Genomic DNA, 111892 nt, shown 5'->3' with positions numbered 1-111892 from the left:
GCAAACTTTTGTCTTTCCTCTACGGATGGAATTCAAAGTTGGAGTTAAAGCTAGTCCAGAAAAAGTAAGACTTCTTATTTTGAATCAAACATGGTCTGGGGATGCAGCATTTTTCTTGCGAGGCAGTTCTGATGAACCAAACGAATACAACATTGTTGTCAAGGACTACGCAGATGTTGGAGAACTAGATGCGGGCACCTATGATGACATCTTGTTAAAAACATGCCCACATCTCAATCCCAGCAACTTTCTTGGACTGACAGTGGACAAAGACTTTCAATGGATACCCGGAACGCCCATTACATTTCCACGCATTCGCTTCGGCCTGTGGAAACGTGCGCGCGGCTTCCCGGCCGACTTCTAACGCCATCGTCAATCCCTCTTCCAACGACATGGCGGCGGATTCCGCGCCCCATTGATTTCTTTTGGTGCAGCCGCCTACTTCGATGCCGCCGTCGGCGAGGTAGCGCACGAGTGCATCGTTGACCGCGTCGGCCCAGCGGCTGCCGACGGCGAGTTTTTTCAAACCCAAATGGTTCATTGCAGCGATTAGCGCTTCCAACGGCGCGTCGCAGGGAATGCCGGTTTTCTCGCGCGTCTGCCGCAGCATGTCCAGCACGCGTGGGCGTCCGAGCGCCGCTGAAACCGGCGCGCCGCCGAAAATAATTAGTTGGACTTTTTCTTTTACTAACGCGTCAACGCAATTCCAATAATTGCCGAGTGCCTTTTCGACTGCGGCAAGCGTATAATTTTCGATGCCGAGCACGGCGGTGAATTCCATGACATTGAGCGGCACGAGACGATAAAACTGATAGCCGGTGCCGCGGTTGCGCCCCTCGTGCGAGCGCGGTTGGATCATGCCGTAGCGAAAGCGCGGCAGGAAACTTCTTACTGCTTCGTCCATGGCTGCCTCCGTGCCTGAAAGTTACGTCGGAGTCCTTCGACAAGCTCAGGACGAACGGAGACAAATTCCGGTCATGCTAAGCCCGTCGAAGCATGTTCCTCATCTACATAATCTCAAAGAACCTTGAATCCAGCTTGCAACACCGCGCGGAGGAAATCGTCGATGTGCGATTGACTTGGGTCGAAGTCGAGCACCGCGACGCTGCGCTCGATGCTAAAGTCCACTGTGCCGACGCCGGGTACGGCCTTGAGCGCCGCCGCCAGTTTTGGCAGCGCCTCTTTGGTTAGATTTTCTATCGAAATGATGGCGGTTTTGGTGCGCATAGGTAAGTTTTGTTAGTGTGACAAAACCTGTGGCTGTACGCAATTGCAAGGGACTCTGCTATGTTCTGAAGTCCGCCCAATTCTGAAGAAACAATCGAATGCTCGGGGCCTCTTAGATAAAGCTACGGTTGGGTTTGTTGCGGGTGTTTTCTCTCGATCAGCGGAGCGACGAATCAGTGGCTAATTGGCTAAAATTGCAGGACGACAAACTGCCAACTTGGGCGCATACCACAGGGGTGCTGGTCATCGTTGCGGTTTTTGCGCTGCCGCTTCTTTGGCTTGGTGCGAAAGCAATCGTAAGCGGTCACTTGGACGCGGTCAGCGGGCCGGAGCTTGGAGGATATTTCTTTGGGCCAAAGCCACTGAACGGACGCGCTGCGGTGATGGGTGGGTTCGCGCTGGTTGTTTTAGGCGTTGCGTTTGTCTCGCTGGGGTTGGCCTATTCTCGGATGGCGGCAAATCGCATCGCGCTGCGTTGGCTGCCATGGGTCCTGCTGGCGGCGTATGTGCCGCTTTCGATCTGGGTCCGGTCGTTGGCCTAACGCGCGACCGATTCCGACGAATCCTTAGTACTGCCTGACACCTTCGGCATACCGCTCGCGGACTTCCAACGCTCAAGTCCTCTTTGCGTTCTTGCATCAAGGCTGATTCTTGAACATGGTGAAAGCACAGCAAGGAGGAGGTTTCTTCATGTGCATAGTCAAAAGCGTCGGCCAGTGGGGACGGAACGATATCACCGATGTTTTGCTGTTCCAGATCTTATTCAATCTGAACATCGGACGTTTCCCCAACCCCAAGCCCGCGAAGCTGGACACCGATGGGAAAATTGGACCTAACACGATCAATGCCATCAAGAGTTTTGAAATCAAGATCATGAACGCTGCTCGCTCGGACGGCATGATCGCTCCGGGCGATGCCATCGTCGCCGCGTTGCTGGCGGGGCTGGCCAAGGGACCGTCGAAAGAAAAGCTGTCGGTCGTGATGCCGAGCGCCTTGCCAGCCAAGCTCGATCTTTACTATGAGCCGCTGGTCAAAGCGATGAAAAAATATGCTATCAGGACGGGTCGCAGAATGGCCCATTTTATTGCGCAGATCGCCCATGAAAGCGCATCGTTTCGCTATTCTGAAGAGATCGCCGACGGTTCCGCCTATGAAGGACGGATCGATCTCGGCAACACGCAGCCTGGCGACGGCAAACGCTTCAAAGGGCGCGGCCTGATACAGTTGACCGGGCGCGCTAACTATAGATCCTACAGCGAGCACGCCGGCGTCGACTACGTCGCTAACCCGCAACTGGTCTCCACCGATCGATTGGTTGCGACTGATGTCGCCTGCTGGTTTTGGAAAAAAAACAACATCAATGCGCTGGCGGACAAGGACGATGTGAAAGCCGTCACTAGGACGATCAACGGTGGCTACAACGGTTTAGATGATCGAGTCGAGTATCTTTTTAGAGCCAAGGCTGTCCTCGGTATCAAGTAGATGGCGTTGCGAGATCGCGCAGTCCGGTTGCTGGTTTGGTTTGTATTGCTGGGCGGCTGCCGCGGCCATGAAACTACAGTTCAGGAATCCGCTCCGCCGCTACCAGCGGTGAGCAAAGGCGAAGCCTCCGGTGAGCCGGCGATCCGTGCGCGCATCCATGCCACGCTTCCGGAATTTCGCTTTAATTTGATCGGCGAGAAGTCCAGTGACGGCACAACGCTGCAGGTCAAGAAGATTGAGATTCGCCGCGCTAACCGAACTGAGCCGGTGCAAGTCATCGAAGGGCTCGATGCCAACACGCCGCTAAATCCGGGTGTTGCGCCGCTGGAGGCGCTCGATATGAACTTCGATGGCTACGAAGATATTCGCATCATCGCGTTTCAACCCGCCGGCCCCAATGTTCCTTATCGCAACTGGTTGTACGATCCGACCGCTGGACGCTTCCTCGAAAGCGCCGCTCTGAATGAAATCACCGCGCCGGAATTCGATGCTCCCCGTAAGCAGATTCGCTCCAGCTGGCGCGACGGCGCGACGCGCTATGGCACGGACATATATGTCTATGAAAACGGCAAGCCGGTGGTCGTGCGCAAAGAGACCAAGGACTACCAGGCGCCTGGCCGCTACACCTTGCGCGTGTCGCAGCGGGTTAACGGCGCTTGGAAGGTGAGCGAGCAGCGCGCGGTGCGCGAGCCTTAACAGGGTGTTGATGGCACTCTTCGCGTTCACGAGCGGCCGTAGTAGCGACCTAAAACAAAGAGAAACCCTGCCAATACGAAGTGAAACGAGATCGGAATGGCGCCGCCGAACCAGCGCATTTCAGGATACGACGCCATGGTGATCACGTATCGTGCAACCATTGATGCAGCGTACAGCGCACTAAAAGCAACTAGAAACCGCGGACCGCGGAGCGAGGGTGTGCGCGCGAAAAAGCCGTCGCCGCGCCAAACATCTCGCACGATCTTAGTCATCAATATGAGCATCACGAGCTGGATCGTGAGCAGCGTCGGGTAGGGAATCAATCCGGAAAACCACGCTGGCATCGGCGGCAGCCAGGCGACGCCGAAAAATGCCACCAGCATTTGGCCGAGGACGCGCAGCGAAAAGAGCAAGGTTAGGAGCGCGAGAATCGCGCCGTGCTTGGTCATGGCGCAGAGTGCTTGGCTTCGACCACGCTCAAGATTTCTTCGGTCGGCTCAAGCGTTGTGCTGAGCAGCTGGGCTTTGAACTGGCTGTCGCGCGCACCGCGCTGCAGGGCGGCAGCCATTTTGCGCTCAAACCATCCGGGTTTCATTACCCACAGTGTGGGTGGCTTGAGTCGCTGCGATTGGCGTTTTTGGGCATATTCCACATTTAATCTGCCGAGCTGGGCGTCGAGCTCGCCGATGAAGCCTAGCAGCGTTTGCGGATTCGCGGCTGCGTCGGTCTCCACCGCAAAGACGTAGCGCGATTGTGCGACATCGGCGCTGGCATGGAAGCGGTGCACGGAGACATGGCTCGTTTCCTGGGCCTGTTTCAGTGCCTGTATCACTTGGTTAACGTGCAGCTTTTCGCCGGTGATGTTGGTGACGTCGCGGCCCTTGCGCAAAAACTCGATGACCGGCGTCTTTTCGTAAAAGTCGGTGACGCGGACGATATCGTTGATGTCGTAGCGATACAGGCCGCTGGCGGTGGTGAGAATTAAATAATAGTCCACGCCGATTTCCAGTGCGTCGGCGGTCAGCGTCACTGGATGCGCGCTGCCCATCTCTGACTCTGGGATGAATTCGTAGAAATTGGTCGCGATCGCCAAAATGCCGGCTGAGGCGTTGTCGCTGATCGGCAGCGACATCTGTGCTTCGCTTGCCATGTAGCCAAGGTCGCGTACTGGCATGTCTGGGCCGAACCACATTTCAAATTCCTTCAGACGCACACCGACGCTGCCGCCCTTCCAGCAGCCAATGAGCCCCAGATTGGGCCAATAGGCTTTGGGCCGCAGTCCTTCCTCACCGCGCATCAGCGCTTCCAGCTCTAGGGCGCGTTGCCGGTTGGGAGAGACTCTCGACGCGATTGCGGCTCGGATATCACCGGCAATATCAAAACGCGCGGCGAGACTGCCGTCGTGAATGTCTTTGAGAATGTCCTGTTTGTAGCGATTGGCGCATTCGACTAAGCGCAGGATCGTGCTTGGATTGGGCGTGCCGAGGAACGTCACGTTTTGTTCCAGCCCAAGACGCATCGCGACATAATACTTCGCTTCGAAGTCTTTGATCTCGGCGATCTCGTAGGGCAGGGCGTGTGCCTGCTGAATCCAGCCGGGGCTCGATCGGTAAATCAAACCCGAGGCGGCGCCGTAGGGAATGCCGCCCGGTGTGCGCCCTTCCTCGGCGGCGCCGACGAGGCCGAAAACTTTGCCTGTGGCGCAGGTGGGATGGTCCGCAAAGGCGCGGCCGTACCAAAGCTGTGTAAGCGCGGCGTGGGATGCGCGCGTCGATTCGGTGACTGGAATGAGTTTCGGTTCGCCGGTGCTGCCGCTGGTCATGGTGAACATCAGCGGCGGCTCGTCGGTTAGGATGTTTTGCGCGCCGGTTTTCAGGTCATCGATGTAGGAGCGAAAACGCTCGTAATCGGCAATCCGCACCTGTTTGCGATAGTCGCGTATGCTCTTGATGCTGGCGAAGCCGTGCTCATGACCGAAAGCGGTTTGCTGATTTTGCCGTATGAGTCTGAGAAGTACATCTTCTTGCGACTGTTTGGGTGCGCCGGTCTGTTCGTGAAACAGACGCCAGGCGTTGCGGTTCGCAGCGAGGGCGGCTTGAAATGCAGGGTCCATCCGCTCAGCGCTTTAACTCGATCTTTTCGACGGCGAGCCGCTCCAGCACGTCGTCTTTGACGGTTACGCTCAAGCCGCGGCTTTTGAGCAGCGGCGCGACGCCGGCGTAGCCGAAGGCAACATCTTCGAACGTAATGTCTTCTGTGAGGAGCCAGGTGCCGAAGGAGCCTTCGGCATAGTGCAACCCTGGAACATGCGCCGCCAAGGCCCGGCCGGCCGCTGAGAGTATGCCGGTCTCGCCCACCTGGGCGCCGACTTGAATCTTGATGCTGGCTTCTTGCGCCAGTTTCGCAATCGCCAAGCTGCCAGTGATACCGCCGTTCTTCGACAGGCGAATGTTGAAATAGTCGCAGCCGCCTTGTGCGATGAGTTGCTTTGCCTGCGCCAGGGTCACCAGCGATTCGTCAGCCATGACCGCGATGCCGGTTTGCTGGCGCACTTGTTTCATGCCGGTAAGATCGTTGGCCGCAACGGGCTGCTCAATGACGGCAATTTTGAACGGCCGCAACTGCTGCAGCTGCGCCACCGCTTGCGCTGCATTCCAAACTCCGTTGGCATCGGCGCGCAGCTCGACATCGTCACCGACGATTTTCCTGACCGCCTCGAGCCGGGCCGCGTCCGCTTCCGTGCCAACTTTGACTTTGATCTGCCGGATGCCGAGCTGCACCATGCGCTTGGCCAGCGCTCCAGCTTGCTTGGGATCGTCGGCGGAAATCACGCCGCTGTAGACAACTTGGTTGCGCGCGGGTGGAAGGAAGTCTGTCAGCGCCACGCGCAGTGATTTGACGCCCCAGTCGAGCAGCGCCAGCTCGGCGGCGCAGAAGGCCGCGTTCCAGGCGATGACTTCGGCGCGTTCACTCGCCGTCCATTCTTGCTGTACGGCAGCCAGGTCGTCGAAAGTGCGCCAACCCGGCGTCCAGGGCTTGGAAAAAATCTGTGGCGCCAAGTGCTCGCGCACGCGCGCAACCATCGATTGGGTTGTTTCGCCGGTGACATAGGGCCGAGGCAGGGCTTCGCCGTAGCCGGTCTCACCGTTGGAGCCCTTGAGCTTGACGATAATCGCGTCGCTGTCGTCGCGGCTCTGGGTGGCGTGAGTGAAAGTTTGGCGGAACGGGATTTTCAATCGGTAAATCGTCAGCGCCTCGATCGCAGCGCCGCTGCGCGCCGACTGCCGAGTCTGCTCCACCGCTTGCGATTGGGCTGGGAAATAGTGCCGAGTAAAAACCTGGCTCAGGCCGTTGCGCTGAATCAGCTCAAAAGTCGCATCGCCGATTTGATGAAAGTCCAGATAATCACGGATCACCGTGAGCCCCTCTTCGGCGTGGCGGATGTCGACTTCGGAATGGAGCTCGAACCATTGCAAGGCTTCTTTGGGAATGCCGTAGGACTCGTGCAAAACTTTATGAATTTGACTCGAACAGCGCGACAGCATGAACTCAAAGGACATGGTTTCGAGCAGCACGGCCAGGCAAATCTCGCGCAGCGTCGCCAGCGGCACGCGGCTGGCGCAAAAGAGACTGACTTGCCGGCGCGCGTCGTCGATCAAGCCGGCGATCTCCGCCTGTGAAAAACCAACTCCCTCGGCGAGTTTCAGGAGCAGTGCCGAATGCGGCGGCTCGTCTTCGGAGTGGCCCATTTCTTCCAGGAGATTTTCGCGCAGCAGCGCCGCGGCCTGCGACGGCAGGGCGGCGAAGCAGAGAGCGACGATGTGCGATGAAAGATAGTGGGTGCGAAAAACATTGCGGATGAATTCGAACGCGAAATCGCGCGTGGCTGTGCCGGAGGTCAGCTCGCGGTATTCTGCCGAGTCGGCAAATTCGGCAGTCGCCCGGTCGAATATGGCACGTATTCTTGCATCGCTGATCACGCCATCCTCCGTTTGCAAGGTTAGCTAGTGTAGTGTCGCATTAATAAGCGTGTTTTTTGTTCAAATGCGCTCGTTGGTTTTTCACCACGAAGATCACAAGGGGACACGAAGTTCGGAAAGAAGTTACTATTATTTCTTCTCTTACCTTCGTGTACTTCGTGCCCTTCGTGGTGAAAATCTCCCGCCGGTCTCAAGCTAGGAATTTGCCATAAAGCACAATCAGCGCGAGACAATACACCAGCGCTTGATCTCAGGCCCGGATTTCAAATAGCCGTAGCCGGCAAGAATTTCGCGAATCTCGTCGCGGTGCGCTTGCAAGACGATGATCACAAGCACCGTCAGCCCCACGACTTCTAACCATGGGTGGCGCAGGATGGCGCCGAACACCGATATCAGAGCTACGGCCGAGAGGCCGCTCAGGTTCAAATTCTTGTTGGTCAGATGCAGGACGGCCGCGGTCAGGAGCAGCAGCACGAGGATGTTGTAGTCGAAGCCGAGCAGCGTGCCGAGTAGCGTGGCGACCGCTTTGCCGCCGCGGAAGCCAAGCTGAACGGGCCAAATATGGCCAGCCACCACCGCCACCATGCAAGCGACCACCCAGGCAGGCGGCAAGTGGCAAAGACGCGCGCTCCAGACCGCCAACGCGCCAGATAATAGCCGGTCGTAAAACAGCCCAGCGCGTAAGCAAATACGACGAGGAGAACGTCCACCACCATGTTAGACCTTATCGTTTTCTTGGGCCATGACTTTGATTTTCTTCAGATCGACTTTGCCGGAACCGAGCAGCGGCAGGGTGTCGATGGGATAGAGATTTTCTCGCTTCGGGATCCAAAGCTTGGGTAAATCGCTGTCGTTGAGTTTCTTCCAGAGCTCGTCGCTGCTGATACCGTCGCGCACATAGAAGGCGACGAGCTTCTCGCCTTTTTGCTCGTCAGCCACCGCGGTGACGACGGCCGCAGCGTCACCGAGCACCGCGTTGATCATCTCTTCAACTTTCATGTGCGGCACCATCTCGCCGCCGATCTTGCTAAAACGCGACAGCCGGTCGGTGATCTTGATAAAGCCGTCCTCGTCGATGGCCGCGATGTCGCCGGTGATGTACCAGCCGTCGCGCATGACCTGCTGGGTCAGCTCCGGCTGGCCGAGATAGCCAACCATGACGTTGGGACCCTTGATCAATAGCAAGCCCGCCTCTCCGTTGGGCAGCGGCGCTTCGGTGTCGGGATCGATGATCTTTGCCGAGACGCCGGGTATCGGATGACCGACGGTGCCCGGCTTATGGCCGATTTGTTTTTCGACACCGTCAATCACATCGGGGAGATTGACCGCCACCACCGGTGCCAACTCGGTGCAGCCGTAGCCTTCGAGAAGATCGAAGCCATACTTTTCTTTGTAGCCTTTAGCGATGGCCTCGCGCAGGCGCTCGGCGCCGGCGATCGCGTAGCGGACACTGGCGAACTCTTCCTTGGTGCAGCGGCGCAGATAGCCGGCGTAGAAAGTTGGCGTGCTGATCAGCAGGGTTGCTTTGTATTTCTCGACGGTCTCACCGATTGTTTTCGCATCCATCGGGTTGGGGTGATAGACCACGCCAAACCCGCCGAGCAGGGGCAGCCACAGCGTGCCGGTAAAACCAAAGGAATGAAAAAACGGCAAGACGCCCATGATCTTGTCGTCGCGGGTGAAATGAATGACCTGGGTGATGGCTTCGACGTTCGAAAGAATATTGTGATGCGACAGCATGACGCCCTTGGGCGTGCCGGTGCTGCCGCTGGAAAAGATGATGGTTGCCAAGTCGTTGGCTGTTTGGCCGCTGCGATGGAGCCAGGCCAAGCAGCGCGACGGCAGCAGCAAGGAGCTCAAGAGCGTGGCGATTTTCTGCGCGCCGGAAAATTCTTTGCGCACTTCTTCGAGGAAGACCATGCCGTCGAGTTTTTCCAAGCTGGCTTTGCTGAGAAAAATTCTCGAGGTGAGAATAGTCTTGATGCCGCACTGTTCGACCGCCGACTGCATTGCCTCGCGGCCGGCGGTGAAGTTCAGGTTGACCGGAATCTTGCCGGCGAGCAGCACGGCGATATTGGCCAGCGCGCCGCCGACGGAGGAGGGCAGGATAACGCCGACCATTTTTTCGTCGCCGCAGTGACGCCGCACCCACTGCGCCATCAGACGGCTGCCGATCAAAGTTTTGCCAAAATTCAACTCGGTGCCCGTGGTGTCCGCCATGCAGAAAGAAAACCAGCGGCGTTTGGCCATCTGGATGAAGCGCAAGTGGAGCCGGTCGCGCGGGTGGCGGCGATACTGCGCGGCATTACTTTCCAGCTCCAAGACCGCTTGGCGCACTTGCGGGACTGTCGCATTGGGCGGCACCGGCTTGCCAAACGAAACCGTTACCGGATGGGGAACGCGCTTGGGCCACTTCCAGAAAAAACGGCCGCCGGCGAAGCTGAAAATGCTGCCCCAGAGTTGATCGAGGTGCACGGGGATAATCGGAATGTCGGCGCCCTGGACGATTTTTTCAAAGCCTCGTTTAAATGGCAGGATGTGGCCGGTGCGGGTGATCGCGCCTTCGGCAAAGATGCAGACCACATTGCCGGCGGCGAGCTCTTCGCGGGCCTTCTTGAGCGACTCGACGATGTCGCGCCGGTTGGTCGCCGACACGGGGATGCAGCGCATCAACCGGAAGAACCAGCGCAGCCATTTGAGATCGTAGATGTCGCGGTGCAGCATGAAGCGGACAAAGCGCGGCAGCGCTCCGCCGATGAGCAGCGCGTCGACGAACGACACGTGGTTGGAAACCAATAGGGCCGGGCGATCGGCGGGAAGATTTTCCGCGCCGACGTAGCGGATGCGATAAAACGTGTGCATCAACAACCAGAGCAGGAAGCGTGTGACATAATCCGGCAGAAGATAAAGTGTCACCGCCGTGCCCACCAGCGTGATCACGCCAATAGTCGCGATGATTTGATCTGGTGTTAGTTGCAGCACACTCTTCAGCAGCCAGTGGCTGGCGGCCGCCAGGGCGATCCCCACGGTGTTGAAAAAATTGTTAGTCGCGATGAGCCGGCCTTTTTCTTCCTTGCTGCTGCGCTGTTGCAGCAAGGCATTGAGCGGCACGGCAAACAATCCGCCGGAGAAACCCAGCAAGATCAGCGCGAATGATGTCCAGGCATACGACGAAGCGGAATAGGCGACCAGCAACAAACAAAGACCCATCAAGATCGAGCCCAGCGGCACCAGTCCGAGCTCGATGTGGTCGCCTGACAGGCGGCCGGCGGCGAGGCTGCCGATGCCAATGCCGATGGCGAGGAAAGTGCCGAGCAGGCCAATGTGAAACTCGTCGAGGCCGAGTAGCTCTTTGCCGAAGAACAGCATGTCGAGCTGTACCAGCGCGCCGAGAAACCAAAAATAGGAAATGCCGAGCACGGTGTACCAAAGCGCTTTGTCGCTGAGCAGCCGAGCGGTGCCGTGCCAAATCTCGCCGAAGGGGTTGGCGTTGAAGCGCTTTGAATTGCCGGAGGGCGGCACCTGGGTGATCGCCAAACTTGTCAGCGTGCCCAAGATCGCGATGGCGACCATGCTCACGCCTACCCAGGGCAATTCATGTTTCCACGAAGAGTAGACCGCGCCGCCCAGAGATGTGCCGAGGATGATCGCGATAAACGTGCTCATTTCGAGCAGCCCGTTGCCGCGCGAAAGCTCTTTGTCGGGGAGCATCTCCGGCAGAATGCCGTACTTTGCCGGGCTGAAGATCGCCGAATGCAGGCCCATGAGAAACACGATCACCAGCATGGGCTGAATTTGTTGTACGATGAAGCCGCCGATCGCCAGCGCCATGACAACAATCTCGAAGACCTTGACCGCAACCAAAACTTTTTTCTTGCTGTAAACATCGGCCAGATGGCCGGCGTACCCGGAGAAAAGCGCCGAGGGCAGGATAAACAGGAAGGCGATCAAATCGACATAGTAGTTGCCGGCGCCGTTGGCGACCGCATTTAATGCGACCAACGAAACAACCATCTTATAGAAGTTGTCGTTAAACGCGCCGAGAAACTGCGTGCAAAAAAACGCGAAGAATCCCGGCTGCTTAAGTGTTTGACTGTAATGACCCTCGGCCATAACGGACCATTGTAGAGTATCTGCTATCTTCTGGCTATTTAGCCAAACAATGCAAGAGTTGGGCGCGGGCAGGGCGCGGAAAAGGCGGAAACAATACCGGAGGTGCGGGCTACTTTAGGCGAACCAGCGCCGCAAGACTGTCAAAAAACCGCCGCAGATTTCGCTGGGCGTTGAGCTGACACCAGTGTGTCGAACTCACTTGGTCTCGACAGTTACGGGGGCTGACAGCATCAACTGCTCTTTTGGTGAGTGAGCCAGTTGATCGGCTTGGGCGCGCGCAGCGGCGCATTGCTGCATGATTTGATCGGCGAGCTGATCGGCCAAATGGCCCAGGGTTATCTTGCCGAGGGCTGCGGAACGCAGCAGCGGATCGGTATAGATTTTCTTAAACTCAGCAAAGCAATCGGCGTCTTGGAGCCGGTACACGCCAAGGATTTCGTCGGCATTTTCCAGCTCTTGCCCGGTATGCATCATGAAAGACTGAAAATCTTTGCGCACCACCAACACGGTGTCGCGCAACATCAGCTCGTTGATGCCGCGCACGCGCAGATAGGTCTCGATGGCGAAAACGATCCGGTCCCTCAAGCTCGATTGCTCGGGAACGCTTTCCGCTTTGCGCCTGCTGAAAAACCTAGCAAGGGCCATGAGGGTTGCTCTCACGCTTGTCTACGACTCCGAGTGCCTTTTGGTTATGCTTGGTTTTGCAAGATAGTTCGCTGAGTCAACGCAGCCGGCGCGAAAGGTGCGAGCAGAGCAGGTTCTGAGAGTTAAATCTTGCAATTGTCGCCAAGGCAAAAAATCTCTACCGCATTTGCTACGTGTTAGTCAATGCTTTTCATCGAAAAGTCACAGAAGCCGCAGCAAACGACTTGCATAGCATTGCGGCTCCTAACATAATTGCCGGCATGGAAATGACCTGGCTGAAAGTCGACCCTTGGCAAACGCACGAAGGCCTGCTGCATGGTTTTATGGGACGGAGCGGCGGCAAAAGCACCGGCGCCTATTGTGGTTTGAATCTGTCGTACCGCGTCGGTGACGATAACAAGACCGTCAGCGAAAACGTCTGCGATATGAAGCTCGCGGTGGGGATCCACGATGGCCGTATCGTGACCATGAAGCAGGTGCATGGTGATGACGTTGTCGAAGTGACGGATAAGAAGATCAAAGAAGCCGGCGAATGCGACGGCATGGTGACCGCGGAGCCGGGCATCTTTCTCGGCGTGCTGACGGCCGATTGCGTGCCGATCCTGTTGCTGGCGCCCAAGCATAGAAGAGTTGCCGCAGTGCACGCCGGCTGGCGCGGCACGTTGGCCGGTATTGCAGCGAAAGCGGTGCAGCAGTTCAAGGACAATCATGGCATTGCTGCTGACGCCATCGAAGCGGCGATTGGCCCGGCGATTGGCCGCTGCTGCTATGAAGTTGGCGAAGAGGTGGCGCAGCCGATGCGCGAGCGCTGGGGTGCGTTGGCCGAAGCTTGCACCGATCGCAGCCATGCCAAGCCGCATATCGATTTGCCGGCGCTCAATCGGGCGATCCTCGAACAGACCGGTATTCCAAGAAAACAGATTCATAGCCTCGGCAGCTGCACGAGTTGCAGCGGCGAGCAGTTTTATTCTTACCGGCGCGCGCGCGGCGAGACCGGCCGGCAGATGAGCTTCATCGGCTGGAAATCGTAAGAATATTCACCACGAAGGCCACGAAGATCACGAAGGTAAGAGAAGAAAGTCAGAACGTTTTCTCCGAACTTCGTGTCGTGAGTCCCTCTCCTACACCAAAAGCGTGAGATAGTGCACTAGGTGAATCCGCCCTGTCAGAACATTTGCGTCTTTACCGGTTCGCGCCATGGCGCGCGGCCTGAATATGCCGACGCCGCGCGCGCCCTCGGACGCGCGCTGGTCGAGCGCGGCTATGGTTTGGTTTACGGCGGCGGTAAAGTCGGTCTCATGACCGTGATCGCCGACACTGTTTTGGAATTGGGCGGCCATGCCACCGGCGTTATTCCCAACGCGCTGGTCAGTCGCGAGGTGGCGCACCGCGGCTTGTCGGACTTGCGCGTCGTCGAGTCAATGCACGAGCGCAAGGCGCTGATGGGCGAGTTGAGCGACGGCTTCATCGCCATGCCCGGCGGCATCGGCACCATGGAAGAATTCTTCGAAGTGCTGAGCTGGGCGCAGCTGGGCATTCACAACAAGCCCTGCGCGCTGCTGAACGTTGCCGGCTACTACGATTATTTGATTCAGTTCATGAATCACGCTCTCGAACAAGATTTCGTCAAACCAAAGCACCGCGAGCTGCTGATTGTCGAAAGCGATTTGGCAAAATTGCTCGATCGTTGCGCCGAGCTGAGCGCCAGCCGCGCGGCGCAACCCTTCGATCCGCGGCGCACCTAACGTGATAGCGTGGCTGCAGAAATGGCGCGAGGTGCGCGGCACCTTTGCGCACACACCCGCCGCCATGCGGCTCGTCTGGCAAACCAGCCGCTCAGCGACCATCGGCATGGGCATGCTCACGCTCGGCGGCGCGCTGCTGCCGGCGGCGCAGGCGTGGGTGGGCAAATTGATCGTCGACGGCGTCGTCGCAGCGGTGCGGCCGGGCGCCGACACCGACCAGCAGGCGCGGCTGGTTTTCGGTTATCTTGTCGTTGAGCTGGGGCTTTTTTTGTTCGGCGCCGGCCTCAACCAGGCTCGCCGCCTGATCCAACAACTGATTCAACTGCGGCTTGCCAATCGGATTCGCGCCGACATCATCCGCAAAGCGCTAACGCTGGATCTCGCCCATTTCGAGCATCCGGATTTTTACGATCGTCTGCAAAACGCCCGGCGCGAGGGCGGCTACAAGCCCACCGAGTTGATCAACGACACGTTTCAGATCGTCCAGAATCTCATCACCATGGGTTCGTTCGCAGTCTTGTTACTGGGTTTCAGTCCGTGGCTGGTGGTGATTCTGCTCGCGACCAGCATTCCCGCCTTCATCGCCGAAGCGCGCTTTTCCGAGCAGGGCTTTCGTTTGCTGACGCGGCGCGCGCCGGAGACGCGCCAGATCAACTATCTATCGCGCCTGTTGACCGAGGACAGCGCCGCCAAAGAGATCAAGCTTTTCAATCTTGGCAGCACGCTGGTCGGCCGCTATGTCACGCTGTTCGAAAAATTCTTCCGCGAAGACCGCGCGTTGGCGGTCAAGCGGGCCATGGTTGGCTTTGCTTTGGGGCTGTTCACGACATTGGGTTACTACGGCTCCTATGCCTGGATCGTTTGGCGTGCTGTGCACGGGCAGATTTCCCTCGGCGACATGACGCTTTATCTGACGATTTTTCGTCAGGGTCAGTCGACGTTTCAGTCGATACTGTCCGCGGTCGGCAACATTTATGAAAATAATTTATTTATGGCCAACCTGTTCGAGTTCTTCGCGCTGGAACCGCAGATGAGCGTCGCGGCAGAGCCGCACAAGGCACCGGCGGTGATCGTGCGGGGAGTTGAGTTTCGTGACGTCGGTTTTCGCTACCCTGAGACAGAGAAGTGGGCGCTGCGCCATATCAAATTGACCATTCGCCCGGGCGAGAAGATCGCCCTGGTGGGGCAGAACGGTGCCGGCAAGACCACGATGATCAAACTCTTGACTCGGCTTTACGATCCGAGTGAAGGAACGATTTTGCTCGACGGCATCGATATCCGCGAGCTCGATCCGCTGGATTTGCGCCAACGCATCGGTGTGATCTTTCAAGATTTCGTCCGTTATCATTTGCCGGTGCACGAAAATATTGGCTTCGGCCAGATCGACTCGGCAACCGACATGGAACGGATTGCTGCATCGGCAAAGAAGAGCGGCGCCGATGCCGTGGTAGAAGAATTGCCCGCCGGCTATGAAACTTTGTTGGGCCGCTGGTTTCGCGGCGGCCACGAGCTGTCGCTCGGCCAATGGCAAAAGATCGCACTGGCGCGCGCCTTTATGCGCGAGGCGGAAATTCTCGTTCTCGACGAACCGACGGCGTCGCTCGATGCCAAAACCGAGTACGAAATCTTTCGCAATTTCCAAGAGCTGACCGAAGGCAAAATGGCGATCTTGATTTCGCACCGCTTCTCCACCGTGCGCATGGCCGACCGGATTGTTGTGATTCAGGATGGCACGATCTCGGAGCTGGGAACCCACGACGAGCTGATGCGCCTAGAGGGAACCTACGCGCAGTTGTTTAGTTTGCAGGCCGAGGGGTATCGGTGATCTTGCCATGAGCGAGATCGTGCCGAGTGGCGATTTTGCCACAGGGTGTGGCAAATCGACCACACATAGTGGGGGAGTCGTTTCTCGCAACTACAACCGCACCTGCCGCTGAGTTTCGAGCTCTCTAGCCGGCTGTCTGTCGGCGTCGCATAAATTCCATTCAACCGTAACCCTGTCTAGGGGGAGAACGTAAACGAAGTTTACCGTCGCGGTAACGCAAGCTCCGCCATCGTTTCCTGTGTAACGCTCCCACCCGCGAAAACCCGTTGATTTGTTTCGAGTCCCGCAAAAGGTCAAGCCCGGAGGAGGGGTCGTTATGCATGCGCCAAACTCTGAAGTAGCCAAACGACGTTGGTTTGCTGGTGCGGCCACCGACCGGCAAGAAGAATTTGTGTGGCGTGCGCCGGTGCGCCGCGGAAGATCGATATACGTGGTTCTTGGCTGTCGCTTCGGTCTCTACGTAGCCATGATTTTTTGCGCGATTGCACTGCTGGCAACTATAGCGCGCTTGGATCTGGGCGCACAGGCGAGAACCGATAGCCGGCTACTTGCCGAGCATGACCAAACGTTGGAAACGCGTTCCTATCAGCGCCGCGCGGTGGCATTGCTGCAAAATAATTTCGGTGAGGAAGAGCTCGGCGTTGCCGACGGGCTGATCGACTTGGCGGGAGTGTCTCAAAGACAAAAGCGCTACGCCGAAGCGGAAACCCTCCACGATCGCGCTCTTATCATCTTCATGCACCACCTCGGCAGCGATGACCCACGAGTTATGGATACCTTGGATCGATTGGCCGGCTTGCACTTGGAACAGGGAAACTCCGCGATGGCGGGTGCAGTGCTGCAGTTTGCCCACAGCATACGTGAACAAGCGAAGAGCGAATAGTTATTGACGGGAAGACAAGGCGATGAAACCCTACCAAGCCCTCAGACGCAGCTTGCACAATGTTGCTTCGCTGAACATTGCGACGGTGGCAGCCGTGGCTCTTATCGCTTTGACCGACGCCGTGAGTGCAGGCGAACATTGGACCGACCCACACCTGAAAGCTGGCCGTTACAACCTCTCGCTAGCCGAGGAGCAAGGCGTCTACTCTTGCAGCGTCCGCGACGGCAAAGTCGTCGACGTCGAGTTTTCACGTGGCTACGTCACGGTCATCTTCGATGCCGCTGCGCCGCGCTTTTCAGACAAACGGAATTGTCACGGGACCTGGTTGCCAAACTGAGAGAGATCCGGGGCAATCAGATGCTGAGCCTGCTCTGTGTGCACTCGTTCTACCGCGACGATTGGCAGGCGCGTTGCGACGAACATCGCACGGTCGATCAAAACCTGCTGAATGTTCGGCACCGTCGCGCTATTTCTCTATCCCTACGCTTTCATCGAAGGCTATCTGCCCAAGACTTGACGACGAATGGTACGGCGTTTTCGTCGGCGCCAGCGTTTATGAACTGGCGCAGGTTTACGGCGCGGCGGCTTCGGTGTCGGAATTATCATTGGGTACGGCAACGCTGATCAAGTTGATGAAAGTGCTAATGCTGATCCCGGTCTTGCTCGTTATCCGCGTCATGTGGCGGCGTATGACGGCGAGCCAGACGGAAGGCTCGATCCCTTTCCCGTGGTACATTCTGGGCTTTGTCGGCTTTGCCATCTTCAATTCTCTGGTCAAGCTCTCCGGTGCGGTGCGCTCAGCGATTCTTTCGTTCGATGTCTTTCTGTTCACCATGGTGATGGTCGCCCTCGGCCTCAACACCCGCGCCGAGCGCATCGGCGAGAGTATGCAAGCGATGCGGATCATCGGTAGCTCGGTCGTTGCATTGGCGTTTGCCATCGGCGTCGCCTACGCGCTGGTACAGGCCGGCATATCTTTGAAAGCCGGAACTGCGTTGGCCAGCGGCACGGGCGCGGCGCATAAGATGAACACAGTGAACAGCGAAGGCGCGCGCCTGTTCCGGTCGGTGGGCTGTGAGAATTGCAGTGCTCGCAACTGAGGCCAAGATTGTCTTCAGTTGTTAAGCCACCGTGTTTTTCAGCAATGACTTGGTCGATTTGAAACGGCAGGAGGGATGTATTGACAGGCACCTGGCACTATTCACAGCGCTGTCCGGCACGCTGCCAGACAAACTGCTGCAATGCGCTATCCATGGATGTTAGTTGGCCAGTCCTGCTCGTTTAAAAGAAAGGCGCGCCTTTGACTGAAGCAACTTTACCAGACAACTGATGCGCTCATATTCGTCTAGGTCCGCGCGCTCTTCGGGTGCGAGGGTACCGGCTCGCGCTCTCGCTGCGAGATCATTGACGCGTTCCCAATCCGCTGCCGAAAGCCGAAAGTTCAAGATCGAACGAGCTGCCTCGACCGATAAATTGCCGTCTCCCGGTTGAATGGTTCGAGTAAGAATCTCGACCTTTCTATCTGTGGCTTCCATAGATCCCATGACATTCTCCTGCTGAAGTCACCTGAGGCGATATACCATAAGCTGCTAGAGGCCACCACGCCCCGTTACGGTTGAGCTTTCAGAAAAATAGTCCACGGAGAAATTGACATCTCTCCCGCTCCTGCGTTATGTCACCGCCCAGCAAAGGTCGTTAAAAAAACCCAGCACCGAGGAGAATTTTATGGCGCAATACATTCCGAGTCCCAGAGATTGGGTGCGCGAGCAGGTCGAGGTATACGAGCGAACCAACGGCGCCGAGGGCACCACGCTGCGCGATACCGGCCTGCCGGTCATCATCGTGACCCACCGCGGCAACAAGACCGGCGCCATTCGCAAGACACCGCTGATGCGGGTGAAGGATGGCGAGAGCTACGTTCTGATAGCTTCGATGGGCGGAGGACCCAAGAATCCCGTGTGGGTTTACAACCTGCGCGCCAATCCGCAAGTTGAGCTGCGCGATCTTTCGTCGGTGCAGACGATGCGGGTGCGCGAAGTCACCGACACGGCGGAGCGAGAGCGCTTGTGGAAAATCGCCGACGCTACCTATTCACGGTTTGTGGAGTATCGAGCTAAAACTCAAGCGATCCGGACGATTCCGATCTTCGTGGCGGAGCCAGTGAAGTAAACTTTATTTTGCCGCGGCGGCTTCCGCTTCACCGCCGCGCCTCTGCGCGAGATACTCCGAACTCTGGATCGCCAATCATCGCAACATAGACTTTTTCCTATGGCTGGAGTAATGAAAAACCAAATTCATTCGCAGAGGCACTACGCTATGGCCAAAGCTGGATTCAAAGTATTCGACAGCGACATGCATGTGATGGAGCCGCCCGATCTCTGGCAGCGCTATATCGATTCTGAGTTCAAAGCGTTTGCTCCGGTAGGCCTCACCAGCGGCAACTTGAGAGAGCTGAGAATGGTCCACCCCGACGGCAAACCCTGGGGACACAATCCGTCGCGGGACCTGAGCCGGCGACCGCCCGACGGCGGTAAAAACTTCGATAGCAAGCAAGCCATTTTTCGCCACTACGCCGATCATGGCTGGTCCGCCAAATCTCAGCTCGATGCGATGGATGTGGAAGGCATCGACGTCGCTGTGCTGTACCCCACACGCGGACTCATCGCTCTAGCGGAACCCAACATGGAGCCACGTCTCGCGGCAGCCATCGCCCGGGCTTACAACAATTGGCTCTACGATTTCTGCAGTGAGAATCCGCAGCGGCTCTACGGCGCCGCGATGATCTCGCCATTCGATATCGACGAAGCGATCAAAGAAGCGCGCCGCTGCTCAAAGGAGCTGAGTTTCAAGGCGGCGTTTATGCGCGCCAACCTGTTCAACGGCAAGAATTGGTACGACGAGTACTACGAACCTCTGTGGTCGACGTTTGAAGAGTTGGACCTTCCCCGCGGTTTCCATGAGGCCACGCGCAGCGGCGTCAACAATCCTGGTGAACGATTCGAACCGAACTTCATGCTGCGCAGGGTGTACTCCCAACCGCTGGAACAGATGATGACCGTCGGAAGCTTTTGCGCCGGCGGCGTCTTGGCCCGCCACCCTAAGCTCAGGGTGGCGTTTTTGGAAGGCAACTGTAGCTGGCTGCCCTGGGTTCTATGGCGGTTAGACGAAGCCGCCGAGCTCGACGGCGACATCTGGGCCAAGGCCTTGACCATGGCGCCCAGCGAGTACTTCAAAAGAAATTGTATCGTGTCGGTAGAACCCGAGGAACGCACCGCTCGCGGCGTCGTCGACGAGTTAGGATGCGATCACCTCGTTGTGTCCACCGACTATCCACATGTAGACTCCCGGTTTCCCAACGCCATCGACATATTCTTGAAGCTGCCTTTCACCGACGAAGAAAAGCGCAAGATCCTGTGGGACAACTGCGCCGGCTACTAGGGAATTCGTTAGTGAGAAGTCAATGTGGTCGGGTACGTTTTGACTTCCCGCGCCAGCACCGCCGGCATTGGCGCGCGGCAAATCTTTGTTGCCGCCGCACTCTGGGCAAACGTAGGCGTTTTGTAGCTCTGCGCATTTGAGTATTGCCATGCCGCTCATCTTCATCGGGCACCAGACCATGCCGGAGGGATAGCTCCAGCCTTCGGTTGGTCCCAAATCGGCTTGGCTGCGGCTTTTTGGAGAACGAGTATTTATGATTGAGCTAGGCATTGTGATGTGGCAAGGGGCGACAAAGGTCTCCCTTGTTCGCACGGCCTAGCGCAAGCCGATGAATCGACGAAAATCCTCAACATAGTAAGTTCCTAGAATTCTTACCGCGATTGCATATCAGACCTTGCTTATCTAAGAAAACCACGTTTCCGGGGCTCTGTGGTTCGAATCGAGCGAGCAGAGATTTTGATTGAAAAAAAATCCGGTTCTTGCGAGAGTTAGGCGGCATCGCCCCGCAACCTAGGCAGCGAAAGGAGCCAGCTGTGGCGGAGACAGCCGCGAGAACCGTTCCCGTGTCCACCGGTGCAGAAGCTTTTCTCGGACAGATGAAAGCGCTCGGTTCGGTGAAATATATGTTCGCCAACACCGGCACCGATCATGGGCCGATCATCGAAGCGCTGGCCAAGACCGGCGGAGAAGATCCGCGCGGTATTCGGCCGATTGTCGTGCCGCACGAGTTGGCGGCGGTGTCGATGGCGCACGGTTATTACAACGTCACACAGCAGCCGCAGATGGTCTTGGTGCATACGCTACCGGGAACGGCGAACGCTTTGGGCGGCATTATCAATGCAGCTTCTGCAAATGTCCCGCTGTTTCTCTGTGCCGGGCGCACGCCGATCACCGAAGGCGAGCTGCGCGGCGGCAAGAGCCAAAATATCCACTGGCGCCAGGAGTCGCGCGATCAGGGTGCGGTGGTGCGCGAGTTCGTCAAGTGGGACTACGAGATTCGCACCAACCAAAATCTCGCAGCCACAGTGGCGCGCGCCTACAAGATCGCCATGAGCGAGCCGCGCGGCCCGGTCTATATGACGCTGCCGCGCGAGTGGTTGGCCGAAGCGATGGAGTCGACAAAAGTCTTGTCGCCCGATGCGCTGGCGCTGGCGAGCAAGGCGCAGGCCGATCATGCTTCGTTGGAGAAGATCGCCGACTGGTTGATCGCGTCGGACAGTCCGCTGATTGTAACGAAATATCTCGGCCGCAATCCCGAAGCCGTGCAATCCCTAGTTGAATTGAGCGAGTTGCTGGCGATTCCCGTCGTGCAGCAATTGACCTATGTCAACTTCCCAACTGATCACCCGATGCATCTTGGCACGCAGGTGACGAAGTACGTCAGTAAAGCCGAGGTGTTGTTTTTCATGGACACCGACGTGCCGTGGGAGCCGCCCAACAAGAATGTTTTGCGCGACGGTGTGAAGATCATTCACCTGGAACGCGATCCGATGTTTACCGCGATTCCCGGTTGGGGTTTCCCGGCGGATTTGCCGGTTACTGGCTGCTCGGAAGTTTCGCTGCCGGCGTTGATCGCAATCGTGCGGAGTAAGCTGTCCTCTAAGACGAGTATCACAGCCAAGCTCGACGAGCGGCGCAAAAAGATCGAGGCGGAGCATAACGACATGATCCGAGAAATGGACGCCAGCGTCGATGCGGTGAAAACTCAAACGCCGATCCACCCCTTCTGGTTGTCCAAGTGCATTGCCGATGCCATGGACGACAAGACGATCATCGCTAATGAGACGATCACTTCGAAGTTGGCTGAGGTCATTCACCTGAACCGTCCCGGCTCGATGTTTAATACCCCGCTCGCCGGCCATTTGGGCTGGGGGCTGGGTGCGGCCATTGGCATGAAGCTGGGTAATCCCGACGCGACTGTCATCGCTGCGGAAGGGGATGGCTCGTACATGTTCTGCGCGCCGACGGCTTGCCACTTCACCGCGCAGAAATATCAAATTCCGTTTTTGACGGTGATCTACAACAACCAGGCCTGGAACGCGAGCTTGAACGCGGCGCGGGGGCTGTTTCCGGACGGCGTCGCCGCCCGGACGAAGAATTTCCCCGGCACCGATCTGACACCGTCGCCGAGTTTTGAATTAACCGCGCAGGCTTGCGGCGCCTACGCCGCGCGGGTGGAAGATCCGGCTCAGTTACCGGACGCGATTACGAAGGCGTTAAAGGTCGTGAAGGAAGAAAAGCGGCAAGCGCTGCTGAATGTCGTCTGTAAGAATCCGTTGGCGTGATGCAAAAATGGAAAATGGATAATGGAAAATTGAAAATGTTTCGGAGTGGCACAACTGATCGATCGTGGATATTTGGACGAGATGGAGAAGAGCGGGTTTTACGAGGCGATCTGGAAGAAATAATTGAAAATGGAAAATTGAAAATGGAGAATTGTCGGATATGAAGACCGCACGCGAGCAAAATGGACTCGGAATTGACCAAGTACAACAAGCCGCACGAGTTCTACGTTTACAAAGACATTAGTCACTCGTTCATGGACCCGCATCATCCGGATCGCTATGTAGAGAGGTCGGATAAAGAGTCCTGGGCGCGGGGCCTGAAGTTTTTGCGGCGATATCTCGGATAGGACTCACCACGAGGGTCACGAAGGACACGAAGTTCGGAAACGAATAATGTTTTCCTTCGTGCTCTTCGTGTCGTTCGTGGTGTAAATGTAGTTTGACGTTTTACGGGAGCACTACACTTGGCGAACAAACCGAAAATCACTTTTGCGACCAATCCGAACCCGCGCAATCGCGCGTTGATCGACAGGTTGATTCCCCTCGACGGCTACGATCTCGAATATGTCGGCGACAAGTACACGCCGGGGGAGATGCATTATCGCTTTGTTCAAGGTGAGTTCGACGTTGCTGAGATGTCGACGGCGACGTTGATGCGCGCCAAGGAGAAGGGCAAGCCGTTTCTAGCTCTGCCGATCTTTTTTCAGCGCGGGCCGCGCCAGCGAAATATTTTTCACTGCGCTGGCAAGGTGAATCATCCGAGCGAGTTGAAAGGCAAGCAGGTCGGCGCGTTTCGCTACGGCGCCACGGCCGTCTCTTGGGCGCGCGGCTATCTGCTGGACGAGCACAATATTAAAACTACCGATGTTGCCTGGTTTGTCTCGGGCCAAGAAGTTTACATCGGCAACGAGCTGCCGGTGAAAGTTGAACGGCTCGATCCGCCGCCGCCCTTTGGCCAGGAGAAGCCGCATCTGTCGCGCTTGTTGAGCGAAGGCAATCTCGGTGCGGCACTGGTCGCAGGCGACTCCGGCTACACGGGACTGTTTGGCGGCGGCAGCCTGCCGGCGGCGATGGGCCAATATCCCGGCGTGAAACCGTTCTTCGAGGACACGGAGGAAATTATCCGCTACGTTAAACGGACGCAGATCTATCCGATCATCCACATCATGGCGATCCGCGAAGAGACGGTCGAAAAATATCCCGACGTTACCGCGAAGATCATCGAGGCGTTTCGCGAAGCCAACCGCATGGCACCGAAGTATTTCAAACCGGGCGACGCCGAAGGCTACACCAAAGAACGCGACGTGCTGGGCTACGACCCCTACGCCGGCGTGTTGACCGAGGGCGACAAGAAATCTTTGCAGGCACTTAACCGTTATCAAATTGAGCAAGGGCTGGTGAAGAAGGAGATTCCGCTGGAGAGTTGGTTTGTCAAAGAAGCGTTTACAACGAAGTAGGAAAGATGAATTATGAAAGCGGAAAACGGAAATTTCGGAGCATCGGGGTTCGCGTTCAGGTTTCCGCTTTCGGTTTCCCGCGTTTCTGTTTTTCATAATTCTCAGAAGGTAGAGTCATGGCAAACCCAGGCGAATTATTTCCCGCCCCCCGCACCACCCGTATCCCCGGCGGCTACATGGGCAAGCTGCTGCGTGTCGATATGACGACGGGGTCGATGCGCGATGAAAATTTGCCCGAGGAAGCGGTGCTGCGGAAATTTATCGGCGGCCAGGCGTTGGCGCTTTATATGCTCATGCGTGAGCTGCCGCTCGATGTGAAGCCCTACGATCCGGCGGCCAAGATGGTGATGATGACTGGGCCGCTGACCGGCACCGGTTTTACGCCGGGGGGAACCAAGGTCTGTGCCGTGTTCTTGAGCCCCATGACCAACTATTCGCTGGGCCGCGGCGCGGCGAGCGGATACTGGGCGGCCTATCTCAAGCAAGCTGGCTACGACGGCATTATTCTCGAAGGCGCAGCCAAGAAACCGCAATATTTATTCATCAACAACGGCAAGCCAGAGTTGCGCGACGCGGCGAAATTTTGGGGTAAGGGGGCACGCGATACCGAAGATTTGTTGCGCGCCGAGGTAGGTATCAAAGACGCGCGGGTGATGGGCATCGGCCCGGCAGGGGAGCATCTGGTTCACGCCGCCATGCTGTGCAACGACTACAATCATTCGGCGTCGCATAGCGGCGGGGCGATCTTTGGCTCGAAGAACTTGAAGGGGATCGTCGTTTGGGGCACCAAGCGGCCGCCGCTGCACGATAAAGCGAAGTTGATCGAAGCGGGGCTGCGCTGGCGCAAGACGCTGCAGCTCTATTCGGTGCAAGACCGCTACACCACCGGCCATGCGCGTCACTTGGAAGCGCTGCCCAACAACAATTTCCAAAGCACGCTGGCGGCGGAGCACAACGCCGGCTTCGATCAAAACCGGATCACGCAGCGGCCGTGCTTTCAGTGCGCGCGGCTTTGTCCGTGGGACGTCGAAGTGGGCGAAGGCGAGTTCAAAGGTAAGGTCGGCCATTTCAACGCCGGCGCCGAATGGCTCGACACGTTTTGGAACCTCGGCGTCAAAGGCAACGCGACGCTCTATCTCGCCGAGCGCATCAACGACCTTGGCATCGAATGCGGCCATTTTTCCTTCGGTGCGGGTGTGCTGTTCGAGGCCTACGAAAAGGGCTTGGTCACAGAGAAAGACTGCGACGGCCTGCGCCTCGAATGGGGCAACGTCGAGGCGATCGATAAGTTGCTGGAGATGACTGCGCGGCGCCAGGGCAAGTGGGGCAACTTGATCGCCGATGGGCCGCTGGAAGTCGCCGAGGCCATCGGCGGCGACGCGGTCAAGTGGGTCGTGCACACCAAGCGCGGCGTGCCGGCGATGCACGATTGGCGGCCCCATTTTAGCAACATGCTGCGCGAGATCGTCGCCAGCGGCGGCATGAAGCCGCAGGGCGGCGGCACGCCCAATCCGCCGCCGGATTTAAAATACCGCGAGAAATGGGGTCCACTCGACCGCGACGATCCCAAGGGCTGGCCGCAGTCCAACGTGATCGGCGAACAGTACCGCCAATTTGTCGGCCTCATGGGCGGCTGCTGGTTCGCCCAGATGCACATGAAACCGGACGGCCTAAACAGTGTGATCGATTCCTTCAACGCAACCACCGGCTGGAATTTTACCCTCGATGAAGCGATGCTCGCCGGGCAGCGCAGCGCGATTCTACAAAGCCTGTTCGCCACCCAGCGCGGCTGGGTCGCCGATCACGACTGGCAGCAAGTGGGCCAGCGCTTTCTCGATCCGGTGCCCGACGGTAAATACAAAGGCTTCACCATCGCCAAATGGCTCCCCGAAATGGTCCGAGAGTACTACCAACTCTCCGGCCGTCACGAAAAAACCGGCCGGCCGTATATGGATACTTTAAAGAATCTGGGCTTGGAAGAATTCAGCGAGTGGGCGCAGCTGGACTGAGCTCCTCCTGGCGCCGTTCAACGTACTGACAGGAAGAGGGGAGTAAGCTGCGGCGGGCGTCGCAACGGATCGCTCCCGTTTCCGTTCGTCCTGAGCTTGTCGAAGGACTCCGAGATCTTGTTTGGCTATACGTTAAACTTAAACAGCATCACATCGCCATCGGCGACGACATACTCCTTGCCTTCCATTCGGTACAATCCTTTGGCCCGCGCGGCGGCCACTGAGCCGCACTGAATCAAGTCGTCGTAGGCGACGGTTTCGGCTTTGATGAAGCCGCGCTCGAAGTCGGAGTGGATCACGCCTGCGGCTTTGGGTGCGGTGTCGCCGGCGTGGATGGTCCAGGCGCGCACTTCTTTTTCGCCGGCGGTGAAGAAAGTGCGCAAGCCAAGGAGATGATAAGTGGCGCGAATCAGTGCGCCGACGCCGCTTTCCTGGACACCGAGCTCTTTGAGAAATTCTTGTGCCTCTGCCGGCTCGAGATCGACGAGATCGCTCTCGATCTGCGCGCTGATGACCACAGCCTCGCAGGCGAGGTGAGTCTTGGCGTATTCGCGGACTTTTTGCACGTAGGGATTTTGATCCGCGGTGGCGAGATCGGATTCTTTTACGTTGCAGGCAAAGATGGTCTGTTTGTCGGTGAGCAAAAAGAGCGGCAGCGACAGGGCTCGTTCTTCTGGCGATAGCTGGCACAACAACGCGGGTTTTTCAGCGTCGAGTGTCGCTTCGATTTTCGTCAACATGGCGTCTTCCGCTGCGGCCGTCTTGTCGCCCCGTTTGATGTCTTTGCCGATGCGCTCGCGCCGTTTTCTCACCGATTCCAAGTCAGCGAGTATCAGCTCGGTGTTGATCACCTCGATGTCGCGCACCGGATCGACACTGCCCGACACGTGATGCACATCGGGGTCGTCGAAGCAGCGCACGACCTGCACGATGGCGTCCACTTCACGGATGTGGGTGAGAAATTTGTTGCCCAGACCTTCACCCTGGCTCGCACCCTGGACCAACCCCGCGATGTCGACGAACTCGATCGCTGCGGGAATGACAACGTTGGTCTTGACCATTGTCTGCAAATCATAGAGCCGCGCGTCCGGCACGGTGACCATGCCGACGTTGGGATCGATGGTGCAAAAAGGGTAGTTGGCCGCCTCCGCTTTGCGCGTGCGGGTCACAGCGTTAAACAGCGTTGACTTGCCGACGTTGGGCAGGCCGACGATACCGGCTCTTAACATGCAGACAGTCCTCTCTCCATTGCTCGCGAGTTAAACGCCAAGCATAGCTGGGCGGCGCGCAGACTACAACGCTCGCGCTACTCGCCAACGGTTTACTAAACGCCGTTTAGCGGCTAAGTTCGGTGCACTTTACTGAGGAGAGTGAGATGCGCCGGATTTTTCTTGTGACGGGATTTTTCTTGCTGATGGTAGCGCCGCTTTTTGGCCAGACGCCATTTTACCAAAACAAGACAGTGCAGATTCGCGTCGGCTTCGCCGCCGGCGGCGCATTCGATGTGTGGGCGCGGGTGATTGCGCACTATCTCGGCAAATACATTCCCGGTCATCCGACGATTGTTGTGCAGAACATGACCGGCGGCGGGTCGATGATTGCGGCGAACTATGTTTACAGCGTGGCCAAGCCGGACGGTTTGACTCTGGGTGTGGTCAGTCCGGCGATGTACATCGACCAGATTGCCGGCAAGAAGGAAGTGAAGTTCGACTGGTTCAAGTTCGGCTACATCGGCTCGCCGGAAAAGACCGATCGGATCTTTTACATCCGTGCTGACTCCGGCGTGAAAGTGCTGGAAGACATGCGCACGATAAGCGAAACGCCGAAGTGCGGCTCCACTGGCATCGGCACGGCGGCTTATTATTTTCCACGGCTGTTGCAGGATTCCTTCGGTTTGAAGTTGACGATGGTGCCCGGCTATCCGGGAGCAGCGGATGCCAATCTCGCCATCGAGAAAAATGAGATTCAATGCTGGAGCGGTACTATTCAAGCGTTTTTCGGCAGCGAGCCGGCGCGCACTTGGTCCAAGACCGGGTTTGTCCGGGTGCTGGTTCAAGGCGGCAAAAAGCGCGATCCGCGCATGGCCAATGTGCCGACCTTGTGGGAGCTGCTCGATAAACACAAAGTCAGCGACACCATGCGGCGCAGCGCCAAGTTGTTGGCGCTGCCCGATGATATGGGCCGGCCGCTCTTCGGCCCTCCGGGCATGCCCATGGAACGGTTAAAAATGCTGCGCGAGGGCTTCAACAAAATGATGCAAGACCCTGACTTGATCGCAGAGGTAAAGAGAAAGGGCTTGGACCTGACGCCCGCATCGGGCGAGGAATTGGAAGCGATCATCAAAGAAGCCGGCGTGCCGTCCGCAGACACGATACAAAAACTTCGGCCGCTTTTGGAAAATTGATTGTTCGCATGTCCTTTTGGCTGACCTTTGCGAGTTGCCACGCCCCATACTCGGTCTAATTTTGAGCTTTAACGCCATTCTGCGCCGGCTGGCCGCCAGTGGCGTTGCGCCGTCAAATTTCGCTTAGTTTTCACAAATCTCTGCCGATAGCTTCTATTAGCACGCGATGGTGTCCGCGCCGCGCGCGCAATGAGAGAGCATGGGGACCATTCTGGCAGTGGAAATAGCAATGCAGACACACTGGCGAATCGGTAGCTTGGGGAAAGCGTAGTGGCGACCAATCCTCAGCAAGAGGTCAACGCGACCAGACGGGTGCCGTTGTCAGAAGTGAAGCCCGGCATGTACGTGGTCGGTCTCGATCGTTCGTGGATCGATACGCCGTTTCTGTTCCATCGCAAGCTGATCAAGGACAGCGACGACATCGAGCTGTTCAAGAAGCACGGCATCCGCGAGGTGGTAATTGACCCCAGCCGCAGTGTCAATCTGGAGCCCGGCAGCAGCGCACCGGTCGAAGCCAAGAATGAGCCCGCGCCGTCAAATCGTCCCGCCATCGAAGTTCGTTCCGGCACCGCCAGCGAAGTTTCGTTTCGCATATTAGTCGAAGAATTCGAAGTGGCGCGCAAGGTTCATGACGAAGCGCTGTCGGCAACGCAAAGCATATTCGACGGCGCCGGCCGCGGCGCGCCGATCCCGGCGCAGGTGGCGAAAAAAGTCGTCAGCGACATCACCGGCTGTATTCTGCGCTCGCCCGATGCCAGTCTGCTCCTCACCCAGATGCGCCGCTTTCAGAACGATCTGTTCGCTCACGCGGTGAATGTCTGCGTGCTGTCGCTGGTGGTCGGCGCCGCAGAGGGTCTCGAGACCGACAACCCGGTGCTTGGTTTTGGCGCGCTGCTCCACGACGTTGGCCAAACCCGGCTGCCGCGTAATCTGCTGCGCAAGACCGATCTCTACACCGACTCGGAGCGCCGGCTGATGGAGCAGCATCCGACACTGGGCTTGAACGTCATTCAGCGCAGCGAAAACATTCCTGAAGCCGCGCGGCTCATCGTTGCCCAACACCACGAGCGGGTTAACGGTACCGGTTATCCAGCGAAGCTCAAGGGCGACGAAATTTCGATTTACAGTCAGATCGTCGCGATCACCGATGCGTACGATTCAATGTTAATCGGCCGCAGCCACTCGCCGCTGCAACCGATTGAAGTGCTGCGGCAGATCTATATCGATGCCCAGGGCGGCGCCTTCGACCGCTCTTTGGTCGAAAAGGTCATCCGCGCGTTGGGCGTGTACCCGATTGGCAGCCTGGTCGAACTCAATACCGGCGAGCGCGGCATCGTGATCGCCGCCAACCGCGTCGACAGTCTGAAGCCGACACTGCGCATCGTTGCTTGGCCGGGCGCCGCCGAAGGAGAGGAAGGGGCGGTGGTGAGCTTGGCCGAACCGGGACCAGTCGAACGGAAAATCGTGCGCGTGCTCGACCCGGGAAAAGAGCGCATCGACATCATGGCACATCTGCAACTGGCAGCCGGCAACTTGGTTAGCTGATGAATCTTCTGGCTCAAACAGAATCGACGATAGTCGCCGACGAGCCGCGCCGCAGTTTTGCCCAAGCTCTGCTCGATGCCCTACCGATGGCGGCATTGGTGGCCGACGCGCGTGGGCGCATCGCCGCGTTAAATCCACAAGCTGAGCTCTTTCTCGGTTGGAGCACCGCAAGCATCCAACTCCATCCGGTGCATGACATTCTCGAATGCCGCATGGACGATACCGGCGAGCCCGCCGACGATTGTCCCGTGACGCGCCTGTTGAGTGGCAGCACGTTGGAGCCGGAGGGCCGCATGTGGGTACGCTGCCGCGACGACAACCTGCGGCCGGTGCAGTTCCGCTGCACGCCGTTTCCGACGGCCGGCGGTACCGGCGTGATCCTCACGTTTAAAGATTTGACCCGCCAGCTCGAATTGGAAAGGGACCTGCGCCGTCTGGCGTGCATTGCCGAGGAGAGTCCCATCGCCATTGTCGAGCTTAACGCCGACGGCAATATGATCCACGCCAACCCGGCGATGATGCAGCTGGTGCAGCGCTTTGGTTTTAGCTCGGAAGCGCGGCCGGCGATCTTGCCGGCCGAAATTATTCAACTGACGGCCCAATGCCTAAAGCAACAGAACGAACTGGCCGGCGTCGAAGTGCAACTCGGCGACACCTACTACGAATGGAAGCTTACACCGGTGCCGCACGCCAAGCTGGTGCGTGGCTACGGCATCGATCTAACCGAGCGCAAGCGGGTTGAGCTGGAACTCGTCGATGCCAAGATCAGAGCGGAAGCTGCCAGCGCGGCTAAATCGGAATTTCTCGCCAACACCAGCCACGAGCTGCGCTCGCCGATTCACGTCGTGCTCGGCATGGCCGATCTGTTGGCGCAGAGCGACCTCAGCGAAGAACAACGCATGTATCTAAAGACCTTGCGGTCGTCGGCCGAAGGGTTGATGACGGTGATGGGCGATATTCTCGACATGGCGGCGCTCGATGCCGGCTCGATCCGACTCGAAGCTGATTCGCTCGAATTTCATGCGTTTCTGAGAAAGCACATCGAGCCCTGGGTGCGCCGCGCACAGGACAAAGGGCTGGGCCTTCAACTGCTAATTAACAAGGGAGTGCCGCTCAAGGTCCAATGCGACTATAAACGGCTCGGCCAGTTGCTGAATAAACTTTTGAGCAACGCAGTCAAGTTTACCGACTCCGGTCAGATTGTCGTCGAAGCGGACCGCGGCGCGATTTGCTCCAAAACGGTGCGGCGCGGCAAAAAGAAAGCCGCGGCGGCGGAGGAGTTTTCACTCTTTGTAACGATCAAAGACTCGGGCATTGGCATACCGCGTGCCAAGCAAGAGGCGATCTTTTCATGCTTCACGCAAGCCGACGGCTCCACCAGCCGCTCCTACGAAGGCGCCGGTTTGGGCCTATCGATTGCGAAACAGCTCGTCGAGCTCATGGGCGGTCGCATCGGTGTCGAGAGTGAGCCAGGGCAGGGCAGTAAGTTCTGGTTCACGGTGCCGATGGCGGAAATCTGTTAGCCTAATCACTACGGTTCAGTTTTAACTCGCTCCTCCCCATAGAATTGCTACTCACAATCAGTTTGTAGGGCACCGTTTCGGATCACTGCGCACGGTGCACCCTATCCATTTGTTTGGATGTGGGCTAAACATCGGAAGATGATGAACCGACAGGTAGACCTGCAGGGCCAGATCGCCTTCATAACCGGCGCTACTGGCATAGGCCGAGCAATGGCGCAAGCGATCGGCAAAGCCGGCGCCAAAGTCTGGATTGCGTCGCGCGACGGCGGTGCGATCGAACGGGCTGTTGCTGAACTCAAGAGCGATGGTATCGCTGCGGCGGGGATTGTCTCGACGTGACGCGGCCCAGCCAAGTTGAAGACATCGTGCGACGGATTTCCGCGACGGACAGCAAGATCGATATTCTCATCAACAGCGCAGGCGTCATGATCAAGCATCCAGTGCTCGAAATCCCAGAGGAGACTTGGGATCACATCATCGATGTAAATTTGAAAGGGACTTTTCTCTGCACGCAAGCTGTTGCGCGCAGCATGATCGCGCGCGGCTACGGCCGCATCGTCAACTTCTCCTCGGGCCAAGTGAAGGGCAACGCAACCAACTCTGCCTACGCGGCCTCGAAGGGCGGCGTCGAGGCGCTGACCAGAACCTTCGCGCTGGAATTGAAACAACTAAACCTCGATGTGACCGTCAACGCCGTTGAGCCGGGCGGCACTGACACGCCGATGTGGCGGCGCGGCAAGAGCGCTGAGTACATCCAGCGGTCACTTGAGTCCGGCCATATTCGCGGCGCCGATCACATGACGGCGGCGATGCTTTATCTGATGAGTCCGGCGAGCCGGTCGATGAATGGTTGTCTGATCGATCGGGATTTTATTCCGCCGCTCTGACGGTTGGATTTTTCTTGGCCAAAAAAAGAGGAGCCTCGGTGGGCTCCTCTCATTTAGATCGCGCTCGATCGTTGCTTTAGAAATTGATCACGGCTTTGACCACCGAAAAGCTCGCCATCGCCTGCATCGCTTCGTTGATCTGATCGAGCTTGTAGCTCTTGGTGATCATTTCTTCGAACGGAAAGGTCTTTCTGCGCGACGACAGAAAATCGATGGCTTGCAGCCAGTGGCGCGGCTCGCCGGAGCGCACGGTGATGAAGAGCATTTCTTGGGGAATTTTTTCCACGGCGATGTTAGCCTTGCCGCCGGCACCGATGTTCAAGTAGCGGCCGCCGTCGCGCAAAAGCGTCAATCCTTCCGGCACGGCCATGTTGTTGGCGACCTGAACGACGACGTCGGCACCGCGCCCGGCTGTTTGGTCGCGCACCCATTGGCGGCGCAGTTTCTCATCGGTCACTTCTTCCAAGTTCAGCACTGCGTCGGCGCCCATTCTTTTGGTCACTTCAAGGCGCGCCGCCGGCGCACCGATGACCAGAACTTTTTTGGCGCCGCTGTCTTTGGCCACCGCGGTGGCGAAGTTGCCGAGCGGCCCGCTGCCCTGGATGACGACGGTCTCGTGCGATTTGATTGCGCCCAGGCGGTCGAACCCGTGCATGACCGTGCGATAGGCGCAGGCCGAAGCGGCGGCGGAGGCGGAGCTCACGTCTTCGGGCACTTTGATGATCAAACATTCCGGCGGCACATACATATATTCGGCACAGCTGCCGAGTAGATAGGGATGTTGATCGCTGCGATTGTGCCCCCACGACGCGCGGCCGCGGCAAATACAGGGCTGGCAGGCAACCGAACAATAATAGCAAGAGCCGCAGGCGACGTAGCTCCAGACCACGCGGTCGCCGCGTTTCACGGGCTGACCGAGAATGTCGGTGCGCTCGCCGGCGATATCTTCGACGGTGCCGCAGGGTTCATGGCCCGTGATGATCGGCAGTGTGTCTTTATCGCCGAGCGGTCCGTGCCAACGATGCACGTCGGTGCCGCAGAGCGTCGACGCGGAAATCTTGATTAGCAGCGAGCCCCGATCCAACGTGGGAATCTCCACCTGCTGAATGGATAACGGTTTATTGTGTTCAGTAATAATGGCGGCACGACAGGTAGCCATAGAAAAATCCTTTCTTGAGGTTAGCAACAGCGCGTGCCTGGCGCCCTTCAGGATTGCTGGAACAATGCTGACGGCGCCAGGCAGCGTGACGTGGTTTAGAGCGGCAGCTTATAGAACGTCTCGGCGTTGCGCCAAAGCATGGCGGCCTTGTCGTCGCTCGAGATCTCGTCGCTTTCCATTAGCTCGCCAAGGTCATGCTTGCAGCTTTCGTTGGTGACTTCGTGCGGGAAGTCCGACGAATAAAGAAACGGCATGTTGCCGACCGCCTTGATGGCGAAAGGCAAAGTCAGCTCCTCGGTCTCGATGCCGAGATAGACGCGGCCATCTTTGATCAGCTGTTTGAGCTTTTTCCCCGGGTCGTCTTCTTCGCGCACGCCGAATTCACCCTGGGGAATATGTTGAAAGTGAGTTTCATGGGAAGCGTGCAGCCGTTCGAGGAGCAGCAACAGCCAGGCGACGCCGCCCTCGAGAAAAGCGATGCGCACCCGCGGGAAGCGCTCGAAGATGCCGTTGTAAAGAATGTCAGCGCAATTGATGGTTAACCCCCACGGGTGGCCGAGGGCGTGCACCGGCACATACATATTCATGTGATCCATGCCGAAACGATCGTGGGCGCCGCCATGCACGGCTAGGCAGCAGCCGAGCCGATTGGCTTCTTCATAGACTGGCCAGAATTGTTTGGCGCCGAGCGGCTGCGCCAAGCCATTCGACGGCATCATGCCGCCCAACATACCGAGCTTGGTGACGGCGCGGTTAAGCTCTTTGGCGGCTTCTTCCGGGTCCTGCATGGGAATGATCGCCATGGATCTAAATCGCGAGTTAAACTTCAAATAGGTCTCGGACAGCCAATCATTGTAGGCTTTGCAGACGGCGACGGCGTAGTCGCGGCTGACGATTTTGCCATAGGATAGCGCTAGGGTGGGGTACATGACCGTCCACTCGATACCGACGTCGTCGAGAAAATCGAGCCAGCCCTTCGGCCCCACCGGCGCGCGTTGATCACGCTGTGGCGGCGTTTCCACGGCGCGTCCCGCGTGGAGATGGTCCAAAGGCGGGAAGCACATGCCTTTGCGACCGAGGATCTCCCGATAGGCGCCCTCCATGTGGGCGATGATGCCGGCGTTGTCTTCCATGATATGACCGTCGCCGTCGATGATTCTGGTTCCCAGTTTTGCGCTCATTCTTGTTTCCTCCAAATGACGAGTTTTCGATTGCCGCTGCAATCTTTTGTTTCCTTTTTATAGTCCGACTTTAGTTTGATGATCAAGTGGCCGTCTGTGTTCTGGCTCGCGTTTCGCGCTAGTTTCGGATATGGAAAGCGCTGAAACAACGAACTTTCGGAGGATAATCATGGCTGAAGAAACCGCGGAACAGAAACTAACGCGTCTCGAAGCCGAGAACAAGGCGTTGCGCGATCAAGTGGAACGGAAAAAGCCGGGACAGCTGAGCTTGAAGATCGGCGAGAAGGGCGGGCTCTCGCTCTATGGCCTGGGCCGCTTTCCAGTGACGCTTTACAAGGAACAGTGGCACCGCTTGCTCGATTATACCGACGAGATTCGCCAATTTTTAAAGGATAACGACAGCAAACTGAAAGCAAAGGAATAAGACAACAAACGGTTGTCTCACACCGTTGCCGAGTTAGTTTTGGTATTCGAGAATCTCCAGTCCGTTCAACCGGTCGATCAAGTACACAAGGCCATCGTCGGTGCGATAGACATCGTTGCTCTTGACCGTTTTCTGTCCGGCGCCCGGGCTGGGCACGTAGTAGCCCAGCTCCTTTAATCCATAGGGATTGGTGATGTCGACCACACGCAGACCCCCGCTGAACCAGGTGACAAACATCTTGTTGTCGTAGACCTGCTCGGCGGGCTGGTGCGCGCCATATTGATTGCCGGGGGCGATGTCCCGGGCGCCGTCTGGATTGAAGGTCGACACCGACACCGGATTTTTTTCGTCCGTAATATCCACCATCCACATAAACGCCGGCGGTGTCGGCGCGCGCTTGCCGGCCTCTTCATCGACCACGACCATCATGTCGCGGCCGGCCAACTTCCAGGGAATCGGCAGCGTCGTATGAATTGGCGACGGATAGGGCGGCGACCAGTTCAGACCGCTGATGAATTTGGGTTTGCTCATGTCGCTGATATCGAGAATGACAAAGCCGCCGTGCCAGTAACTCACGTAAAGCCGATCGCCGTAGCGAATCGGATGGTGGCACTGATGCGCGGTGCCTTCCCACGTCGGCTTTTCACCACCGCCGATCCACTGGCCGGGCATCCACCAGCGGCCGATTTCCGTCGGCTTGGTCGGATCTTTCATGTCGACAATCATCGGAATGCGGCCGATGTAGCCCTCGACATGGACCGATAGATAGGCGTAGCGACCATCGTAGGTGAAGCGGTGCACGCCGCCGTTGGTCTCCATGAAGCCAATCTCACGCGGCTTTTCTTTGTTCGAGACGTCATAGATTTTTAGCCCGGTCGGCAAACGCTCTTTGCCGCGGTATCTCTCCAAATTCACCAGCATGATGTCGCCGCTGACCCGCACCTTATGCGAGTGCACGCCCTGGGGAATTTCGATGGACGCAACGATCTTTGGATGCTTCGGATCGCGCACGTCGACAATCGATGTGCCATGCGGCGGGTCCATGTGGCCAACGTAGGCGTAACCATCTTGCACAACGACTTGGCCGCCGCCGGCAATGTCGGTGCGGCCGACGAGCTTCATGTTCTTGCGGATGCCGAATTGGGGCGCATTGTTCGCGGTCATAGGTCATCCTTATTAGCGAGATCTGTTGTAACAATTCCGTTCATCGGTGGTCAAATGGATTCTCGATCTGGATCTTGCTTGACACCAGCTTGCCTTCTTTCTTCGCGCCGTCATGTAGCAGTTTCTCACGATCTGGCCCCATGTGTTTCGCCAGCTCTGCAGCGCTTCGGGCCGGCGTTTGCGCTGTTGCGTGGTTTACGAAAAGTGCAGCAATGGAAAAAAGCGTGAACAGCAATCTCATGTCGATCTCCCGATCGTGCTTTGCAGTTGTCCGCGATCGATTTTGCCGAGGCCGGTGCGCGGCAAGGCCATAACGAACTCGATGACTTTCGGCGCCTTGTAAGCGGCAAGCGATGCTTTGCAGAAATCTATCAGGGTTTCCGCATCGCAGCGCTGCTCGCCATGAAGCACGATGAATGCCTTAACCGTCTCGCCCCAGTCGGAGCTTTTGAAGCCGATCACGGCAGCTGCGGCCACCGCTGGGTGTTTGCGTAGAGTTTCTTCAATCTCGTCGGGAAAAACACTGATGCCGCCGCTCTTGATCATGTTCTTTTTGCGCCCGGAAATGTGCAGATAGCCTTCGCTGTCGAGGAAGCCGACATCGCCGGTATGGCACCAGCCGCCGGCGAGAAATTCTTCGGTCGCTTGCGGATTGCGGTAGTAGCCCTGGATCGCCAGCGGTGTGCGCACGCAGATTTCGCCTTGCTCGCCTTGAGGCAGTTCGTTGCCGTCGTCGTCGGTAATCCGTGTCTGCACGCACCAGATCGGCTTGCCGACAGTGTCCCCGTGCAGCTCCCAGTCTTCGGCATCGACGCTGGTGATCTGGCCGCAATCGGTGGAAGCGTAGGCTTCGAAGACGCCGGGGCTGAGACGCTGCCGCGCTTCGCGCGCAAGCGCCTTAGACAAATGGCCGCCGGTGATACCGAGGAAGCGCAGCGATGAGGTGCGATACTTCGGCAAACGCTCCGAGCGCAACAGCCGTTCGCATAACAGCGGGACAAGCATCGTGTAGGTAATTTGCTCGCGCTCGATAGTCTGTAGGAATCGCTCGGCTTCGAATTTCTCGTGGATGATAATTGTGCCGCCGAGATAGAGAATCGCCATCACTGAGCCGCGTCCGGCGTTGAAGTGCACCGGCAGCGCCATCAAGGCGCGCTCATTGTGGTTCATGCCTTTGGCGATGTTGTAGTTGAGGCAGCGCAGCGAATATGTCTCATGATTGATGCTGCAGGCTTTGGGAAAGCCCGTCGTGCCGGAGGTGATCATTAGGAGAAACAGATCGTTGCCGGCGACTGCGATTCGAGGATCATCGGGTGATCCCCGCGTGACGGCATTCTCAAAACCAATGATGCCGCTCGGGGTCGTATCGGCAACTACGATCAGCGCCCCATGCTTGACCTGTTCTGCGACAATCTTGAGCAGTGCCGCGGTCTCTTTGCGCGCTTCGATGAAGAAGGCCTTGGGCGCAAAGAAGCGCGCCATGGCGTCGCATTCCGGCGGGCTCCAGTTGAAATCGAACGGAACTGCCAGCGCGCCAACCTTAGCGATGGCGAAGATCGCTTCGAAATGCTCGGCGCGGCTGCCGATGGAGAGTCCGACCAAATCGCCTTTGACAACACCTTGGGCGAGCAGGTAGTTGGCCAACCGGTTGGTCCGTTCATGAAATTCGCCATAAGTCACCGATCGGTGCGCGTCGACAATGGCGCGCTGGTCGGGAAAGTGCTGGGCGTTGCGTGGCAGGGATTCGCCGATGTTCATATGCATCCCGTGAGGCTAAGGCGTTAGGGGTAAGAAGTTTCCGGACGCCTCGCGCCTCACCCCTCACGCCTCACGGTTCATAGTCTTGTTTGCCAATAGCCGATGCTCCGGCCGCTTGCAAGGCGTGTCGGTTGACCGCGTGCGGTGGTCGGTGTTATGCGCGTAGAAGCTTTACACAAGAAAGGTTCAGGCCATGATCAAGCAGGGCAAGTACGCCATTTTAGAAACCCGCGGTGCGGTGGCGAAGATTACTATCAACAGACCCGAGAAGCGCAATGCGCTCAGCCGTGACACGATTCGCGAAATCTTGGCTGTGTTCGAGGAACTGCGCGAAAACGACGAAATCGCCGCGGTGTTGACCACCGGCGCTGGAGATGTGGCCTATTGCGCGGGGCGCGATCTGTCAGAGTTTCCCACCGAAGGGGGGCAGAACCGTGGCAAGGATCGGCGCAAAGAGCCGCGCGCCTATCACGTTGCCGAAACCATTCGCACCTTTCCAAAAGTGACGATTGCCGTCGTAAATGGCTTTTGTCTTGGCGGCGGCATTACGCTGCTCTTGCCCCACGATTTAGCGATAGCGTCGGACAAAGCGATGTTCGGCCTGCCGGAAATCAAGCGTGGCTTTTTGCCCTATCCGATCATCGCCACCATGTTTAAGACGTTGATTCCGACCAAGTTTGCCTTCGAGATGATTCTCACCGGCGAGAACTGGGACGCGGTGCGCTCGATGAACGCCGGCTTGATCAACCGCGTCGTTCCCCATGCAAAGTTGCAGGACGAGGCGTGGAAGTGGGGCGAGGAGATCGGCAAGTTCGATAAGACAACGCTGAGGTATTGCAAAATGGCGGCGCATTCGTCGATGGAAGCCGTAAGCGTGCCGATGGCCGCGGAAGTCGCCTGGTTGATGCAGGAAGAGCATGCGCTGGTCAATCCACGGGCCTATGCGGGAACGAAGGAGTTTCATAAGTAGGCGCGAGGCAACAGGCATGAGGCGTGAGTTCGGAATGAGTTTTTCGTGGCAGAAAAGTAAGTTTAGGACGATCGGTGCAACAATATTGCTGATCGGTCTGGTTTGCGGGGAGGTTTTTGCTGCCTCGGCCAAAACCCAGCTGCGGGTTGCTTACAGTTCTATTTCTGGCTCGGCAGTGATTCCTTGGATCGCGGTCGACAAGGGGATATTTGCCAAATATGAGCTTGACGTCGAGCTGGTTTACATCGCTGGCGCGGCGGCCATGCAGTCGCTGCTCAGTGGTACGACGCCGATCGGCGTCCAGGGCATCGAACCGGTGATGCGCGTTAATGCTCAAGGCAACGATACGGTGATGATCGCCGGGTTAGTTACCAAGCCGCCGTTCTCGATGATCGTGCGACCGGAGATTCGTGAGCCCAAGGATCTCAGAGGCAAAGCGATGGGCGTGAGCCGCTACGGCTCGACGACTGATTTGTTATTGCGCTTGACCCTCGACAAATGGGGGCTGAAACCCGAAGTGGATGTGCCGATTATCCAGATGGGTGGCGTGCCGCCGATACTTTCGGGCATGCAGAGCAAGAAAATTTTCGGTGGTCCGATTTCGCTGCCGACTTTGGCGTTGGCCAAGCAAGAAGGATTTCGCGAGCTAGTCGATCTGGCCGAAGTCATTCCCGACTACCAGTCTGCGGGTGTGGTGACGCGGCGGTCATTCATTCAAAAAAATCCTGAAGTTGTGCGCAACTTCGTCCGCGCTATGGGCGAGTCCATCGCAGTTTTCAAAAATGATCTAGCATTCTCCAAAAAGGTCATCAAAGAACGCTTGAAAATCGACGATCCACTGGTCGGTGAAGAAACTCAAAAGACCTACATCAAGTATGTTCCGCGCGTTCCATATCCAAACCGCGCCGGGATTGCGTTGGCCAAAGCGTTCATGGAAAAGACGGAGCCCAATGTCAAACCGCTTTCTGTGGACGATCAGTTCGATGCGTCCATTGTGCGCGCTCTCGAACAGAGCGGCTTCTTCAATAGTTTTTATACTGCGCGCTAATCTCAGATTCTTTTCTACTTGTGGAGCTTGTGCCCGTTAGATTTTGTTGATTCTGCAACGCTGGCCGCGATGCGCGACGGAGGCGCTTTGGGTGTCATTGTCTGAATTGGGAACGAGCAAGTTGGTATTTGCACCGGTGGCCGAGAACGGATCGTGGCCGCTCAGCTGCAATTTTGCGCAGCCCTGCCACCAACCGTACACTGTAGCTACCACCTCAGGGTGAAGTGACGGGTTGAGCTTTGCTCTTAACCGCACTTTGCCGGTCTTGGTTTCGACGCTGACCCAGTCGCCCTGCTGAATGGCTCTCGCACCGGCCGTATTGGGGTGCAGCTCGACAAACGGCTCGGGGACGGCGTTGCGCAGGCGCGGAATGTTGCGATGCTGTTCATCGCAGAAGTGGATGTCACGAAAAAAAGTCAGCGTCAGTGGATACTCGTTATCCATTACTGTGCTGAACTCGAACCGAGGCAGCGCCGGGTAACCCGCTTGGCTCAGTGTCGTGGAAAAAACTTCGATTTTGCCGGTGGGCGTAGCGAAACCACGTGGCGCTTCGGAAGCCGGCTCGATCTCCGCGTGTTTTTTGTAGCGTGTCTTCACCGCGGCGCGCATACCGGTGGGATTTGCCCGCAACTGTTCTACCGTGAGGCCGGACGGTGCGAGCTGGTAGGCTAACGCAGAGTCGTTGTCGCCGTGGAAGAACGGTTTCTCCAATTCCAGTCGCTTAGCCAACGCGAAAACGATTTCCACTTCCGAGCGCGCCTCGCCGACGGGGTTCGCGACCGCTGGCCGTAGCTGTGCCCAGTTGACTGTATCCTCCGCAATCTCAAACGACGGCATCAGGGCTTCGCGCTCCCAACAGGTCGTTGCGGGCAGAATCAGGTCGGCGAAGATAGCGCTTGGATTGATCGTCGTGTCGACGTGGAGGTAGAAATCGAGGGCTTCAAGCGCCGCCTTGCCGAGTAGTGGGTCGCCATGGCCGAGCAGCGGATCGCTGCCGAACAGCACCATAGCTTTTACCGGGTAGGGTTTTTCCGTGAGGATGGCGTCGTAGACCTGCGCGGCCTGAACGATGCCTGGATCGGCCGGTGGACCGAGCGGATGTTTGTCGAGGCCCAAGCGCAGGTTTGCTTGTTCTTTGGAAAGCAGTTCTCGGCCATTGATTGAGTTAGTCGGTGTCGCTGCGAACAGCACGTTGCTGCCGCGTTGATCGTATTGTCCCGTGAGGGCGTAGAAGATGCAGACGGCGCGGTTGGTTTGCAGCGCGTCGTTGTCCTGTTCGAGGCCGACCCAGGTGCAGTAGCTCGATGGCTTTTCTTGGGCGAACAGGTGGACGGCTTTGCGGACCTCTGCCGCAGCCACGCTCGTGATCTCTTTCGATCGTTCCGGAGCGAATGGTGCGGCGGCTTGCTTTAGAGCTTCGAACGCGGGACGGCAGGTCACTTCGGAGCCGTCGCGCAGTCGAATCGTGAAATTCCCGACTATCTCGGGCGCATTAGCTTTGTGATGCGCCACCAAACCGTCGTGCCCATCCCACACCATCCAGGTATTTCGCTCACCGTTCGCGCGCACGTCGGCCGCCGTCAGTAAATGCTGATTGTCATCGCGCACGAGAAACGGCCCGTTGGTCCATTGGCGCACGAACTCGGCGTCATAGAGATTCTCGTCGATCAAGACATGAATCATCGCCATCGCCAGCTCGCCGTCTTTGCCTGGACGGATGCGCAGCCAACAATCGGCCTTCGCTGCCAAGGACGTTTTGCGTGGATCGATGACAACAAGCTTAGCGCCGCGGTTGCGCGCGCGGCTAATGCGCACCGCCTGCGCGGGCGATGTCGCGGGAGGATTGACGCCCCAGATCAGCATGCAACTCGTATTGTCGAAGTCGGGCAGCGGCATCGGGCTGCCGTAGGTGTATTTGGAGCCGACCCGGCGGTTCCAGGTGCAGATGTGGTTCGAAGTCAGAAAATTGGGGCTGCCAAAGGCGTTGGCCAACCGCTGCGCCCAGCCATCAAAATCGATGGCGGCGCTGCCCGCCGTGGTCGCGCGCGAGAAGACGACCGCTTCCGCGCCGTAGTTGTCCTTGATGTCACTGAGCCGTAACGCGGCAAGATTGAGGGCCTGCTCCCAGGTGATCTGCACCCAACCAGGATTTGGGTCGCCCTTGGGACGCGTTCGCACCAGCGGCTGCAGCACGCGATCAGGTGAGTAGACAATCTCCGGCGCCGCGGCGCCTTTGACGCAGATGCAACCGTTGGGGTGATCAGGATCGGCGTTGACCTGCATTAGGCGGCCGTCCTCGACCGTGGCGACGACGCCGCAGCGCGACGTGCACATGGCACAGTAGGTGTGGAATTTTTCGATAGCGATCCCTCCGGGTCCCGTCCACGGTAAATGACGGCTTCTAGCAGGTCAACAAGCGCCAGCGATCAGTTTGGCAAATTTTCTAGGCCGACCCGCTGTGAGCGCCCGCGTTGGTACGGGGCTTTTCCGAGCCCTTCGACTGAGCTCAGGGCGAACGGATTGGAGGTTGAAAGTGTTGCGAAAAGTCCGTTCGTGCTGCTTGTCGAAGCATTCCCACGAGCTGTTTGGTAACCCGCTAGACCGATGAACACATCGACTTTGGAAAATTTTTCCTCTAGGATTGGTTCAAAATTATTGAGGTAGGAGCTTATGGCGACACCACCATTTGTTTATCAAGATCCGCTTCCATTGGACAAAGACACCACCAAATACCGGCTGCTCACCAAAGAGCATGTCTCGATAGCTCAGTTCGAAGGTAAGGAGATACTCAAGGTTGCACCGGAAGCCCTCACGTATTTATCGAGCGTGGCGATCCGCGATGTCTCGTTCCTCCTGCGCACCGCGCACCTGGAAAAAGTCTCGGCGATTCTCAAAGACCCCGATGCGTCGCAAAACGACAAGTACGTCGCGCTGGCGATGCTGCGCAACGCGGATACATCGTCCAAAGGCATCCTGCCGTTTTGCCAAGACACCGGCACGGCCACCGTGTTTGGCAAGAAGGGCCAGCAGGTGTGGACTGGAGTGAAGGACGAAGAATATATCGCCAAGGGTATCTACAAAACCTATACCGAAGAGAACCTGCGCTATTCGCAGACAGCACCGCTGAATATGTGGGATGAAGTCGATACCGGCACCAACCTGCCAGCGCAGATCGATCTGATGGCCACCGACGGCATGGAGTATCAGTTCCTGTTCGTTACCAAAGGCGGCGGTTCGGCGAATAAGACGATGCTCTATCAGGAGACAAAAGCGCTTTTAAATCCGGCAAGTTTGGAAAAGTTTCTCACCGAAAAAATGAAAACCCTCGGCACTGCGGGTTGCCCGCCGTATCATCTGGTTTTCGTCATTGGCGGCACGTCGGCTGAGGCCTGTTTGAAGACGGTGAAATTGGCAACCACAGGTTATCTCGATCACCTGCCCACCACCGGCAATGCCCATGGCCGCGCCTTCCGCGACGTCGAGTTCGAAGAAAAAATGCTGCAGCAGGCCTACAAATCGGGCTACGGCGCGCAGTTCGGCGGCAAATATTTCGCGCTGGATTTGCGCGTGATCCGCTTGCCGCGCCACGGCGCTTCGTGCCCGGTGGGTATGGGCGTGTCGTGCTCGGCGGACCGTAACGTCAAAGCCAAGATCAATAAAGACGGCGTCTGGCTCGAAGAGCTGGAGCGTGAGCCGGGGCGGCTGATCCCGGAGGAGTATCGCGGCAAGTTTGCTGCGAACGTTATCCAAGTCGATCTCAATCGGCCGATGAAGGAGATCCTCGCGCAGCTGACGAAATATCCTGTGACAACCCAGCTGTCTCTGGAAGGAACCATGATCGTCGCCCGGGATATCGCCCATGCGAAGTTGAAAGAGCGCTTGGACAAAGGGGAGGGGCTGCCGCAGTATCTAAAAGACCATCCGATTTACTACGCCGGCCCGGCCAAGACACCTGAAGGCTTGCCATCTGGTTCCTTCGGCCCCACCACCGCCGGCCGCATGGACTCCTACGTTGAGCTGTTCCAGTCCCACGGCGCAGCGCTGATCACGCTCGCTAAAGGTAACCGGAGCCAACAAGTGACCGACGCTTGCAAGAAATACGGCGGCTTTTATCTTGGGTCAATTGGCGGCCCGGCAGCGATCCTGGCCAAGGAGAATATCAAAAAAGTCGAACTGCTGGAGTATCCGGAGCTGGGGATGGAAGCGGTTTACAAGATTGAAGTGGAGGACTTCCCCGCGTTTATTCTAGTGGATGATAAAGGCAACGATTTCTTTAAGCAGATTTTGCACTAATACTCTGTGGCCTCGCACGCACTGGGCAACACGCGCGTGCGAGGCCACGTGTCAGGTTCTATAGAAAATTCTCCAGCTCAAGCCTATCATTGTTAAGGAACCGCCCCTCAATTCGTATTGGCTCGCCGACGCGCAGGCGGGTGAATCTATCGTTAACGCCTTGTTTGGGATTGAAGGGGAGTGTGACGATGACCAGCCGGTTCTGCGCGTTTCGCACTTCAAAGAGCCCACGCCCCCGATCCAAGTACTCCACCATGCCCTCGAAACGCTCCAGCCCCCCGATGGCTCCCGCGTTGCGCTCTTGTCTATTCTGCCGGAGGTCGATGACGTCGGCCCAGATTCTTCCTTGGCTATCGCGTCGCGGTGTGACGGCAACATAGTCACCTGGGTTGAGAAAAAAGCTTCCCGTAACCTTGCCGCGAGTTCTCCATTCCGTGGTCTGATGGTAGCCGAGCGTCCACTTCCGACCGCCGTTAGTCTGGAGCTCGAAAAGATTGGTTCGGTTGTCGTGACTTACCACGTCGCCGATGAGCGATCGACTAAGGGCTCCGGCTGGGGCCGCGGCTGCCCGCTCTTGAGAAGACTGGCGCACGCGAATCTCATCGCTATACAATCGTCCCGAGCTCTCTTGGTAAACTCGCATGTCGATGTAATCGCCAGGCTCCAGGTTGGTGGGCGAATATTCCTTGTTTTGGAATATGACGCGGGTGCGATTGTCGTAGTCGATTTTATGAGTGCGTCCGGCATCTGTGCGCAATTAGATCTGTCGGGCCGAGGTGACGACGTCACGTACCTCACCTACCATCGTAGTTTGCGCGCTGCTCCCCGGCAAAGTTGTTATGTCTCCAATGCGACCGCCTTCATTGCGCGGCGTACTTTGGGTGCTTCTTTTTGGAGCTTTTCTAGGGCAGCCCGCCAATGGCAACAGCGCAACTGTTAGAATAGGGTTCGTGTCAGAGCCTTCATAAGTCCTCCTGGGTCATTTGATGCAAATGTACCTTGTCTTTGCTTCTACTTCCAACTATTTGACGATCCAGTGGCAGCTCTGCTTCACTCAACCCTGACTTTTCCGGCAGAGCCAAGCGCCTGTATCAGCGCATCTTTCATTTGACCTGGGCTTGCGGCTAAGGGTATTTTCTACCATCGCCCAGTGGCAAAACGCCTTGGAGGAATCCCCATGCCCACCATCGATGCCGATGCCCATGTGATCGAATGCGATCAGACTTGGTCCTATGTCGAAAACCCTAAAATCCGTCCCTACATGGTAACGCCTGGTGGTGGTCGGCCGTCGAATTGGCTGATTGACGGCCGGGTGTTTCACCGCGGCGTCAATCTCGACAAAGGTCTGCCGCTCGATATCATCGAGATGCGCGACATCAAGGGCAGGCTAAAGCACATGGACGAGCTGGAGATCGACGTTCAGGTGCTCTATCCGTCGCTCTTTCTGCGGCCCCTGACGACCAAACCCGAAGTCGAAAATGCGATCTGCCGGAGCTACAACCGCTGGTTGATCGACATCTGCGCCAAAGGCGAGGGGCGGCTGGAATGGATCGGTCAAATACCGGTGATCGATATTCCCAGCGCCGTGGCGGAGATCGAATTCGCCCGCGCCAACGGCGCCTGCGGCATTTTTCTGCGCGGCTTGATCGACGACAAACGGTTGAGCCATCCGCGCTTTCATCCGATCTATGCCGCGGCGGAGAAAGCCGAGCTGCCCGTTTGCGTGCATGCATCCACCGGCAATTTCGATTGGATGGAAATGTTCGACGGCGAGAGCGGCTTCATGCGCTTCAAGGCGCCGGTGCTGTCGGGTTTTCATTCGCTTGTGCACGATGGCATTCCGAAAAAATACCCCAACCTGAAATTTGCTTTCATCGAAGTGCGCGCTCAGTGGATCCCGTACATGGCCGTGGAGATCGCCCGCCGCTTCGAGCGCGCCGACAATTCGGTGGCGCGCAATTTGATTCGCGATAACCATGTATGGGTCACCTGTCAGACCGACGACGACTTGCCGCAGGTCCTGAAATATTCCGGCGAAGATAACATCGTCATCGGTTCCGACTATGGCCACAACGACACCTCGTCCGAGATCGAAGCACTGCGCACGCTGAAACAGAAGGGCGAGGTGGAGCCGCGGATTATCGACAAGATTCTCTACGACAATGCCAAGGCATTGTATGGACTGTGACGTTTCGCCCATCGCGGCTAGAGTCTGGAGTCTAGTGTTGCGGGGCAGGGAACTCTAGACGCCAGACCCTAGACATTAGACGATATCATTGTCTCATGCGACCCATCTCTGCTTTGTGCTTTTTTATCGCACTGGCGCATAGCGCCGGGCATGTGTGCGCTCAGGAAAAACTCCGCATCGCTCCATCGTCGCCGGGACTGGCGTCCTGGCCCGTTCAGCTAGCGGCCAAAGAGGGCTTCTTCGCCAAGGAAGGCCTAACCGCGGAAATCATCGTCATGCGCACCAACACCGGCATCGCGGCGCTGGTGACCGGCAGTATCGACTTCACCACTGCCGGCGGCTCGGCGCTGCGCGCGGCGGTCAATGGCGCGCCGCTGAAGATGATCCTCAACATCACCAAGAAAGCCGATTTGTGGATCGTCGCGCAGAAAAATATTCAGCGTGTCGAAGATCTGCGCGGCAAGACCATCGGCGTCGGCGGCAACTGGGGCACGCAGTTCTACCAGGTGCTCGAAGCGCTCAAGCCATCCGGTGTCGATAAGGACGTCCAGCTCGTGTCGACCGGCGACGTCGCCAATGGGTTTCTCACCCTCCAGCAAGGCGGCATGGCCGCCGTGGCGCTGACGCCGCCTTACAGCATCCTCGCCAAACGGATGGGCTATCGCGACCTGGTCAAAACCAGCGATGTGATCCCGGTATCCCCCACGACCGGACTTGTGACGACTAAAGAAAAGCTCGAGAAAGAAGCACCCAAAGTACGCCGCGCAATTCGTGCGGTATTCCGCGCCGTGGATTACGCCCGGACAAGGCGTGCGGACATGGTCCAGTTCATTATGCGCCAGTACAAGATGGACAAAGACGTTTCCGAATCGGTATATGATGCGATTATGGAAACGCTCAATCCCACGCTCTGGCTGACTGATCCAGAAGTTCACATCGAGCTCAACCGCATCGCCGAGCAAACCAAAGCAAAGATGGCCATGAAGCCCTCCGAGCTGGTCGATTTCACACTGACGCGGCAGGTGGGGGCGGAGCTGGGGCGGTAGACGGTTGAAGCGAATGGGTTATGGTGCAAAATTGTCGTGAGTGCGTTGAGGTATATAATTCGGCTATGTCAGTTAACTTTCCTCTTAATGACATGACCCAGCAGGAAAAGCTTGCTGCGATGGAATTATTCTGGGAAGAGCTTACTCGCTCTCCGGATTCCTTCGAGTCACCGGAGTGGCACAGAGACGCCCTCGAAGAGCGCCGGCATAAGATCGCAGAGGGAAAGGTCATTTCACCGATTGGGAGACCGCTAAATCAGCGATCCGCGCCGAGGTTCGGTGAGAATTGAGATTCTATAGAAAACAAATTGAGGTATAGCCGGGGTAAATCCGCCTTGGCGAGATGTGTTACTAGCCGTATAGGAGGACCACCGACGATGGCTAAACCGGAGAGCAGAAACATTTCCGATAGCTACAACTACGAAGCGTTTTCCCGTTCTGAGAGCGCCGGTATGTCGGGCGAGTTTAAGGCCGCTTTGCGCGCCGGTGAGGATGCGCCAGATTTTGAGCTGCCTACGGTTGACGGCGAGAAGGTTCGTCTGTCTGCATTCCGGGGCCGAAAACATCTGCTGCTGGAATTTGGCAGTATTACCTGACCGCCGTTTGTGGGCGAGGTCTCGCCCTTGAACAAGCTATATGCGCAATACCGCGAGAGGGGATTTGAATTTTTCACGATCTACGTGCGCGAGCCGCATCCAGGAGAAAACTATGGCGCGCACAGGAGCTGGGAGCAAAAGCTAAAATTTGCCCGCGATTGCCGACAGCAAGACGGTATTGAATCTGTCCTGTTGGTTGACGATCTCGACGGCCCGGTGCATCGGGCCTACGGCTCTTTGCCCAATATGATTTATATCGTCGATAAGCACGGCAAGATCGCCTACAAAGCCATGTGGACAGATCATGCGGAGCTCGCCTCGGTGCTCGCCAATCTCAAATTGGCCGACGAGTTCGAGGCCAAGGGGATGCGCTTGAAGCCTTCCTACACGGAAAAGATCAACTACATTCCAGCCGAATACGCCGGCGGGCTGCGCGACAAAGTCTTCGATCGCGCCGGGCCGCAGGCCTGGGCGGACTACAAAAACGTCTTTGCCGCCAAGTCGAAGTAGGGCGGCTGCGATTCAAGTCGAAGCGTGCAGTGGCGCGCGATTACAAGCTGTACAACTTTGCCGCGTTCTCGCCCATGATCTTGGCCTTCAAGCCGTCGGTCAAATCTTTGCGCTCCATCACTTCACTTACGGTGTGGGGGAATTTGGAGTCGCTATGATTGTAGTCGGTGGCGAAGACGAGGCGCTCGGAGCCGACGAACTCGGCGACATAGGGGAGCATCTTTTCTTCCATCTCGAAGGCGTAGAACATCTGGCCGCTCTTCATGTATTCGCTCGGAGCTTTTTTTAGCCAGGGGACGGTGGGCTGCAAGATTTCGTAATGCTCGTCCAAGCGCTCCATCCAGTAGGGCACCCAGCCGCAGCCAGCTTCCATGAAGGCGAATTTTAGTTTGGGGAAACGTTCTAATAGACCGCCACAGACGACGCACAAGGTCGCGATCATTTGCTCGAACGGATGGGCCATGGCGTGGGTGTAGAGCGGGTGGTCGAAGCGTTCAGTCGCTGCTGGCACGCCGTCGCCGGCGCCGACGTGGATGCACACCGGCACGTTTAACTTTTCGGCTTCGGCAAAGAATGGGTAGAGGTCGGGGTCGTCGAGGTTTTTCTTCGACGCGGAGACCGGCGGTGCGGCGACGGCGACGAATTTTAATTCGGTCACCGCACGGCGCAATTCTTTGGTCGCTTCGACCGGGTCTTGGATCGCCACGGCGGCGACGCCTTTCAAGCGGCGCGGATCGGCGCTGCAATATTTAGCCAGCCAGTTGTTGTAGACGCGGGCGACCGCGCTGGCCAAATCTTTGTCTTCGACGAAGGGCAGGCTCAAGAACGGCGAGGTGCCGAAGAGCACGGCGGTGTCGATGCCTTCCAAGTCCATATCTTTCAAACGCACGACGGGATCGGTCATGCCCGTGGTGGCCTGCGGATGGTGGCTGCGCGGCGCGCCGACGAAGCTGCACGCTTTGCCAACCGGCTTGGGCGTGAGTTTTCCTTCCATCATGACGAAAGTGAAACCGCGGTTGTCTTTGACGGCTTTGGGCGCGCGATCGCGGTAGGGGGCTTCGAGCAAATCCGCCCAGGGAATGTCTCTTTCTAATACGTGGCCGTCGGCGTCGATGATACGCATGAGTCTGCTCCTGTGAAAATAATTAGGTTTCAATCCATAGCAGAAGCAGTCGATTTTGCGAAGCGGAGGAACTCAGCTCGCCTTGACAATTTTTAAGCTAGCAGAATAGGTTCGTTCTAGGAGGCATTCCCTATGAATAAAGTCGCATGCTTGGCCGTATTGAGTGTCCTTTGGGCCGTTCTTGGTGTCGCCGGCGCGCAGGAAAAGACCGGGGATAAATTCAAGGACGCCGCGCCCTGCAATGAATTTGCTCCTGCGGCGAGGCAGGCCCTGGGCCACACCGTCGGCATCGAACTCTGCCACATCGTCTCCGAAGAAACGGTTTTCAACATCAAAGGCCAGAGATTTCGCCGTGTCGAGGTTCGCCTGAGCGGTACCGTGGAAGGCTGGGCGTCGCGCGAGAAGGGATCGCGGGCGGCATATTTCACCGATGGCCCGGAGTTTGTTTTCGTACAATCGGGGCTCAGCGGACCGCGCGCCCGCGGCGTGGCGCGCTACGAGGCAGCGACCAATCATGGTCTAACGATATTTTACCCCGAGGATGCGCGTCACTGGAACGGCAAGCTTTACATCACCGCCCATGGCGCGGGCTCCTACGGCGCGGTGGGACACCTTTTGCCGCGCGACCCCGACGCAAAGTACAACCAGCGGCAAAACGTCAATCGCTATGTGACGCTGATGATCGACAAGGGCTACGCCGTCGCTCACACGATGCGAACTTCGGACCGTTTGCGCGGCGACGCCACGGTGACGCTGGAAGATGGCACGGCGCTCAAGGGGTTTAACCTGAGTTCCCATGCCGGGCTTTTGACTTCCTGGACCCAGCTCGCGCGCAACATGATCGCTCAGCGCGCGGGATCGCGCCCCAGACGGATCTATTTCTACGGCCATTCCGCGGGCGGCTTTTGGGGCCGGCAGGTCAACTACCAGGCCGGGGCCAACGTCGATAGCGATGGGCGGGCGCTCTTCGACGCCTTCTTGCTCGACGACGCCGGCGGCGGTCTGTGGCTGCCAAAGCTCACCGTCGACGGCAAGGATGTTCTTTTCACGACGGACGAAGAGCGCAAGCGCTTCGTCAAACAGATCGATACCACCCATGGGCTGTACCTCGGCGACACCAACGATTTTCTGACCAATAAGCGGGAAAACGCCCGATTGTTGCGGGAAAAAGGTCTTGGCGCGAAGCATCGCGTCTACGAATTTCGCGGCGTGAGCCACTTCGACGCGGGCCAGGTGTCGCGCCCCGACCTGGTCAATCAAACCCTCGACCTCACCGGGCTCTATGACGCATTGATCGATCGGCTCGATGCTTGGGTGGAGCGCGATATCGCACCTCCGCCCAGCAAAGTGGACATGATGGAGTTGGGTGATCTCAACAAAGACGGGGTCAACGAAAACCCAGGTATCGCTTTGCCGGAAGTAGCCTGTCCGCTGGGCGTTTATCACATTTTTCCACGCGACGTTGACCCCGCGAGAAGAGGCGGGCAAGAGACCGAGTTTGCGCGCTTCGACGGCGTCAATCTCGAACCGCTCGATGCCCGCGGGCAATTGGTCGACATGAACGGCAACGGCGTGCGCGACAAGCGCGAGACAGTAGCGCAGGCGTGGCAGCGGCTGGGTTTGTTAAAAGCGGGGCAAAGAATGACCCAGGTGGCTTACGTCAATTGTGTGAAGAATGCAGCATTCAAGCTCGTCCATGAAGGACTGCTGCCGAAAAAGGTCGGCGAATATTACGTCGAGCAGGCCGCCAAGCTGCGCTTTACGAATGGTGGGGCGACGAACTAACGCTCGGGAAGAATTAACCGCAAAAGCGTGGTTCGATAGACTCACCACCCTGAATTGGATCGAAGAGCAAAAGGCGCAAAATAGAAACCGAATGTAGGGGCGCGATTTGTCGCGCCCCTCTTTCTCACGCCTGTTGCCTAGTTACTTCACCTGCCCCGGAAATAGTTTCGACGCGTAGTCGCGGTTCACTTCTCGGATCAGCGTGTTGTCGAAGAAACGTTTGGGGTCGAGATTCGCAGCGCCGGCCACGGTCGATTGTTCGAGGACGAGCTTGATCGCGTCGGCGTCGATGGTCATGTCCTTGTTCCAAACTTTCTTGCCTTCCTGGTAGCTGTCCTCCAAAAGTTTCGGATCGGTGACTTTGGTGTAGTGCGATTCGACCTGCTTTGCCGCTTGGGGATCGTCAATGGCGCGCTTGATGCCGTCGAGATAGCCCATCAAAAAGATTTTTAGCGTGTTGGGATTTTTCTGCACGAAGGATCGTGCAACACCAGTGCCGGGGCCGATGATTTTCAGGCCTTGTTGAAAAAAATCGATGATCACTGGGTAGCCTTTTTGTTTGGCCATCTCGGTCTGCGGCGGCGTGACGATTAAAGCATCGGCGTTGTTGAGCATGAACGTTTGCAGCGCATCGGGCGGTCCCTTGTGGTAGAGCAGCTTGATGTCTTTGCCAACCTCCATGCCGCGTTCCTTGGCAAACTTGCGCATGGCGATCTCGCCGAAGGCGCCGACTGACGTGGTCGCCACTGCTTTGCCTCGCAAGTCTTCGAACTTGGTGATGCCTTTTTGGCCAAAGAGCACGAGTGTGCTCTTGTCGACTGCGGCGCCGATGTAGATCAAGTCGGAGCCGGCGACGTTGGCGTGTATCGTCGCCGTGCCGCCCTGGTAAATGTCCACCGTGCCGGAAAGCAGCGCTTGCGCCGACGCAGTAGCGCTGAGCGTGGTCAAATTTACCTTTAGACCCCGCTTGTCAAAGTAACCGGCGTCAGCGGCGAGCAAAAGCGGCAGGTAGAGCGGCCCGGTGGCGGCGATGGCGACTTCGAGTTTGCTGCGCTCCGGCTTCAATTCGGCAGCTTCGGCGTTGTGCCGCGTTGTCGTCAGGCCGAGACCCAATAAAGTGCTCAATGCAAGCACGCGCAGTTTAAGATTCATGAGTCATTCTCCATGTCCTTGTTCATTGCCCGTAGGGTGCGCCGGGCGCACCGGCCCCGGGTTCGATGATGCGCACGGCGCACCCTAAAAAGATTGTTTCAATTATTTGGGGATTAGCGTTTGGATCAACTTATTTTTTGAAGGCGTTGGAAGTTTGAAAAGATCGTCGACCAGCTTTTTCACTTCTTCGCCGGTCAGTGGATTGATGTCGAGATTGGCTTTCTTTGCCTCGCCGACAAAGTCCGCATCCGTCAACGTCTTGGCGAACGCTGTGCGCAGGATCTGCAGTCGATCACGCGGAATCTTTGGCGTGGTCACGTAGACGCGCACGATCGCCGCCGGATCGATGGCGCCAGCGCGCAGTAAGAGTTTAGCTTCTTCGCTCTTTGCCAGATCGAGTGCCAAGGGCGCGTTGGGCAGCTCGGGAAGTTTTTTCGCCGTAACCTGCAGGACCACATTCATGTCGCCGGATCCGAGGGCTTTGCTCCAAGCGGTTTTTAATGTTTCCCAAGCCCAACAAGCGCCGTGCAACTCGCCCGCGTCGGTGGCGAGGCGGATCTCGTTAGTGCCCTTGTATCCCTCGACAAGCTGCACCGGCAGATTCAGCGCGCTTTGAATAATGCGCGCTACGTCGCTCGTGCTGTTGCCGGGGCTTAGGCCACCGAGCTTGATCGGTGCCTTCGATGCCGCCCATTGTTCGAAGTGGGTGACGCCGCTCGCCTTGCTCACGGCGCAGACCGGGTTGTCCTGCACCGGCACGCCGAGGTATTCCAGCTCGCGCATGTCGATGTCGATTCCCTTCATGCCGAGCACGCGCCCTAAAATCAGCCCGCCGTTAAACATGCCGATCGACAAGCCGTCGGGTTTGGCGCTGCTATGGACATATTTCGCCGCGATGAATGTGCCCGCGCCGGTCATGTTCTCGACGATCAGCGATGGATTGCCGGGAATGTGCTTGCCCATGTGGCGCGCCATGGCGCGGGTGTAGATATCGAAGCCCCCGCCCGGGCTACCGCCGACGATGACGCGGATGACTTTGCCGCGGTAAAAGTCCTGAGCAGACGCAGCAGCAGCGGATAGAAGGATAACTAAGCCTAGCACGAGAAACTTCATCGCAGCTCCTCCGAGTTTTGGTGATTATGTGGTAATGGCTTACTTGTCAACGTCCAATCGCTTGAAATCAGCGGTTGACGAGACATCGGCTCTTGGTTAAGTGGGGTAGCCAAAGGGAGGCGGCATGGAACAGAGACTAACTATCGCAAGCGCTGTGTTTCTGGTTTTGGTCTTGGGTATTCCAAAAGCAATCTTTGCGGCATCGAGCGGCGAGGATTTCTACCGTGGCAAGGTGATTCGCATCGTTGTCGGCTTCTCAGCCGGCGGCGGCTTCGACACCTTCGCGCGCACAGTCGCGCGCTACATGGGCAAGTACATACCAGGCAATCCGTCAATCGTCGTCGACAACATGCCGGGCGCGGGGAGTTTGATCAGCGCCAATCATATTTATCGCGTTGCTAAACCGGACGGGCTCACCATCGGCGCGTTCAATGGCAACCAGATCCTCGGTCAGCTGGTCGGCGCCCAGGGGATCAACTTCGACGCGCGCAAGATGGAGTGGATCGGCGCGCCCGGTTACAACCATGATCTGTGCGTGCTGCACCAGCGCACCGGCATCGCCAACGCCGAGCAGTGGCTCGCGTCGAAGACGCCGCTCAAGCTCGCCGGCAGCGCGCCGGGTTCCACCACCGACGATGTAGCGAAGGTGTTGAAAGAAGCGATCGGTTTGCCGATGCGTCTGGTCACCGGCTACAAGGGCACCGCCGACATGCGCGTGGCCGTCGAGTCGGGTGAGATGGACGGGCTGTGCGGATTTTCTTGGGTTTCGGTGAAGTCGACCTGGCGCCGCGCCGTGGAGTCAGGCCAAGCCGTGATCATGCTTCAGAGCGCGCCGAAAGCCCACGCCGATCTGCCTAAGGTGCCGCTGACGATTAACTTTGCCAGAAGCTCCGAAGCCAAGCAACTGATCGAAGCCGGCGTGCATCAACCCGGCGCGATCACGTATGGTTACTCGCTGCCGCCGAACACACCGAAAGAGCGCGTGCAAGTGCTGCGCCGCGCGCTGGCGCAGGCGGTCAAAGATCCCGACCTGTTGAATGACGCCAACAAAGCCAACCTGGAAATCGCCTCGGCATCCGGCGAAGAGATCGCCAGCGCCATCGAAAGAATGTTCTCCACGCCGGCGCCGGTAGTGGCGAAGTTGAAGGAAACATTAAGATAAAGAGACGTCAGGGGTGAGGTGTAAAGGGTGAAGGTTTCAGATTCGAAACGCCTTACCCCTTACCCTCCATCCCTTACGATCTTCTATTGTTTGGGCGCCAGAATATTCGCCAGCTTGGCGATGGTCTGTGGATTGAGCGCAAACAGGCTGTCGACGGTCTTTTTCACTTCCTCACCGCCCAGAGGATTGACTTCCAGGCCGCCTTTTTTTGCTTCGACGAGGAAGGCGGAATCTTTCAATGTGGCGGCGAAGGCGTTGCGCAAAATCTCGACGCGGGCTTTGGGTGTTTTAGGCGGAATGACGTAGACGCGGGTGATGGCGCTCGGCACGATGCCGCCGGCGCGGATGATCTGTTTGGCGTCTTCGGTTTTAGCCAAGTCGAGGGCGAGCGGCACATGCTGCAAGTCTGGCTGTTTCTTCGGCGGGATCTGCAAGATCGGTGTCACTTCACCTAACTGGAGTGCCTTGGTCCAAGTGGCGCGGATCGACTCCCACGCCCAACAGGCGCCGCCCAGCTCGCCGGCGTCGGCGGCCAGGCGCACATCCGCCGTGCCTTTGTAGCCTTCGACCAATTGAATAGGCAGATTCAACGTCTCCTTGACGATGCGCACGGCGTCGCTGGTGCTGTTGCCCGGCCCGAGGCCGCCCATTTTAACGGGAGTTTTTGCCCCCATCCATTGCTCGACGTTGGTGATGCCGGTCTCCTTGCGCAAAACGCACGCGACGTTGTCCTGCACCGGCACGCCAAGGTATTCGTATTGGCGCGTGTCGAAATCGAAGCGCTTGGGATCGAGCACCTGGTTCAAAATCAGATAGCCGTTGATGATCCCGAAGGTGAGCCCGTCTGGCCGCGCCGCGCTGTGAATATATTTCGCTGCGATCCGCGTTGCCGCGCCAGTCATGTTCTCGACGATGAAGCTGGGGTTGCCGGGGATGTGCTTACCCATGTGGCGCGTCATCGCTCGGGTATAGACATCGAATCCGCCGCCGGCGGTACCGCCGACGATGACGCGGACGGTCTTTCCCTTGTAGAAGTCGTCGGCCAGCAGATGCGAGCCCTGCAGCAGTCCGGCGATTAAGAGGGAGAGCCGCAAACCTTTTCTCATGGGCGAATACCTCCGAACTGCGTGATTATCGGTTCGGTCGAGCCGAGTCAATCACTAGTTTAAGCAGTCCGTTTCAAAGGACGGTTTGCACCGCCGGCCGTTGTTTCATGCGCTCGAACCACGCCGTAAGCTTCGGCAGCGTGTCGCCCGGCAGCGCACCATACTGTGCGATTTTTGGAAAGCGGGGCAGTAGAGCGATGTCCGTGAGGCTATAGTCGCCAAGAAAAAACGGCTGGTCCCCGAGGGCCTGCTCCAGGTATCGCAGCCGGTTGATGACTTCTTTGCGCGTTTCCGCGACAAGTTTCTGATCGCGCTCCGCTTCGTTCTTCATCATCTCGCCGCGCAATGCCCAGTAGGGCTCGTGCATGTAATTCAGGAAATAATCGTTGAGGATTCGTCCACGGGCGCGCAGGTAGGGGTCTTTCGGCTGCAGCGGCGGATTGGGATAGATTTCGTCGAGATACTCGTTGATGATGCACGATTCGAACAGCATCTTGCCATCGATGTCGATAACAGGGATTTTCCCGTACGGGTTGCGCTTAAGATGCTCAGGACTCTTTTGGTCTCTCTTGCTTAGCTTGACCCAAACGCCTTCCCATTTGAGTCCCTTTTCGGCAAGAGCGATTTTGACTCGGTCGCAGTTGGTAGAAGGCACGTCGTGATACAGGATAATGGGCATAAAGCCTCCTATTCCAGATTCCAAATTCCAGATTGAAATGCTTCGGATCAGCGCTCCTTGTGGGGTTTGGCAGGCATGCCAGACGAACGCGTTGATTTGTTTGGTTTTACGACGTTGAGATGTCTTTGGCCAGTGAAACCCGAGCGCTTAAGCTGCTCAATCCAGCCGTGGAGCTGACGAGAGATCGATTCGGTTCGCGTCCGAAGCTCTGCGACTTTGGGTCTGAGTTCCGTAAACTTGTCCCATAATTCTAGAATCCGAAGCATCGAGCGAACTTCGCCGGCGGAGCCGCGGGCGACGTACAAAAAAGCAAGGAGCTCGTTGTTGGTCCCTCGTTCAAATCCTTCAGCGATATTATTGGAGATAGATAAGGCCGCTCGCTCCAATTGATCGCGGAGCCCATAGTGTCGCTGAAACAATGCGTGCTCGGTCAGTTCAGAGACTAAGCGTGCGAGTTCAGCGCTGTCTTTCCAAACCGGCAAATCTTCGAAATGCTTGTAAGTCATCTTGTCGAGTTTTGGTAACTATAGTCTGCGAGGTAATATCAGATAATTTGGAATCTGTAATGTGTAATCTGGAATCACCTAGTGCGCCCTGCGCGCGCTCACCAGCGCCACCGAACCAATGACCAAGGCTGCGGCAAGCAAGACTCGCAACGCGAAAATTTCTTTGCCGAGAAAGTAGCCGAGCAAGATCGCCACTAGCGGATTTACGTAAGAATAGGTCGAGACGAGGGGGATCGGCGCGTTGCGCAGCAGCCAGGCGTAGGAGACAAACGCGATGGGACCAATGACGGTGAGATAGAGCCAGCCCCAGGCAGAACGTGAGGAGACCGCGGCGAGTTGGAACGTGGTCACCTCGCCAATGACAAAAGCGATGAGGAGCAGGGCGGCACCGCCGGTTAGCATCTCCATGGCCGTTATTAGTAGCGGCGAAGGAGGGAGCTTGGCGGTCTTGCCGTAGATCGAACCGCTCGCCCAGAAAATCGAGCCGAGGACGACGACCACGGCGCCGATAAAACTTTTCTCGCTGGTGCCGTCCGCGCTCCAGCCGATCAATAGCAAAGCGCCGAGAAAACCGACCAGAATACCTGTCAATGCTCGGGCACCAGGTTTTTCTCCGCCAGGCCGGAGAAAATCAAACAGCAACATCCACAACGGACAAGTGGCAACCAAAAGTGCGGCGAGACTCGACGGTATATAGCGCGCGGCCCAGACTACCGCGCCGTTGCCGCCGACCAAGAGTAGAATGCCGATCATGGTCGCATTGCGCCATTCGAGCTTGCAAGGAGTCGGATCGCCGGCACATCGCCGCCACAGGTAAAGAACGATGCCCGAGGCGACAAAACGAGCTCCCGCGGATAAAAAGGGCGGTGTGGTTTCCACAGTGAAACGAATGGCGAGATAGGTCGAGCCCCAGATGACATAGACTGCGCTCAGCGCCGTCCAGATCAAGAGCGGCGATGCCGTTTGGTAGGACGAGGCCGGCGCGGTTTGACTCACAAGCGCACGCCCTCATGGCGCAACAGCCAGCGCTTGAGCTCGCGTCCCGAGATGCCGCAATAGCCGCCGAGACCGCCGTTGCTGGCGATGACCCGGTGACAGGGAATAACGATGGGAATCGGATTGCGGCCCAGAGCTTGGCCCACCGGGCGGCTCGATTTAGCACGGTGCATTTCTTGGGCGACGCGCTGATAAGTCCATACTTGGCCAAAGCGGATGCGCGACGTTGCGGCCAAGACCTGGCGTTGAAAGGACGTGAGTTCGGAGAGTTTGAGGGGTAGAGCGAACTTCTTACGTCGGCCGGCGAAATATTCTTCGATCTGCGCCGCCACTTGGGCAGTGGCGGTGCTGTCTCGCTTCAACGTCGAGCGCGAATCTAAATCAGCAACGAAATTGTCTTCGCGCTGTCTGTATACGATGGCGCATAAACCCTTTTCGCTGACGGCGATGAAAAGCCGGCCCAGTGGCGAGCGCATGTGGCTCCAGCGAAGGAGCGGGAGCGGCTCGGGTCGGCGGTGGAGTACCGGGATTTGGGATCGTGCGGCTCGTGCTGTCTTCATTTTCGCGGGTGGGGAATCATAATTCGGACTGCCTGACAAATTACTCAAAACTGTGAGTAAGTTGCTCAACAAATGGAGTTATTCGGGCGCCATGCCTTTTTTCTTCAGCTCTTCGGTGGCGCTGGCTGTCTTCTCGATCTTTGCGACGCCCATGCCGTTCAAGATGTGATCGGCTTTAGTGAATTGGCAGTCGTCGTAGGGGACGATCTCGATGCGGTTGCCCCAGGGGTCGAGGATGTTCAAGCGGTCGTTGATGCTTTTAATGCCGAGCTGTTCCATTCTCCGGCGCACCGCGTCGCGGTCGTCGACGACCAAGCCGAAGTGGCGCTTGGTGTCGGCGATCTGCGTGCGGCCCAAGGTCAATTGAATGAACTGATCACCGAGGTCGATGAACGCGTTGTGTTCGCTCTTGCCGCGCAGCGTGAATTCGAAGAGGTTGCCGTAGAACTCCAGCGCTTTGTTCAAGTCATCGACTTCGAGAACCACGTGATTGATGCCCAGGGCGCGAGCCTTGCCGGTAGGGTCGCTCATTGTAACCTCCTGTAACCAGGGTTATTGATGTGCGCTGCAAGACCAGTCATATCATGAACCGGATGCGGGGAGCGATAAATTGTTCGTGTTGACCCGGTGTATCCGCTGCCCTACGAGTCAAAGGCGACCGTTAAAACGGAGGTAGCTGTGAAGACCAGATTTTTACGAATCTTCGCTTGGGTTGGCGTTGGGATTACCGCCTGGACCGGGCTCTCGCTCGCTGCCGAACGAAAGCCGTCACTGCTGGCCTACATCTCCGACTCGGCCAATGCGTCGCCGGCCTACTGGGTGGCCAAGGAGCGCGGCCTGTTCAAAAAACATGGCCTCGACATCGAGCTGATTTATATTAGCGGCAGCACCCGCGGCGTGCAGAGTTTGATCGCTGGCGATGTCGCCTTCGTCGGAGCAGTGGGCACCTCGGCGCTCTACGGCAAGCTAGCGGGCGGCGATATCGCGATTGTCAACAGCCTCACCAATACGCTGCCCTATTACATTATCGGTAAGCCTGAGATCAAATCGGTGGAGGACTTGCGCGGCCGCTCAGCGGCTATCCACATTCCTGGGACGGCGGCCGACTTTGCTTTGCGCCTCGCTTTGAGACAGCAAAGGTTGTCGCTGAGCGATATCAAAGCAGTGACCGTCGGCGCCGGTTCGGCGCGGGTTACCGCCGTTACCTCAGGTCAACTGGAGTGGACCGTCGGTCAGGAAGCAGAAAGATTGATGGGCGAGAAGGGCGGCCTCAAGGTGATCCTGGACATGGCCAAGTTGAAGATTCCTTTTCAATTGACCTGCACCGTGACCTCGCGCAAACTCATTCGGGAGAATCCTGATATGGTGCAGCGCCTGGTGCGAGCGATGGCGGAGACGGTGCATTATTACAAAAACCATAAAGAGGAAGTGATCAAGGTCTTGCAAAAATATACCAGGGGACAAGACCGGACCGTGCTGGAGAAATCCTACGCAGCGTATCGCGACCTACTCGTCGACGACACCTATCCGACCGTGGAAGGGCTGCGCAATATTCTCGACATCCAGGCGGAGATCGAACCGAAAGCCGCCAAGGCCAAACCGGAGGATATTCTCGACCTGCGTTTTGTCGACGATTTGAAAAAGAGTGGTTTTCTAGCGCAGTTGGGCGTCAAGAGTTAACTGCAACAATTGAACAGGAGATCAAAATGCAGGTGGCAATTGTCATTCGTTCCATGGCGGTTCTTTGCGGCCTGTGGGGCGTGTTAACGAGTCAATGTTTAGCCCAGACGCCGTACTACGCTGGCAAGACGATCACGATTATTCGCGGCGGCGGCGCCGGCGGGTCGGGGGAGTTTCAATCCCGCGCGCTGATGCCGTTTCTGAAAAAATATATTCCGGGGAACCCCAATATCGTCATGGAGTTCATGGACGGCGCGTCGGGGCGCAAGGCGGCCAATTATTTCTACACGGTGAAGCCGGACGGATTGAAGATCGCCTCGGCAGGCAACATGATTCCCGGGCCGATTCTCGGTCTGTCGGGCAGCAACTACGATATCGACAAGTTCATCTATCTCGGCTCGACCGAGACCGGCAATCCCTACGCGTTCTTCTCGCGCAAGAGCGCCAGTATCGATAATCTTGAGAAGCTGCGCGCTGCGCGCGGCCTGCGCGTCGGGGCCCATTCGGTCGGCCACTCGGTCTACATCACCGGGCGCATGTTCGCCCACTTATTAGACCTGAAAGAGCCGCGCTTTGTCGTCGGCTTCAACGATCCCGAGATGGACATAGCGCTCAACAATGGCGAGCTCGACCTGCGCACCAGCGGCAACATCGACAGCGTCTTCAAGGACCTGCGCGATCAGGTGGCGTTTCACGCGACGATCTCCAATCCCAAAGGGCGCTTCGACTCGCGCTTACCAGGCTTGCCCGATCTCGACAGCTTCGCCAAGAACGAGCGCGAGCGCAAAGCCGTAGAGTTGTTTCGCGCCTTTCAGGTGCCACGCTGGCCGCACCATGTCTCGCCGGGAACGGCGCCGGAGTTGGTGAAGATCCTCCGCGACGCCATGGCGCAAAGCTTCAAAGATGCCGCCTTCATTCAAGAGTTCAAAAAACTCATGGGGCGCGAACCGTCGCCGTTAACCGGCGAAGCGGTGCAACAGGTCGTCAAAGACCTGCCGCGCGATGCTGAAGTGATCGCCCTGTACAAGCAATACGCCGAGGGCGGGCCGCTGCCGGCGCGCTAGGCTATTCGCTTGGGCGATAGGGCAGCCAGCCGCGCTCCCAATCGAGGTGCTCCAGACCGGAAAAGTTCTTCTTGTAGTCGTAAGTGAAGGGCTCGCGGTAGGCGTAACCGGGATAGTAGTAGCGGCAGCCGCGCTCCCGCGACAGCTCAATGGAGCGGAGCATCATGAAAATGCCGAGGCTGCGCTGGGTTTCCTTGGGGTCAAAGATGGCGTAGACCGCCGAGGTCGCCTGCTCGCCAATGTCGAGAAAGGTGACCCCGAGCAATTGGCCGGCGCGGTAGAGGCAAAGCTCTAAGTTTGGACAGGGAACTTCTGCGGGGTTGGGCGAGAGGAAATTAAACAACGAGTCGGGAACATTGTCGTTGAAGCGCACTCGATGGTTGGCGAATAGCCGTTCCTTTGCCCGGTCGACGAAGGAGGGGCGCAGGACCACTTCTATGTCGCGGTTCTTTGCCAGCACTCGCTTCTGGCTGCGGCTTAAGCGAAAGCGCTGCACGTCGACGCGCAATGGCAATACCGTGTATAACTTATCGCCGTGCAGCGCGGTGCGGTAGCGGACAAAGATGATGCCGAAGTGGCGCCAGCCGCCGGCCCAGAGGGCGTCCATTTTGCCGGGCGAGGCGCGCAGGCAAAGAAAATGTTCGTCATTATTTGGCGCGGTCATTTTCTGGTTTGTTTTTACCACTGCGTCGACGGGGCAACAAGATGTCGCTTTTCGGGGCGGTGGGAATCTGCTATGGAGCGCGTAAGCTAGCACTAAAGGAAAGGAACTCAGAATGCTCACCCAGGAAAACTTTGCTGCCGTCATCGACCAAGTCATGCACGGTGCCATCGACATGCATGTCCATTTCGGTCCCGACATGCCGCCGACCAACGACCTCGCCGTGGCGCGCCGGTTGGACGGCATCGGCACAGCGCGCCAAGCCAAAGAAGCGGGCATGCGCGCGGTCGTGATGAAGAGCCATCACTGGCCCACGGGGGCGCTGGTGAAAACCATTCAGCCGATGTTTCCCGAGGTCAGTCTGTTTGGCACCGTGGTGCTGAACTATTCCCTCGGCGGTTTGAATCCCTTTGCGGTTGAAGTCGGCGCAAAAATTGGCTGTAAAGTTTTGTTCGCACCGACCTGGAACGCCGAGTACCACGCGTCGGGGCGGCGCAGTGGCGGCTCGGAAGCGCGGCCGCCGGTGGGCTTGCGCGGCCGGCCAGGTCTCGTCATCGTCGATGACAAAGGCAAGCTCTTGCCGGAGATGCACGAGATCCTCGACATCGCCAAAGCCAACGACATGGTCGTGGCGACGGGCCATGTTTCGGTCGAGGAGCATCTGGAGCTGGTCGCCGAAGCCGAGCGCCACGGCATCAAGCGTATCGTCGTCAGCCACGTGCGCGACGACACGCCGCTCGAGCTGCGCCGACGGATGGCGGACCAAGGCGCGGCGATCGAGTTGGTATGGCGTCCAGGACTAAATCCCAAACCGCTGATCGAGTCAGCGCGCGGCGTCGGCGTCGACCGCTGTGCTATGACCGTCGACGGCGGCCAGGCGTTTGGCACTTTGCCCGCCGATACGTTTCGTGCCTTCGTCGGGCAACTGCTGTTTCACGGCATGACTGTCGACGAAGTGAAAACCATGGCGCAGAAGGTGCCGGCGCGAGTGTTAGGACTAGAGTAAGCAATTTTGGATTTTCGATGGTTCGACTTCGCTCTCCACAGGTTTTGGATTTTGGATTGGGGATTACGTGCCGTCGTTGCCGGTTTGGCGCTTTAATCGTTTGCGAACGTAGCCTCCGATGTAGGCTCCGACTAGGTAGAAAACGCAGTAGAAGAACAGCAGGATCGCACCGATAACAAGCAATGGCCCAACGCGCAGGAAAATAAGCTCATAGCCGATTTGGCCGGCGATTGAGCCAAAGTAGTGAGCCCAGAGCGGTCTGGGCTGGAGCAGTCCCGCGATCAATCCGGCAATAAATAGGGCCGCGTAATAGAAAATGCCGGCAACGTCCCACGGCTCGCGCTGGTCGGACAGCCATGGCGTCAGAGCCCAGATAGCCGCACTGGCGAGCGCTGCTAGGACAAACGTTTGCCAAGCCCGGTTCATAGTGCGTCAGCGATCGGATCGGACAGTGTAACTGGGCGCGGACTATCAAGCACGCAGGAGAGAGGATTGTAAAGCTCACCGCGATATCTGCTCGCCAACTCGACTCTGCCAAGATGGGGGGCGCTACGCTCGAAGCGGCTTTCGCGCCGGTAGTGCGCAGATTTGCCGAAGACACTTAGCAAATGGTCGGCTAGCTCGACGCGAGAAATCGCTCGCGTGGCTGCGACATGGCGAACGCCTGTTTCAGCGCTCTCGGCCAATTGCATCACGCGTAGCGCCAAATCATCCGCCCAAACGACTGACCGATATTCGTCGTGCACGATGGTAACCGGCAGGTTCTTGCCGATGCGATAGCGCAGCCAGTCCCAATGACCCGTCCGCCCGTTGGGCGAAGGGCCAATTGTCAAGCCGCCGCGGATCACGAGGGAGCCCGCACGTTGCAAAACCATCTCTTCGGCCTCGACGCGGGTGCGGCCGTAGACGCTGATGGGACAGGGGGCCGATGCTTCATCGTAGACGCCGTCACCGCCAAAAACATGATCCGAAGATACATAGACAAGCTTCGTCTTGTCCGGCAACGCGTCAATCACACGCTTGAGATAAACGATGTTGACCTCGCGCGCCCACTCGGGCGCGACTTCGCAGCGCGGGACATCGCAGACGGCGTGGCACTGCAGCAAAACGTCGGGCTGATGTTTGGCGAAGACCGTTGCCGGCCAGTTAGGATCTTCAAGGTTCAAGACCGGCCACGTGCGGATTGCTTTCGAACGATTGGCCCTCGTGACAAACGGCAGAATGGTCTGGGGAAACAAGTTGGCGATGCTGAAGCCGAGGATCGACGTGGCACCGAAGAGCAGGGTGGAAGGAAACATCAACGGCCGTCAAGGCGAGCAAGGAACGATTTGCCGCGGGCCGTCAGTACCACATCCGCGTCGTGACCATGACCGCCAGACTGTAGCTCGATCAATCCATCGGTGATCGCATCTTCCCAGATCGTCGCGCGCGGACAATGGCTCTGCCAAGCGGCCATTGCTTCGTCGTATGTTCGCCGCCGCGTGGCAACCCAGGAGAGAAACTCGGTCATGAGCAGGTTTTGGGATTCACCCATGGCTTATCTCCCGTACAATTTCTTAATATACCCGCTCTTGTCGAGCTCTTCGACGATACTGCCGTCCATCACGTCTCTAGCTTGGGTGATCTTCGAATTGGCTGTTTTCACCGAATCCATCACGGCCTGCACGCCTTTTACTTCGGGCATCGGCCGCTCGCGCATCGCCGCGGCAACGCGGGGATAACTGAATTCCGGGCTTTTGATGCCTTCGGCGCGCAGCACCGACAGAGCCAGGTCTTTGTTGGTTTTGAAAACGTAAATGCCTTCGATCAAGCCTTCGGCGAATCGCGTGAGCATTTCTCGTTTGGTGCGCAAGAGCGCCGTCGGTGTGGCTTGGCCAAAGCGGGCGTAGTCGATGGGCAGCTCCAGCATATCGACCATGACGCGACAGCAACCGGACTCGGTTACCACCGGGACATCATAGGTGCCGAGCAGTGTGCCATGGATTTGGCCAGCGACCATCGCCGGCACGCGGGTGGTGCCGGTGGCCTGGATGATGCGAAGGTCTTTTTCTGGATCGATATTCTGTTGGCGTAACAGCATGCGAGTCGTTACGTCGGAAGACGAGCCAAAGCGGCTGATGGCAACTTGCTTGCCTTTCAGATCTTCCCAAGTCTTAATGTCGTTGCGCACCACGAAGGCGAACGGAAATCGGTTGACGTAGACGCTGATCAGCTTGCCGTCCAAAGCACCCGCGGAAACGGCATTCAACATCGCCGGCACATCGGAGTCGGCTAAGTCCAAATCGCCGCCCACCATCGCCTGCGCCATGGTCGCGCCGCTGGTGAAATAAATCAGCCGCACATCGAGCCCGCGCTTTTTCCACAATCCCGCGCGCTCGATGGTCTTGTGCAGATTCTTCGCGACTCCCGTGCCGCTGTAGCCAACGCGGACGAGTTGGGCAGGGGAGGAGGTGGCGAAAGCGATCGCCCCCAACAAAGTGAATGCAACAAAGCTAAATTTTCGCATGATTACATTTCTCGTTAGGGGTGAAGCGTAAGCGGTCAGGCGACCGGAATCCGAAACCCCTTACCCCTTACCCCTTACCCCTTACCCCTCACCCTTTACCCTTTACGGTCTTTTCCTATGCAAAGTATTTTCCATATTTCTTTTTAACCTGTTCTTTCATCTCCGGCGTCGATCCCGACACCACCGGATAATCCTTCATCCATTCATAAGGCCGCGTCGCATCGATCACGGCGCGGGTGCTGAAGCCTTTGCGATCTCTGGGGATGACTGGATCGAGCGGGCCGCTCCAGGCGCGGCGAATGAAATCGGTGTCGACTTGCGGATCGGAGCGGGTGCACATGGCCCAGGTCACGTCGTTCAGATCGTACGGGTCGATGTCGTCGTCGACGACGACTATGTAGCGGCCAAGGTAAGCGCCGGCGCCGCATTGTGCGGCGATAAAGCCGGCCTGCTTTGCGTGACCCGGGTAGCGCTGCTTGATCGACACGGCGGTAAAAAATCTTCCCTGAAAGCAGGCAACCCCGCGCACGTCGGGGACGCCGGCTTTTTCCAGATGGTCCCAGATAAACGCCGAGCGGATCAGCGTGTCGTCCGAGCCCGCAGGCGGGCGCGACGAGGGCGCGCCGGTGAGGATCGGGTTGTTGCGGTGCATGAGCCGCTTCACTTTGATGATCGGTTCGGTGCGCTCGCCGCTGGCGTAGTAGCCGGTCCATTCGCCGTAGGGGCCTTCGGGGCGCTGATGGTCGGGCAGACATTCACCTTCGATGGATATCTCTGAGAAGGCGGGAATCGGCAGGCCGGTGTGCTTGCCAAGCACCACGTCGATCGCTTGGCCGCGAATGCCGCCGGCGTAATCATACTCGGATTTGCCCCAGGGCAGGCTGTTCGCCGCAGCGGTTAGCATGAGCGGATCGTCGCCGAAGCTGATCGCCACGGGGCAGGGCCGGCCCTGATCGAAATATTTTTGCCGGATGATGCGGCCTTGCTTGCCGGGCGAGATGTAAAGCGCCAGCGTGTCTTTGTCGTGCACCATGACGCGGTAGCAGCCGATGTTGACCCAGCCTTCGTCCACGTCGCGCGTGATGACTAGATGGGCTGTGCCCATGTAGCGCCCGCCGTCGCCCTCATGCCAGTGCGGCACTGGCAGCGACAGCAGGTCGATATCCTTGCCTTCGCAGACGTTTTCCAGGACTGGTCCGCTGTTGACCACGCGCGGCGGAATATAAGTCGGATTGTTCAAGCGTTGGCGCCAGGCTTGAATAAATTGGTCGCGGCTGTAATCCAGCGGCAAATGCGTCGTCAGGCATTGGCGCTTGAGCGATTGATGATGCACGCCGACGAGCACGCGATGACCGGCGGGATAATCTTTGATCTTGTCGAAGAGAATCGCCGAGTAGGGCGGGTTGCGCGCGTAGACTTCAGCCACCGCGCCCATTTCATATTTCCAGTCACAGCCCTCGACGGTTCTGAGCTCACCGAATTCGTCGACTTTGGCCATCCACTCGCGCACGTCGTTGTATAGCACTTCGCCACCTTTCTTCGATGGGAGTTCCTGAAACTGCTATTCTCGAGTCTCTTCCCGATAAAACCCCAGGGCATCTAACACGGGTTTATCGCTCATGACAAATAGGAGCGCTGCGTCCTTCGATCGATTGGCGTGATTGTGCCATAGCCACTGTGGAATTGTGAACGAGTCTCCCTCGCTCCATTCGAACTTTGTGTCGCCGATCGTGGTGACACCGCTGCCACGGAAAACGTGGTAGATCATGCTGCTCGTATGATGGTGAGACTTGGTCTGCTCGCCGGAGCGGAGCATGTGAATTTCGCAAGACAGCGTTGGCAGGGTAGGCCCGCCGGTTACCGGGTTGATGTAGCGCAGCACAATGCCATCGCATGGATCGCCCGGGCGCTCGCCCAGCGCCATCAGCGCTTTCTCGGTGTCTTTCCAGCGGTAGCGGTAGGGTGGGGGTTGCACCGAATCCGCGCTGACCCACGCGGGCCGCGCCGGACCGAGCTCATGAATGGCGTAGTCACGCGGCTTAGAGACTTCTTGCTGCAGTGTTGGATACATGTCGCCGAAACCGATCTCGAAAAATTTTACCATCGGTAAATCTGTGCCGTCGATCCAGACGATGGGCTGCTTCGAACCGTTGAAGTGATCATGCCAGGTGCGGTTCGGCGTGGTGATCAGATCGCCTTTTGCCATCGGAAACGCTTCACCGTTGACCGTCGTCTGTGCGCCGCCGCCTAGGATGACAAAACGGATGGCACCCATCGTATGGCGATGCGCCTCGGCAACTTCGCCGGGTTTGACGAGCTGCACGCCCATCGCGAGGGTGTGGGTGGTGCGAAATTTATTGGGTGTGTGAAAGCCGATGAACCGGCGCGCCGTTTGTTCGAGGGTCAAGAGTTCGCCTGCTTTCATGAGGCCGCCATGGACATCCTGCCAGCGCCAAATGCAGGGCTCGTAGGAAGCTTTCGGTTCGTAGGTCTCCGAAATATTGCCGGCGTTCCAAAAGCCGAGCAGGTGTTTGTCCGCCAGTTCGCGGTTGAAATCATCTAGAGCGCTCATCTGCGATTCTCCTTCAAGCCGCAATTTTGTAGAGCTTGGCCGCATTGTCGCGTTGGATGCGCCGGCGTGCGTGGTCTTCCATCCCCGCAAAACGGCGATCGGTGAATTGCCGTGTGTCGGGCCAAGTAGAGTTCGCCGCGGGGAAATTGGTCGCCCAGAGAATGTTGTCGACGCCGACGTGGCGTGAGTTGATGTCAACTTCATCATACCAGGCGGTCAGATAGCACTGGCGGTGAAACATCTCCGATGGCTTGAGCTCGTAGTTGCAGTGGTCTTGTTCATATTGGTGATCCGCGTATTCGAGTAAATACGTGCCCCAGCCGATGCTGCTTTCGGCAAAGATGACTTTGAGCTTGGGGAAGCGCAATAGGATACGCGAGAACAGAATATTCGTCAGGTCGAAGACCGCACTCGCCGGGCGGATCGCCGCGCGCATGGCCGCAGCCAGCTCCGGTGCGATATGGGGCGGCAGCGGGAACTGAAACAAGTCCGGAGTCGAGCCGGCGCGAAAGCAGACGGGTACATCAAGGTCTTGGCAAGTTGCCCAGATGGGATCGTAGTCAGAAGCGTTGATGTGCGGCAGAGTGCCAAGCTGCATGGGTGCCGTGGGAAAAATCAGTCCGCGATGCCCCCGGCCAACCGCGCGGCGGATTTCCCCGACCGCTGCGTCTATGGGATGAATAGGGACGATGCTCTGCGGAATGAATCGTGAATTTTTCGCGTGCCACTCCTCGATCAGCCAGTCGTTGTATGCTTGCGCGCAGGCGAGCGCCAATTCTGGATCGGCAATAGCGCCGAAGCGCTCGCCGGAAAATCCGGCGAGGGTCGGGTAGAGAACGGAATAGGCGATGCCATCTTGGTCCATCGCTTCGCTGCGGGCTGCTGGCTCGTAGGCAGTTTTGGGAACATCGCTCCATTGCGTAGCCGCTATGGCGCGATCGTTGAGCAGCGCGCCGACGTTGAGCGTTTCCGAAAGGGGATACTTGCGACAATCGATGACCCAACAGTCTGAGCCGTCGGGAAGTTTCTCAACGTGTGGCATGCGCTCGGCGAATTTTACTTTCGACAATCGCCGGGTCCACAAGTCCGGTGGTTCAATGACGTGATCGACGGCGCTGATCAGAGACTCTCGTAGTGTCATGTTAAGAGCCAAGAATTTGGTTTGGGCCTTGGTGCGCACGGCGCACCTTACGAAGAGATTCGGAGGGCGGGTCTCAGACCCGCCCCTACAAAGTCCTTTAACTTTGCGCCCTCAGCGTCTCTGCGCGAGCCATTCCGAAGAAATTTCTAGCGCCGGTACAGCCTCTGGGCGTTGCCGTAGAGTAACTGCTTTCGTTCGTCTTCGACGACTCCCTGCAGCGACCGCTCGACAAACTTCCAAGACTCCGGGTACGTCGACGCGATGTGCGGGTAGTCGGACTCCCACATGATGTTGTCGATGCCGATGGCGTGGCGCAGCTCCATGCCGGCCTCTTCGTACCAGAAGTTCACATAAACTTGCTCGCGAATCACTTCGCTCGGTTTGCGATCCAAGCCGTGGCGCCAGAGCTGGCGCCGTTCCCATTCGTGATCGCAGGCGGCTTGCGCGCTGCTGACCGCGCCGATGCCGGTTTCGGCGAAGACCGATTTTAGTTTGGGAAACTTATAAGCGATGCCGGAGAAAATCATGTTCGGAATAATCTGCGCCGGCCATGCGGACGTCGGCACGGTGAACGCCGCGTGCTGTTGATAGGGCGTGTAGCCGTCCCATTCGGGAAAAGTCAGTTTGCGCGCCAGGCCGGCGGACGCGTGGTAGTGCACCGGCAATTCCGTCTCCTGGCATGCTTCCCAAAGGGGGTACCAATAGGGATCGCTGATGTGCGGTAGCGATTCGACCATGAGGCTCGGCAGCGCGAACATGACAATGCCGCGGTGGCCGCTCTGCGCCGCGTGGTTCACTTCTGCGACGCTGGTCTCCATGCCGCAGAGCAGGGGAATCATCGCCAACGCGATAAACCGGTCGCTGGTCTTGGCCCATTCGGCCGTCGAGTCGTTGTAGGCGCGAATGCAGGCGAGCTCGAATTCGCGATCGTTATATTGATGAAACGAGCTGGGGTCATTGGGAAAGAGAACCTCAGCGTCGATGCCGTCAGCATCGAGCGCCTTGAGTCGCTCCGCAGGTATCCAAGCTTTCGATGGGACCTCATCCCAGCGCTGCGGATAGAGATTGCGATCGGGATCGCCCATCACCGCGGGGCAGTTGACCACCCCGCGCGTGCGCAGCGGCTTGCCGTTGACAAACCAGCGATCGACTTGCTGGCCTTTGTTTTCTGCCTCTTTGATTTGCGGAATGCGGTCGCCAAACTTCGCCTTCGACATGCGATCGAGGAAGGCATTCTTATCGGTGACGATGTGGGAGTCGGCGCTGATCAGGCCGTGACGAATTTGCATTTGAGATCTCGGTGATTTATCGCCTGTTCACGAAATGAACTACGGAAGGGTGACAAGGAACAAATTCTTGCTCTGAACATAAGTCAAATCTGCCATCCGAAACACCCGAAACTCGCAACGCGAAACCCGAAACCGATTCCGATCAGTCCATCTCCGCCATGGCGCTCGCTACCGCGCCGTGAAAACAGCGCTCGATGGCAAGCGACTCTTCAGCGCCGCGCAGCACTTGCTGCACGGTTTGATGATCGACGACGTGGCGGTGAAAAACTTCCTGCAGCAAATCGGTATGGTCGACGTCGGCGATCAGATGCACTTGCACGTTCATGTCTTGCTGTTTTTTCTTGATGCCCAATTCTTTTTCTTGGCGTTCCACTAATCGCTGGGTAAGCGTGCCGCCGGTGACGATCTGGTCGTTGTTGCGCCGTTCGAGGATGTGCGAGCAGGCGAGGCCTTCAAGCCAGGGTGTTTCCCGCGCGCAGTGAAACCAGGCGTAGAACGCCGCGCGGGCGCCGGGGATCATGTCCGACTCTTTCTTTGTCCCTAGGTCTTCTTCGGTGACATGGGCTTTGCCCAGGCGCGGATCGAAAATCAGCTCTTCCTTCTCGTGCTCCCAAATCGCCCGTTTGACATCGAGCGGCGCCTTTGACGCCACCGCCGCCCAGCAGTCGCGCCGGTTATTACTGAAAAAACTCATGTGCAAATGGCGAAAGGCGAGACGCTCCGGGGTGAGAGGCACCTTCAGCATGCGCTGAATCTCCGGTGTCTGGTACCACTCGTTACACATCACGTTTAACTGCTTTTCGACTTCAGCCCAGCGGCTCATTTTTCCTCCAGATTGAAAGTTATGCGGCTGAAATCCACTCGGAGTCCTTCGACCAGCTCAGGACGAACGGAATCGGAGTTGAAATCGTCCAACGAGAATCCGTTCATGCTGAGCCGGTCGAAGCATTCTTGCGGTTTTTCAGTGGATTGAGGCTAGTTGGACTATACGTCCGCGTCGAAACGGCTGTCAAACCTTGTCGTGCCAACGGAGAGCGTGCGCTAGCGGAGGGCGCGCGCCATTTCGTAGTTCGAGAGCGTGGCGTCGTTTCGATAAGGTGTGATCTGGCCGGTCATGGCAAAGCCGAGCTTTTCGTAAAACTTGATTGTGCAGTTCGCACAGTTGGTTGAATAGGCGCCGCCCCATAGTCTCAGGGAGTCGGCGTCGAGGCGCCCCTGCGTCCACGCAGGTGCCGTTGCGGTGAAAATTGTGAACGCGGCCAGTGTTTGTGTGAGCACTTTTTTGTCAAGCATCGTAAGTGTACATCCCATCAGAGTGAATTTATTTTAACTTGAACAACCCCTGCTGTGGCTCGGGCTCAGTGTTGTCCACTTGACCTTCCAATAACCCTTGAAACTCCAAGCTGTCGATCGTGCCGAGGTTGCGTCCCGCGATGCCTTGGAAGTCTCCGTACATGCCGACGGTGGCCTGCATGACGCGCTCAATTTGTTCCTCGCGCTTGGCCCACTGGCGGTTGATCGCTTTGCGCTCCTTATCAAGATCGTCCTTCATGGACGAGAAAGCCTCGACGATGGCTTCGATGCGTTGGCGAAAGCGCGGGCCGGTTAGATACTGATAGACCATTTCCATTTTCGTTTGTTGACCCTGTGATGCTTGCCGCGCGCCGGCGACTTCGATCAGGGTTTGGCGCAGTGATAAGGCCACCGGCAATGCGACTTTCGGATCGGCGACCCAGATCCCGTCCATGAAGCCAAAGCTTTCGATGTCCTTGGGCAGCGCTTGGCTAATGATGATCGCGATCTCCGCCTTGGCCGCGCGCTGGTCCTCGCGCAGCTTGGGCAGCCAGCCCTCGCTCCAGTTTTTGGTTCGCTTCGATTCCCATAATATGGTGCCGCACACCTGATTGGCCGGGCCGACGACCCGCTGCAGCACGTCGCCGCCGAACTCGCCCTTGGGCACGGGTTGGATGGTGTCGCGAGGAAACTTTGACGTGAGCAGCGCTTCTAGCTCCAACTCTTGAACCTCTCCTTGCAATTGCTGCGAGCCTTGCTCGGCGCGCCGCTTGAGCTCTTCGATCTGCTTCTGCATAGCGGTAATGGTCTGGTCTTTTTCCAGAACCTTGAGTTTCAGTTCTTCTTCGGCGTCTTTCTTGGCTTTCTCGCGGGCGATTGCCAGATCGGCTTGCACCCGCTTTTCAATGGTTAGTTCCATCTCGCGTTTAGCGTCTTCCAGCTCACGTTGTTTGCGCAAAACCTCGGCTTGCGCCTGTTGGGCTTCCGCCAATTTTGCATCTCGTTGTTTCAGTATTTCTTGGAGCTCGGTGATTTCTTTGGTTCTCTGTGCGAGATCGTTGCCGAGGGCGAGCTTGGCTTTGTTCTGCTCTTCGGCGGCGATGCGGGTGCGTTCTTGCTGCATCCGTTGCGCCACTTGTTGGTCGAGTAATTCCTTTTCTTTTTGCAGGGCGACAACGCGCTCCTGGATCGCCTTTTCGCGCTTGGCGACATCGGCGTCTTTCATGGCCAGGCGCTGCTCGAACTGCCGGCGCACGTCGGCGAGCAGCGGCGCGGCGAGCGACTCGGTTAGCTTGATTTCATTTCTGCATTGCGGGCAGACAAGGGTAGGGTCGGCCATTAAGCTCTCCTGAGTAATGGGTTAGCTGCCAGACTAGCGCAGCCGTGCAGGGATACAAGCGTGATTGTGTTATGGGCGCGACCCGTCAGGCGCGCATGGTTAACGACAAGTGAAACAAGGCTACAGACCCATAGCGCTGTTACGACCAAGATGGGGTCGGCCGGTTTGTCCATCAAGCTGTAAGTGCCGCCGATGGCGTCGAGACCGGCGCCTTCTTTCAATGTGCTAGCCCGGACTATTCATCGCTGCGGCGCGATCGAAGTGAAACTCTTCCGGAGCGAAGGCAACAGATATCCGCTTCGACGCCGCCTTGTAGGGGCGACCGGCGGTCGCTGCTCTGCGAATCGCAGTGAAAAGGTCGAAGAGATGCCAAGCATCGGCGAATTAAACCGAACGATTTGCGCTGATGGCTTCGCTCCTCCAGAGTTCCACTTCGATCGACACAGTGTCATGGGTTTTCCTCGTCGCATGAATAATTCGGGCTAGTGTCGAGGATTCGCACCGGCAGCCCCTGTTCTTTGGCGTTGAGGGTGTCGTCGGACTGACTGAAGAGATAGAGGGCAAGCGCTTTTGTGCCAGCCAATCCAGGGCTTGGCGATAGTCGGAATCGAATGGCTCGCAGCACAGACGGTTCGGCGAAAAAGGGGCGACCGCTCGGTCGCCCCGCGTACGGCACAGAGTCTACAGCTTTAGCAAACGTTTGGCGTTGCCTTCCAGCAGCAGCATCTTATCGGCATCCGGAATGTCGAGCTGCTCGACTTTTTTCGCGGCGTCCCAATCACCCAAGTCATACGGATAGTCGGTCCCCACCATGATGTGATAGATGCCGCCCAGGCCGATCAAATATTTGATCGTGTCCAAGCGGTAGATCATGTCGTCGTAGTAGATATTTTTCAGATAGGCACTGGGTTGCATCTTGGCCTGCGCGGCGCGGGAGCCGGCGCGGACTTTCCAGCCCTGGTCGAAGCGGCCGAGGTGGTAGGGGAAGAAGCCGCCGCCGTGGAGGATGCACAGTTTTAGATTGGGAAAGCGATCGAACATGCCGCTGTAGGTCATGTAGCCGAAACACAACGCGCTGTCGGCGGGGTTGCCGCAGATGAGCTTTAGCCCATACGGGTTCATCTTGTCGGCGCCGGCGACGTCTTCGGGGTGCATGACGATCATCACGTCGAGTTCCTGGGCTTTGGCCCAGAAGGGGTCATATTTATCCGTGCCATAATAGTCGCCGTTGACGTTGGTGCCGATGTAGCCGCCTTTGAATTTCGAGTCGCGCACGGCGCGCTCCAACACTCTGGCGGCGCGCACCGGATCTTGCAGCGGCACGGAGGCCATGCCGACGAAGCGGTCGGGATATTTTTTTACTAGTTCCGCAATGCCGTCGTTGTAGACGTTGCACCAGTTCTCGCCCTGTTCGCCACTCAGGCGATAGCCCAGCGTCGCGGTGTGCGCTTCGAGCGCGGCCATGGCGAGCTTGGAGTCGGCCATCATCTTCAAGCGCTCATCGATGGCGGGCAGCTCGGGATGGAGGACGAACGGCGGGCCGCCGGCGAAGGAGAGCGAGCGGTTGCCGTCTTTTTCCGTGAGTGTGACACCCAAGTGCTGGCCGCGTTTCTTGGCTTCTTCGAGCAGCATTTCAGGGATGTAGTGATGATGAATGTCGATGGCGCAGGTTTTGATTACCATAGTGATTCTCTCGTAAGGCTGTGAACGATTCGAAAGATTCGCCGTCCTCCCGCCCTCTCCCAGCGGGAGAGGGCGGAGTAAGAGGGAAGAGGATCGATAGCGTGAACTAGTTAATGCAGAGCTGCTGGCGGCGCACTTTGCCGGGGAAGACGTCGTGGTTCTGGCCGTCTTCTACGACCGTCGTGCCATTGACGACAACCGCCTTCATTCCTGGCGGATGGCGCCGGACTTCGTTGGCGTCGACCATGTCCGGCAGTTTTTCGCTGACTAGATCGCCGATCTTGTCGGCATCGAAGACGGTCAAGTCGGCCGGCAGGCCTTCGCGCACGAGGCCGCGGTTTAGGCGCAGCTTCTTCGCCGGGTAGCCGGTCAGTTTGTGCACCGCGGCTTCCAGGCTCATGAGATTTTTCTCACGGCGCCAGTAGCCGAGTATTTTCGTCGGCGCGCCATGCCAGAAGAAGCGATCCAAGTGGGCGCCTACGTCGGTGCCGATCAGGCTGGTGTCGGACTTGATCATTTCGGCGAGCAGCTCGGGATGGGCATTGGCCAAGCCGTGATAGAGAATCTGCGAGTTGAAGTTGTCTTCGATCCAGAGGTCGAAGAAGGCGTCGACCGGTTCTTTTTCGGTGAGACGGGCGACGTCGACCAAATTCTTCTGTTCGAGTTTCTTCAACTCGGGTTTTTCCAAGTGCTCGAACACCACACGGTCCCAACCGTGCCATTCGGGGAATTCCAACTTGCCCTGGCAGGCGATGCGCTCTTGCTCGATCTTGCGACGCGTTGCTTGGTCCTGCAGCTTGGCTTTTAAGTCGGAAGAGTTTTTGATCGCTTCCCAGGTCGGCAGGCCGTTGAACAGGAAGCAATCGTCCAAGTTAAACCGGCGGATGTGCTGGTACGGAATCACGACGCCGTAGATATCTTGGCCGCGCTTCTGCGCTTCTTCCATGTACTTGATCGATGCCATGCCCGCTGCTTTGGCGCCGGGGCGGACGCGGAACTCGTTGCCGATCTGCAGCGCTTTGATCTTGGTGAGCATCTCGGGCACGCCGGATTCCGGCTGCAAGACCATCTGGAAGCCGTTGAACTGGAAGCAGCCGTTGTATTCCGCTGCGATGTTGGCGAGCTCGATGATTTCGTCGTGCTCAGCAAAGGTGCTCGGCGTGCCGGCGTGAATCGCTGGGCCGCCGCGCGGGCTGGTGGAAAAGCCGATGGCACCCAGCTCCATGCCTTCGCGCACCATGGCCTTCATGGCGTCCAACTCTTCGCGGTTGGCGGCGCGCTGGTAGGCGGCTTCACCCATGACGGTCAAGCGCACCGGCGAGTGGGGCATAAGCGGCAAACAGTTAATCGCGATTTTGCCTTCAAGATAGTTCAAGTAATCGCCGAAGGTGTTCCAGCGCCAGTCTTTGTCGTCGACATATTTGTCGAGCACTCGGCGCAGGTATTCGACCAGCACTTTGCGCGGCTCTGGCTTGGGCGGCACCGGCGCGCAGGAGGCGCCACAGTCGCCGATGACGATGCTGGTGACGCCGTAGTTCACCACCGGGTTGCCGTTCGGATACTGCACGACGAACGCATCCATGTGAGTGTGGGAGTCGACGAAGCCCGGCGCCACGATGTGGCCCTTGGCGTCGATCTCTTTTTTGCCGCCACCGAGGTTCTTGCCAATTGCGGTAATTTTGTCGCCATCGACCGCCACATCCGCCGCGAATCCCGGGCTGCCGCTGCCGTCAATCACCGTGCCGTTTTTGATGACTAAGTCATGAGCCATAATTGGGTGTCCTCCCTTCAGAACCGACCGATATTTGCATGGTTATCCCACCGATGATGAGTGGCTGTCAATGGCTAAGAACGCGTTTAGAGTCTGGGGTCAAGCGTCTGGCGTTTGTTGCGGCCGGAACTCGCAGATAATCCCTAAAATGAATCTGGCGTCCGAGTTCCGAAGAACCCTAGACGCCAGACGCTAAACGCTAGACGAGATGGAGCGGCAAGGTGCCGGGGCCTTCACACCGCGTCTTCCGGCCGTTCGTACTTGGCTTTGCCCATGCGCTCTTTGATCGTGGGGTAGGCAACGGTGAATATCGTCAAGGCGATTAAGCCCATGACCGTCGGGAAGAGCAGCCACTTGGCGCCGTAGGCCGCAGTCGAAATCCACAGATAGTTCTCGGCGATCTTGCCAAGCGTCAGGCCAAGGATCAGCGGCGGCCGCGGCCAGCCAAACTTCACCATGCAGTAGCCGATGACGCCGAAGATCAGCGTAACGATGATGTCGGCGAGATCGTTGTTGGCGGTAAACGAACCGATGAAAACCAGGAACATTAGGAATGGGATAAGCACCGAGCCGCGAATGAAAGTTAGCGCCGCTAGGTGATTGAGGATCAGGAAGCAAAGGGCGGCGACGATCAGGTTGGAGAGGATGAGCACCCAAACCATGGAGAACGTGACATCGAGGCGCGACTTGAGCATTTCCGGGCCAGGGTTCAAGCCAACGATCAACATCGCGCCCAAGAGCAGCGCCATGGAGCCGCTGCCGGGGATGCCAAATGCAATCGTCGGAATCAAATCGCCGCCGCGGGTCGAGTTGTTTGCCGCGCCGGGGCCGAGGAGACCTTCGACCGCGCCTTTGCCGGCGCGTGACTTGTCTTTCAGTCCCGACACCGCGTGGGCGTAGGAGATCCATTGAGCGACGTTGGCGCCGAGCACGGGCAAAACGCCAAAGTAGACGCCGATCAAGCTGCAGCGCACCACCAGCCAGAAATGGCGGAAGGTATCTTTGACGCCTTCCATGACGCCGGTCAATTTTTCTTGTTTGCCGCTGGCGATGCTGGTGCCGCGCACCGCCAAGTCGACGATCTCAGGAATGGCGAACATGCCGACGACCACCGGAATCAAGTCGAGACGGTCCCACAGATAGAGGGTGCCGAAGGTGTAGCGCAGCGAGCCGGTTTGTGGATCTACGCCGATGGCGGCGAGCATCAGACCTATGCCGCCGGCCAAGAGGCCTTTGATCAACGACGGACCAGCCAGCGTGCCGATGAACGTGATGCCCATGATGGCGATGATAAACAGCTCAGGAGAGCCGAATAGCAAAACCAGTGGGCGCATGATTGGAATCGATAATGCCAACGACAAAGCACCGATCACGGAACCGAGCACCGAGCTCATGATCGCCGCGCCGAGCGCGCGGCCGGCTTCGCCGTTCTTCGACATGGGATAGCCGTCGAGTATTAAGGCGGCTGAGGACCCCTCCCCGGGGATCCCAAACAAAATCGAGGTTAAATCGCCGGTGGTGCCGGTGACGGCGAGCATGCCGAGCAGAAAAGCGAACGCAGAGATCGGATCTTTGATCGAGTAGGAGAAGGGCAGCATCAGCGCCAACGTCGATAGCCCGCCGATGCCGGGAAGTAGACCGACAAAGAACCCGATGGCAATGCCGATCAGCATGTAGCCGAAGGCCGGCCATGCCACCGTTTTCCAGAATCCTATGACAAACGCTTCAAGCATGAAATCGCTCCTCGCCGCAGTGGGTGCGGCTCATGCTCATTACCGCATCTGGACGGAGGCGTCAACCGAAATTTGCAAAATTACCGCAGGTTTAGACAAGAATTCGCACCCGTCACTCATTGACTGAGCAGCCGTTTGATTGCGGCCGCAACATCGGCCGGTTGGTTGACGAGTTCTTTGGCCAGGGTTTCAAGCTCCGGTCCAAACACGGGCCGCGCTTCCCAGCCGCGCTTGGCGCTCTCGTCTTGAAATTCGGCATCGGCAAAAACTTTTTTCCACGCCTCGCGCAATATCTGGAGCCGCTCCGCCGGCACGCCGGGTGTCGTAACGATCGGCATGGAGCCGAAGCCCCACAGGCCTAAGTAAGTGTTGACCAGCCGGCGCTTGTTATCGGCGATCTTGTACTGATCCATCAGCTCGAAAATCGTCGGCACATCTGGGGCTTTGGCGTGGCGCTGCTTTTCCGTATGCAGCCACAGGCGCACGAAGCCCTTCTTGTGCCAACTGATGAATGGCTCGCGCGCGAAGAAACCGTCAATAGTGATGGCGCGGCATTGCACTTCGTTACGTTCCATCGCCAGGTCCTGATCGGCGCCGCCGGGGTAGCCGCTGATCACTTTAGACTTCATGCCCAGCGCTTCTTCGAGCAAACGCGGGATGTCGTAGCCGGTGCTGCCGACGCCGGTGGCCGAGCATTTGGGCGGATCGTTGGTTTGACGAAACTGCTCGATGGTTTTGATCGGCGAGTCGCTGCGCATGAACAGCACGTGGCCGGCGCGGTAGGGCGTGCCGATCCAGCCGTACTTAGGATAATCGAATTGCACCTCTTTGCGCCCGGTGATCTGCGCCATGATCAGCGCGCCGCCGAAGGAGCCGAGCGTCAATCCGTCGGGCTTGGCAATGTTGAACATATGATTGGCCGTGATCATCGAGCCGGCGCCCGGCATGTTTTGCACGAGAAAGGTCGGGTTGCCAGGAATGTACTTGCCCATGTAGCGCGTGTAGGTGCGCGCCCATTGATCGTGATTGTCGCCGGGTTGGTAGCCGACGATGACGCGGATGGTTTTGCCTTGATAGAATGGCGTCTGCGCCGCCACCGGTTCAAGGTTCAAGCCGCTCAACAGTTCAACCGTCAGAAAGACAAATCCGAAAAACTTGAGCGGTCGAACTGTGGGTTTCTGAGCGGTTCGACGGGAACGGTTGAACGAAAAAAGTCTCATGCGTGCCTCCGCATAAGTTTATTTCGCCAAGACCTAGGGTGGGTTGAGGTCCACCGATACCCACCGGGTTAGGAGACTGTGTCGCAATTGTCATTTTGAGCCGAAGGCGAAGAATCTGCATCAAGCAACTGCGCGGAAAAGCAGATCCTTGGCTGGCGCTCAGGATGACAAAGCGGAGAATTTTCACATTGCGACACAGTCTCCAAGGAGATGGGTATCGCTGCGCTCGACCCATCCTACGGTTGCTGCGCTAATGGCTCAAAATTCGTTTTAGCGCCGCGGCGACGTCGGGCGGCTGGTTCACTACTTCTTTGGCCAACGCTTGAAGCTCTTCGCCGCGCACCGGCTTTACTTCCCATTTGCGTTTCTTGAGCTCTTCTTCGAACTCGGCGTCTTTGAACATTTTTTCAAAGGCTTCGCGCAGGATTTTTAGACGATCGGCCGGGATGCCGGGCGACGACACGATGGGGCGGGAGCCGAAGCCCCAGATGCCCAGATAGGTTGTGACGAGCCGGCGCTTGGCGGCGGGAACTTTATATTGATCCATCAATTCATAGATCGTCGGCACTTCGGGCAGCTTAGGATTGCGCTTCTCTTCGGTTTGTAGCCAAACGCGGATGAAGCCCTTCTTTATCCAGGTGGAAAACGGTTCGCGACCGAAGAACGCGTCGATGGTGAAAGCGCGGCAGTGAATCTCACCCCGTTCCATCGCCAGGTCTTGATCGGCGCCGCCGGGGTAGCCGCTGATGACTTTGAACTTGAACCCGAGTGCCTCTTCGAGCAGACGCGGAACGTCGTAGCCCGTGCTGCCGACGCCGGTGGCCGAGCACTTCGGCGGATCGTTGCTGTTGCGCAGGTCTTCGAACGTCTTGTGCGGATTGTCGGTGCGCATGTAGAGCAAGTGGCCGCCGCGCTCCGGCGTCATCAGCCAGGAAAATTTCGGCCAGTCGAACTGCACTTCCTTGCCGCCCGTGAGTTGTGCCATGAAGAGCGCGCCGCCGAAGGAGCCCAGCGTCAAGCCGTCGGGCTTGGCGAGCTTGTAGACGTGATTGGCCGCGATCATCGAGCCCGCGCCGGGCATGTTCTGCACGACGAAGGTCGGGTTGCCGGGAATGTATTTGCCGAGAAAGCGCGCGTAGGTGCGCGCCCACAGGTCGTGCGAGTCGCCAGGCTGGTAGCCGACGATGAAGCGGATGGTTTTGCCTTGGTAGAAATCGGCCTGGGCGAATAGTGATTGAGGCGTCCAAGGGTTTAGAACTCCGAAGGCGATAACCAAAACACTGAGAATATTGATTAACCGGTTAGACAAGAAATTTACACCTTGTGTCATTGTCCGATCTTTTCGCTTAAAGTTATTTCGCCAACAATTTTTTCAACCACTCCACCACTTCCGGCGGTTGATCTATTACTTCTTTTGCCAGCGCTTGTAAATCCTCGCCGGCGGTGGGGCGGATTTCCCAGCGGGCTTTTTTCGCTTCGGCCAGAAATTCCGGATCTTTCATCGTCTTGCTGAAACCTTCGCGCAGTGTCGCCACGCGCTCGGCCGGAATATCCGGTGTGGCGAGGATCGGCCAGGCGCCAAAGCCGCCGACGCCGAGGTAGACGAGCATTTGCCGGCGCTTGACCTCCGGCGTCTTGTGCTGCTCCATCAACTCGAAGATCGTCGGCACGTCGGGAATACGCGGATTTCTCTGGCGCGAAGTCTGGAGCATGATGCGCACCACGCCGGTTTTGTACCAGGTTTGAAACGGCTCGCGGGCGAAGAACGCGGCGATGGTGATGGCGCGGCAGATCGCTTCGCCGCGCTCGATGGCCAGGTCCATCTCGGCGCCGCCCGGGTAGCCGGTGATTAGATTGAACTTCAAGCCGATCATCTCATCGAGCAGCTTGGGCACGTCGTGGCCGCTGGTGCCGACGCCGGTGGCGGCGCATTTGGGCGGCTCCTTGGCATTGCGAATGTCGTCGAGAGTCTTGTACGGCGAATCGGCACGCATGAACAATAAGTGGCCGTTGCGCTCGGGTGAGCCGATGAAGTTAAAGCGCGGCCAGTTGAACCGGACTTCTTTGCTGCCGATCAACTGCGCGTAGTAAAGCGCCGGCGACGGCGAGCCGAGCGTTAGGCCATCGGGCTTAGCGACGTTGTAGACATGATTGGCCGCAATCATACCGCCCGCGCCCGGCATGTTTTGCACCAGGATGTTGGGATTGCCGGGAATATGCTTGCCCATGTGGCGCGAGTACGCGCGCGCGAAAAGATCATGGGTATCGCCCGGAAGATTGCCGACGATGATGCGGATGGTTTTGCCTTGATAAAAGTTTGCTTGCGCCAGGGCTGCTCCGGGACCGCAAAACCCAAAGACCAAGAGGAAGAGCAGGTTGCATACTGCGACGACGCCATATCTCATGCGCAAGCCCTCCGACAATCCAAAATCGAAAATCCAAAATTGAGCTACTCCCGTCCCAGCACCCACTTCATACGCTCGATGACTTCCTTGGGTTGGTTCATCACTTCTTTCGACAACGTTTGCAGCTCATCGCCTTTGGTTGCGTCGATCTCCCAATTTTGTTTGGTCGCTTCGGCGATGAGCTCGGGGTCCGCAAGCGCTTTGGCATAGGCATCGCGCAGGATCTTTACGCGATCCGCCGGCACGCCGGGGGCTACCCCGATGGGGCGGCCCAACGTTGCCGCAGTTAAAATCACTTTGGCGATGCGGCGGCCGGATTCAGTAGTCTTGTGCTGCTGCATCAGCTCATTTAGCGTCGGTGAGTCTTTTAAACGCGCATCGCGCTTGGCGCCAGTCTGCACCAGGACGCGGACGTAACCCGATTTGTGCCAGCGCCGGTAGGGCTCGCGGCCGAAGTACGTGGCCAACAGCGGCGACCAGCAAAAGACTTCGCCGCGCTCGATGGCGAGCTCGATATCTCCCGCACCGGGGTAGCCGGCGACGATCTGGGTTTTGATGCCCAAAGTTTCTTCGAGCAAACGCGGAATGTAATGACCGGTGCTGCCAGTGCCGGTGCTGCCGCATTTGGGCGCCGCTTTTGCGGCGCGCCAGTCGTCCATCGATTTGATTGGCTGATCGGCGCGCATGTAGGAGACCACGTCGTTTTTCTCCGGCGAACCGATCCAGTTGAACTTGGCCCAGTCGAATTTGACTTCCGAACGCCCGACCAATTGATCGAAGTAAAGCGCCGGATTCACTGCAGCCAACGTCAGACCGTCAGGCTTGGCGACGCCGTAGACATAATTGGCGCCGATGATATTCCCGGCGCCCGGCATATTTTGCGTAACAATGGTCGGATTGCCGGGGATGTACTTGACCATGTAGCGTCCCGCGAGCCTGGCCCAAAGATCGTAGCCGCCGCCGGTCGTGGAGGCGACGACCATGGTGATGGTTTTGCCTTGATAGAAGGGCGGCGCCTGCGCCGCCGCCCGTTCAAGGTCTAACGGGTTCAACAGTTCAAAGCCAAGCACCACGAGCAAAAGTACGAATTTACCAACGCGGTATCGGATTGCAGGGACCTTGGCAGATAATCCAAAATTCATCTCAGTTTCCCAACACCGCCTTCATTTTTTCGATCACTTCCTTTGGCTGCGACGTCACTTCCTTGGCGAGCTTTTCCATCTCCTCGCCGGTGACGGCATCGATCTCCCAGCGCTGCCGTTTGGTTTCGGCGATCAGCTCGGGGTCTTTGAGGGTTTTCTGATAGGCCTCGCGCAAGAGCTTCAAACGATCGGGAGGCGTTCCTGGCGGCACGGCGATCGGCCGGCCTAGGGTGGCAGCGACGAAGATAACTTTGGTGAGCCTCCTGCCTTCGTCGGGGGTTTTGAACTGATCCATCAACTCCCAAATGGTCGGCACATCGCCGAGGCGGGGATCGCGTTTGGTGCCGCTCTGCATGATCACGCGAACGAAACCTTTTTTGTGCCACGAGACGTAGGGCTCGCGGCCGAAGTAGGTCGCAATCAGCGGCGACCAACAGTGGACTTCGCCGCGCTCCACCGCAAGATCGATTTCCGAACCGCCCTGGTAGCCGCTGACGACCACGTGTTTGGTTCCCAGCACCGCGTCAAGCAAACGCGGAATGTAAAATCCTGTGGTGCCGGTGCCGGAGCTGCCGCAGCGCGGCGGCTCCTTGGCCTTGCGGATGTCGTCGATGGATTTGTAGGGAGAGTCGGCGCGCATGTAGTGCATGATCGCATTTTGTTCCGGCGAGCCGACCCAGCCGAACTTGGCGAAGTCGAATTTGACTTCCTTGCGCCCGACCAGTTGGTCGAAGTAGAGCGCCGGCAAAAGTGCGCCGAGGGTGAGGCCGTCAGGCTTGGCGACGCCGTAGATGTAATTCGCCGCGACGATGGAGGCCGCGCCCGGCATGTTCTGCACCAGAATGGTCGGGTTGCCGGCAATATGCTTGCCGAGATGGCGCGCCAGCACCCGTGCCCAGAGATCGTAGCCGCCGCCGGTGGAGGAGCCGACAACGATGGTGATGGTCTTACCCTGATAGAAGGGCGTCTGGGCCGACGCCTGTTGAAGGTCCGACCGGATCGGAAAGAGGGCCGCGAAAAAAAAGAGCGAAGCGGTTAGCTTCGCTCTTGGGTGGTTTGTCGGCATGGGAAATTGGTCCTGTGCTGTTAGTTCCCCTCACCCTAACCCTCTCCCGCGAGGGGAGAGGGGATAAGAAAATTCGTGAGGGGGGTCTGCGTCATTAGCACGATCCGTCGACGATGCAACTACATGCCGATCAATTTTTTCACCCGCTCGACGATATCCGGCGGTGTGGCCATGACTTCTTTGGCTAGCTTGTCCAGCTCCGCGCCGGCTTCTGCGTCGATGTCGAGCCGGCGCCGTTTTGCTTCGGCGAGGAACTCAGGATCGGCGACGGTCTTGTTGAAGGCATCACGCATGATCTTTACCCGGTCGGCCGGCACGCCTGGTGGAAAGACCAGCGGCCGGCCAAACTCATCGGAGGCTAGAACCGTTCTCGCGAATCGGCGCGTCGCTTCCGGCGTCTTGTAGCGATCCATCAGCTCGTTGAAAAGCGGTACGTTCTTCAACCGTTCATCGCGCTTGCTGCCGGTCTGATACAAGACGTTGACGAAGTTTTTCTTACGCCAGGTAATGAAGGGCTCGCGGGCGAAAAACGCGTTGATCGTAAACGCCCGGCACTGCACCTCGCCGCGCTCGACGGCGAGATCAATGTCGGAGCCCGAGACATATCCCGAGACAATGTCGAACTTGGTGCCGAACGCCTCTTCCATGAGCTTGGGCATGTAGTAGGCCGACGATGTAACGCCCGTGGCGCCGCATTTAGGCGGCGAGGACGCAGTGCGAATGTCTTCTACCGACTTGTAGGGCGTGTCGGCGCGCATATACATGAGGCTCGCCGAGCTCACGGGGCTGCCGATCCAGATGAACTTGCTCCAGTCGAACTTGACTTCCGGCCGCCCCACCAGCTGCTCGAAAAAAAGCGCCGGATAGGTTGCCGCGAAAGTCAGACCGTCCGGCTTCGCAGTGTTGTAAAACTGATTGGTGCCGATCAAGCCCGCCGCCCCCGCGACGTTCTGAACGATGATGTTCGGCGCGCCCGGCATGTGTTTGGGCAGATACTCGGCGAGGAGTCGCGGATATAAGTCATACACATCGCCAGCTTTAGCAGCGACAATGATGGTGACGTTCTTGCCTTGGTAAAAAGGCGTCTGGGCTTGGGCCAGCGAGCCGACGCACAGGATCGAAAGCATTGACAAAAAAAATAATTTTTTCACGGCAACGATTCTCCTTACTGTGGTCAATTTAACCGTCTCCCAATAGCTTCTTCATCCGCCCCACCACGTCCGCCGGCGTGGCCATCACGTCTTTTGCCAACTGCTCCATTTCATCATACCAGGTCGGGTCGATCTCCAGCTTGCGCTTCTCCGCTTCCGCCAAGAACGCAGGGTCCGTCAATACTTGCTTGAAGGAGTCGCGCAGAATTTTCAAGCGGTCGGCGGGGATGCCCGGCGCGGCGACGATGGGACGGCCGAAATCGCCGGAGGCCAAGATCACCTTGGCGAGCCTTCTGCCGGCGTCCGTGGTTTTGTATTTGTCCATGAGCTCATAGATCGTCGGCGTATCTTTGAGGCGCGGATCGCGCTTGGTGCCGGTTTGAATGATCACGTTGACGAAGTTGCGCTTGCGCCACGAGATGAATGGTTCGCGGGCATGGAAGGCGGTAATCGTAAATGCCCGGCATTGGATTTCGCCGCGCTCCACGGCGAGATCTATATCCTGTCCGGCCTGGTAACCCGAGACGATATCGAACTTGGTGCCGAGCACTTCCTCCATCAGCTTGGGCATGTAGTAGCCGGTGGAAGCCACACCGCTGGCGCCGCACTTGGGCGCGGTCTTGGCGGCGCGCACATCGTCGGTGGTTTTGTAGGGTGTATCGGCGCGCATGTACATGAGATGGTTCGAGGTCACCGTGCTGCCGATCCAGGGCTGTTTGGACACATCGTATTTCACTTCCGGCTTTTTCATGAGCTGGTCGAAATAGAGCGCTGGATAGATGGCGCCGAGGGTCAGGCCATCGTTTTTGGTGTTGTTGTAGACCTGGTTGGCGGCAATCAGCGACGCCGCGCCGGCGACGTTCTGGATGATGAAGTTGGGATTGCCGGGGATGTACTTGGGCCAGTACTCGGCGACCAGGCGCGGATAGAGATCGTAGACATCGCCGGCCTTGGTGCCGACAATGATCGTTATGGTTTTGCCCTTGTAAAAAGGTTCCTGTGCATGAACCCGAGACGCCGCAACGAACAAGACCGCCAAAGCGATCAACCGTGCCATTCGTTTCATTACATAACCTCCAGTAAAAGGTCGGTTCGACGCGACAACTCTGCCACAACCAAAGTCCTAGTCAACTAATTTCCCAAAAGCTTCTTGACCCGGGCGACGACATCCGCCGGCTGATTCATCGTCTTGGTGACCAGCTTCTCCAGATTCTCGCCGCTCTCGGGATCGACATCCATTCTCTGCTTCTTCGCTTCGTCCAGCAGCTCGGGGTCCTTCATCGACTGTTCGAAGGCCTGGCGCAGCGCTTGGACATGGGCGGGGTTGGTGCCAGGGCCGGCGACGATGGGCCGGCCAAACTCTTCGGCGGCAAGAATCACTTCGGCGACCCGGCGCCGGTCTTCGGAGACTTTTTCTTTGTCGAAGATTTCATACAGCGTCGGCACGTCGGGCAGCCGCTTGTCGCGCTTGTTGCCGGTGAAAAACAGCACCCGAACGAAATTCTTTTTCTGCCAGGAGAGAAACGGCTCGCGGCCGAAGAACGGCGAAGCGGTCATGCCGCGGCACTGGACTTCGCCTTTTTCCACCGCGATGTCGATCTCTGCGCCGCCCGGATAGCCCAGAATGGTGTTGATCTTGGTCGGCGGCAGCGTCTCTTCCAAAAGCCGACCGAGTATATAGTCGCTGCTCACCGTGCCGGTGGCGCCGCATTTGGCGGGCTCCTTGGCGGCCTTTACATCCTGAATGGTCTTGAACGGTGAGTCGCTGCGCACGTAAAAGATCATCGGTTCGGTGACCGGCGAGCCGATCCAGGCGAATTTCTTGACGTCGTATTTGACCTCGGCGCGGCCGATCAGTTGGTCGAGGTAGATGGCGTTACTGGGAAAAGCGATGGTCAGCCCGTCAGATTTGGCGACGCTGTAGACGTAGTTGGTTGCCACCACCGAACCTGCACCGGGCATGTTCTGAACAATGAACGCAGGGTTGCCTGGGATATACTTGGGCATGTAGCGCGCGAGCAGCCGCGCCCAACGGTCGTAAAAACCGCCGCTGGTAAAGCCGACGACGATCCTAACTTGTTTGCCTTGGTAGTAGGGGGTCTGGGCGGGAAGCTTTGCTGCACCTAAGAGCAACAGGGTGATGGCTAGAATCGCAACTCTCATCGGAACTCCTTGGCAGATTCTACGGAAAAACCGAAGAATGCTTCGACAGGCTCAGCATGAACGGATTTTTTCACAAACGAGTTCAACTCCGATTCCGTTCGTCCTGAGCTTCGTCGAAGGACTCCGGATGGCTCTTCGGTACATCGTCCATTTTAGAACCCGAAAACCTTCATTCAAGAATCTTTCTCACCCGCTTAATCACCGCCGGCGGCTGGTTGAGCACTCGTTTCGCCAGCGCATCCAAATCCTCACCTCTCACCGGCTCGACATCCATGCGCGACTTTTTAGCCTCCGCCAAAAGCTCATGGTTGCTGATAGCTTTGACGTAGGCCTCGCGGAGCATCTTCACTCGATCGGCCGGAACGCCCGGCGCGACCAGCATCGGCCGGCCAAAGTCGCCGCCGCGCAGGATGACATCGGCGACGCGGCGGCTCTCCTCCGGTGTTTTCTCGGCGTCGAAGATCTCATAGATGGTCGGCACGTCAGCCAGGCGCGGGTCGCGCTTTTCGGCGGTCTGCAAGATATGGCGGTCGAAACCTTTCTTGTGCCAGCTATCGAACGGTTCACGGCCAAAATGGGGTGCGATGGTCATGCCGCGGCATTGGACTTCGCCCTTTTCGACGGCGATATCGATCTCGTTGCCACCGGCGTAGCCCAGGATGGAGTTGATCTTAACGCCGAGGGTGTCTTCCAGAACTTTGGCAATCAGGTAGTCGGCGCTGGCGGTGCCGGAGGCGCCGCACTTGGGCGGCTCGGCGAGCTTACGCATGTCTTGAATCGTCTTGAACGGCGCGTCGGCGCGGGCGTAAAGCACGATGTCGCTTTTCTCCGGCGAGCCGATGAAGTGCATTTTCGTCACGTCGAACTGGACTTCTGTGCGGCCAGCGAGCTGATCGAGGTAGACGCCGTAGTTAGGCATGACCAAGGTGAGGCCGTCGTGTTTGGCGACGCCGTAGACATGGTTCATGGCGATCATCGAGCCGGCGCCCGGCATGTTTTGCACGATGAAGTTCGGGTGGCCGGGAATGTAAAGCGGCATGAACCGCGCGAGCAGCCGCGCCCAACGGTCGTAGAAACCGCCGGGCGTCAAGCCGACGACGATGCGGACGGTTTTCCCTTGGTAGAATGGCGTCTGCTGGGCCGACGCCGATTCAAGGTGCCAAGGATTCAAAAGCGCGAGAGCTAACCCCAATCCGACGATAATTTGGCTTAAGGCGCAACGGCCGAGTTCCCTCGCCCCTTGGGAGAGGGTTAGGGTGAGGGCTGTTTCGAAGCGCGACAGGATCGTGCCACAGCGTGCCCTCACCTCTATCCTCTCCCAGAGGGCGAGGAAGTCGGAAATCGCTGCGTTCACTATGGATGCAAACTTTTGTCGGTTCAGGGCTAACAGTGGAGCGAGTGTGAAGACGTTGAACGGTTGAACAGTTGAACGGTTGAACGGAAATTTCATTCCCAGATCTCCTCACTGCGTCAAAATCTTTTTCACCCGTTCATTAACATCGCGCGGCTGGCCCATTAGTTCCCTCAGCAGACTATTGAGCTCTTCGCCAGAAGTGTACTCCATATCCATTTGGCCTTTTCTAGCTTCCTCGATGAGCCCTGGGTCGCGCATGGCACGCGCATAAGCATCGCGCATGAGCTTTAGATGCTCGGGCTTGTTGCCCGGTCCCATGACCATGGGCCGGCCGAATTCGCCACTAGCCAAGATGATGCGCGCCGTACGGCGCACGACTTCGGGCGTCTTATACTGGTCCATCACTTCGGTTAGGGTCGGGACATCGCTCATGCGCGGGTCGCGCTTGGTGCCGCTTTGAATGATGTGCCGGTCAAAGCCTTTCTTGTGCCAGGTGTCGAAGGGCTCCCGGCCAAAGTGGGGGGCTATGTCCATGCCACGGCAGACGATCTCGCCGCGCTCCACGGCGATATCGACCTCGGTGCCGCCCTGGTAACCGGTAACCGTGTGCATCCGCGCTTTGAATGCCTCGTCCATAATTTGCGCCAGCAGGTAGCCGGTGCTGGCCGTGCCGGTGGATCCACACTTGGGCGGCTCCTTGGCTTTGATGATATCGTCGACGCTTCTGAAGGGCGTATCAGCGCGGAAATAGAGCATGACCGGCGCTTTTTCCTGGGTGCCAATGAACTCGAACTTGCGCACGTCGAATTTTACCTCAGGCCTGCCGGTTAACTGATCCAAATAGAGGCTGTTAATGGGTACCAGGAGTGTCAACCCATCCGGTTTGGCGATGTTGTAGACGTAATTGGCGGCGATCACCGAGCTAGCGCCCGGCATGTTTTGCACGACGAAGTTAGGATTGCCGGGGATATACTTGGGCATGTAGCGCGACAGCAGCCGCGCCCAGCGGTCGTAAAAGCCGCCCGGTGTGAAGCCGGTGACGATGCGTACGGTTTTGCCGGCGTAATAGGCGTCGGTCTGGGCATGCAGCGAGGGTGCGATGCCGAGAGCAAGCGTCAAACACGCAACGGCGAGCCAGCCGGCGCGATATATGAAATTTCGAGACCGATGCATCGAAGACACCTCCCCCTCGGTAGGGTCACTTTAAACTTTCAAACTCTTTAGACAAGCGGGAATGATGGAAATCGATCAAGCAGCTGCTTGGCCATCGGCGCTTACTACGCGCCGATGCCAAGCCAGGTCTGGATCATGCCGTCGGGGAAGGGCAGATTAAGCAGCTTGACGAAGAGGCTGTAAAAGAAGATGAAAGCGACAACGGTCAAAGTGGTCGATAACACCCAGTTCTCGTTGGACTGAAACTTTAGATAAGTGAAAATCATTAACGGAATAGCGATCACGTAGCCGAGAAAATAAATCATGGCAAAAAAGCCAAACATCCATGCAAACATCGTGATGGTTCGTTTACGCACAACGTCAGGCGGCAGCTCTTTCTGCCCGGAGAACTGAAAGTCCATCGGCGCGTCGGCGGCCTCTTTGGCTTTGACACCTTTCAAATCCATGACGAATTGGATGACGGCGAGGATCAGCATCGGGATACCGATCGCCCAGGGATACAGTCTCGCTTGCAAGCGCCACTCCTGAGCGTTGTAAACGAACACGCAAAAGAAAATCAGTGCGACAAGGCTAAACAGCGCTGCGGGTCTAAGTTTCACCTATCTACTCCTTGCTAATGCCAACCATAAAGCTTGATGGCGTTATCTCGCATGCTCTTTGCTTTTTGCGCCGCCGTGATATCGCTGCGCCCCTCTACCGTCGACGTCATATGAAGGAAAGCTGCCGTCCCAGTGCGGATAGTCGGAGGCGAATAAAATCGTATCCTCGCCAACTTTGTCCAAGCAAAACGGCAAAGTGCTTTCCTCGGGCTCCGCCGCGTAAAACCAATTGCCCTTTTTCATATAGTCGCTGGGTCGCATTTTTAACAGCGGCGCTTCGCTCCGGCGCTTCTCCCATTCTTCGTCCATGCGGTCCATCCAGTAGGGCACCCAGCCGCAGCCGCATTCGAGGAAGACAACGCGCAGGCGCGGAAACTGTTCCGGAATACCGCCGTAGATCAGCGCAACGCAATCTAGCAAAGTTTCAAAGCGCCGTCCAACGGTATGGCGGAAAAGAAATTTGTGCAGTTCGGCCTCGCGATCCAGCACATGGCCGTCGGCGTCGATGATTTTTGCGTTGGCAAAATCAGGGCTCGACATATAGTGCTCCTAAACAAGCGGAGCGTGCTTCGACAGGCAGGTGGCGAACCAAGCCGAAGGGCTCGGCATGAACGGATTTATTCGCCGGTCTATGGTTTTTTCCGTTCGTCCTGAGCCTGTCGAAGGACTCGGCGGATATCAGCCGCAGCGAACGAATTAACATAGCGCGGAATCGTGGGTCAATCGGAAAGGCGGGTTTTGTGAAAAACGGGTTGCTGTCAAAAATTAATCTGTGTTAAGGCAAACAGTGGGAGTACCGCCATCGATGGATTTTCATCTCACCGCCGAAGAAGAAAGCCTGCGCCAGACCGTGGCGGCGTTCGTCCGCGATGAATTGGTTCCGCTGGAAGCGGAATTTACTGACGCACCCGACATTTTCGAAGGCACGCGCTGGAAAAGCCGGGCGAAACTGAGCCGCGATCCGGAAGTGAAGCGCTACATAGCGTTGATGGAAGGGCTGGAGAAGAAGGCCGAAGCCAAAGGGCTCTGGTATCTCGATGTTCCCAAAGCCTACGGCGGCTTGGAAGTCAGCAACTTGGCGATGATCGCGGCGACCGAGGAGCTGGAGAAGAGCTCGATCCCGTTCGAGCTCGGCAACCACGTCTCGAACATCTTATTCAATTGTAAGGGCGAGCAGATTGATCGTTTCTTGTGGCCCTGCATTCGCGGTGAAAAAACTTCGGCTTTTGGCTTAAGCGAGCCGGCTTCGGGCGCTGATCCTTCGATGCTAGAGACGACGGCGACGCCCGATGGCGATTACTTCGTCATCAATGGGAGCAAAGTCTTTCCGACCTTTGCTGACGTGGCCGATTTTGTGCAGTTGTTCGCCCGCTTGCCGGGCACCAAAGGCCGCGAAGGCGTGACATGTTTCTTAATCGAAACCGGCACGCCGGGCTATCGCGTCGTGCGCAGCATCGCCACCATCGCCGGCACCGAGCCCTGCGAATTGCTGTTCGAAGATTGCCGCGTGCACAAATCGCAAGTGTTGGGCGAAGTCGGCAACGGCTGGGCGCTGAATCAGGCTTGGCTCGGCGCGCGCCGCTTTCAAGTCGGCATGCGCGCCCACGGCCAGGCGCAGCGGATTCTACGCGTGGTCGCCAACCAGGTGCGCCGCGACCCAAAAGAAGCGGCGAAGTACACGGAAATCTTCGGGCACTATCTCGGCGAGCTCGAAGCGCTGCGCACGCTGACCTATTTGGGCTCCTGGAAGGCCGATCAAAAAATGGACGTGCGCGTCGAAGCCGCCAATGTGAAGCTGTTTGGAACGGAGTTGCTCCACAAGATCATCGACTTCGCGTTGGAAGCGCTCGGGCCCGCAGCGCTGCGCAAAGAATACGTGGTCGCGCGCGCCTTCCGCCACGCCCGAGCGCGGCGGATTATCGAGGGCCCGTCGGAGATCCAGCGGCATATCATTCAACGGGCATTGTATCGGGCCGGCGTGGGACCGCTGGAACCGCAGTAGGGTGAGAGAATTTCGGAAACGGATGATTTAACCGCAAAATGCGCAAAAGGCGCAAAAAAAAGAATTAGGATGTAGGGGCGCGATTTATCGCGCCGCCCCTGCCGCTCAGGGTAAACAAATCGCGAAGACAAAAAGAAAAATCGCTTTCTGAACTTCGTGATCTTCGTGCCTCCGTGGTGAAAAAGTTTTATGGAATTTCGCCTCTCAGAAGAAGAAAAGCTGATTCAAGAAACCGCGCGGCAGTTCGTCAATCGCGAGCTGATCACGCGCGAGGGGGCTTTTCTCAAACAGAACGAACTATTTCTGCCGCCGGGCGATCCGCCGCTGCGCGAGCTCGATGCGCAGTTGGCGCAGCAGCTCACCAAAATGGCGCGGCGCATCGGTCTCTTTTCATTAGAGATACCCGAGGCGTCGGATGGTCAAGCGCTGTCGATGGTGGCGCGGGTTTTGATCCACCGTGAGTTTGGTCGCACGGTGCTGCCGATCGCGCCGGCTTGCGTGCCGGCGCTGATGGCGCGCAGCGAGCATAGCGGAAAGTTGGTTGCCGGTGAGATGGCGCTGTCGCTCGCCTTCGCTCAGCTCCATCAGAGCGGCGCACTCGAGGGACTGACGACGCGCTTTCGTGAAACCAAAGACGGCTATGTTCTGAGCAACAGCGAGCTCGACGTGTTTGATCCGCTGGCGGAGATATTTCTCCTGCCGGCGCGCGAGGAAGGCTCACAGCGCGCGGGGTTGTTTGTTTTGGATCGTGCCACCACCGGCGTGGCCGTCGACAGCGAAACCGATCTGACGATCGACGCGCAGGTGGGCCGGTTGATCTTGCGCGAGTGCAAGCTGCCCAAAGATCGTTTGCTGGGCTTCGAGTCGGAAATTGCGGAACTCGTCGCCGCTGAGCAGCTGCGCATCGCGGCGCGCTGTCTCGGCATTGCCACGAGGTGTCTTGCCACTACCTTAGAACATACCAAGAATCGCGTCACGTTTGGCCGGCGCTTGGCCGAGCGCCAGGGGATCCAATTCAAGCTCGCAGATTTGTCCATCGATCTACAGACCGCCACCTGGCAGACACTTGACGCAGCATGGCATGCCGACAACGATTTGCCCTATTTTTACGCCGCCGCGTTGGCAAAAAAGCGCGCGGCAAAAATGGCCTTCGATGCCGCCGACACGGCGATCCAATTCCACGGCGGTTACGGCGTAACCAAAGAATTTCCGTTTGAAACGTTCTATCGAGAAACCAGGATGATGCGGTTGTTGTATGGGCAGGAGTCTGAAATGAACCGAACGAAGGGAGAGCGATTCCTACAAGGCCAGTAATCGCTCGTTTTGGGTTTCGTGTTCCGAGTTTCGAGTTGAACCCAAAACCCGAAACTCGAAACAGTGACGAAGGAAGGAGCAAGCATGAAACGAAGGAAAACTTGTCTAGTCGGCTACGGCTCGACGGAGTATTCGCGCAACTCGGAGGAGTCGCTGCTGGGGCAATATGCCAAGGCGATCCGCTCGGCGTTGAATCAAACCGGGTTGAAGAAGAAAGATATCGATGGCCTGTCGGTGACGACCCAAGCAAGTCCCGACACCGCGCCGCACGTGGCGGAGCAGTTGGGCTTTGAGCTCGGCTGGGTGTTGAACGCCGACTACGGCGGCGCCAGCGGCGTCGGCGCGGTGAGCCGGGCGGCGGATGCCATCGAATGCGGCCATCTCGATATCGCCCTGCTGCTTGCCGGCAATTCGTTTGACCGGAGCGTCGCGCACCAGCGGCCATTGGAATATCAGCGCGGCAATTTCGTCGACGTTTACGGCTACGGCGGGCCGAATTCCTTGATGGCGCTGATCCAGCGCTTGCACATGGAGAACTTCGGCACGACGCTGCAGCAGACCGGCAGGGTCGCCACCGCGCAGCGCTTCAACGCGCTCAATAATCCGCAAGCGCTGTTCCGTGTGCCAATGAGCATGGAGGATTATTTGAATTCGCGCATGATCTCCGACCCAATCAGATTATTCGATTGCGTCATGCCGTGCTCGGGGGCAGAGTGCCTGATCATTGCATCAGAGGAAAAGGCCAAGCAGATCACCGATAAGTTGGTGTACTTGGTAACTGACGCCGAGCGCGTACACTATCAAGTGGCTAACATGCTGCCGGAAAAGACCACCTTCGGCATGAAAGTGGTCGGTGAAAAGATTTTTTCCGAGGTGAAGCGCGAGGACATCGATATTTTCGAAATTTACGACGACTACCCGATTGCCGTGATGATTCAGATCGAAGACTTCGGCTACTGCAAAAAAGGCGAGATCGGCAAGTTCGTCGATGCCCACGACCTGACCTACAACGGTGATTTTCCGGTCAACACCGGCGGCGGTGAGTTGTCTGTGGGACAGGCAGGGCTCGCCGGTGGATTTTTGCATGTCGTCGAAGCGCTGCGGCAGTTGCGCGGCGAAGCCGAAGGTCATCAGGTGAAAAAAGCCGAGCGCGCACTGGTCACCGGCATCGGCTGGCTCAACTACGGGCGCAACCTCGGGACGACCAGCGCCATGGTCCTGGAAAGGAGAAAGTAATGGCTGAAGCAAGAGCACCGCAAAAAAGTTTGCCCAAGATCAACCCGGTCGACCGGCCGTTTTGGGAGGGCGCGAAAAACAATAAGTTTCTACTGCAGAAATGCAAAAGCTGCAGCAAAGTGCAGTTCTTCCCGCGCATCGCCTGCGTCGATTGCTTTGGCGAAGTCGATTGGTTCGAAGCCAAAGGCACCGGCAAAATCCATAGCTTCACGCTGGTGCGTGTGCCGCGCAACCCGGCGTTCAAAGAAGACGCGCCGATTTATTACATCAATGTGATTCTCGACGAAGGTGTGATCATTGAGAGTAGACTGCTCGGTGACAACAAAGAAAAAGTGAAGATGGGCGACCGGGTGAAAGTGAGATTCGAGCAGACGCACAATCCGGAAATTAAGCTGCCGTGTTTTGAGCTGGCCTGAACGATTTTGGATTTCCGTCCGCAGGGCCGCTTTTGGATTTTGGATTGAAGACCATCGATCGGAATCAAAGACGCATGATTCCGAAGTTCCCTCGCCCTCTGGGAGAGGGTTAGGGTGAGGGCACGCTCGTGCTGCCATATTCACAAAATCAAAAACTCCGCGCACGTAAGCTCAGATCTGCAACAACCGACGCGGAAAAGAAGCTTTGGGCCTGCTTGCGAGCGAATCAATTGTTCGGAGCAAAATTTCGGCGACAACATCCGATCGGTCCGTTCATCGCCGATTTTTGCTGCGTGGAGAGAGCTCTCGTCGTCGAGTTGGATGGCGGCCAGCACGCCGGCAGATTAGCCGAAGACCGTGATCGGACGCAGTTTCTTGAGCGCCAAGGGTTTCGCGTTTTGCGTTTCTGGAATGATGAAGTGCTGACGAACACGACCGGTGTACTCGAGCGTATAAGTGACGCTTTGAAGCGCCCTCACCCTACCCTCTCCCAGAGGGCGAGGGTAAGAATTGCCGCTTCAAGTGTTGATTCACGAGGGCATGCGAGGGAGCAGCGATGACGAAGATTTGTCGGTCTCTAGTCTTCTCGTTTTTCTTCATTGCGGTGGCTTTCGTTGGCGACACGTCCGCCCAACCCAAACCCCTCCGCGAGATCACGGTCTCCTATCCCATCGGCGGCTCAACGAGCTTTTTCTGGGTCTCGCATAAGTCCGGTTCGTTCGAGAAGCATGGGCTGCGTCTGCGCGCGGTGCATATCGCCGGCAGTGTGGCGGCGATTCAGGCGATGTTGGCGCGCGAGTTGTTCATCGGTATGGAAGGCGGGCCGGCGGGGATGCGCGCCTGGGCGCGCGGTGCCAAGGACCTCGTCGCCATCGCGGCGGTGGGCAACAAGCTCGATTATCAATTGGTCTCGATTCCGTCCATCAAGCGGACCGAAGATCTCAAGGGTAAGCGCATAGGCGTCAGCGCGCTGGGGGCCAGTTCCGACTTCATCGCGCGCCACGCGGCGCGGCAGTTGGGACTCAATCCCGACAAGGATGTCTCGATCATCGCGGCGGGCAATATGGGCAACCGCTGGGCAGCGATTACGGGAGGTAATCTCGAAGCCACGGTCGTGCAGCCGCCCTTTACGCTGATGGCGCGCAAGGCGGGAATGACGATGCACATCGATTTGTCCAAGCAGGAGTTCGAGTATCCGATCTCGGCGACGTTGACGACTCGCTCGTTCATCAAATCGGACTACGACACGGTGTTAAACTTCGTGCGCGGCCTGGCTGACGGTATGGACTTTTACCGTGACGAAGCGAATAAGGAAAAAGTCTATCAATATCTCGGCGAGTATTACCGGTCGAGGAGCCGTGAGGAATTGGAAGAGACGCGCCGCGCCTACAGTCAAATGACGCCGGGGCTGCCGATGATCTCGGCAAAGTCGATTGAGAATTTGATCGTCAACGACAAAGAACTGGCGCCGCTGGGCCTGAAGCCCGCCGAGTTTTTGGATTTGTCATTTCTCGATCGCGTCAGAGAAGAGCGAAAAAGCAGAGGCATGTAGAAAGGAAACAGCCATGGCTTTTGAACATGTGTTATTCGAAGTGCGCAACCAGATTGCCTACGTGACGTTTAACCGGCCCGAGTCGATGAACGCGGTGAACCGCAAGATGGCGGGCGAGCTGTGCGATGCTTGCAGAATGGTCGAAGAGGATGCTGGCATTCGTGTCGCGATCTTTACCGGCGCCGGCGAGAAAGCTTTCTCGGCGGGAATGGATTTGAAAGAACGCGCCGAAGGCGGCATCTCGCCGATCGAGCGGCGCGCGGCAAAACTGTCGGGCCTGAGTATCCACACGCAGACCCGCGCCGTGGCGGCGTTGACCAAACCGACGATCGCGGCGATCCGCGGTTATTGCGTCGGCGGCGGTTTGGAATTTGCCCTCGCCTGCGATATGCGCATCGCCGCCGAAGACGCCAAACTCGGCCTCGCCGAAGTAAAGCGCGGCATCATCCCCGGCGCCGGCGGCACGCAGCGGCTTGCCCGCACGGTCGGCGTCGCCAAGGCGCTGGAGATCTGCATGACCGGTGACAATGTAAGCGGAGCGGAAGCGGAAAAGCTCGGACTGGTTAACCACGCCGTGCCCGCCGCCGACGTCATGAAGGCGGCGGAAGAGCTGGCCGGCCGCATCCTCAAAGGCGCACCGATGTCGGTGATGTTCATCAAGGAAGCGATCACCAAGGGCATCCAGCTGTCGATCGATGAGGGATTTCGCCTGGAGTCCGATCTTTCGGCCTTGGTGGGAACGACGGAAGACAGCAAAGAAGGCCCGCGCGCGTTCGCCGAGAAGCGCGCGCCGGTGTGGAAAGGGAGATGAAGAATTTTGGATTTGCGATTTTGGATTTTGGATAATCGGATGTTTAGGTTGAGAGAAACATATAAACGGCTGAGAAGACGGGTGCTAATTTCAAGGTTCCGGTCTGGCAATCGAAAATCCAGAATCCAAAATCAAAAATGGGTTGGAATTTTCGCTATCGCTATCACCGTCGTCATCGACGGAGCGGTTCTTGCGCAGCAGACGGGAAAAGTCCCTCGCATCGGCTACCTTTCGCTATCTGCCAAGCTCAGCGTGAGGGATGAAGCCTTTGTGCAAGGACTGCGCGAGCTTGGCTACATTGATGGCCAGACGATCTCCATAGAGTATCGTTGGGCGGCAAATAAGATTGAAACTTTGGCGGCGCTTGCAGACGAACTGGTCGCCATGAAAGTCGATATCATAGCGGCGACAGCCACGCCCGCGGTTAGCGCGGCAAAGAACGCAACCAAAACGATTCCCATTGTCATGGTCACCACGGCGGACGCCGTAGGGAGCGGCTTTGTCGCTAGCCTTGCCCAGCCAGGCGGCAACATCACAGGAAATACCAACATACTGCCCGAGCTTGCCGGCAAGCGTCTGGAGCTGCTGCGGGAAGTTCTCCCAAAGCTTTCTCAAATATCGTTTCTTGCCTATGGACCGGATCCAGCTCATCGGCAGTTCGTTAAGGAAGCGCAGGAGGCAGCCCAGAGTTTTAAGATCGGGTTTAAGCCGCGGGTATTGAATGGAGTCGAGGAAATCGAGAGCGCCTTTGCGACGATGAAGAAAGACGGTGTCGGCGCTGTGATCATTCAGACGCTTTTTCCCGCCGTACTCGGGCAGGGTCAGCGCATCGCCGAACTCGCCGTCAAAAATCGTCTGCCGACAATCTCGGATGGATTTCAATTCGCCGAAGCGGGTGGCTTGCTGTTCTACGGGCCCGATCCCATTCAATTCTTCCGTCGCGCACCCACATTTGTGGATAAAATTCTCAAGGGGCGCAAGCCGGCGGAGCTGCCGGTGGAGCAGCCGACGAAATTTGATTTCATCGTCAATCTGAAAACCGCCAAGCAGATCGGCGTGACGATCCCGCCAGATGTGCTGGCGCGGGCGAGTAAGATTATTAAATAGGGTATAAAAGCGATGTAGGGGCGACCGGCGGTCGCCCGTCCAGATTGCCGACACGCATGTCGGCCCCTGCATGGTTCGATGAAATAAATCCAACAGAGGAATCCAAATGCCAGACGAAAAAATTCTCTACGAGGTTAAAAACAAAATCGCGTGGATCACGTTAAACCGTCCCGAATCATTGAACGCGGTCAACCGCGACATGGTGAAAGCCATCGTTGGCTACTGCCGAGACGCGGAAGAGGACCCCAACGTTCAAGTCGTCATCTTCAAGGCCAACGGCGAGCGGGCATTTTCCGTCGGCGGCGATATCAAAGACCGGGTGAAATCGAACGAAGCCGGGACGGCGGAGCCGGCCTCGCCGCTGATTGCGCGCCAGGATAAGTTCAATGCCATCCCCGGTACGCCGGCGCCGGCGATCGCGGCGATGAATAAGGTCACTATGGCGCTCTGTCATGGGTATACCGTTGGCACCGGTCTACTCATGAGCCTGGCCTGCGATATTCGCATTGCCGCTGAGGGTGCGCGTCTCGGCGTTAGCGAAGTGCGGTTGGGCTTCATGGCGGGCTCCGGCGGCACGCAGCGTCTGCCGCGCATCGTCGGCTTGCCAAAAGCGCTGGAGATTTGTCTCTCCGGCGAATTGTACGATGCCGCCGAGTGCCATCGCATCGGTCTGGTCAATCAAGTCGTGCCCTACGATCAACTCATTCCAGCGGGCGAGAAGCTGGCCCAGTCGTTTCTCAAGGGCGCACCGCTCGCGCTACGTTATATCAAAGACGCGATCTACAAAGGCATGGATATGACCTTTGAACAGGGGCTGCGCTACGAGTCGGACTTACAAAGCATGGTGATGCAGACCGAAGACGCCAAAGAAGGGCCCAAGGCGTTTGTCGAAAAGCGGCCGGCGAATTGGAAAGGGAGATAAGAAACGTCTAGCGTTTAGTGTCTGGGGTTGAATCCGGAAAACGCTAGACACCAGACGCTGGACCCGAGACGCTATGAATTTCGTACCAATGCTAATGGGCGACGGCTTGCGCCGTAACGCCTGGAAATTTCCGGTTAAGATCGCGGCGAAGGATCGCTTTCGCGAGATCAGCTATGCTGATTTGAACGCGCGGGTGAATCAGCTTGCGCGCGGTTTATTATCGATCGGCGTCAAACGCGGTGATGGCGTGGCGTTGTCGGTGGGCAATCGGATCGAGCATCTGGAGATCGTTTTCGCGACGGCAAAAATCGGCGCGTTGGCCATCCCGCTCGATGTGAAATGGAAAGCGCTGGAGATGGGCTCGACGATTGCCGCGCTGGAGCCCAAGTTTATCATTCTTCAAGAAGACTGTGTTCAGGAGTTCGAGAACGCCAAGAAGCTTAAGAATCTTGCCGACGTCAAATCAGTTTCGCTCTCAGGGGACTTGAGCTACGGCGGCTTGCTGAATGGGCAAAGTTCGGAGGAGCCAGATATTCACGTAAGCGAAGACGATCCCTTCGCGATTCTGTTAACCTCCGGCACCACCGGCTTTCCCAAAGGCTGTCTGGCGACGCAGCGGACGTTTGTATTTCATTGCATTAATAACGCCATCGAAAAAGGGCTCGGCGCCCACGATAAGGCGATTCTATCTTCGCCGATTTATTTCAATGCGGGTCGTTCATTTACTCTGGGCATCATCTACTACGGCGGTACGATGATCTTGCACGAGCGCTTCGACGCCGAAGAAGTGCTGAAGACCATAGAGCGGGAAAAAGTCACCTACGTCGGCGCCGTGCCGGTCATGTGCGAGCGCATGCTGCATGTGCTGGAATCGAAGAAATACGACACCAGCTCGTTGCGCTGTCTAGCGATCACCGGCGGCAAAGTCCATCCGGCAATCTTGGAATCGCTCAAGAAAAATTTGACGCCCAATGTCTATCGTACTTATGCTTCGACGGATTCCGGTCAGATGGCGATCTCCAAGCCTGGCGATGCCGCCGAGAAAGCCAACTCCGCCGGCCGCCCTGTCTGGTGCGTCGATTTGCGCGTCGTTGACGACGCCGGCATGCCAGTGAGAGTGGGCGAGGTGGGCGAGATCATCTGCCAGAGCCCGTTGGCGACCCACGGCTACTACAAGAATCCCGATGCCACCAACGCCTCCTTTCGCGACGGCTGGTTCTACACCGGCGATCTGGGCTACTTTGACGAAGAAGGCTACTTGTTTGTCTCCGGCCGAAAAAAAGACATGGTCAAGAGCGGCGGCATCAGCATCTACCCCTTGGAAATCGAGAGCGTGATCTATAGCCACCCCGACGTGCTTGAAGCCGCTGTGATAGGTGTGCCCGATCCGCAGTGGGGCGAAGCGTTAAAGGCGATCATCGTGCTCAAGCCCGGCGCTAAAATGCAAAGCGCTGAGCTGTTGAGCTACTGTAAAGACAAATTGTCCGCCTACAAAGTTCCAAAGACAGTGGATTTCGTCGAGTCGCTGCCGCACACCGAGGTCGGCAAGGTGAACAAGGTCAAAGTGCGTGAGATGTTCGTAGCGGCTCACTGAGCTAAGAGTTAACCGCAAAAAGCGCAAAGGGCATTCGGTGTAGGGGCGTGATTCATCACGCCCGAGGGCTGACGGAGGCAGTAGGTGCGCCATGTGCACCGTTTCCGGAAGTGGTGCGCACGGCGCACCCTACGTTTGGACGTGCAGAGAACGGAGGAAAACGTAATGGCCAGTTTCTCTTTGTTTGCTCTTCTCCTCACACTCTTCGTCGTTTTTTGTACGCCGCTGCACGCCCAAGAAAAAATCAAATTCCCCATGGCCGTCTCCAGTAAGACGCTAGGCTACGGCCCTCTCTGGATCGCTTCCAAGCAAGGTTTCTTCGATCGACAGGGACTAGACGTCCAGCTCGTCGTCGTGCGCGGTTCGGACAAATCGGTGCAGGCGCTGGTCGGCGGTTCTGTGCAAGTCTTGTCATCGGGAGCCGACGGTCCGATCGCGGCGAAGGAAAATGGCATCGATCTGGTCATGATCGGCGGCACGATCAATGGATTGACGCACTTCATCATGGGCTCCAAGAACATCAAGACGTACGAGAATCTGCGCGGTGCCACTATCGGTGCCACCGGTGTCAACTCGGGCACCACCATCGGCATGCGCGAAGCGCTGAAGCAAAAAGGCATCGAGCCGCGAGAATACACCGTCATCGGCACCGGCGGGTCGGGACCGGCTTTCGCCGCGCTGTCTTCCGGTCAGGTCACCGCAGCGTTGATTGCCGTGCCGCTCAACTACGCCGCCGCTGACATGGGTTTTAACACCATCGGCCGCGTTGCCGATTTGGTGCCACATTATCAGGTGGCCGGGCTCGCGGTTTATCGCTCACTCGCGGAGAAGAATCGCCCGGTAATCGTGCGCTTCATGAAAGCGATTATCCTTGCGCACCGCTGGCTCTATGAGAACAAGGAAGCCGCCATCGCGTTTCTTGCCAAAGAGATGGATATGAAACCGGAATATGCGCGGCGCGGTTGGGAATACTACACCGAACAGAAAATCTGGCCGCGCGATGGTGATCTGTCCGTCGAAGGCGTCAAGTTCGCCACCCAAGTCTATTGGGAGCAAACCCAGAACAAATCACCGCTGCCGCCGCCGCAAAAATATGTCGATCAGAGTTTTCTGCGGGAGGCGACGAAGGAACTCTCCAAATAGCCGTTCCAGTCGGAGGTTGGCCGCAAAAAACGCAAAAGGCGCAAAATGAATTTGTAGGGTGCGGGGTGCGCGCCATCTCCGAATTCGGTGCGCGCGGCGCACCCTACGACCGGGCGATGGCAGCCTTTGCAAAATTCTCAATCACCGCTCGCCGTGACTTCCCGCATGGAATGATTGTCAACTCGTCGATGCCGGCGTCGGCGAACTCCTGAACCTTGTTTTTGATCCGATCCGTCGCTCCTGCCAGTGCGAACCGCTCCACCCATTCATCCCGCACCAGATAACTATGGACGGCATCCATGTGATGGTAGGTATCGTACTCGCGGCGCATGCGCTCGATGGCGCGGCGGTCATCTTCATTGTCTAATTTGTCGCGATCGTAGAGCCGCCCGAGTTGCGTCATCGCGGTACGGGCGACGACGCTTTTCACCGCTTCACGAGCCGTGGCGGGATCGTTGTCGATGGCGCACGGGAGTCTATAGACGAATTCAACCGAGTGGCTTTCTCTGCCGGCTTCGCGTGTATAGCCGCGAATTTGATTCACAAGTTCTTGGAGTACCGGAGATTCACCGGAGTGGATGAATCCGTCGGCAACACGGCACGCCATTTTCATCACCCGCGGCGCGCGCGTGCCGATGTAGATTGGCAGGGAGCCGCAGGGGAACAGGCATTTTGCTTGCTTACCGTTGATCTCAACGGACTCGCCGCCAAAGAGCTTCTGCAGCGTCTCGATATTCGCTTCAATCTCATCGACGCCGATGGGCTTCATGCCGATATTGGCTGGCCCGCTGGCGCCGACGCCGAAGCCGAGGAAAACCCTGCCGCCGGATAGTTCGTGCAGTGTCACCATAGCGCTGGCGGTGACGGTAATGTGGCGCCCGGCAAGATGGGTCACACCGGGGCCGATGGCGATGCGTTTGGTCGTCGCTGCGATGGCGCCGGCAAGGACGTAGAGCTCGCGCCAGATCATGTTCGAGTCGCCGATCCAAAAACGGTCGTAGCCGAGTTCGTCGGCGAGCTGGCCGAGTTTGACCGCTTCTTGCGCGCTGTCGGTGCCGTAGAGACCGACGCCAAATTTGATGGGTGGCATGGGAAGAGGATTTAACCACAAAGAGCGCAGGGGGCACAAAGGCGCGCTTTGCGAGTGGATCAGAAGAAGAATGGCCGCAAAAGACGCAAAAATCGCAAAAATGTTTCAGAATGTGGAGGTGCGATTTATCGTGCCCGCTCTTCTTGACGCGCAAATAGTCACCGAGGTACTTGTCCTCCATGAAGATTGCTAGTGTCGTATCGCTGCTTCTGACGGTCTTGGCACCGCTAACAAGCTTCGCCCAAAGCAAAACCAAATTTCCCTACAGCATCACCAGCAAAAGCCTTGGCTACGGCCCCATGCTGGCGTCGGCCAAGCTTGGCTTCATGGATAAGGAAGACTTGGAGCCGCAGCTCATCTATGTGCGCGGCGCGGATAAATCACTGGCCGCGGTGATCAGCGGATCAGTCTATGTGTCAGCCTCTGGTTCGGACGCCCATATCGCCGCGGTGGAGCGCGGCATCGATGTGACGATGATCGGCGGGACGATCAACGGGTTGTCGCAGGTGATCATGACCAGCAAGAACATTGCGACGCTGAATGAACTGCGCGGCAAGATCATTGGCGCCACCAGCGCGACTTCGGGCTTGGGTTTTGCCCTGCGCCGTTATTTCAAAGCGAAAGGCTTCGAGTACGGCCGCGACTATCAGATCCTTGCCACCGGCAGCGCCGGGCCGACTTTGGCGGCGCTCGCTGCTGGTCAGGTCCATGCGGCGGCTTTGGGTGTGCCGCTCAATTTTGTCGCCGCCGATCAGGGCTATCACGGCGTCGGGCGGCTCGTCGATGCGATCCCCAGCTATCAGTTCGGCGCGTTTACCGTTGCACGCAGCGTGGCAGAAAAAATCGTCCTTTGTTCGTTCGCTTCATGCGAGCGATGATCAACGTGCATCGCTGGTTCTACGCCAATAAAGAAGCGGCGGTGGCGTTTGTTTCAAAAGAGCTGGAGCTGCCTGCCGATCAGGTCAGGCGCGGCTGGGAATATTACATCGAGCATAAGATTTGGCCCAACGACGCCAGCATTAACCTGGAAGGGATGAACGTGGCGACGCAGATCTATTGGGAAGCATCGCAGTCGAAGGGGCCGGTGCCCAATGGCAACAAGTACGTCGATTCGAGTTATCTGCGCGATGCCAAGGCGGAGTTGGGTGTGCGCTAAGTTTAGGGTTCCACTTTACGAAAAAAAACCGTAGGAGGACCGATGAAACACATTGCTTCGTTGCGATGGTTTGGCGTGTTTTTGGGCTGCTGGTTTTCCGCTGCCGCAAGCTCTGCGGCGGAGCGGCCCTTTTATCAAGGAAAGAACATCACCTTCCTGATCAACTTCGCTAACAGCGGACCCACCGACATCGAAGGGCGGATCATCGCCCGGCATCTCGCCAGGCATATTTCCGGCACTCCCACGGTGATCGTGCAGAACATGCCCGGCGCGGCCGGGCTGACGGGAGTCAATTTCATGGGTGAAGTGGCCAAGCGCGACGGCTCCATCTTGGGATATTTCACCGGCCCCTACAGCCAGCAGATGATGCGCACGCCGGGGTTGCGCACCGACGTCGGCAAGTTTGCTTTTGTCGCCTCGGTGCAAGGCGTCACCACCTGTTACATTCGTTCCGACGTGGCGCCGGGGATCAAGAAGCCCACCGACATCGTCAAGGCCGAGAGGTTTCGCGCCGGCGGTCTGTCCTACGACAGCAACAAAGATCTGCGCTTTCGCCTGGCTTTCGACATCCTCGGACTCAAGTATGATTACGTGACCGGTTACAACAGCAGCAGCGAGGCGCGCCTGGCAGTGCAGCGCAACGAGATCCAGTACCACGACGAAAACATTCCGGGCTACCGCGGTGTGGTCGAGCCGCAGATGGTCAAAACCGGCATGGTGACGCCGATCTATTACCACGATGTCTTTAGCCCCGACGGTGTGCTCAAGCCGAGCCCGGACTTTCCCGAGTTCAGCTCGTTTACGCAGGTCTATACGCAGATCTTTGGCAAACCGCCGTCGGGCATCAAGTACGAAGCGCTCAAAGCCGCGAACATCGCCAGCGTGAATATGAATCGCGTCGCGCTCATGCCGCCCGGTACTCCCACCGCAGCGGTGCTCGCCCTACGCCAGGCCTTTGTTGCGCTGGCCAAAGATGAAGAATTTCTCGCCGAGGCGCAGCGCGTGATGCGCTATCACCCGCGCTTTGAGATCGGCGAGGACGGCGAGCGGCTCAAGCAAAAGGTTACGCAAGTGCCCAACGAGATCATCGATTTCATGCGGCAGTATATTGAGCAAGTCAGAAAATAGTGACAACTTTCATTGGCCATCTAACGGTTATGGAGGTTTCACGATGTTGACGACCTTACGCCGTATCTTCTTGTTCGCCGCAACGATGAGCGCCGCCGCCGCAAACTTGCCAGCCGCGGAGCGGCCGATTTAACCAGGGCAAGACCATTACTTTTCTGATCAACTACGCGGCGGGCGGCCCCACGGATGACTCGTTCACCGAAGTTTTTACTCAGATCAACGGCAAGGCGCCAAGCGGGATCAAGTACGACGTGCTTAAAGCGGCCAACATGGCGAGCCAGAATTTAAGCCGTGTGGCGATCTTGGCGCCGAATGTGCCCAAAGAGACTGTACTGGCTCTGCGCCAGGCCTTTACTGCGCTGTCCAATGATGAGGAGTTCATCGCCGAGGCAAAGAAAGCCATGCACTTTCACCCGCGCTTCGACGTCGGCGAGGACGGCGAGCGGCTGCGCGACAAAGTTTTGCGGGCGCCGTCAGAGGTGGTTGACTTTGTCCGCAAATACGTCGAGGAAGTAAGGAAATAATGAGAGCTCTCAGATTCCAACCGAAGATTTTGGAGGTGTCCACGATGTCGACCGTTCTACGGATTTTCTTGTTCGCCGCCGGCCTGAGCGTGATCACAACGAACCTGCCAGCGGCGGAGCGCCCCTATTACCAAGGTAAGACGGTCACTTTCTTTATCAACTTCTCGGCCGGCGGCCCGACCGATATCGAAGGCCGCATCGTCGCGCGCCATCTGGCGCGCCATGTGCCGGGCAATCCGACCATCGTCGTGCAAAACATGTCGGGCGGCGGCGGTGTCACCGGCATCAATTTCCTCGGCGAGCGCTCCAAACCGGACGGGTTGACCCTCGGCTATTTTACAGGACCTTATAATCACCAGATGATGAAAAGCTCGACGCTGCGCGTCGATCTCATGAAAGTGCCGTTCATCGCCTCGGTGCAGGGTGTGACGGTCTGCTACATCCGCTCCGACGTGCCGCCCGGGATCAAGCGGCCCCAGGACATCGTCAAAGCCGAGCGCTTCAAAGCCGGCGGCTTGAGCTTTGACAGCAACAAGGACCTGCGCTTTCGCCTGGCCTTCGATGTGCTCGGCGTGAAATACGACTACGTCACCGGCTACAACAGCAGCAACGACGCGCGCCTAGCCGTGCAGCGCAACGAGATTCAGTATCATGACGAAAATATTCCCGGCTATCGCGGCGTGGTCGAGCCGCAATTGGTCAAAACCGGCATGGTCACGCCGCTTTATTACCACGACGTGATCGCCCCCGACGGCACCATGCGCAAAAGCCCGGACTATCCGGAGCTGATGGGTTTTACTGAGGTCTACACGTCGATCTACGGCAAGCCGCCGACGGGCATTAAGTATGAGGTGTTGAAGGCCGCCAACATGGCGAGCCAGAATCTTAATCGGGTCGCGTTGCTCTCGCCCAATTCGCCCAAAGAAGCGATCCTGGCGATGCGCCAGGCGTTCACCCAATTGGCCAAAGACGAAGAATTCATCGCCGAAGCGAAAAAAGTCATGCGCTTCCAGCCGCGCTTCGAAGTCGGCGAGGACGGCGAAAAGCTGCGCGAGCGCGTGCTGCGCGCCTCGCCGGAGATCGTGACCTTTGTGCAGAAGTTCATTGAAGAGGAGAGGAAGTGATTGGACGGGTTAGTCGCATTGGACCGATCGGTCGGATCACGATTGCGCTGGCTTTCGGTTGCACGACATTAGTCGCTACGGCAACGCACTAACGGGGAACTTGATTATCTCGCGCTGAGGCGCAGAAGCGCGCAGAGCTTCGGAAAAAGAATAATTGTCATTCCGGCACGGACTGCCGGAATCCACACCTCCATGGATGCTTCCAGTACAGGTGGGCCTGCGTGCCCATCCTGTGGGCTGCTACGCTTTCCGTCCCATCAAGTTTGACAACGTCGCAGGGAGAACCTGCCGCTGTCGGCTTTTCCGCTTGCAAGAAATAATTTGCCCGTGGTTATATGCCCAGATGTAATTTCACTTGTGTAGAAGGGCTCCAATGAAGAAGAAAGCAAAGCCGGTTAAGAAAAAAACCACCAAGGCAAAGTCCAAAACGACCCGGGTCAGGGTCGCGACCGGAAAAAAACCGAAAGTTGCGGCAAAAGCCCACGGCAAAGCTCACCAGGGAGATCCACGGCGGCGTTACTTCACCCACGAAGGCTTGAAGCTGCATTACTGGGAGTGGGGTGATCCGAACGAACATACCTACGTGTTTGTCCACGGCATTCGCGACCAGGGGCGCAGTTGGGATCATTTTCTCGACGCGCTCAGGCGGCGCGGCGTGCCGATCAAGCACGCTGTTGCTCTCGACCTGCGCGGTCACGGCGATAGCGACTGGTTGGGTTTGAGCCGTGCGTACCAGCATGAAGATTTTTTGACCGATCTTGCCGGTCTGTTGAAGCATCTCGACAAAGAACCGGTGACGATCATCGGCCATTCGCTCGGCGGCAGCATGTGTCTGCTCTACGCCGGCACCTTTCCCGAGCGTGTGAAGCGTATGGTGCTGCTTGAATCGTTGGGGCCTTTTGCGCGCGCGGACGAAGAAGTCCCGAACATCATCGCCGAGCGTTTGAGCGGGCGCGACTACATCGAAATTCCGTTTCCGCATGAGACGGTGCAAGCCGCCGCCAAAGCGATTCAGAAGACTTTTCCGCTAATTCCCGATCGCGCGGCGCTGCACATGGCGGAGCATGGCGCCTATTTCAAAGGCGGGCGCTACCGCTGGAAGCACGATCCGATCCTGCGCTACCGCACGACCACGGCGATGTCGGAAGGGCAGATCGAAGCGTTCATCAAGCGATTGCAGTGTCCGATCCTTTTCGTCTACGGCACCGAGAGCGATTTCATGAAATCGGTGCGCGGCCACCGCGCGCAGTTGTTTCCCAACGCCCAGATCGTGCCGATCGAAGGGGCGGGGCATCATATTCCGCATGAGAAGCCGGAAGAACTTGCGGAGGTCGTCGTTCCGTTCTTACTTAGCGAGTAGACTAGATAGATGTTCCAAAACACGGGAGGTGTACGATGTATCTATCCGCCGCAGCCATCGCCGCCATGAAAGGCGAAGAGCGTGTCCATTTCGTTAACCCCGCGTGCAAGCGCATCAACAAGTCGCTGGGCGACGCCGCGGGCTTGAAAAATATGGGTGTGCATATGATGACGATCGCGCCGGGCGATCGCTCGTCGGAGTATCATTGCCACAAGTATGAAGACGAGGCGATCTACGTGCTGTCGGGCACCGGCACGGCGGTGATCGGCGAGGAGAAGCACAAGATCGGCCCGGGAGATTTCATTGGCCTCCCCGGCGGTGGGCCGGCGCATGAGACGATCAACGACGGCACCGGGCCCCTCGTTTGCTTGGTTATCGGGCAACGGTTGCCACAAGATGTCGTCGACTACCCGCGCGCTGGCAAACGGCTTTACCGTAACAGCGGGCAGCGCGATATGGTGGATTATCCAAATATCGTGAAGAGAAATTGATAATGGATAATGGACAATGGATAACTTTTCGGATCGTGATTCCGAGCATTATCCATTATCCATTTTCAATTATCCATTAATGTTTCATGCTGATTAACTGCGTCGCTTACCAAGACGGCCGCAAGCTCGCCGACATACCGGTAAGCGAGATTCATTCCTACATTCAGCGCAAAGATTGTTTTGTCTGGGTTGCGATCAAAGACCCTGAGCCCGAAGAGCTTGCCGCGATGCAAGCTCAATTTGGTCTGCATGATCTCGCCGTCGAGGACGCGCACCACGGCCACCAGCGGCCTAAGATCGAAGAGTACGGCCAATCGTTGTTTGTCGTGCTGCACATGATTGAGAATGGCGGCGAGGAGTTGAAAGTCGGCGAGGTCGCCATCTTCGTCGGACCCAACTATGTTCTCTCCGTGCGCAGCCGCGCTGAGCGCGGCTTTGTTGATGTGCGTAAGCGCTGCGAAGGTGAGCCCGATCTGCTCAAGCATGGCTCGGGCTACGTGCTTTACGCGCTGATGGACGCGGTGGTGGACCGCTACTTTCCGATTTTGGATTTCATTGAAACCGAGCTTGAACAAGTGGAAGAGCGGATCTTTGCCAAACAGACCGAGCGCCAGAGTATCGAGGCGCTCTACGGCATCAAGCAAAAGTTGATGACGCTGCGACATGCCGTGGAGCCTTTGCTCGAAGCGATCGGCCGCCTGCACGGCGGCCGCGTGCCGCAGTTGGCGTTGGGCCTGCAAGATTATTTTCGCGACGTGTCAGATCATCTCGTGCGCTTAAATCAATCCATCGATAGCTTGCGCGATATGGTAACTACGGCCATCTCCGTGAGCTTGTCGCTGGTCTCGTTGCAGGAAAACGAAGTGACTAAGCGGCTCGCTGCCTACGGCGCGCTGATCGCCGTGCCGACCCTGGTCGCCGGTATCTATGGGATGAACTTCAAATACATGCCGGAGATCGAGTGGATTCACGGCTATCCTGTGACGCTGATCGTGATGGTGCTGATTGACCTCTATTTGTTCTTCCGGTTCCGTAAAGCGAAGTGGCTCTGATTGAATGGGCGTGAGACGTAGGGACAGGTCGCGACCTGTCCCTACAGTTGATGATTGCATGCAAGTTTTGATAGTGATCGTAGATCGAAGCGCGCAAAATGGAGGAAAGCTTATGGTTGAGATGAAGACGATTATTCCCAAAGTTGATGAAAGCACCGGAGTTGCTTGGCTGACGTTCAATAGGCCAGAGAAAAAGAACGCTTTGAGTCGGTTATTGATGGCCGAAATGATCGCGGTGCTGAAAGAAATCCGCGAGAATGAAAAAATCAAATGCGTTGTCACGACGGGCCAAGGAAATTCCTATAGCTCGGGGCTGGATCTTTACGATCTGCGCGAGAGTTGGAAGGGCAAGCGGCGCCGTTGGGACGAAGGCGGCTCGACCTATGAGATCGTGCGTGTGCTGCGCGGCATGCCGCAGGTGACGATTGCGGCGATCAATGGCTGGTGCCTGGGCGGCGGCTTTGCGCTGCTCAACGCCCATGATTTGGCGATCTCCTGTGAGTCGGCGATGTTCGGCATGCCCGAGGTGATCCGCGGCAGCTATGGCGCGGTGGCGACTTCGACGCTATTTCACACCGGCATTCCATATAAAAAGGCCTTCTACCTTCAGTTGACCGGCCGCAATATGACAGCTGCCCAAGCGGAGCGGGTCGGTCTGGTTTCAGAGGTCGTGCCCGATAAAGAGTTGATTCCAACCGTCGAGCAGTTGGCGAAAGAGTTGGGCTCGCGCAACTTCGCGACGCTGGAGAGCGCGAAGATTGCAGCGTACATGGAAAAGGATTTGCCTTTCGACATGGCACTGCAAACCGATGATTTGGTGTCGCACCGCATGCGCATCTACACCAATCCGCTGAGCGACGTCGAAGGCTATCTGCATTCGCAGAAAGGCGGCGGCACGACGGGCTATGTGAAGCCGGAGGATCGGAAGAAATAATTTCCGTTCAAGGTTCAACGTTCAAAGTTCAAGGTTGTCGGTCGGTGCGTTTCGTTTGCTGTCACCCTGAGCACAGCTACGGGTCCGTCTTCGAAAGGAGTTGGAATTATGAGTTTGCATACACCCTTGTGTGATTTGTTGAATATTAAATATCCGATCATTCAAGCGGGCATGGGTTGGGACAAAGAGGGATTGACCACGCCGCCGGCGTTGGTGGCGGCGGTTTCCAATGCTGGTGGGTTGGGCTGCATCGGCGGCAGCT

110 protein-coding genes (1 of these 110 running past the window's edge) are annotated in these 111892 nt (G+C 57.5%); 55 read left to right on the top strand and 55 right to left on the bottom strand.

Annotated elements, in window-relative coordinates; translation table 11 throughout:
* Positions 1-214 precede the first annotated feature (214 nt).
* On the bottom strand, positions 215-904 hold the full coding sequence (locus FJ145_05835) for a hypothetical protein (protein MBM4260950.1): 690 nt from the start codon (positions 902-904) through the stop codon (positions 215-217).
* Positions 905-1017: 113 nt separating this feature from the next.
* Positions 1018-1227: a heavy-metal-associated domain-containing protein gene (locus tag FJ145_05830; GenBank protein ID MBM4260949.1), complete on the bottom strand. Its 210-nt coding sequence runs from the start codon at positions 1225-1227 to the stop codon at positions 1018-1020.
* Between the two features lie 176 nt (positions 1228-1403).
* Between FJ145_05830 and FJ145_05825 the strand changes: the two genes are divergently transcribed.
* The 3 genes from FJ145_05825 to FJ145_05815 all read left to right on the top strand — a co-directional run bounded on the left by FJ145_05825 (position 1404) and on the right by FJ145_05815 (position 3405).
* On the top strand, positions 1404-1769 hold the full coding sequence (locus FJ145_05825) for a hypothetical protein (GenBank protein ID MBM4260948.1): 366 nt from the start codon (positions 1404-1406) through the stop codon (positions 1767-1769).
* A 148-nt stretch (positions 1770-1917) separates the two neighbouring features.
* Positions 1918-2709: a glycoside hydrolase family 19 protein gene (locus tag FJ145_05820; protein ID MBM4260947.1), complete on the top strand. Its 792-nt coding sequence runs from the start codon at positions 1918-1920 to the stop codon at positions 2707-2709.
* Positions 2710-3405 carry a hypothetical protein gene (locus tag FJ145_05815; protein MBM4260946.1) on the top strand — a complete coding sequence of 232 codons (696 nt, stop codon included), beginning with the start codon at positions 2710-2712 and terminating at the stop codon, positions 3403-3405. It abuts the gene before it with no gap.
* 26 nt (positions 3406-3431) lie between these two features.
* Here FJ145_05815 and FJ145_05810 read toward each other — a convergent pair whose 3' ends face one another.
* From FJ145_05810 to FJ145_05785, 6 genes are all read right to left on the bottom strand, one after another.
* Entirely contained in the window at positions 3432-3854 is a 423-nt protein-coding gene (locus FJ145_05810; GenBank protein ID MBM4260945.1) for a hypothetical protein, read from the bottom strand.
* Positions 3851-5518 (bottom strand): GH3 auxin-responsive promoter family protein, encoded by a 1668-nt coding sequence (locus tag FJ145_05805; GenBank protein ID MBM4260944.1) that lies wholly within the window; start codon positions 5516-5518, stop codon positions 3851-3853. The genes FJ145_05810 and FJ145_05805 overlap by 4 nt, the downstream gene beginning before the upstream one ends.
* 4 nt (positions 5519-5522) lie before the next feature.
* Complete coding sequence (locus FJ145_05800; protein MBM4260943.1) at positions 5523-7403, bottom strand: hypothetical protein; 1881 nt, start codon at positions 7401-7403, stop codon at positions 5523-5525.
* Between the two features lie 201 nt (positions 7404-7604).
* The gene (locus tag FJ145_05795) at positions 7605-8075 is read right to left on the bottom strand and encodes a hypothetical protein (protein MBM4260942.1); all 471 of its coding nucleotides are present in this window, start codon (positions 8073-8075) and stop codon (positions 7605-7607) included.
* 27 nt (positions 8076-8102) lie between these two features.
* The gene (locus FJ145_05790; protein MBM4260941.1) at positions 8103-11498 is read right to left on the bottom strand and encodes an MFS transporter; all 3396 of its coding nucleotides are present in this window, start codon (positions 11496-11498) and stop codon (positions 8103-8105) included.
* Positions 11499-11693: 195 nt separating this feature from the next.
* Positions 11694-12143: a hypothetical protein gene (locus tag FJ145_05785; protein MBM4260940.1), complete on the bottom strand. Its 450-nt coding sequence runs from the start codon at positions 12141-12143 to the stop codon at positions 11694-11696.
* A 224-nt stretch (positions 12144-12367) separates the two neighbouring features.
* Between FJ145_05785 and pgeF the strand changes: the two genes are divergently transcribed.
* The 6 genes from pgeF to FJ145_05755 all read left to right on the top strand — a co-directional run bounded on the left by pgeF (position 12368) and on the right by FJ145_05755 (position 17696).
* The gene (gene pgeF / locus FJ145_05780; protein MBM4260939.1) at positions 12368-13174 is read left to right on the top strand and encodes a peptidoglycan editing factor PgeF; all 807 of its coding nucleotides are present in this window, start codon (positions 12368-12370) and stop codon (positions 13172-13174) included.
* 120 nt (positions 13175-13294) lie between these two features.
* Positions 13295-13888 (top strand): TIGR00730 family Rossman fold protein, encoded by a 594-nt coding sequence (locus FJ145_05775; protein MBM4260938.1) that lies wholly within the window; start codon positions 13295-13297, stop codon positions 13886-13888.
* Position 13889: 1 nt separating this feature from the next.
* Positions 13890-15713 (top strand): ABC transporter ATP-binding protein, encoded by a 1824-nt coding sequence (locus FJ145_05770; protein ID MBM4260937.1) that lies wholly within the window; start codon positions 13890-13892, stop codon positions 15711-15713.
* Positions 15714-16029: 316 nt separating this feature from the next.
* Positions 16030-16596: a tetratricopeptide repeat protein gene (locus FJ145_05765; GenBank protein MBM4260936.1), complete on the top strand. Its 567-nt coding sequence runs from the start codon at positions 16030-16032 to the stop codon at positions 16594-16596.
* 22 nt (positions 16597-16618) lie between these two features.
* Positions 16619-16933 carry a hypothetical protein gene (locus tag FJ145_05760; GenBank protein MBM4260935.1) on the top strand — a complete coding sequence of 105 codons (315 nt, stop codon included), beginning with the start codon at positions 16619-16621 and terminating at the stop codon, positions 16931-16933.
* Complete coding sequence (locus tag FJ145_05755; GenBank protein MBM4260934.1) at positions 16872-17696, top strand: putative sulfate exporter family transporter; 825 nt, start codon at positions 16872-16874, stop codon at positions 17694-17696. The genes FJ145_05760 and FJ145_05755 overlap by 62 nt, the downstream gene beginning before the upstream one ends.
* Here FJ145_05755 and FJ145_05750 read toward each other — a convergent pair.
* Together FJ145_05750 and FJ145_05745 are read right to left on the bottom strand one after the other, a co-directional pair.
* Positions 17500-17766, bottom strand: coding sequence for an HNH endonuclease (locus FJ145_05750; GenBank protein MBM4260933.1), 267 nt, complete (start codon positions 17764-17766; stop codon positions 17500-17502). The two genes, FJ145_05755 and FJ145_05750, sit on opposite strands and share 197 nt — an antisense overlap.
* Positions 17767-17855: 89 nt before the next feature.
* Positions 17856-18131, bottom strand: coding sequence for a hypothetical protein (locus FJ145_05745; protein MBM4260932.1), 276 nt, complete (start codon positions 18129-18131; stop codon positions 17856-17858).
* 190 nt (positions 18132-18321) lie between these two features.
* Here FJ145_05745 and FJ145_05740 point away from each other — a divergent pair, with 190 nt between their 5' ends.
* The 6 genes from FJ145_05740 to FJ145_05715 all read left to right on the top strand — a co-directional run bounded on the left by FJ145_05740 (position 18322) and on the right by FJ145_05715 (position 25785).
* Positions 18322-18765 carry a nitroreductase family deazaflavin-dependent oxidoreductase gene (locus FJ145_05740; GenBank protein MBM4260931.1) on the top strand — a complete coding sequence of 148 codons (444 nt, stop codon included), beginning with the start codon at positions 18322-18324 and terminating at the stop codon, positions 18763-18765.
* A 99-nt stretch (positions 18766-18864) separates the two neighbouring features.
* The gene (locus tag FJ145_05735; GenBank protein MBM4260930.1) at positions 18865-20034 is read left to right on the top strand and encodes an amidohydrolase; all 1170 of its coding nucleotides are present in this window, start codon (positions 18865-18867) and stop codon (positions 20032-20034) included.
* Positions 20035-20567: 533 nt separating this feature from the next.
* The gene (locus tag FJ145_05730; protein ID MBM4260929.1) at positions 20568-22319 is read left to right on the top strand and encodes a thiamine pyrophosphate-requiring protein; all 1752 of its coding nucleotides are present in this window, start codon (positions 20568-20570) and stop codon (positions 22317-22319) included.
* 182 nt (positions 22320-22501) lie between these two features.
* Positions 22502-22666, top strand: a complete 165-nt coding sequence (locus FJ145_05725) for a dienelactone hydrolase family protein (GenBank protein MBM4260928.1) — start codon at positions 22502-22504, stop codon at positions 22664-22666.
* A gap of 117 nt (positions 22667-22783) precedes the next feature.
* Entirely contained in the window at positions 22784-23776 is a 993-nt protein-coding gene (locus tag FJ145_05720) for a hypothetical protein (protein MBM4260927.1), read from the top strand.
* Between the two features lie 116 nt (positions 23777-23892).
* Positions 23893-25785 (top strand): hypothetical protein, encoded by a 1893-nt coding sequence (locus FJ145_05715; protein ID MBM4260926.1) that lies wholly within the window; start codon positions 23893-23895, stop codon positions 25783-25785.
* Between the two features lie 125 nt (positions 25786-25910).
* On the opposite strand, the gene ychF is transcribed toward FJ145_05715, so the two are convergent.
* Positions 25911-27014, bottom strand: coding sequence for a redox-regulated ATPase YchF (ychF, locus tag FJ145_05710; GenBank protein MBM4260925.1), 1104 nt, complete (start codon positions 27012-27014; stop codon positions 25911-25913).
* Positions 27015-27160: 146 nt separating this feature from the next.
* Between ychF and FJ145_05705 the strand changes: the two genes are divergently transcribed.
* The 5 genes from FJ145_05705 to FJ145_05685 all read left to right on the top strand — a co-directional run bounded on the left by FJ145_05705 (position 27161) and on the right by FJ145_05685 (position 32144).
* Positions 27161-28189 (top strand): hypothetical protein, encoded by a 1029-nt coding sequence (locus FJ145_05705; protein MBM4260924.1) that lies wholly within the window; start codon positions 27161-27163, stop codon positions 28187-28189.
* A 270-nt stretch (positions 28190-28459) separates the two neighbouring features.
* Entirely contained in the window at positions 28460-29734 is a 1275-nt protein-coding gene (locus FJ145_05700; protein MBM4260923.1) for a DUF3391 domain-containing protein, read from the top strand.
* Positions 29734-31257, top strand: coding sequence for a PAS domain-containing protein (locus FJ145_05695; GenBank protein MBM4260922.1), 1524 nt, complete (start codon positions 29734-29736; stop codon positions 31255-31257). Before FJ145_05700 ends, FJ145_05695 begins: the two co-directional genes overlap by 1 nt.
* A 117-nt stretch (positions 31258-31374) precedes the next feature.
* Entirely contained in the window at positions 31375-31596 is a 222-nt protein-coding gene (locus FJ145_05690) for an SDR family NAD(P)-dependent oxidoreductase (GenBank protein MBM4260921.1), read from the top strand.
* The gene (locus FJ145_05685; GenBank protein MBM4260920.1) at positions 31593-32144 is read left to right on the top strand and encodes an SDR family oxidoreductase; all 552 of its coding nucleotides are present in this window, start codon (positions 31593-31595) and stop codon (positions 32142-32144) included. The genes FJ145_05690 and FJ145_05685 overlap by 4 nt, the downstream gene beginning before the upstream one ends.
* Positions 32145-32220: 76 nt before the next feature.
* Here FJ145_05685 and FJ145_05680 read toward each other — a convergent pair whose 3' ends face one another.
* Both FJ145_05680 and FJ145_05675 read right to left on the bottom strand, forming a co-directional pair.
* Complete coding sequence (locus FJ145_05680) at positions 32221-33303, bottom strand: zinc-binding dehydrogenase (GenBank protein ID MBM4260919.1); 1083 nt, start codon at positions 33301-33303, stop codon at positions 32221-32223.
* A gap of 95 nt (positions 33304-33398) precedes the next feature.
* Complete coding sequence (locus tag FJ145_05675) at positions 33399-34484, bottom strand: amidohydrolase (protein MBM4260918.1); 1086 nt, start codon at positions 34482-34484, stop codon at positions 33399-33401.
* Positions 34485-34653: 169 nt separating this feature from the next.
* Between FJ145_05675 and FJ145_05670 the strand changes: the two genes are divergently transcribed.
* Positions 34654-34908, top strand: coding sequence for a hypothetical protein (locus FJ145_05670; protein ID MBM4260917.1), 255 nt, complete (start codon positions 34654-34656; stop codon positions 34906-34908).
* Positions 34909-34941: 33 nt separating this feature from the next.
* Here the strand turns inward: FJ145_05670 and FJ145_05665 are convergent, their stop codons facing one another.
* The 3 genes from FJ145_05665 to FJ145_05655 form a co-directional block, all read right to left on the bottom strand.
* Positions 34942-36030 carry a hypothetical protein gene (locus FJ145_05665; protein MBM4260916.1) on the bottom strand — a complete coding sequence of 363 codons (1089 nt, stop codon included), beginning with the start codon at positions 36028-36030 and terminating at the stop codon, positions 34942-34944.
* 82 nt (positions 36031-36112) lie between these two features.
* Positions 36113-36313, bottom strand: coding sequence for a hypothetical protein (locus tag FJ145_05660; GenBank protein ID MBM4260915.1), 201 nt, complete (start codon positions 36311-36313; stop codon positions 36113-36115).
* On the bottom strand, positions 36310-37836 hold the full coding sequence (locus FJ145_05655; GenBank protein ID MBM4260914.1) for a long-chain fatty acid--CoA ligase: 1527 nt from the start codon (positions 37834-37836) through the stop codon (positions 36310-36312). Before FJ145_05655 ends, FJ145_05660 begins: the two co-directional genes overlap by 4 nt.
* 187 nt (positions 37837-38023) lie before the next feature.
* Here FJ145_05655 and FJ145_05650 point away from each other — a divergent pair, with 187 nt between their 5' ends.
* Both FJ145_05650 and FJ145_05645 read left to right on the top strand, forming a co-directional pair.
* A complete protein-coding gene (locus tag FJ145_05650; GenBank protein ID MBM4260913.1) occupies positions 38024-38800 on the top strand; it encodes an enoyl-CoA hydratase/isomerase family protein in 777 nt (258 codons plus the stop codon).
* A complete protein-coding gene (locus tag FJ145_05645) occupies positions 38748-39848 on the top strand; it encodes an ABC transporter substrate-binding protein (protein MBM4260912.1) in 1101 nt (366 codons plus the stop codon). The genes FJ145_05650 and FJ145_05645 overlap by 53 nt, the downstream gene beginning before the upstream one ends.
* A gap of 36 nt (positions 39849-39884) precedes the next feature.
* Here FJ145_05645 and FJ145_05640 read toward each other — a convergent pair whose 3' ends face one another.
* Positions 39885-42182 (bottom strand): molybdopterin oxidoreductase, encoded by a 2298-nt coding sequence (locus FJ145_05640; protein MBM4260911.1) that lies wholly within the window; start codon positions 42180-42182, stop codon positions 39885-39887.
* Positions 42183-42518: 336 nt separating this feature from the next.
* Between FJ145_05640 and FJ145_05635 the strand changes: the two genes are divergently transcribed.
* Positions 42519-44141: a fumarate hydratase gene (locus FJ145_05635; GenBank protein MBM4260910.1), complete on the top strand. Its 1623-nt coding sequence runs from the start codon at positions 42519-42521 to the stop codon at positions 44139-44141.
* Between the two features lie 58 nt (positions 44142-44199).
* Here FJ145_05635 and FJ145_05630 read toward each other — a convergent pair whose 3' ends face one another.
* Entirely contained in the window at positions 44200-44898 is a 699-nt protein-coding gene (locus FJ145_05630) for a hypothetical protein (GenBank protein ID MBM4260909.1), read from the bottom strand.
* 420 nt (positions 44899-45318) lie between these two features.
* Here FJ145_05630 and FJ145_05625 point away from each other — a divergent pair, with 420 nt between their 5' ends.
* The 5 genes from FJ145_05625 to FJ145_05605 all read left to right on the top strand — a co-directional run bounded on the left by FJ145_05625 (position 45319) and on the right by FJ145_05605 (position 48481).
* Positions 45319-46329: a hypothetical protein gene (locus tag FJ145_05625; protein ID MBM4260908.1), complete on the top strand. Its 1011-nt coding sequence runs from the start codon at positions 45319-45321 to the stop codon at positions 46327-46329.
* A 95-nt stretch (positions 46330-46424) separates the two neighbouring features.
* Positions 46425-47375: an ABC transporter substrate-binding protein gene (locus FJ145_05620; GenBank protein MBM4260907.1), complete on the top strand. Its 951-nt coding sequence runs from the start codon at positions 46425-46427 to the stop codon at positions 47373-47375.
* Between the two features lie 20 nt (positions 47376-47395).
* The gene (locus FJ145_05615) at positions 47396-47665 is read left to right on the top strand and encodes an addiction module protein (protein MBM4260906.1); all 270 of its coding nucleotides are present in this window, start codon (positions 47396-47398) and stop codon (positions 47663-47665) included.
* An 87-nt stretch (positions 47666-47752) separates the two neighbouring features.
* Positions 47753-47971 (top strand): redoxin domain-containing protein, encoded by a 219-nt coding sequence (locus FJ145_05610; protein MBM4260905.1) that lies wholly within the window; start codon positions 47753-47755, stop codon positions 47969-47971.
* Positions 47972-47998: 27 nt separating this feature from the next.
* The gene (locus FJ145_05605) at positions 47999-48481 is read left to right on the top strand and encodes a hypothetical protein (GenBank protein MBM4260904.1); all 483 of its coding nucleotides are present in this window, start codon (positions 47999-48001) and stop codon (positions 48479-48481) included.
* Positions 48482-48521: 40 nt separating this feature from the next.
* Here FJ145_05605 and FJ145_05600 read toward each other — a convergent pair whose 3' ends face one another.
* Positions 48522-49604, bottom strand: a complete 1083-nt coding sequence (locus tag FJ145_05600; protein ID MBM4260903.1) for an amidohydrolase — start codon at positions 49602-49604, stop codon at positions 48522-48524.
* Between the two features lie 132 nt (positions 49605-49736).
* Between FJ145_05600 and FJ145_05595 the strand changes: the two genes are divergently transcribed.
* A complete protein-coding gene (locus FJ145_05595; GenBank protein ID MBM4260902.1) occupies positions 49737-51389 on the top strand; it encodes a hypothetical protein in 1653 nt (550 codons plus the stop codon).
* A 141-nt stretch (positions 51390-51530) separates the two neighbouring features.
* Here the strand turns inward: FJ145_05595 and FJ145_05590 are convergent, their stop codons facing one another.
* Both FJ145_05590 and FJ145_05585 read right to left on the bottom strand, forming a co-directional pair.
* On the bottom strand, positions 51531-52541 hold the full coding sequence (locus tag FJ145_05590) for an ABC transporter substrate-binding protein (protein ID MBM4260901.1): 1011 nt from the start codon (positions 52539-52541) through the stop codon (positions 51531-51533).
* 102 nt (positions 52542-52643) lie between these two features.
* Positions 52644-53654, bottom strand: a complete 1011-nt coding sequence (locus FJ145_05585) for a hypothetical protein (GenBank protein MBM4260900.1) — start codon at positions 53652-53654, stop codon at positions 52644-52646.
* Between the two features lie 124 nt (positions 53655-53778).
* Between FJ145_05585 and FJ145_05580 the strand changes: the two genes are divergently transcribed.
* Positions 53779-54816, top strand: coding sequence for a hypothetical protein (locus tag FJ145_05580; GenBank protein MBM4260899.1), 1038 nt, complete (start codon positions 53779-53781; stop codon positions 54814-54816).
* A gap of 83 nt (positions 54817-54899) precedes the next feature.
* On the opposite strand, the gene FJ145_05575 is transcribed toward FJ145_05580, so the two are convergent.
* The 6 genes from FJ145_05575 to FJ145_05550 all read right to left on the bottom strand — a co-directional run bounded on the left by FJ145_05575 (position 54900) and on the right by FJ145_05550 (position 59194).
* Complete coding sequence (locus FJ145_05575) at positions 54900-55922, bottom strand: hypothetical protein (GenBank protein MBM4260898.1); 1023 nt, start codon at positions 55920-55922, stop codon at positions 54900-54902.
* A 73-nt stretch (positions 55923-55995) separates the two neighbouring features.
* Positions 55996-56601: a glutathione S-transferase family protein gene (locus FJ145_05570; protein ID MBM4260897.1), complete on the bottom strand. Its 606-nt coding sequence runs from the start codon at positions 56599-56601 to the stop codon at positions 55996-55998.
* 47 nt (positions 56602-56648) lie between these two features.
* The gene (locus tag FJ145_05565) at positions 56649-57107 is read right to left on the bottom strand and encodes a four helix bundle protein (GenBank protein MBM4260896.1); all 459 of its coding nucleotides are present in this window, start codon (positions 57105-57107) and stop codon (positions 56649-56651) included.
* Positions 57108-57185: 78 nt separating this feature from the next.
* Complete coding sequence (locus FJ145_05560) at positions 57186-58055, bottom strand: EamA family transporter (protein ID MBM4260895.1); 870 nt, start codon at positions 58053-58055, stop codon at positions 57186-57188.
* Between the two features lie 44 nt (positions 58056-58099).
* Complete coding sequence (locus FJ145_05555) at positions 58100-58663, bottom strand: methylated-DNA--[protein]-cysteine S-methyltransferase (GenBank protein MBM4260894.1); 564 nt, start codon at positions 58661-58663, stop codon at positions 58100-58102.
* A gap of 78 nt (positions 58664-58741) precedes the next feature.
* Positions 58742-59194 carry a VOC family protein gene (locus FJ145_05550; protein ID MBM4260893.1) on the bottom strand — a complete coding sequence of 151 codons (453 nt, stop codon included), beginning with the start codon at positions 59192-59194 and terminating at the stop codon, positions 58742-58744.
* Between the two features lie 78 nt (positions 59195-59272).
* Here FJ145_05550 and FJ145_05545 point away from each other — a divergent pair, with 78 nt between their 5' ends.
* Positions 59273-60343 carry an ABC transporter substrate-binding protein gene (locus tag FJ145_05545; GenBank protein ID MBM4260892.1) on the top strand — a complete coding sequence of 357 codons (1071 nt, stop codon included), beginning with the start codon at positions 59273-59275 and terminating at the stop codon, positions 60341-60343.
* 26 nt (positions 60344-60369) lie between these two features.
* Positions 60370-61407 carry a hypothetical protein gene (locus FJ145_05540; protein MBM4260891.1) on the top strand — a complete coding sequence of 346 codons (1038 nt, stop codon included), beginning with the start codon at positions 60370-60372 and terminating at the stop codon, positions 61405-61407.
* Between the two features lies 1 nt (position 61408).
* Here FJ145_05540 and FJ145_05535 read toward each other — a convergent pair whose 3' ends face one another.
* Positions 61409-62014 carry an arginine-tRNA-protein transferase gene (locus FJ145_05535; GenBank protein ID MBM4260890.1) on the bottom strand — a complete coding sequence of 202 codons (606 nt, stop codon included), beginning with the start codon at positions 62012-62014 and terminating at the stop codon, positions 61409-61411.
* A gap of 169 nt (positions 62015-62183) precedes the next feature.
* On the opposite strand from FJ145_05535, the gene FJ145_05530 reads away from it, so the two are divergent.
* The gene (locus tag FJ145_05530) at positions 62184-63074 is read left to right on the top strand and encodes a hypothetical protein (protein ID MBM4260889.1); all 891 of its coding nucleotides are present in this window, start codon (positions 62184-62186) and stop codon (positions 63072-63074) included.
* 63 nt (positions 63075-63137) lie between these two features.
* Here the strand turns inward: FJ145_05530 and FJ145_05525 are convergent, their stop codons facing one another.
* The 26 genes from FJ145_05525 to FJ145_05400 form a co-directional block, all read right to left on the bottom strand.
* A complete protein-coding gene (locus FJ145_05525) occupies positions 63138-63500 on the bottom strand; it encodes a hypothetical protein (GenBank protein ID MBM4260888.1) in 363 nt (120 codons plus the stop codon).
* Positions 63497-64372, bottom strand: a complete 876-nt coding sequence (locus FJ145_05520) for a sugar nucleotide-binding protein (protein ID MBM4260887.1) — start codon at positions 64370-64372, stop codon at positions 63497-63499. Before FJ145_05520 ends, FJ145_05525 begins: the two co-directional genes overlap by 4 nt.
* Positions 64372-64608: a hypothetical protein gene (locus FJ145_05515; protein MBM4260886.1), complete on the bottom strand. Its 237-nt coding sequence runs from the start codon at positions 64606-64608 to the stop codon at positions 64372-64374. The genes FJ145_05520 and FJ145_05515 overlap by 1 nt, the downstream gene beginning before the upstream one ends.
* Positions 64609-64611: 3 nt before the next feature.
* A complete protein-coding gene (locus FJ145_05510) occupies positions 64612-65580 on the bottom strand; it encodes an ABC transporter substrate-binding protein (GenBank protein ID MBM4260885.1) in 969 nt (322 codons plus the stop codon).
* 115 nt (positions 65581-65695) lie between these two features.
* On the bottom strand, positions 65696-67105 hold the full coding sequence (locus FJ145_05505; protein ID MBM4260884.1) for a UbiD family decarboxylase: 1410 nt from the start codon (positions 67103-67105) through the stop codon (positions 65696-65698).
* Between the two features lie 36 nt (positions 67106-67141).
* Positions 67142-68197 (bottom strand): cupin domain-containing protein, encoded by a 1056-nt coding sequence (locus FJ145_05500; protein MBM4260883.1) that lies wholly within the window; start codon positions 68195-68197, stop codon positions 67142-67144.
* Positions 68166-69293, bottom strand: a complete 1128-nt coding sequence (locus FJ145_05495) for an amidohydrolase (protein MBM4260882.1) — start codon at positions 69291-69293, stop codon at positions 68166-68168. The genes FJ145_05500 and FJ145_05495 overlap by 32 nt, the downstream gene beginning before the upstream one ends.
* Before the next feature lie 146 nt (positions 69294-69439).
* On the bottom strand, positions 69440-70582 hold the full coding sequence (locus FJ145_05490) for an amidohydrolase (protein MBM4260881.1): 1143 nt from the start codon (positions 70580-70582) through the stop codon (positions 69440-69442).
* 142 nt (positions 70583-70724) lie between these two features.
* Entirely contained in the window at positions 70725-71405 is a 681-nt protein-coding gene (locus FJ145_05485) for a hypothetical protein (protein MBM4260880.1), read from the bottom strand.
* Positions 71406-71623: 218 nt separating this feature from the next.
* A complete protein-coding gene (locus tag FJ145_05480) occupies positions 71624-71875 on the bottom strand; it encodes a hypothetical protein (protein ID MBM4260879.1) in 252 nt (83 codons plus the stop codon).
* 28 nt (positions 71876-71903) lie between these two features.
* Positions 71904-73214 carry a DUF2130 domain-containing protein gene (locus FJ145_05475; GenBank protein MBM4260878.1) on the bottom strand — a complete coding sequence of 437 codons (1311 nt, stop codon included), beginning with the start codon at positions 73212-73214 and terminating at the stop codon, positions 71904-71906.
* A gap of 681 nt (positions 73215-73895) precedes the next feature.
* A complete protein-coding gene (locus FJ145_05470; GenBank protein ID MBM4260877.1) occupies positions 73896-74897 on the bottom strand; it encodes an amidohydrolase in 1002 nt (333 codons plus the stop codon).
* 106 nt (positions 74898-75003) lie between these two features.
* On the bottom strand, positions 75004-76668 hold the full coding sequence (locus tag FJ145_05465; GenBank protein MBM4260876.1) for an amidohydrolase family protein: 1665 nt from the start codon (positions 76666-76668) through the stop codon (positions 75004-75006).
* Between the two features lie 233 nt (positions 76669-76901).
* On the bottom strand, positions 76902-78401 hold the full coding sequence (locus tag FJ145_05460; protein ID MBM4260875.1) for a tripartite tricarboxylate transporter permease: 1500 nt from the start codon (positions 78399-78401) through the stop codon (positions 76902-76904).
* Positions 78402-78517: 116 nt separating this feature from the next.
* Positions 78518-79621, bottom strand: a complete 1104-nt coding sequence (locus FJ145_05455) for a hypothetical protein (protein ID MBM4260874.1) — start codon at positions 79619-79621, stop codon at positions 78518-78520.
* Between the two features lie 250 nt (positions 79622-79871).
* The gene (locus FJ145_05450; GenBank protein MBM4260873.1) at positions 79872-80951 is read right to left on the bottom strand and encodes a hypothetical protein; all 1080 of its coding nucleotides are present in this window, start codon (positions 80949-80951) and stop codon (positions 79872-79874) included.
* Positions 80952-80973: 22 nt separating this feature from the next.
* A complete protein-coding gene (locus FJ145_05445) occupies positions 80974-82026 on the bottom strand; it encodes a hypothetical protein (GenBank protein MBM4260872.1) in 1053 nt (350 codons plus the stop codon).
* Between the two features lie 44 nt (positions 82027-82070).
* Entirely contained in the window at positions 82071-83168 is a 1098-nt protein-coding gene (locus FJ145_05440) for a hypothetical protein (GenBank protein MBM4260871.1), read from the bottom strand.
* 1 nt (position 83169) lies between these two features.
* Complete coding sequence (locus FJ145_05435; GenBank protein ID MBM4260870.1) at positions 83170-84234, bottom strand: hypothetical protein; 1065 nt, start codon at positions 84232-84234, stop codon at positions 83170-83172.
* 119 nt (positions 84235-84353) lie between these two features.
* A complete protein-coding gene (locus FJ145_05430) occupies positions 84354-85385 on the bottom strand; it encodes a hypothetical protein (GenBank protein ID MBM4260869.1) in 1032 nt (343 codons plus the stop codon).
* A gap of 28 nt (positions 85386-85413) precedes the next feature.
* The gene (locus tag FJ145_05425) at positions 85414-86451 is read right to left on the bottom strand and encodes a hypothetical protein (GenBank protein MBM4260868.1); all 1038 of its coding nucleotides are present in this window, start codon (positions 86449-86451) and stop codon (positions 85414-85416) included.
* Positions 86452-86516: 65 nt separating this feature from the next.
* Positions 86517-87548 carry a hypothetical protein gene (locus tag FJ145_05420; protein ID MBM4260867.1) on the bottom strand — a complete coding sequence of 344 codons (1032 nt, stop codon included), beginning with the start codon at positions 87546-87548 and terminating at the stop codon, positions 86517-86519.
* 169 nt (positions 87549-87717) lie between these two features.
* Positions 87718-88998: a hypothetical protein gene (locus FJ145_05415; GenBank protein ID MBM4260866.1), complete on the bottom strand. Its 1281-nt coding sequence runs from the start codon at positions 88996-88998 to the stop codon at positions 87718-87720.
* A 12-nt stretch (positions 88999-89010) separates the two neighbouring features.
* The gene (locus FJ145_05410; protein ID MBM4260865.1) at positions 89011-90075 is read right to left on the bottom strand and encodes a hypothetical protein; all 1065 of its coding nucleotides are present in this window, start codon (positions 90073-90075) and stop codon (positions 89011-89013) included.
* A 104-nt stretch (positions 90076-90179) separates the two neighbouring features.
* A complete protein-coding gene (locus FJ145_05405) occupies positions 90180-90674 on the bottom strand; it encodes a tripartite tricarboxylate transporter TctB family protein (GenBank protein MBM4260864.1) in 495 nt (164 codons plus the stop codon).
* 42 nt (positions 90675-90716) lie between these two features.
* Complete coding sequence (locus FJ145_05400; protein ID MBM4260863.1) at positions 90717-91214, bottom strand: hypothetical protein; 498 nt, start codon at positions 91212-91214, stop codon at positions 90717-90719.
* Between the two features lie 265 nt (positions 91215-91479).
* Here FJ145_05400 and FJ145_05395 point away from each other — a divergent pair, with 265 nt between their 5' ends.
* The 11 genes from FJ145_05395 (at position 91480) to FJ145_05345 (ending at position 102771) form a co-directional block, all read left to right on the top strand.
* Positions 91480-92676 carry an acyl-CoA dehydrogenase gene (locus FJ145_05395; GenBank protein MBM4260862.1) on the top strand — a complete coding sequence of 399 codons (1197 nt, stop codon included), beginning with the start codon at positions 91480-91482 and terminating at the stop codon, positions 92674-92676.
* A 189-nt stretch (positions 92677-92865) separates the two neighbouring features.
* On the top strand, positions 92866-93990 hold the full coding sequence (locus FJ145_05390; protein MBM4260861.1) for an acyl-CoA dehydrogenase: 1125 nt from the start codon (positions 92866-92868) through the stop codon (positions 93988-93990).
* Positions 93991-94074: 84 nt separating this feature from the next.
* Entirely contained in the window at positions 94075-95226 is a 1152-nt protein-coding gene (locus FJ145_05385) for a thiolase family protein (GenBank protein MBM4260860.1), read from the top strand.
* A complete protein-coding gene (locus tag FJ145_05380) occupies positions 95226-95642 on the top strand; it encodes a hypothetical protein (GenBank protein MBM4260859.1) in 417 nt (138 codons plus the stop codon). Before FJ145_05385 ends, FJ145_05380 begins: the two co-directional genes overlap by 1 nt.
* A 131-nt stretch (positions 95643-95773) precedes the next feature.
* Complete coding sequence (locus tag FJ145_05375; protein MBM4260858.1) at positions 95774-96202, top strand: endonuclease domain-containing protein; 429 nt, start codon at positions 95774-95776, stop codon at positions 96200-96202.
* Entirely contained in the window at positions 96199-97194 is a 996-nt protein-coding gene (locus tag FJ145_05370) for an ABC transporter substrate-binding protein (GenBank protein ID MBM4260857.1), read from the top strand. The genes FJ145_05375 and FJ145_05370 overlap by 4 nt, the downstream gene beginning before the upstream one ends.
* 13 nt (positions 97195-97207) lie before the next feature.
* Positions 97208-98005: a hypothetical protein gene (locus tag FJ145_05365; protein ID MBM4260856.1), complete on the top strand. Its 798-nt coding sequence runs from the start codon at positions 97208-97210 to the stop codon at positions 98003-98005.
* 6 nt (positions 98006-98011) lie between these two features.
* A complete protein-coding gene (locus tag FJ145_05360) occupies positions 98012-99112 on the top strand; it encodes an ABC transporter substrate-binding protein (GenBank protein MBM4260855.1) in 1101 nt (366 codons plus the stop codon).
* Positions 99113-99218: 106 nt separating this feature from the next.
* On the top strand, positions 99219-100034 hold the full coding sequence (locus FJ145_05355) for a hypothetical protein (GenBank protein ID MBM4260854.1): 816 nt from the start codon (positions 99219-99221) through the stop codon (positions 100032-100034).
* Between the two features lie 73 nt (positions 100035-100107).
* Positions 100108-101628: a long-chain fatty acid--CoA ligase gene (locus FJ145_05350; GenBank protein MBM4260853.1), complete on the top strand. Its 1521-nt coding sequence runs from the start codon at positions 100108-100110 to the stop codon at positions 101626-101628.
* Positions 101629-101793: 165 nt separating this feature from the next.
* The gene (locus tag FJ145_05345; protein ID MBM4260852.1) at positions 101794-102771 is read left to right on the top strand and encodes an ABC transporter substrate-binding protein; all 978 of its coding nucleotides are present in this window, start codon (positions 101794-101796) and stop codon (positions 102769-102771) included.
* 103 nt (positions 102772-102874) lie between these two features.
* Here the strand turns inward: FJ145_05345 and FJ145_05340 are convergent, their stop codons facing one another.
* On the bottom strand, positions 102875-103861 hold the full coding sequence (locus FJ145_05340; GenBank protein ID MBM4260851.1) for an LLM class flavin-dependent oxidoreductase: 987 nt from the start codon (positions 103859-103861) through the stop codon (positions 102875-102877).
* Positions 103862-104040: 179 nt separating this feature from the next.
* Between FJ145_05340 and FJ145_05335 the strand changes: the two genes are divergently transcribed.
* The 10 genes from FJ145_05335 to FJ145_05290 all read left to right on the top strand — a co-directional run.
* The gene (locus FJ145_05335; GenBank protein ID MBM4260850.1) at positions 104041-104739 is read left to right on the top strand and encodes an ABC transporter substrate-binding protein; all 699 of its coding nucleotides are present in this window, start codon (positions 104041-104043) and stop codon (positions 104737-104739) included.
* Positions 104736-105017 (top strand): hypothetical protein, encoded by a 282-nt coding sequence (locus tag FJ145_05330; protein ID MBM4260849.1) that lies wholly within the window; start codon positions 104736-104738, stop codon positions 105015-105017. The genes FJ145_05335 and FJ145_05330 overlap by 4 nt, the downstream gene beginning before the upstream one ends.
* 42 nt (positions 105018-105059) lie before the next feature.
* Positions 105060-106145 carry a hypothetical protein gene (locus FJ145_05325; GenBank protein MBM4260848.1) on the top strand — a complete coding sequence of 362 codons (1086 nt, stop codon included), beginning with the start codon at positions 105060-105062 and terminating at the stop codon, positions 106143-106145.
* Positions 106146-106414: 269 nt separating this feature from the next.
* Positions 106415-106669: a hypothetical protein gene (locus tag FJ145_05320; protein ID MBM4260847.1), complete on the top strand. Its 255-nt coding sequence runs from the start codon at positions 106415-106417 to the stop codon at positions 106667-106669.
* Between the two features lie 44 nt (positions 106670-106713).
* Positions 106714-107793: a hypothetical protein gene (locus FJ145_05315; GenBank protein MBM4260846.1), complete on the top strand. Its 1080-nt coding sequence runs from the start codon at positions 106714-106716 to the stop codon at positions 107791-107793.
* A gap of 373 nt (positions 107794-108166) precedes the next feature.
* On the top strand, positions 108167-109153 hold the full coding sequence (locus FJ145_05310; GenBank protein MBM4260845.1) for an alpha/beta hydrolase: 987 nt from the start codon (positions 108167-108169) through the stop codon (positions 109151-109153).
* 35 nt (positions 109154-109188) lie between these two features.
* Positions 109189-109644, top strand: a complete 456-nt coding sequence (locus FJ145_05305; protein ID MBM4260844.1) for a cupin domain-containing protein — start codon at positions 109189-109191, stop codon at positions 109642-109644.
* Between the two features lie 86 nt (positions 109645-109730).
* Positions 109731-110696: a magnesium/cobalt transporter CorA gene (corA, locus tag FJ145_05300; protein MBM4260843.1), complete on the top strand. Its 966-nt coding sequence runs from the start codon at positions 109731-109733 to the stop codon at positions 110694-110696.
* 4 nt (positions 110697-110700) lie between these two features.
* Entirely contained in the window at positions 110701-111630 is a 930-nt protein-coding gene (locus tag FJ145_05295; GenBank protein MBM4260842.1) for an enoyl-CoA hydratase/isomerase family protein, read from the top strand.
* 108 nt (positions 111631-111738) lie between these two features.
* Positions 111739-111892 carry the 5' portion of a nitronate monooxygenase gene (locus FJ145_05290; GenBank protein MBM4260841.1) on the top strand. 977 nt of this gene lie beyond the right edge of the window, so 154 of the gene's 1131 nt are visible here — the first part of the coding sequence; its start codon is at positions 111739-111741; its stop codon lies beyond the right edge, outside the window.

This window comes from Deltaproteobacteria bacterium (genome assembly GCA_016874755.1).
Classification (GTDB): domain Bacteria; phylum Desulfobacterota; class Binatia; order UBA9968; family UBA9968; genus DP-20.
The sequence above is the reverse complement of the archived record's forward strand: the minus strand, read 5'-3'. Positions and strand labels throughout refer to the sequence as shown.

Bases quoted from the DNA above. Each gene is read 5' to 3' on its own strand.
- FJ145_05835 (MBM4260950.1), bottom strand. From the start codon at position 904: ATGGACGAAGCAGTAAGAAGTTTCCTGCCGCGCTTTCGCTACGGCATG.
- FJ145_05830 (MBM4260949.1), bottom strand. From the start codon at position 1,227: ATGCGCACCAAAACCGCCATCATTTCGATAGAAAATCTAACCAAAGAG.
- FJ145_05820 (MBM4260947.1), top strand. From the start codon at position 1,918: ATGTGCATAGTCAAAAGCGTCGGCCAGTGGGGACGGAACGATATCACC.
- FJ145_05815 (MBM4260946.1), top strand. From the start codon at position 2,710: ATGGCGTTGCGAGATCGCGCAGTCCGGTTGCTGGTTTGGTTTGTATTG.
- FJ145_05810 (MBM4260945.1), bottom strand. From the start codon at position 3,854: ATGACCAAGCACGGCGCGATTCTCGCGCTCCTAACCTTGCTCTTTTCG.
- FJ145_05805 (MBM4260944.1), bottom strand. From the start codon at position 5,518: ATGGACCCTGCATTTCAAGCCGCCCTCGCTGCGAACCGCAACGCCTGG.
- FJ145_05790 (MBM4260941.1), bottom strand. From the start codon at position 11,498: ATGGCCGAGGGTCATTACAGTCAAACACTTAAGCAGCCGGGATTCTTC.
- FJ145_05785 (MBM4260940.1), bottom strand. From the start codon at position 12,143: ATGGCCCTTGCTAGGTTTTTCAGCAGGCGCAAAGCGGAAAGCGTTCCC.
- FJ145_05765 (MBM4260936.1), top strand. From the start codon at position 16,030: ATGCATGCGCCAAACTCTGAAGTAGCCAAACGACGTTGGTTTGCTGGT.
- FJ145_05760 (MBM4260935.1), top strand. From the start codon at position 16,619: ATGAAACCCTACCAAGCCCTCAGACGCAGCTTGCACAATGTTGCTTCG.
- FJ145_05755 (MBM4260934.1), top strand. From the start codon at position 16,872: ATGCCGCTGCGCCGCGCTTTTCAGACAAACGGAATTGTCACGGGACCT.
- FJ145_05745 (MBM4260932.1), bottom strand. From the start codon at position 18,131: ATGGAAGCCACAGATAGAAAGGTCGAGATTCTTACTCGAACCATTCAA.
- FJ145_05740 (MBM4260931.1), top strand. From the start codon at position 18,322: ATGGCGCAATACATTCCGAGTCCCAGAGATTGGGTGCGCGAGCAGGTC.
- FJ145_05735 (MBM4260930.1), top strand. From the start codon at position 18,865: ATGGCTGGAGTAATGAAAAACCAAATTCATTCGCAGAGGCACTACGCT.
- FJ145_05725 (MBM4260928.1), top strand. From the start codon at position 22,502: ATGGACTCGGAATTGACCAAGTACAACAAGCCGCACGAGTTCTACGTT.
- FJ145_05715 (MBM4260926.1), top strand. From the start codon at position 23,893: ATGGCAAACCCAGGCGAATTATTTCCCGCCCCCCGCACCACCCGTATC.
- ychF (MBM4260925.1), bottom strand. From the start codon at position 27,014: ATGTTAAGAGCCGGTATCGTCGGCCTGCCCAACGTCGGCAAGTCAACG.
- FJ145_05705 (MBM4260924.1), top strand. From the start codon at position 27,161: ATGCGCCGGATTTTTCTTGTGACGGGATTTTTCTTGCTGATGGTAGCG.
- FJ145_05695 (MBM4260922.1), top strand. From the start codon at position 29,734: ATGAATCTTCTGGCTCAAACAGAATCGACGATAGTCGCCGACGAGCCG.
- FJ145_05690 (MBM4260921.1), top strand. From the start codon at position 31,375: ATGTGGGCTAAACATCGGAAGATGATGAACCGACAGGTAGACCTGCAG.
- FJ145_05680 (MBM4260919.1), bottom strand. From the start codon at position 33,303: ATGGCTACCTGTCGTGCCGCCATTATTACTGAACACAATAAACCGTTA.
- FJ145_05675 (MBM4260918.1), bottom strand. From the start codon at position 34,484: ATGAGCGCAAAACTGGGAACCAGAATCATCGACGGCGACGGTCATATC.
- FJ145_05670 (MBM4260917.1), top strand. From the start codon at position 34,654: ATGGCTGAAGAAACCGCGGAACAGAAACTAACGCGTCTCGAAGCCGAG.
- FJ145_05665 (MBM4260916.1), bottom strand. From the start codon at position 36,030: ATGAAGCTCGTCGGCCGCACCGACATTGCCGGCGGCGGCCAAGTCGTT.
- FJ145_05660 (MBM4260915.1), bottom strand. From the start codon at position 36,313: ATGAGATTGCTGTTCACGCTTTTTTCCATTGCTGCACTTTTCGTAAAC.
- FJ145_05655 (MBM4260914.1), bottom strand. From the start codon at position 37,836: ATGCATATGAACATCGGCGAATCCCTGCCACGCAACGCCCAGCACTTT.
- FJ145_05650 (MBM4260913.1), top strand. From the start codon at position 38,024: ATGATCAAGCAGGGCAAGTACGCCATTTTAGAAACCCGCGGTGCGGTG.
- FJ145_05645 (MBM4260912.1), top strand. From the start codon at position 38,748: ATGCGCTGGTCAATCCACGGGCCTATGCGGGAACGAAGGAGTTTCATA.
- FJ145_05640 (MBM4260911.1), bottom strand. From the start codon at position 42,182: ATGTGCACGTCGCGCTGCGGCGTCGTCGCCACGGTCGAGGACGGCCGC.
- FJ145_05635 (MBM4260910.1), top strand. From the start codon at position 42,519: ATGGCGACACCACCATTTGTTTATCAAGATCCGCTTCCATTGGACAAA.
- FJ145_05625 (MBM4260908.1), top strand. From the start codon at position 45,319: ATGCCCACCATCGATGCCGATGCCCATGTGATCGAATGCGATCAGACT.
- FJ145_05620 (MBM4260907.1), top strand. From the start codon at position 46,425: ATGCGACCCATCTCTGCTTTGTGCTTTTTTATCGCACTGGCGCATAGC.
- FJ145_05615 (MBM4260906.1), top strand. From the start codon at position 47,396: ATGGTGCAAAATTGTCGTGAGTGCGTTGAGGTATATAATTCGGCTATG.
- FJ145_05610 (MBM4260905.1), top strand. From the start codon at position 47,753: ATGGCTAAACCGGAGAGCAGAAACATTTCCGATAGCTACAACTACGAA.
- FJ145_05600 (MBM4260903.1), bottom strand. From the start codon at position 49,604: ATGCGTATCATCGACGCCGACGGCCACGTATTAGAAAGAGACATTCCC.
- FJ145_05595 (MBM4260902.1), top strand. From the start codon at position 49,737: ATGAATAAAGTCGCATGCTTGGCCGTATTGAGTGTCCTTTGGGCCGTT.
- FJ145_05590 (MBM4260901.1), bottom strand. From the start codon at position 52,541: ATGAATCTTAAACTGCGCGTGCTTGCATTGAGCACTTTATTGGGTCTC.
- FJ145_05585 (MBM4260900.1), bottom strand. From the start codon at position 53,654: ATGAAGTTTCTCGTGCTAGGCTTAGTTATCCTTCTATCCGCTGCTGCT.
- FJ145_05580 (MBM4260899.1), top strand. From the start codon at position 53,779: ATGGAACAGAGACTAACTATCGCAAGCGCTGTGTTTCTGGTTTTGGTC.
- FJ145_05575 (MBM4260898.1), bottom strand. From the start codon at position 55,922: ATGAGAAAAGGTTTGCGGCTCTCCCTCTTAATCGCCGGACTGCTGCAG.
- FJ145_05570 (MBM4260897.1), bottom strand. From the start codon at position 56,601: ATGCCCATTATCCTGTATCACGACGTGCCTTCTACCAACTGCGACCGA.
- FJ145_05565 (MBM4260896.1), bottom strand. From the start codon at position 57,107: ATGACTTACAAGCATTTCGAAGATTTGCCGGTTTGGAAAGACAGCGCT.
- FJ145_05555 (MBM4260894.1), bottom strand. From the start codon at position 58,663: ATGAAGACAGCACGAGCCGCACGATCCCAAATCCCGGTACTCCACCGC.
- FJ145_05550 (MBM4260893.1), bottom strand. From the start codon at position 59,194: ATGAGCGACCCTACCGGCAAGGCTCGCGCCCTGGGCATCAATCACGTG.
- FJ145_05540 (MBM4260891.1), top strand. From the start codon at position 60,370: ATGCAGGTGGCAATTGTCATTCGTTCCATGGCGGTTCTTTGCGGCCTG.
- FJ145_05535 (MBM4260890.1), bottom strand. From the start codon at position 62,014: ATGGACGCCCTCTGGGCCGGCGGCTGGCGCCACTTCGGCATCATCTTT.
- FJ145_05530 (MBM4260889.1), top strand. From the start codon at position 62,184: ATGCTCACCCAGGAAAACTTTGCTGCCGTCATCGACCAAGTCATGCAC.
- FJ145_05525 (MBM4260888.1), bottom strand. From the start codon at position 63,500: ATGAACCGGGCTTGGCAAACGTTTGTCCTAGCAGCGCTCGCCAGTGCG.
- FJ145_05520 (MBM4260887.1), bottom strand. From the start codon at position 64,372: ATGTTTCCTTCCACCCTGCTCTTCGGTGCCACGTCGATCCTCGGCTTC.
- FJ145_05515 (MBM4260886.1), bottom strand. From the start codon at position 64,608: ATGGGTGAATCCCAAAACCTGCTCATGACCGAGTTTCTCTCCTGGGTT.
- FJ145_05510 (MBM4260885.1), bottom strand. From the start codon at position 65,580: ATGCGAAAATTTAGCTTTGTTGCATTCACTTTGTTGGGGGCGATCGCT.
- FJ145_05500 (MBM4260883.1), bottom strand. From the start codon at position 68,197: ATGCGGCCAAGCTCTACAAAATTGCGGCTTGAAGGAGAATCGCAGATG.
- FJ145_05495 (MBM4260882.1), bottom strand. From the start codon at position 69,293: ATGACACTACGAGAGTCTCTGATCAGCGCCGTCGATCACGTCATTGAA.
- FJ145_05490 (MBM4260881.1), bottom strand. From the start codon at position 70,582: ATGCAAATTCGTCACGGCCTGATCAGCGCCGACTCCCACATCGTCACC.
- FJ145_05485 (MBM4260880.1), bottom strand. From the start codon at position 71,405: ATGAGCCGCTGGGCTGAAGTCGAAAAGCAGTTAAACGTGATGTGTAAC.
- FJ145_05480 (MBM4260879.1), bottom strand. From the start codon at position 71,875: ATGCTTGACAAAAAAGTGCTCACACAAACACTGGCCGCGTTCACAATT.
- FJ145_05475 (MBM4260878.1), bottom strand. From the start codon at position 73,214: ATGGCCGACCCTACCCTTGTCTGCCCGCAATGCAGAAATGAAATCAAG.
- FJ145_05470 (MBM4260877.1), bottom strand. From the start codon at position 74,897: ATGGTAATCAAAACCTGCGCCATCGACATTCATCATCACTACATCCCT.
- FJ145_05465 (MBM4260876.1), bottom strand. From the start codon at position 76,668: ATGGCTCATGACTTAGTCATCAAAAACGGCACGGTGATTGACGGCAGC.
- FJ145_05460 (MBM4260875.1), bottom strand. From the start codon at position 78,401: ATGCTTGAAGCGTTTGTCATAGGATTCTGGAAAACGGTGGCATGGCCG.
- FJ145_05455 (MBM4260874.1), bottom strand. From the start codon at position 79,621: ATGAGACTTTTTTCGTTCAACCGTTCCCGTCGAACCGCTCAGAAACCC.
- FJ145_05450 (MBM4260873.1), bottom strand. From the start codon at position 80,951: ATGACACAAGGTGTAAATTTCTTGTCTAACCGGTTAATCAATATTCTC.
- FJ145_05445 (MBM4260872.1), bottom strand. From the start codon at position 82,026: ATGAGATATGGCGTCGTCGCAGTATGCAACCTGCTCTTCCTCTTGGTC.
- FJ145_05440 (MBM4260871.1), bottom strand. From the start codon at position 83,168: ATGAATTTTGGATTATCTGCCAAGGTCCCTGCAATCCGATACCGCGTT.
- FJ145_05435 (MBM4260870.1), bottom strand. From the start codon at position 84,234: ATGCCGACAAACCACCCAAGAGCGAAGCTAACCGCTTCGCTCTTTTTT.
- FJ145_05425 (MBM4260868.1), bottom strand. From the start codon at position 86,451: ATGAAACGAATGGCACGGTTGATCGCTTTGGCGGTCTTGTTCGTTGCG.
- FJ145_05420 (MBM4260867.1), bottom strand. From the start codon at position 87,548: ATGAGAGTTGCGATTCTAGCCATCACCCTGTTGCTCTTAGGTGCAGCA.
- FJ145_05415 (MBM4260866.1), bottom strand. From the start codon at position 88,998: ATGAAATTTCCGTTCAACCGTTCAACTGTTCAACCGTTCAACGTCTTC.
- FJ145_05410 (MBM4260865.1), bottom strand. From the start codon at position 90,075: ATGCATCGGTCTCGAAATTTCATATATCGCGCCGGCTGGCTCGCCGTT.
- FJ145_05400 (MBM4260863.1), bottom strand. From the start codon at position 91,214: ATGTCGAGCCCTGATTTTGCCAACGCAAAAATCATCGACGCCGACGGC.
- FJ145_05395 (MBM4260862.1), top strand. From the start codon at position 91,480: ATGGATTTTCATCTCACCGCCGAAGAAGAAAGCCTGCGCCAGACCGTG.
- FJ145_05390 (MBM4260861.1), top strand. From the start codon at position 92,866: ATGGAATTTCGCCTCTCAGAAGAAGAAAAGCTGATTCAAGAAACCGCG.
- FJ145_05385 (MBM4260860.1), top strand. From the start codon at position 94,075: ATGAAACGAAGGAAAACTTGTCTAGTCGGCTACGGCTCGACGGAGTAT.
- FJ145_05380 (MBM4260859.1), top strand. From the start codon at position 95,226: ATGGCTGAAGCAAGAGCACCGCAAAAAAGTTTGCCCAAGATCAACCCG.
- FJ145_05370 (MBM4260857.1), top strand. From the start codon at position 96,199: ATGACGAAGATTTGTCGGTCTCTAGTCTTCTCGTTTTTCTTCATTGCG.
- FJ145_05365 (MBM4260856.1), top strand. From the start codon at position 97,208: ATGGCTTTTGAACATGTGTTATTCGAAGTGCGCAACCAGATTGCCTAC.
- FJ145_05355 (MBM4260854.1), top strand. From the start codon at position 99,219: ATGCCAGACGAAAAAATTCTCTACGAGGTTAAAAACAAAATCGCGTGG.
- FJ145_05350 (MBM4260853.1), top strand. From the start codon at position 100,108: ATGAATTTCGTACCAATGCTAATGGGCGACGGCTTGCGCCGTAACGCC.
- FJ145_05345 (MBM4260852.1), top strand. From the start codon at position 101,794: ATGGCCAGTTTCTCTTTGTTTGCTCTTCTCCTCACACTCTTCGTCGTT.
- FJ145_05340 (MBM4260851.1), bottom strand. From the start codon at position 103,861: ATGCCACCCATCAAATTTGGCGTCGGTCTCTACGGCACCGACAGCGCG.
- FJ145_05335 (MBM4260850.1), top strand. From the start codon at position 104,041: ATGAAGATTGCTAGTGTCGTATCGCTGCTTCTGACGGTCTTGGCACCG.
- FJ145_05330 (MBM4260849.1), top strand. From the start codon at position 104,736: ATGATCAACGTGCATCGCTGGTTCTACGCCAATAAAGAAGCGGCGGTG.
- FJ145_05325 (MBM4260848.1), top strand. From the start codon at position 105,060: ATGAAACACATTGCTTCGTTGCGATGGTTTGGCGTGTTTTTGGGCTGC.
- FJ145_05320 (MBM4260847.1), top strand. From the start codon at position 106,415: ATGGCGAGCCAGAATTTAAGCCGTGTGGCGATCTTGGCGCCGAATGTG.
- FJ145_05315 (MBM4260846.1), top strand. From the start codon at position 106,714: ATGTCGACCGTTCTACGGATTTTCTTGTTCGCCGCCGGCCTGAGCGTG.
- FJ145_05310 (MBM4260845.1), top strand. From the start codon at position 108,167: ATGAAGAAGAAAGCAAAGCCGGTTAAGAAAAAAACCACCAAGGCAAAG.
- FJ145_05305 (MBM4260844.1), top strand. From the start codon at position 109,189: ATGTATCTATCCGCCGCAGCCATCGCCGCCATGAAAGGCGAAGAGCGT.
- corA (MBM4260843.1), top strand. From the start codon at position 109,731: ATGCTGATTAACTGCGTCGCTTACCAAGACGGCCGCAAGCTCGCCGAC.
- FJ145_05295 (MBM4260842.1), top strand. From the start codon at position 110,701: ATGGGCGTGAGACGTAGGGACAGGTCGCGACCTGTCCCTACAGTTGAT.